This window comes from Nocardia sp. NPDC059229, from assembly GCF_042754165.1.
Lineage (GTDB): Bacteria > Actinomycetota > Actinomycetes > Mycobacteriales > Mycobacteriaceae > Nocardia.
In genome coordinates, this window is the sequence record NZ_JBHZAK010000016.1 from 1 (window position 1) to 95,233 (window position 95,233).

98 protein-coding genes and 9 pseudogenes are annotated in these 95,233 nt (G+C 65.7%); 60 read left to right on the top strand and 47 right to left on the bottom strand.

Annotation, left to right across the window (positions count from 1 at the left end):
* Positions 1–656 precede the first annotated feature (656 nt).
* From ACFXHE_RS30715 to ACFXHE_RS30725, 3 genes and pseudogenes are all read left to right on the top strand, one after another.
* A pseudogene (locus ACFXHE_RS30715) lies at positions 657–911 on the top strand (transposase); the annotation flags it as partial.
* A gap of 322 nt (positions 912–1,233) precedes the next feature.
* Positions 1,234–2,646, top strand: a complete 1,413-nt coding sequence (locus tag ACFXHE_RS30720; protein WP_379387915.1) for a wax ester/triacylglycerol synthase family O-acyltransferase — start codon at positions 1,234–1,236, stop codon at positions 2,644–2,646.
* Positions 2,647–2,699: 53 nt separating this feature from the next.
* The gene (locus ACFXHE_RS30725) at positions 2,700–3,323 is read left to right on the top strand and encodes a TetR/AcrR family transcriptional regulator (protein WP_379388196.1); all 624 of its coding nucleotides are present in this window, start codon (positions 2,700–2,702) and stop codon (positions 3,321–3,323) included.
* Positions 3,324–3,716: 393 nt separating this feature from the next.
* Here ACFXHE_RS30725 and ACFXHE_RS30730 read toward each other — a convergent pair whose 3' ends face one another.
* Positions 3,717–4,151 (bottom strand): DoxX family protein, encoded by a 435-nt coding sequence (locus tag ACFXHE_RS30730; RefSeq protein WP_379387916.1) that lies wholly within the window; start codon positions 4,149–4,151, stop codon positions 3,717–3,719.
* Positions 4,152–4,253: 102 nt separating this feature from the next.
* Here ACFXHE_RS30730 and ACFXHE_RS30735 point away from each other — a divergent pair, with 102 nt between their 5' ends.
* A complete protein-coding gene (locus ACFXHE_RS30735) occupies positions 4,254–4,814 on the top strand; it encodes a TetR/AcrR family transcriptional regulator (protein ID WP_379387917.1) in 561 nt (186 codons plus the stop codon).
* Between the two features lie 118 nt (positions 4,815–4,932).
* Here the strand turns inward: ACFXHE_RS30735 and ACFXHE_RS30740 are convergent.
* The 3 genes and pseudogenes from ACFXHE_RS30740 to ACFXHE_RS30750 form a co-directional block, all read right to left on the bottom strand.
* Positions 4,933–5,572, bottom strand: a pseudogene (locus ACFXHE_RS30740) (3-carboxyethylcatechol 2,3-dioxygenase); the annotation flags it as partial.
* A gap of 91 nt (positions 5,573–5,663) precedes the next feature.
* Complete coding sequence (locus tag ACFXHE_RS30745) at positions 5,664–7,313, bottom strand: AMP-binding protein (RefSeq protein WP_379388197.1); 1,650 nt, start codon at positions 7,311–7,313, stop codon at positions 5,664–5,666.
* Positions 7,314–7,528: 215 nt separating this feature from the next.
* A complete protein-coding gene (locus ACFXHE_RS30750; protein WP_379387918.1) occupies positions 7,529–8,395 on the bottom strand; it encodes a fumarylacetoacetate hydrolase family protein in 867 nt (288 codons plus the stop codon).
* 173 nt (positions 8,396–8,568) lie between these two features.
* Between ACFXHE_RS30750 and ACFXHE_RS30755 the strand changes: the two genes are divergently transcribed.
* From ACFXHE_RS30755 to ACFXHE_RS30775, 5 genes are all read left to right on the top strand, one after another.
* Positions 8,569–9,081: a TetR/AcrR family transcriptional regulator gene (locus tag ACFXHE_RS30755; protein ID WP_379387919.1), complete on the top strand. Its 513-nt coding sequence runs from the start codon at positions 8,569–8,571 to the stop codon at positions 9,079–9,081.
* 118 nt (positions 9,082–9,199) lie between these two features.
* Complete coding sequence (locus ACFXHE_RS30760; RefSeq protein WP_379387920.1) at positions 9,200–9,784, top strand: VOC family protein; 585 nt, start codon at positions 9,200–9,202, stop codon at positions 9,782–9,784.
* A gap of 23 nt (positions 9,785–9,807) precedes the next feature.
* Positions 9,808–11,439, top strand: a complete 1,632-nt coding sequence (locus tag ACFXHE_RS30765) for an FAD-dependent monooxygenase (protein WP_379387921.1) — start codon at positions 9,808–9,810, stop codon at positions 11,437–11,439.
* Positions 11,436–14,948: an indolepyruvate ferredoxin oxidoreductase family protein gene (locus ACFXHE_RS30770; protein ID WP_379387922.1), complete on the top strand. Its 3,513-nt coding sequence runs from the start codon at positions 11,436–11,438 to the stop codon at positions 14,946–14,948. Before ACFXHE_RS30765 ends, ACFXHE_RS30770 begins: the two co-directional genes overlap by 4 nt.
* Positions 14,949–15,151: 203 nt before the next feature.
* Entirely contained in the window at positions 15,152–15,445 is a 294-nt protein-coding gene (locus ACFXHE_RS30775; RefSeq protein WP_379387923.1) for a hypothetical protein, read from the top strand.
* On the opposite strand, the gene ACFXHE_RS30780 is transcribed toward ACFXHE_RS30775, so the two are convergent.
* A complete protein-coding gene (locus ACFXHE_RS30780; RefSeq protein ID WP_379387924.1) occupies positions 15,405–16,685 on the bottom strand; it encodes an ATP-binding protein in 1,281 nt (426 codons plus the stop codon). The two genes, ACFXHE_RS30775 and ACFXHE_RS30780, sit on opposite strands and share 41 nt — an antisense overlap.
* Positions 16,686–16,720: 35 nt before the next feature.
* Between ACFXHE_RS30780 and ACFXHE_RS30785 the strand changes: the two genes are divergently transcribed.
* Positions 16,721–16,918, top strand: coding sequence for a hypothetical protein (locus ACFXHE_RS30785; RefSeq protein ID WP_379387925.1), 198 nt, complete (start codon positions 16,721–16,723; stop codon positions 16,916–16,918).
* A gap of 94 nt (positions 16,919–17,012) precedes the next feature.
* Here the strand turns inward: ACFXHE_RS30785 and ACFXHE_RS30790 are convergent, their stop codons facing one another.
* Positions 17,013–17,498 carry a hypothetical protein gene (locus tag ACFXHE_RS30790; RefSeq protein WP_379387926.1) on the bottom strand — a complete coding sequence of 162 codons (486 nt, stop codon included), beginning with the start codon at positions 17,496–17,498 and terminating at the stop codon, positions 17,013–17,015.
* 279 nt (positions 17,499–17,777) lie between these two features.
* Between ACFXHE_RS30790 and ACFXHE_RS30795 the strand changes: the two are divergent.
* Positions 17,778–18,267, top strand: a pseudogene (locus tag ACFXHE_RS30795) (hypothetical protein).
* A gap of 75 nt (positions 18,268–18,342) precedes the next feature.
* Here ACFXHE_RS30795 and ACFXHE_RS30800 read toward each other — a convergent pair.
* From ACFXHE_RS30800 to ACFXHE_RS30810, 3 genes and pseudogenes are all read right to left on the bottom strand, one after another.
* A complete protein-coding gene (locus ACFXHE_RS30800; protein ID WP_379387927.1) occupies positions 18,343–18,792 on the bottom strand; it encodes a DUF5994 family protein in 450 nt (149 codons plus the stop codon).
* Positions 18,789–19,229, bottom strand: a complete 441-nt coding sequence (locus ACFXHE_RS30805; protein ID WP_379387928.1) for a DUF5994 family protein — start codon at positions 19,227–19,229, stop codon at positions 18,789–18,791. Before ACFXHE_RS30805 ends, ACFXHE_RS30800 begins: the two co-directional genes overlap by 4 nt.
* Positions 19,230–19,440: 211 nt before the next feature.
* Positions 19,441–19,602, bottom strand: a pseudogene (locus tag ACFXHE_RS30810) (phosphatidylinositol mannoside acyltransferase); the annotation flags it as partial.
* Between the two features lie 250 nt (positions 19,603–19,852).
* On the opposite strand from ACFXHE_RS30810, the gene ACFXHE_RS30815 reads away from it, so the two are divergent.
* Positions 19,853–20,158, top strand: a complete 306-nt coding sequence (locus ACFXHE_RS30815; RefSeq protein ID WP_379387929.1) for a hypothetical protein — start codon at positions 19,853–19,855, stop codon at positions 20,156–20,158.
* Positions 20,159–20,373: 215 nt separating this feature from the next.
* Here the strand turns inward: ACFXHE_RS30815 and ACFXHE_RS30820 are convergent, their stop codons facing one another.
* The gene (locus ACFXHE_RS30820) at positions 20,374–20,544 is read right to left on the bottom strand and encodes a hypothetical protein (RefSeq protein ID WP_379388211.1); all 171 of its coding nucleotides are present in this window, start codon (positions 20,542–20,544) and stop codon (positions 20,374–20,376) included.
* On the opposite strand from ACFXHE_RS30820, the gene ACFXHE_RS30825 reads away from it, so the two are divergent.
* From ACFXHE_RS30825 to ACFXHE_RS30835, 3 genes are all read left to right on the top strand, one after another.
* Positions 20,486–21,265, top strand: a complete 780-nt coding sequence (locus ACFXHE_RS30825) for a DUF1206 domain-containing protein (RefSeq protein WP_379387930.1) — start codon at positions 20,486–20,488, stop codon at positions 21,263–21,265. The genes ACFXHE_RS30820 and ACFXHE_RS30825 overlap by 59 nt on opposite strands.
* Before the next feature lie 245 nt (positions 21,266–21,510).
* Positions 21,511–21,999, top strand: a complete 489-nt coding sequence (locus tag ACFXHE_RS30830) for a hypothetical protein (protein WP_379387931.1) — start codon at positions 21,511–21,513, stop codon at positions 21,997–21,999.
* Positions 21,996–23,204, top strand: a complete 1,209-nt coding sequence (locus ACFXHE_RS30835) for an AI-2E family transporter (protein WP_379387932.1) — start codon at positions 21,996–21,998, stop codon at positions 23,202–23,204. The genes ACFXHE_RS30830 and ACFXHE_RS30835 overlap by 4 nt, the downstream gene beginning before the upstream one ends.
* Positions 23,205–23,311: 107 nt before the next feature.
* Here ACFXHE_RS30835 and ACFXHE_RS30840 read toward each other — a convergent pair whose 3' ends face one another.
* Together ACFXHE_RS30840 and ACFXHE_RS30845 are read right to left on the bottom strand one after the other, a co-directional pair.
* Positions 23,312–23,485, bottom strand: coding sequence for a CsbD family protein (locus tag ACFXHE_RS30840; protein ID WP_379387933.1), 174 nt, complete (start codon positions 23,483–23,485; stop codon positions 23,312–23,314).
* A gap of 394 nt (positions 23,486–23,879) precedes the next feature.
* A complete protein-coding gene (locus tag ACFXHE_RS30845) occupies positions 23,880–24,065 on the bottom strand; it encodes a hypothetical protein (RefSeq protein WP_379387934.1) in 186 nt (61 codons plus the stop codon).
* 178 nt (positions 24,066–24,243) lie between these two features.
* Between ACFXHE_RS30845 and ACFXHE_RS30850 the strand changes: the two genes are divergently transcribed.
* Together ACFXHE_RS30850 and car are read left to right on the top strand one after the other, a co-directional pair.
* Positions 24,244–24,657, top strand: coding sequence for a MarR family winged helix-turn-helix transcriptional regulator (locus ACFXHE_RS30850; RefSeq protein WP_379387935.1), 414 nt, complete (start codon positions 24,244–24,246; stop codon positions 24,655–24,657).
* A 116-nt stretch (positions 24,658–24,773) separates the two neighbouring features.
* Positions 24,774–28,298: pseudogene (gene car / locus ACFXHE_RS30855) on the top strand (carboxylic acid reductase).
* Positions 28,299–28,722: 424 nt separating this feature from the next.
* Here the strand turns inward: car and mdlC are convergent.
* Entirely contained in the window at positions 28,723–30,327 is a 1,605-nt protein-coding gene (gene mdlC, locus ACFXHE_RS30860) for a benzoylformate decarboxylase (protein ID WP_379387936.1), read from the bottom strand.
* A 541-nt stretch (positions 30,328–30,868) separates the two neighbouring features.
* Between mdlC and ACFXHE_RS30865 the strand changes: the two genes are divergently transcribed.
* Positions 30,869–30,994: a hypothetical protein gene (locus ACFXHE_RS30865; protein WP_379387937.1), complete on the top strand. Its 126-nt coding sequence runs from the start codon at positions 30,869–30,871 to the stop codon at positions 30,992–30,994.
* A 190-nt stretch (positions 30,995–31,184) separates the two neighbouring features.
* Positions 31,185–31,493 carry a hypothetical protein gene (locus tag ACFXHE_RS30870; protein ID WP_379387938.1) on the top strand — a complete coding sequence of 103 codons (309 nt, stop codon included), beginning with the start codon at positions 31,185–31,187 and terminating at the stop codon, positions 31,491–31,493.
* A gap of 449 nt (positions 31,494–31,942) precedes the next feature.
* Here ACFXHE_RS30870 and ACFXHE_RS30875 read toward each other — a convergent pair whose 3' ends face one another.
* Complete coding sequence (locus tag ACFXHE_RS30875) at positions 31,943–32,584, bottom strand: nitroreductase family protein (protein WP_379387939.1); 642 nt, start codon at positions 32,582–32,584, stop codon at positions 31,943–31,945.
* A gap of 69 nt (positions 32,585–32,653) precedes the next feature.
* Between ACFXHE_RS30875 and ACFXHE_RS30880 the strand changes: the two genes are divergently transcribed.
* Positions 32,654–33,067 carry a winged helix-turn-helix transcriptional regulator gene (locus tag ACFXHE_RS30880; protein WP_379387940.1) on the top strand — a complete coding sequence of 138 codons (414 nt, stop codon included), beginning with the start codon at positions 32,654–32,656 and terminating at the stop codon, positions 33,065–33,067.
* A 609-nt stretch (positions 33,068–33,676) separates the two neighbouring features.
* A complete protein-coding gene (locus ACFXHE_RS30885) occupies positions 33,677–33,961 on the top strand; it encodes a hypothetical protein (protein WP_379387941.1) in 285 nt (94 codons plus the stop codon).
* 306 nt (positions 33,962–34,267) lie between these two features.
* Here the strand turns inward: ACFXHE_RS30885 and ACFXHE_RS30890 are convergent, their stop codons facing one another.
* Together ACFXHE_RS30890 and ACFXHE_RS30895 are read right to left on the bottom strand one after the other, a co-directional pair.
* Positions 34,268–34,762: a hypothetical protein gene (locus ACFXHE_RS30890; RefSeq protein WP_379387942.1), complete on the bottom strand. Its 495-nt coding sequence runs from the start codon at positions 34,760–34,762 to the stop codon at positions 34,268–34,270.
* Positions 34,763–34,975: 213 nt separating this feature from the next.
* Entirely contained in the window at positions 34,976–35,806 is an 831-nt protein-coding gene (locus tag ACFXHE_RS30895; RefSeq protein ID WP_379387943.1) for an alpha/beta fold hydrolase, read from the bottom strand.
* Positions 35,807–35,869: 63 nt separating this feature from the next.
* On the opposite strand from ACFXHE_RS30895, the gene ACFXHE_RS30900 reads away from it, so the two are divergent.
* Complete coding sequence (locus ACFXHE_RS30900) at positions 35,870–36,412, top strand: helix-turn-helix domain-containing protein (RefSeq protein WP_379387944.1); 543 nt, start codon at positions 35,870–35,872, stop codon at positions 36,410–36,412.
* Between the two features lie 259 nt (positions 36,413–36,671).
* Here the strand turns inward: ACFXHE_RS30900 and ACFXHE_RS30905 are convergent, their stop codons facing one another.
* Complete coding sequence (locus tag ACFXHE_RS30905; protein ID WP_379387945.1) at positions 36,672–37,151, bottom strand: nitroreductase/quinone reductase family protein; 480 nt, start codon at positions 37,149–37,151, stop codon at positions 36,672–36,674.
* A gap of 337 nt (positions 37,152–37,488) precedes the next feature.
* Entirely contained in the window at positions 37,489–38,106 is a 618-nt protein-coding gene (locus tag ACFXHE_RS30910; protein ID WP_379387946.1) for a TetR/AcrR family transcriptional regulator, read from the bottom strand.
* Positions 38,107–38,181: 75 nt separating this feature from the next.
* Between ACFXHE_RS30910 and ACFXHE_RS30915 the strand changes: the two genes are divergently transcribed.
* The 3 genes from ACFXHE_RS30915 to ACFXHE_RS30925 all read left to right on the top strand — a co-directional run bounded on the left by ACFXHE_RS30915 (position 38,182) and on the right by ACFXHE_RS30925 (position 41,067).
* Entirely contained in the window at positions 38,182–39,204 is a 1,023-nt protein-coding gene (locus ACFXHE_RS30915) for a GlxA family transcriptional regulator (protein ID WP_379387947.1), read from the top strand.
* Positions 39,205–39,315: 111 nt separating this feature from the next.
* On the top strand, positions 39,316–40,278 hold the full coding sequence (locus tag ACFXHE_RS30920) for an alpha/beta hydrolase (protein ID WP_379387948.1): 963 nt from the start codon (positions 39,316–39,318) through the stop codon (positions 40,276–40,278).
* 72 nt (positions 40,279–40,350) lie between these two features.
* Positions 40,351–41,067, top strand: a complete 717-nt coding sequence (locus ACFXHE_RS30925; RefSeq protein WP_379387949.1) for an alpha/beta fold hydrolase — start codon at positions 40,351–40,353, stop codon at positions 41,065–41,067.
* Positions 41,068–41,563: 496 nt separating this feature from the next.
* On the opposite strand, the gene ACFXHE_RS30930 is transcribed toward ACFXHE_RS30925, so the two are convergent.
* Entirely contained in the window at positions 41,564–41,872 is a 309-nt protein-coding gene (locus ACFXHE_RS30930) for an ANTAR domain-containing protein (protein WP_379387950.1), read from the bottom strand.
* A 309-nt stretch (positions 41,873–42,181) separates the two neighbouring features.
* On the opposite strand from ACFXHE_RS30930, the gene ACFXHE_RS30935 reads away from it, so the two are divergent.
* The gene (locus ACFXHE_RS30935) at positions 42,182–42,613 is read left to right on the top strand and encodes an ATP-binding protein (RefSeq protein WP_379387951.1); all 432 of its coding nucleotides are present in this window, start codon (positions 42,182–42,184) and stop codon (positions 42,611–42,613) included.
* A gap of 482 nt (positions 42,614–43,095) precedes the next feature.
* Positions 43,096–43,477 (top strand): annotated as a pseudogene (locus ACFXHE_RS30940) (short-chain dehydrogenase); the annotation flags it as partial.
* Here ACFXHE_RS30940 and ACFXHE_RS30945 read toward each other — a convergent pair.
* Positions 43,451–44,560 carry an enolase C-terminal domain-like protein gene (locus ACFXHE_RS30945; RefSeq protein WP_379387952.1) on the bottom strand — a complete coding sequence of 370 codons (1,110 nt, stop codon included), beginning with the start codon at positions 44,558–44,560 and terminating at the stop codon, positions 43,451–43,453. The pseudogene ACFXHE_RS30940 and the gene ACFXHE_RS30945 sit on opposite strands and share 27 nt — an antisense overlap.
* A pseudogene (locus ACFXHE_RS30950) lies at positions 44,557–44,745 on the bottom strand (hypothetical protein); the annotation flags it as partial. The pseudogene ACFXHE_RS30950 and the gene ACFXHE_RS30945, both read right to left, overlap by 4 nt.
* 85 nt (positions 44,746–44,830) lie before the next feature.
* On the opposite strand from ACFXHE_RS30950, the pseudogene ACFXHE_RS30955 reads away from it, so the two are divergent.
* The 9 genes and pseudogenes from ACFXHE_RS30955 to ACFXHE_RS30995 all read left to right on the top strand — a co-directional run.
* Positions 44,831–45,223: pseudogene (locus ACFXHE_RS30955) on the top strand (thiamine pyrophosphate-dependent enzyme); the annotation flags it as partial.
* Positions 45,224–45,553: 330 nt separating this feature from the next.
* Positions 45,554–45,799: a CsbD family protein gene (locus ACFXHE_RS30960; protein WP_379387953.1), complete on the top strand. Its 246-nt coding sequence runs from the start codon at positions 45,554–45,556 to the stop codon at positions 45,797–45,799.
* Between the two features lie 6 nt (positions 45,800–45,805).
* Entirely contained in the window at positions 45,806–45,961 is a 156-nt protein-coding gene (locus ACFXHE_RS30965; protein WP_379387954.1) for a hypothetical protein, read from the top strand.
* Positions 45,927–46,127, top strand: coding sequence for a hypothetical protein (locus ACFXHE_RS30970; protein ID WP_379387955.1), 201 nt, complete (start codon positions 45,927–45,929; stop codon positions 46,125–46,127). The genes ACFXHE_RS30965 and ACFXHE_RS30970 overlap by 35 nt, the downstream gene beginning before the upstream one ends.
* Positions 46,128–46,620: 493 nt before the next feature.
* Positions 46,621–47,187 (top strand): type 1 glutamine amidotransferase domain-containing protein, encoded by a 567-nt coding sequence (locus tag ACFXHE_RS30975; RefSeq protein ID WP_379387956.1) that lies wholly within the window; start codon positions 46,621–46,623, stop codon positions 47,185–47,187.
* A gap of 102 nt (positions 47,188–47,289) precedes the next feature.
* Positions 47,290–47,484, top strand: a pseudogene (locus ACFXHE_RS30980) (hypothetical protein); the annotation flags it as partial.
* Positions 47,485–48,264: 780 nt separating this feature from the next.
* Entirely contained in the window at positions 48,265–49,329 is a 1,065-nt protein-coding gene (locus tag ACFXHE_RS30985) for an iron-containing redox enzyme family protein (protein ID WP_379387957.1), read from the top strand.
* Positions 49,330–49,986: a HemK2/MTQ2 family protein methyltransferase gene (locus ACFXHE_RS30990; protein ID WP_379387958.1), complete on the top strand. Its 657-nt coding sequence runs from the start codon at positions 49,330–49,332 to the stop codon at positions 49,984–49,986.
* Positions 49,964–50,164 (top strand): CDGSH iron-sulfur domain-containing protein, encoded by a 201-nt coding sequence (locus ACFXHE_RS30995; RefSeq protein WP_379387959.1) that lies wholly within the window; start codon positions 49,964–49,966, stop codon positions 50,162–50,164. Before ACFXHE_RS30990 ends, ACFXHE_RS30995 begins: the two co-directional genes overlap by 23 nt.
* Before the next feature lie 49 nt (positions 50,165–50,213).
* On the opposite strand, the gene ACFXHE_RS31000 is transcribed toward ACFXHE_RS30995, so the two are convergent.
* From ACFXHE_RS31000 to ACFXHE_RS31010, 3 genes are all read right to left on the bottom strand, one after another.
* Positions 50,214–51,080 carry a lysophospholipid acyltransferase family protein gene (locus ACFXHE_RS31000; RefSeq protein WP_379387960.1) on the bottom strand — a complete coding sequence of 289 codons (867 nt, stop codon included), beginning with the start codon at positions 51,078–51,080 and terminating at the stop codon, positions 50,214–50,216.
* A 702-nt stretch (positions 51,081–51,782) separates the two neighbouring features.
* Positions 51,783–51,911: a hypothetical protein gene (locus ACFXHE_RS31005; RefSeq protein WP_379387961.1), complete on the bottom strand. Its 129-nt coding sequence runs from the start codon at positions 51,909–51,911 to the stop codon at positions 51,783–51,785.
* 61 nt (positions 51,912–51,972) lie between these two features.
* Complete coding sequence (locus ACFXHE_RS31010; RefSeq protein WP_379387962.1) at positions 51,973–52,431, bottom strand: MarR family winged helix-turn-helix transcriptional regulator; 459 nt, start codon at positions 52,429–52,431, stop codon at positions 51,973–51,975.
* A 118-nt stretch (positions 52,432–52,549) separates the two neighbouring features.
* Between ACFXHE_RS31010 and ACFXHE_RS31015 the strand changes: the two genes are divergently transcribed.
* From ACFXHE_RS31015 to ACFXHE_RS31030, 4 genes are all read left to right on the top strand, one after another.
* A complete protein-coding gene (locus ACFXHE_RS31015) occupies positions 52,550–52,999 on the top strand; it encodes an SPW repeat protein (protein ID WP_379387963.1) in 450 nt (149 codons plus the stop codon).
* A gap of 86 nt (positions 53,000–53,085) precedes the next feature.
* A complete protein-coding gene (locus tag ACFXHE_RS31020; RefSeq protein WP_379387964.1) occupies positions 53,086–53,256 on the top strand; it encodes a hypothetical protein in 171 nt (56 codons plus the stop codon).
* 169 nt (positions 53,257–53,425) lie between these two features.
* Positions 53,426–53,626, top strand: coding sequence for a hypothetical protein (locus ACFXHE_RS31025; RefSeq protein WP_379387965.1), 201 nt, complete (start codon positions 53,426–53,428; stop codon positions 53,624–53,626).
* Between the two features lie 308 nt (positions 53,627–53,934).
* Positions 53,935–54,369, top strand: coding sequence for an STAS domain-containing protein (locus ACFXHE_RS31030; RefSeq protein ID WP_379387966.1), 435 nt, complete (start codon positions 53,935–53,937; stop codon positions 54,367–54,369).
* Positions 54,370–54,637: 268 nt separating this feature from the next.
* Here the strand turns inward: ACFXHE_RS31030 and ACFXHE_RS31035 are convergent, their stop codons facing one another.
* On the bottom strand, positions 54,638–54,976 hold the full coding sequence (locus ACFXHE_RS31035) for a hypothetical protein (protein ID WP_379387967.1): 339 nt from the start codon (positions 54,974–54,976) through the stop codon (positions 54,638–54,640).
* Positions 54,977–55,283: 307 nt separating this feature from the next.
* On the opposite strand from ACFXHE_RS31035, the gene ACFXHE_RS31040 reads away from it, so the two are divergent.
* Together ACFXHE_RS31040 and ACFXHE_RS31045 are read left to right on the top strand one after the other, a co-directional pair.
* Positions 55,284–55,412: a hypothetical protein gene (locus ACFXHE_RS31040; protein ID WP_379387968.1), complete on the top strand. Its 129-nt coding sequence runs from the start codon at positions 55,284–55,286 to the stop codon at positions 55,410–55,412.
* Positions 55,413–55,457: 45 nt separating this feature from the next.
* Complete coding sequence (locus ACFXHE_RS31045; protein WP_379387969.1) at positions 55,458–55,679, top strand: hypothetical protein; 222 nt, start codon at positions 55,458–55,460, stop codon at positions 55,677–55,679.
* A gap of 33 nt (positions 55,680–55,712) precedes the next feature.
* Here the strand turns inward: ACFXHE_RS31045 and ACFXHE_RS31050 are convergent, their stop codons facing one another.
* The 5 genes from ACFXHE_RS31050 to ACFXHE_RS31070 form a co-directional block, all read right to left on the bottom strand.
* Positions 55,713–56,264, bottom strand: a complete 552-nt coding sequence (locus ACFXHE_RS31050; RefSeq protein WP_379387970.1) for a hemerythrin domain-containing protein — start codon at positions 56,262–56,264, stop codon at positions 55,713–55,715.
* A 331-nt stretch (positions 56,265–56,595) separates the two neighbouring features.
* Positions 56,596–56,991 (bottom strand): hypothetical protein, encoded by a 396-nt coding sequence (locus ACFXHE_RS31055; RefSeq protein WP_379387971.1) that lies wholly within the window; start codon positions 56,989–56,991, stop codon positions 56,596–56,598.
* Positions 56,992–57,093: 102 nt separating this feature from the next.
* Complete coding sequence (locus ACFXHE_RS31060) at positions 57,094–58,530, bottom strand: CHAD domain-containing protein (RefSeq protein WP_379387972.1); 1,437 nt, start codon at positions 58,528–58,530, stop codon at positions 57,094–57,096.
* A 60-nt stretch (positions 58,531–58,590) separates the two neighbouring features.
* Entirely contained in the window at positions 58,591–58,746 is a 156-nt protein-coding gene (locus tag ACFXHE_RS31065) for a DUF6131 family protein (protein WP_379387973.1), read from the bottom strand.
* A gap of 271 nt (positions 58,747–59,017) precedes the next feature.
* Positions 59,018–59,593, bottom strand: a complete 576-nt coding sequence (locus tag ACFXHE_RS31070) for a TetR/AcrR family transcriptional regulator (protein ID WP_379387974.1) — start codon at positions 59,591–59,593, stop codon at positions 59,018–59,020.
* 26 nt (positions 59,594–59,619) lie between these two features.
* Here ACFXHE_RS31070 and ACFXHE_RS31075 point away from each other — a divergent pair, with 26 nt between their 5' ends.
* On the top strand, positions 59,620–60,264 hold the full coding sequence (locus ACFXHE_RS31075) for a nitroreductase/quinone reductase family protein (RefSeq protein WP_379387975.1): 645 nt from the start codon (positions 59,620–59,622) through the stop codon (positions 60,262–60,264).
* A 450-nt stretch (positions 60,265–60,714) separates the two neighbouring features.
* Positions 60,715–61,521: a hypothetical protein gene (locus tag ACFXHE_RS31080; protein WP_379387976.1), complete on the top strand. Its 807-nt coding sequence runs from the start codon at positions 60,715–60,717 to the stop codon at positions 61,519–61,521.
* Positions 61,522–61,697: 176 nt separating this feature from the next.
* Here ACFXHE_RS31080 and ACFXHE_RS31085 read toward each other — a convergent pair whose 3' ends face one another.
* Positions 61,698–62,573, bottom strand: a complete 876-nt coding sequence (locus ACFXHE_RS31085) for an SDR family oxidoreductase (RefSeq protein WP_379387977.1) — start codon at positions 62,571–62,573, stop codon at positions 61,698–61,700.
* Positions 62,574–62,685: 112 nt separating this feature from the next.
* Here ACFXHE_RS31085 and ACFXHE_RS31090 point away from each other — a divergent pair, with 112 nt between their 5' ends.
* Positions 62,686–63,261, top strand: a complete 576-nt coding sequence (locus tag ACFXHE_RS31090) for a TetR family transcriptional regulator (protein ID WP_379387978.1) — start codon at positions 62,686–62,688, stop codon at positions 63,259–63,261.
* A 241-nt stretch (positions 63,262–63,502) separates the two neighbouring features.
* Positions 63,503–64,993: a biotin carboxylase gene (locus tag ACFXHE_RS31095; RefSeq protein WP_379387979.1), complete on the top strand. Its 1,491-nt coding sequence runs from the start codon at positions 63,503–63,505 to the stop codon at positions 64,991–64,993.
* 194 nt (positions 64,994–65,187) lie between these two features.
* Here the strand turns inward: ACFXHE_RS31095 and ACFXHE_RS31100 are convergent, their stop codons facing one another.
* The gene (locus tag ACFXHE_RS31100) at positions 65,188–65,493 is read right to left on the bottom strand and encodes a muconolactone Delta-isomerase family protein (protein WP_379387980.1); all 306 of its coding nucleotides are present in this window, start codon (positions 65,491–65,493) and stop codon (positions 65,188–65,190) included.
* A 155-nt stretch (positions 65,494–65,648) separates the two neighbouring features.
* Between ACFXHE_RS31100 and ACFXHE_RS31105 the strand changes: the two genes are divergently transcribed.
* The 3 genes from ACFXHE_RS31105 to ACFXHE_RS31115 all read left to right on the top strand — a co-directional run bounded on the left by ACFXHE_RS31105 (position 65,649) and on the right by ACFXHE_RS31115 (position 67,854).
* Positions 65,649–66,563: a LysR family transcriptional regulator gene (locus tag ACFXHE_RS31105; RefSeq protein ID WP_379387981.1), complete on the top strand. Its 915-nt coding sequence runs from the start codon at positions 65,649–65,651 to the stop codon at positions 66,561–66,563.
* A 177-nt stretch (positions 66,564–66,740) separates the two neighbouring features.
* Positions 66,741–67,457, top strand: a complete 717-nt coding sequence (locus tag ACFXHE_RS31110) for an SDR family NAD(P)-dependent oxidoreductase (protein ID WP_379387982.1) — start codon at positions 66,741–66,743, stop codon at positions 67,455–67,457.
* A gap of 28 nt (positions 67,458–67,485) precedes the next feature.
* Positions 67,486–67,854, top strand: coding sequence for a YybH family protein (locus ACFXHE_RS31115; RefSeq protein ID WP_379387983.1), 369 nt, complete (start codon positions 67,486–67,488; stop codon positions 67,852–67,854).
* A gap of 103 nt (positions 67,855–67,957) precedes the next feature.
* Here the strand turns inward: ACFXHE_RS31115 and ACFXHE_RS31120 are convergent, their stop codons facing one another.
* The 4 genes from ACFXHE_RS31120 to ACFXHE_RS31135 all read right to left on the bottom strand — a co-directional run bounded on the left by ACFXHE_RS31120 (position 67,958) and on the right by ACFXHE_RS31135 (position 72,940).
* Positions 67,958–69,664: an alpha-keto acid decarboxylase family protein gene (locus ACFXHE_RS31120; RefSeq protein ID WP_379387984.1), complete on the bottom strand. Its 1,707-nt coding sequence runs from the start codon at positions 69,662–69,664 to the stop codon at positions 67,958–67,960.
* Between the two features lie 62 nt (positions 69,665–69,726).
* A complete protein-coding gene (locus tag ACFXHE_RS31125) occupies positions 69,727–70,428 on the bottom strand; it encodes a type 1 glutamine amidotransferase domain-containing protein (RefSeq protein ID WP_379387985.1) in 702 nt (233 codons plus the stop codon).
* Between the two features lie 210 nt (positions 70,429–70,638).
* A complete protein-coding gene (locus ACFXHE_RS31130; protein ID WP_379387986.1) occupies positions 70,639–71,919 on the bottom strand; it encodes an MFS transporter in 1,281 nt (426 codons plus the stop codon).
* Positions 71,920–71,977: 58 nt separating this feature from the next.
* Positions 71,978–72,940, bottom strand: coding sequence for an alpha/beta hydrolase (locus ACFXHE_RS31135; RefSeq protein ID WP_379387987.1), 963 nt, complete (start codon positions 72,938–72,940; stop codon positions 71,978–71,980).
* Positions 72,941–73,131: 191 nt separating this feature from the next.
* Here ACFXHE_RS31135 and ACFXHE_RS31140 point away from each other — a divergent pair, with 191 nt between their 5' ends.
* Together ACFXHE_RS31140 and ACFXHE_RS31145 are read left to right on the top strand one after the other, a co-directional pair.
* On the top strand, positions 73,132–73,335 hold the full coding sequence (locus tag ACFXHE_RS31140) for a hypothetical protein (RefSeq protein WP_379387988.1): 204 nt from the start codon (positions 73,132–73,134) through the stop codon (positions 73,333–73,335).
* 103 nt (positions 73,336–73,438) lie between these two features.
* Entirely contained in the window at positions 73,439–74,152 is a 714-nt protein-coding gene (locus tag ACFXHE_RS31145; protein ID WP_379387989.1) for an alpha/beta fold hydrolase, read from the top strand.
* A gap of 297 nt (positions 74,153–74,449) precedes the next feature.
* Here the strand turns inward: ACFXHE_RS31145 and ACFXHE_RS31150 are convergent, their stop codons facing one another.
* Positions 74,450–75,337: an oxidoreductase gene (locus ACFXHE_RS31150; protein WP_379387990.1), complete on the bottom strand. Its 888-nt coding sequence runs from the start codon at positions 75,335–75,337 to the stop codon at positions 74,450–74,452.
* 354 nt (positions 75,338–75,691) lie between these two features.
* Here ACFXHE_RS31150 and ACFXHE_RS31155 point away from each other — a divergent pair, with 354 nt between their 5' ends.
* Positions 75,692–76,084, top strand: coding sequence for a response regulator transcription factor (locus tag ACFXHE_RS31155; protein WP_379388199.1), 393 nt, complete (start codon positions 75,692–75,694; stop codon positions 76,082–76,084).
* Between the two features lie 60 nt (positions 76,085–76,144).
* Here the strand turns inward: ACFXHE_RS31155 and ACFXHE_RS31160 are convergent, their stop codons facing one another.
* On the bottom strand, positions 76,145–77,938 hold the full coding sequence (locus tag ACFXHE_RS31160) for an AMP-binding protein (RefSeq protein WP_379387992.1): 1,794 nt from the start codon (positions 77,936–77,938) through the stop codon (positions 76,145–76,147).
* A 289-nt stretch (positions 77,939–78,227) separates the two neighbouring features.
* Here ACFXHE_RS31160 and ACFXHE_RS31165 point away from each other — a divergent pair, with 289 nt between their 5' ends.
* A complete protein-coding gene (locus tag ACFXHE_RS31165) occupies positions 78,228–78,785 on the top strand; it encodes a choice-of-anchor K domain-containing protein (protein ID WP_379387994.1) in 558 nt (185 codons plus the stop codon).
* Between the two features lie 272 nt (positions 78,786–79,057).
* Here the strand turns inward: ACFXHE_RS31165 and ACFXHE_RS31170 are convergent, their stop codons facing one another.
* Positions 79,058–79,747, bottom strand: coding sequence for an alpha/beta fold hydrolase (locus ACFXHE_RS31170; protein ID WP_379387995.1), 690 nt, complete (start codon positions 79,745–79,747; stop codon positions 79,058–79,060).
* A 396-nt stretch (positions 79,748–80,143) separates the two neighbouring features.
* On the opposite strand from ACFXHE_RS31170, the gene ACFXHE_RS31175 reads away from it, so the two are divergent.
* From ACFXHE_RS31175 to ACFXHE_RS31185, 3 genes are all read left to right on the top strand, one after another.
* A complete protein-coding gene (locus ACFXHE_RS31175) occupies positions 80,144–80,884 on the top strand; it encodes an SDR family NAD(P)-dependent oxidoreductase (protein WP_379387997.1) in 741 nt (246 codons plus the stop codon).
* Positions 80,885–81,236: 352 nt separating this feature from the next.
* Positions 81,237–82,742 (top strand): catalase, encoded by a 1,506-nt coding sequence (locus ACFXHE_RS31180; RefSeq protein WP_379388200.1) that lies wholly within the window; start codon positions 81,237–81,239, stop codon positions 82,740–82,742.
* A gap of 251 nt (positions 82,743–82,993) precedes the next feature.
* Complete coding sequence (locus ACFXHE_RS31185) at positions 82,994–83,632, top strand: HD domain-containing protein (protein ID WP_379387999.1); 639 nt, start codon at positions 82,994–82,996, stop codon at positions 83,630–83,632.
* Between the two features lie 32 nt (positions 83,633–83,664).
* On the opposite strand, the gene ACFXHE_RS31190 is transcribed toward ACFXHE_RS31185, so the two are convergent.
* From ACFXHE_RS31190 to ACFXHE_RS31205, 4 genes are all read right to left on the bottom strand, one after another.
* Positions 83,665–84,759: a Gfo/Idh/MocA family protein gene (locus tag ACFXHE_RS31190; RefSeq protein WP_379388000.1), complete on the bottom strand. Its 1,095-nt coding sequence runs from the start codon at positions 84,757–84,759 to the stop codon at positions 83,665–83,667.
* A gap of 94 nt (positions 84,760–84,853) precedes the next feature.
* On the bottom strand, positions 84,854–86,239 hold the full coding sequence (locus ACFXHE_RS31195) for a mercuric reductase (RefSeq protein ID WP_379388001.1): 1,386 nt from the start codon (positions 86,237–86,239) through the stop codon (positions 84,854–84,856).
* A 92-nt stretch (positions 86,240–86,331) separates the two neighbouring features.
* The gene (locus tag ACFXHE_RS31200; RefSeq protein WP_379388003.1) at positions 86,332–86,904 is read right to left on the bottom strand and encodes an NADPH-dependent FMN reductase; all 573 of its coding nucleotides are present in this window, start codon (positions 86,902–86,904) and stop codon (positions 86,332–86,334) included.
* Between the two features lie 85 nt (positions 86,905–86,989).
* Positions 86,990–88,636: an amidohydrolase gene (locus ACFXHE_RS31205; RefSeq protein WP_379388005.1), complete on the bottom strand. Its 1,647-nt coding sequence runs from the start codon at positions 88,634–88,636 to the stop codon at positions 86,990–86,992.
* Positions 88,637–88,811: 175 nt separating this feature from the next.
* Between ACFXHE_RS31205 and ACFXHE_RS31210 the strand changes: the two genes are divergently transcribed.
* Entirely contained in the window at positions 88,812–89,834 is a 1,023-nt protein-coding gene (locus ACFXHE_RS31210) for an Lrp/AsnC family transcriptional regulator (RefSeq protein ID WP_379388007.1), read from the top strand.
* A gap of 188 nt (positions 89,835–90,022) precedes the next feature.
* Here ACFXHE_RS31210 and ACFXHE_RS31215 read toward each other — a convergent pair whose 3' ends face one another.
* From ACFXHE_RS31215 to ACFXHE_RS31225, 3 genes are all read right to left on the bottom strand, one after another.
* The gene (locus tag ACFXHE_RS31215; protein WP_379388008.1) at positions 90,023–90,415 is read right to left on the bottom strand and encodes a MarR family winged helix-turn-helix transcriptional regulator; all 393 of its coding nucleotides are present in this window, start codon (positions 90,413–90,415) and stop codon (positions 90,023–90,025) included.
* Positions 90,416–90,767: 352 nt separating this feature from the next.
* Entirely contained in the window at positions 90,768–91,469 is a 702-nt protein-coding gene (locus ACFXHE_RS31220) for an SDR family NAD(P)-dependent oxidoreductase (RefSeq protein ID WP_379388010.1), read from the bottom strand.
* Positions 91,466–92,470, bottom strand: a complete 1,005-nt coding sequence (locus ACFXHE_RS31225) for a zinc-binding alcohol dehydrogenase family protein (protein WP_379388012.1) — start codon at positions 92,468–92,470, stop codon at positions 91,466–91,468. The genes ACFXHE_RS31220 and ACFXHE_RS31225 overlap by 4 nt, the downstream gene beginning before the upstream one ends.
* Before the next feature lie 330 nt (positions 92,471–92,800).
* Here ACFXHE_RS31225 and ACFXHE_RS31230 point away from each other — a divergent pair, with 330 nt between their 5' ends.
* Positions 92,801–93,028: a glycosyltransferase gene (locus tag ACFXHE_RS31230; RefSeq protein WP_379388014.1), complete on the top strand. Its 228-nt coding sequence runs from the start codon at positions 92,801–92,803 to the stop codon at positions 93,026–93,028.
* A 54-nt stretch (positions 93,029–93,082) separates the two neighbouring features.
* A complete protein-coding gene (locus ACFXHE_RS31235) occupies positions 93,083–93,754 on the top strand; it encodes a cyclase family protein (RefSeq protein ID WP_379388015.1) in 672 nt (223 codons plus the stop codon).
* On the opposite strand, the gene ACFXHE_RS31240 is transcribed toward ACFXHE_RS31235, so the two are convergent.
* The gene (locus tag ACFXHE_RS31240) at positions 93,755–94,246 is read right to left on the bottom strand and encodes a winged helix-turn-helix transcriptional regulator (RefSeq protein ID WP_379388017.1); all 492 of its coding nucleotides are present in this window, start codon (positions 94,244–94,246) and stop codon (positions 93,755–93,757) included.
* 95 nt (positions 94,247–94,341) lie between these two features.
* Here ACFXHE_RS31240 and ACFXHE_RS31245 point away from each other — a divergent pair, with 95 nt between their 5' ends.
* Positions 94,342–94,848: a hypothetical protein gene (locus ACFXHE_RS31245; RefSeq protein WP_379388018.1), complete on the top strand. Its 507-nt coding sequence runs from the start codon at positions 94,342–94,344 to the stop codon at positions 94,846–94,848.
* Positions 94,849–95,233: the final 385 nt, after the last annotated feature.

Consider the following 95,233-nt stretch of genomic DNA (forward strand, 5'->3'; position numbering starts at 1 on the left):
GGTTGGTCCGAGGGTGGTGGGAGTTCACCGTCGATGGTGGAGTAGATCCAGGGGCCGTCGTCGAGTTCGACGATGGCGACCGTGGACTGCTCCCACGTTCCGGTGTTCGAGGGGTGGTGTGCCACTTTCCACGACACGATCGACCCGGTGCCCGTGGAGGGTACCCAGTCCAGGGTCGTGGCTCGGCACGATGAGCAGGCATTGGTCATTGGCGCGACCAACGTTGCACAGTCGGTGCAACGCCTGATCATCAGGGTCGCGCCGCCGTGGCGCCCGGAGGGGTCGTTGACGTGTCGTGGGTTTTCCGGCTTGTGGTCGAACATCGGAATCCTCGCCAGTTCTTGCCTGCGCTGTCACTGTCGAGCCTCTATCGCGGAGGGCGCTGCCCGCGACGGCAGAACTACCCACGACATACCTATTTTTGCCGCCCCGCCCAGTAGAGGCACCGGTCGACAAGGGCTGAGAGGCGCGCCGGTGGGTGGGGCAACGCTGTCAGCGATCCTGGGCAATAGCCAGGTGGCGCCGGCGACTGTTCACCGGATGCCCTCGTCGAGGATCTAGCCGCAATCGGTTCGGCTGCGGCACGATATCGACCAGCACCAAGGCCCTACCCAGATTTCCGCGCTCGCCTTGTCGGATGCTCGACGCGTTGGCCGATCCGCCGCCGCACCGACGTCGTCGGCATCTTCCCCGACCGCGGTTCGATCATCCGCCTGGTCGGGGCCGTACTGGCCGAGCAGCACGATGAATGGATCTAGGGACGCCGCTATCTGGGCGTGGATGTCCTGGCCCGCTCCCGCGGGCTCACGGCCACCGACGATCGGGAGGACACCGCACCCGCAGAACTCACCGGTGACCGCATCTCGGATCATTCGGTGACCACCCGGACTACACCACGTCCTGGGACTTGACCGTAGCCCAACGATGGCTGTACTCCGCGTACGACCTTGCGGACCAGAGTTCTTGGACGTGTGATCAGTGTTTACTGTTCGCACACAATTAACGAGACGTAACGGTCGATCAAGACCGTGAGGTGCCGGCTGACACTACACTCGCGTTCACCCCTCTAGATCGAGGGCTTCACCGTTCGAGCCTGTCAGCGCCGACACGGTGTTGCGCTCCGTGCCGCGATGCACGGAATCACCAGACGTCCGGGATCGACGCTGTGAGCTGTTGGCATGCCCCTGCGTGCCAGTGGCCGCGTCCGGCACCGACACGACCCGGGAGGAATCCGTGGTCCACCAGCACACCCGCACCGCCATCTCGACCGCACGCGCCATCGGCCATGTGAGACAGCTTGATCCGCTCGATCTGCACCTGCTCGATACCGAAACGTCCACTACGCCACTGCATATCGGCGCGATTACGCTGCTCGACTCCGCCTCGGCGCCGAATGGCCCGCTCGATTCCGAAGCTCTGCGAAGGCTTTTCGCAGAGCGGCTGCCCCTCGTCGCGCCGCTACGCCGCCGGGTGCGTACAGTCCCGTTCGGATTGGACCTGCCGTACTGGGAGGACTGTGCGGAGATCGACCTGAAATACCACGTCCGGGATATCCGGCTGCCCGACGGTGCGGATGATCGAGAGCTTGCTGACTACGTCGCGCGCCGCCATGGTCAGCCGCTCGACCGGTCGCGTCCGTTGTGGGAATGCCACCTCGTGTCCGGACTTTCGGGCGGGCGGCAGGCCGTATATACGAAGGTGCACCATGCGGTGATCGACGGCGTATCCGCCGCCGAGATCATGGCCGCAATATTTGATATCTGCGAAACACCCTCTGCCGCACTGCCGTCGACACGGGAGGTACGTCGCGGCCGGACACCGTCGACCGTCGAAATGCTCGCGCGCAGCCTCCCGAACGCGCTCACTCGACCGGCAACCCGATTCCGCGCCGCCGTGCGCGCCGTGCCGACGCTGCTGCGTTCCGCCGATGATCTACGCACCAAGCACCCCGACGTACCGTTCAACGGTCCCCTCACCAGCGCCCGTAGCGTCGCATACACATCGCTGCCCCTGGACGCGGTGAAAACAATCAAGAACAGCGTTGATGGGACGGTCAACGATGTCGTGATGGCCTTGTGCACCACCGCGTTGCGGAGCTGGATGCGCGACCGGGGCTTCGCCACCGACCGACCGCTGCTGGCCGCCATTCCCGTATCGGTGCGCACGCCCGAGCTGTTCGGTACTGCGGGAAACCAGTTTTCACTCATGCTCACCACGTTGCCGATCTCCGAGACCGACCCTCGCCATCGAGTGAAACTGTTGCGGGACAATATGCTTGTCGCCAAGCAGCGATTCCGCACCCAGTCATCGAACCTGCTGCACGAGGTCACCACACTGCTGACACCACTGCTACACGGCATGCCCACCCGAGTTGTGCTGCGAGCGGCTGCGTCCACTCTCCCTCTGGTCAACCTGCTCGTCTCGAACGTGCCCGGGCCACAGATACCGTTGTACCTCAATGGAATCCGCGTGCTCTCGAGCCACCCCGTCTCGGTGCTCACCGAGCTGTCGGGCTGCCTGAACATCACTGTCATGTCCTACGACGGACACCTCGACTTCGGAATTCTCGCCTGCCCCGACACCGTTCCCGACGTCTGGGAAATCGCTCGCGATCTCGAGGACGCACTGGCCGAACTCCAAGCCTGACCGACCAAACGGAGCAGGAAATGACCGCCGAACCTATCGATTACGAACCGACGATGCCGTCGCGGCAGTCCGGCAAATTCGTCGTACGTGCCAGGCGTGCGCTGCGGCGACGACGCGCCTTGACAGCAGCGACCGAGGTCTTCGTCGCACGCGGCTTTCACGCGGCCACGATGGATGAGATCGCTCATCGTGCGGGCTGGAGCAAACCGATTCTGTACAAGGAATTTTCGGGCAAGCTGGAGCTTTATCTGGCGGTGTTGCAGCACCACATCGACGCATTGACCGACGGGGTGCAGCGGGCACTACGCTCGACCACCGCGAATCGGGACCGGGTCCGCGCCGCGATCCAGGCTTACTTCGACTTTGTCGACCATGAGACGCAAGGGTTTCGGCTGGTCTTCGATTCCAACGTACCGAGCGAGCCCTCGGTACGATGGCGAGTCGGACGCGCAACAGACGACTGCGTGACAGCCGTCTCCACTGTCGTCGCGCACGATTCCGGATTGAGCCCGTACCGATCTCGCATGCTCGCCGCCGGGCTGGTCGGCGCCAGCCAATTCGCCGCGCAGTACTGGCTCGACACCGGCCGTGTTGTCCCGAAGGCCGACGCCATAGCGGCGGTGATCGCCCTGTGCTGGGGCGGATTGTCGTCCGTACCGCTGCAGTCGACCGAGTGACTCCGCGTCCTCAAAAGCGCTAAGCCGCGGGGCACGACGGTCTCGCCGTGCGAGCGTGCACTGGCGCGCCGCAGAGACCGAAAAGCCTCACCCCATATCCACTCTGGACACGACCATCTCTGAATCACCCGACACCCCGCCACCGACGAGACACGAACGTGCCGAGCAATCACAGACCGGCGACCGACAGCGGCGCCGATGACGGGGTGCCGGAGGGGCTACGCGTCGTGGACGAGAAGTTCCGCACCGGATGCATCGAGGACGCAACCGGAGATCGGTTACCGCACCGCCCAGGCTGCTGAGCTTGTCGCTCGATGCCCTCATCGAGCAGACGAGCGATTCGACACCCGTGCCGGTGCGCAGAAGAACCTGGTCCGCGACCACTGTGAGCGGTCAGAACACCGCGACTACACAGGCGCCGATGAACACGACCTGCACCAGGGTGCGTACCGGCAACGGCATGGTGTGGATGCCCTCGCCGGTATGCGCCGCACGGACATTCGCCGGGAACATCACGACCAGAAGCACCGCCAGGGAGATCGCGGCCGCCGGTGCGAACAACGGAATCAAAAGGCCGGTGGCGCCGGCGATCTCGAGCACGCCGGTCAATGAAACCATCGCGGCCGCATTGCGGAACAGCGGGGGAACCATAGCGATCAGTGCGTCGCGACGCGGCTGCAAGAAGTGGGCACTGGCGCTGAGAAGGAACATCGCGGCTAGACCGATTCGGGCGGCGTGCGACCACGAGTCGAGCCAGCCGGCCAAGCCCAGCCAGCCCGCAAATCGAGCCACGGAGGTGACGATGAGGAATGCAATGATCGGCGCCATGAAGGGGCTCCTGAAGCGATGGCCGAGAGTAACTTGACAGTGACTAGATTAGGTAGGGTTACGTAACTTGTCAACGACAAGATCCTCGGTGATCATCGAAGCATGCCCAAGAGTACGTACCACCACGGCGACCTCAAGGCGACGCTGCTCGAGGCCGCCGCCGACCAGATAGCGACCGAAGGGATCGACTCGATCTCCCTGCGGGCCCTGGCTCAGCGCGCGGGCGTCTCGCACGCCGCTCCCGCCCACCATTTCGGCAACCGCCAGGGCTTGTTCACCGAACTGGCCATCGAGGGCTACGGCTTGCTCGAGCAGGAACTGCACTCCGCCGCAGGCGATTTCCGGGAGATGGCCGTCGCCTACATCCGCTTCGCCCGCCGCTACCCCGGCCATTTCGACATCATGTTCCGTCGCGACCTCCTCGATACGGACGACGAGCGTCTGATCGCGGCCAATGAGGGATCCGGTCGTGAATTGCGTACCGGCGTCGACGAATTGGACGACCCGGTGGCCGACCAGAAGGCGGCGCAGCTCGCCGCATGGTCCCTGGTCCACGGCTTGGCCGCCCTATGGCGCGCAGGCACGCTCATCGACTCGGAACTCGGCGGCGAGGATCCCGAGGAACTGGCCCGCCGCATGGTCGCCGCTGTTGAACTCAAGTAGAGCCAGGCACCTCATAGGCGGTCCGCAGTAGGCCTCGTCGCGCTGCAAGCGCGCCTTACCTGTTGCGATCGGGCCCAGACGAGACATCCGGCGTAATCAAGAAGTCCGATCCCGAAATCTATTGTGAGACATGGCCACAGCTGATGGCCGTGGTGACGGCGAAGCCGGCGATCCATTCGGGCACCGGCTCATAGAATCGCGTCGTCATTCGGTAGGAGCCGGTTGCGGCGAGCGACGCGTATGCGGCGATCCAGGTGCGGACTTCGTGTTCGGAGCTGCCGCCCTTGCTCGCCCATCCATGCGGTCGTCCAGTGGTCGATCTCGTCGAGTTCGCCGCGTTCGAAGGTGTCGAGGACGTGATGGTCCCAGCGTGGGTTGATCGGAATCATCGAGTGTGATCCGGCCGCGTAGTTGACGCCTGCCACCAGCACGCGATGTTCGCTGCGGGCGCGCTGCGTGGATGTCGGTTCATAGCCTTCGATGAGCGCCTCCGTAACCCGCTGTGGAGCGTTGGCGAGGGTTGGCACCGGGGGGTCGTGGGACAGCCCGCCTGACGCGATGAACAGAATTCGTTTGCCGAGAGCGTGGGCAGCATCGCCCAACGCTGTTCCCAGCGAACGGATTCGGTGTGGCGGTCCGAAGGGGGCCGCGACGCCGTTGATGAACACCGGTACCACCGGAATTCGGTCGATTCCGCCGAACAGAATCTCGAGGGGCTGCACGAATCCGTGGTCGACCGCCATCCGCGCCGACACAGTCCGTTGCGGGACCATCCGGTCGAGCCCAAGCCGGGCGCCTTGTCGATGGCCGCACGGCTGTCGTGTGTGGAATCGATCAGAGACGAGCCGGTCATTCGGTAGTCCCCGCTTCGTCCGCCCCGCGAAGCTCGTGGGAGAACGAATAGGCGTTCAGACGGGCGGCAAGCGCATCAATGCGTTGGATGGATACACCGGCGGGCAGCCGGATCTCGGCGTGTGCTCGGCCGTCCCGCTCTTGTACCGAAATCTCGGCCAGCGGTTCGTCATCCTGAAGTTCCTGCCGGACAACGCGATTCACTGAGTCATGCCGCAGGGCGACCTTGTTCACCTTGCCGGCCGCGGTGACCGGAATTGCTGGGATGGTATGGAGGAACTTCGGAGCCGCTGCAGGCTCGGGCGCATGCTGGATCGCCCACTCGCGAAGTTCGTCTGGATCGGGATCCGCTCCTGCGCGCAGCACCAGGTACGCGGCCGGCACTTCGCCCGAGTGCGGGTCCGGCCGCGGAACAACCGCTGCTTCGGCTACGTCGGGGTGTGCGAGCAGCGTGTCCTCGATCAGCCGGGGATCGATATTGTGGCCGCCGCGAATGATGACATCCTTTGCCCGGCCGGTCAGGTAGACGAAGCCGTCGGCGTCGATTCGGCCCAGGTCCCGGGTGATCAGCCATTCGCCGATGATCACTCCGGAAGGATCCGGCTGCGGACCTGTGGGACCGGAGCGCAGATATCCCGGAAACACGCTGGGCCCCTTGATCGCCAGTACGCCGAGCTCCCCGGTATCGCAGTCGTCGAACGAAAGTCCATCGGCTGCCAGCCGGACCGCTTTCAGCTCCTGACAGGGGAGCGCCCGCCCGACCGACCCGGCGCGCCCTCCGGTGATGGGGGCAAACGTGTTCGCGCAGGTGCCCTCGGTGAGGCCGTAACCCTCTACCATCGGCACTCCGGTGCCCGCCTCGAAATCGGCGCGGACTCGACCGGGCAGCGGTGCGGCCCCGACGATTCCGGCTCGCAGACTGGAAACGTCGACGCCGTCCGGTATCGGCGGCAGTGATCCGTAGATAGTCGGCACGGCCGAGAAAGTGGTGACCCGATACCGCTGCACAATGCGCCGGAAGTCGGCCATGGCCGTGCGGTCTCGGAAACCGAGCGCACCGAGGGAAACGATGGTGCCGCCGCGCAGTACCGGAGTCAGAGTGGAGATCAGGATCGCATTCACGTGGAACAGGGGCAGACCGGTCAACACGACGGTGTTGCCGCCGAACGCCTCGTGCTCTCCGAGCGCCCAAGCGACGTACACCTCTCCCGCGTCCGTGTGCGGTGCGACCTTCGGAATTCCTGTGGTGCCGCCGGTATGGAAGTAGGCCGCGATATCCGTTGGCCCGCACCGATGTTCGCAGATCAGCTGATCGCCGGGCCGGGTGGCGGCCAATTGATCGAAATCGCCCACCCAGGTGCGCGACGCGGCGCGAGTTGTTCCACCGACCGAGATGAGCGCCTGCAAATCGGGCAGTGCTTCCGCGACCGAACACGCCTTCCGCCAACCGTCCGCGTCGAGTTCGGGTGAGGGTGCGACGAGGATGCGAACACCGGTGAGGCGCATGATCTCGATGATGTGCTCGGTTGCCAGCATGGGATTGACGGGGTTCGCGATGCCGACGGCCTGGGCGCCGAACAGGGCGGCGTAGGTCGCGCCGGTGCTGGGGAGGAGTAATCCGACGACGCCGCCGGGCTCCAGCCCCAGCGCGGTATAGAGATTCGCGGTCTATGTGACTCGCTCCAACAACTCGCGGTAGGTCCAGGTGGCCGGCTCCCCCCATCGATCACCGCCTGGCAGCAGGTGCAGCGCGGGCCGTTCCGGATGGCGCTGAGCGGACCACCGAATCAGCTCGTATGTCGTTGTGGGAAGGCCCTTTTCGGTCAGGATTGCCGCGGCTGACGGTGGTCCGAGTGTGTCGCTCATGCTGAAACCACCCGGTTGCTCAGCACACCGATACGTTCGACCTCGACTTCCACCAGGTCGCCGGTCCTCAGGAACTGCCCGGAGAACATGCCGGCTCCACGCGGTGTACCGGTGCAGATCACGTCGCCCGGCTGCAGAGTCTGGTACTTCGATAGATGCGCGATCAGCGCCGGAATCGTATGGATGAAGCTGTTGGTCCGATCGTCCTGACGCAGTTCGCCGTTCACCCGAGTCCGGATCGCGAGGTCGGGGCTTGGATCGAACTCGTCGGCGGTGACCAGGCACGGTCCCAGCGGGAGAAAGGTGTCGAAGCTCTTCGCCACGCCGATCGATGCCACGGGGTCGCCCGTCATAGCGCGGCGTTGAATGTCACGCGCAGAGACGTCATTCGCGATGGTCAGGCCGGCGACGTGCGCCCACGCCTGCTCGACGGTCACCGCTGTCGCGGCACAGCCGATAATGACGGCGAGCTCGCCCTCGTAGTCGACTTCGTCGGCGGCGACAGCTGGAAGGACGATCGCACCGTTCGGGTCGGCCACCGAGGAACCGGCTGCGATCTGCATGTTCGGTTCCGAGGGCAGTTCGATATCGGTGCGTCCGAGTGCTGCGAACGCCGCCAACGCTTCCTCGGCATGGCTCGGGTAGTTCAATCCGACGATGATCACCTTGCCGGGACGGCCCACCGGCGCTCGTAGCGTTGCCTCGGCCAATGGCAATTCGGCACGGGCGACGGCATTGCGTGCTTCGATGAGATCTGCACGGGCGAGTAGCTCGCCGATATCCCGATAGGGCAGGTCGAGCAGGGAAAGACGTCCGGATTGGTCTTCCCTGGCAATGCCGACGGTGGTGGCGTAGAGACGCATTCTGGAACCTCCGCGATCCAAGGCGGCCGCGTCGCCGCTCTTGATTATCAGTTAAGAGCAAGCTTGACTCGCGGTCAAGAGCTGCCCGCTCGGCGCAGTAAGCTCGCGCTATGCCCAGGAACCGACAGCAGATCCCGAAGGCTGAGCGACAGGCCGCCGTCATCGAGCATGCGGTGGAGCTCTTCGCAGCCAACGGATATCGGGGTACCAGCATCGCTGCGGTCGGGCGCGCCGCAGGGCTCGCCTCGGCAGCGGTGCTGTGGTACTTCCCGACGAAGGACGATCTGTTCGCGGCGGCCGTGACCTCGATCTTCGCAACCGCGCGTGACCAGATCGAGTCGGATCCGAGCATTGCCGGCGATCCGCGCGACGAGCTGGTGGGGCTGCTCGATGCCGTGCAGCCGTACCGGGGTCTGCATCGCGAAGCCTATGAGCGTATGGAGGAGTCCGAATCCATTCGTGCCGCCTACGAGGAGATTCAGCGCTGGCTGGAGCAGCGGCTGTTCGCGGCGATCGCCAACCGCCTGCCCACCGGTGCGGACGTTGGGTTGATCGCTGACGCTGCGCATGTGCTCTTCGAGGGGATTCTCGTCAGCATGCGTCGTCTCGATCGCCCGACGGGTGACTTGATCGACCTGATCGCCGACTCGCTGGTGGCGACGGCGGCTGCGAAGGTCCGTCCCTGACCTTTTTGCCGGACCGGGTTCGTATGTAGCACAGGCTTTTCTCGCCGATCTCTGGTCGCCGAATCGCTGATCTACCGCTGTTGGCCTCGACGTCTGACAAGTCTCTTGACTGACAGTCATGAGCGTGGCTACGGTGTCTTGCACCACAGTCAAGAGATCTGATCTCCCCATTTCGGAGGTGCCAACGATGGCGTCACCAGCCAAGCTCGCTCACGTCGTGCTGCGAACCAACCAGCTTCAGAGGATGACCGATTGGTATGTGCGGGTTCTCGAGGGCCACGTCGCCTTCGCCAACGACATGCTGGCCTTCATGACCTACGACGATGAGCACCACCGGGTTGCTTTCATCGCGACCGGAGCCTCGCAGCCGCCGACCGATGCGCATACCGGCCTTCATCACGTCGCCTTCACCTATTCCTCGCTCGGTGATCTGCTCGGCACCTATCGACGCCTGAAATCCGGTGCGGTGGAGCCCTTCTGGTGCGTGAACCACGGGCCGACCATGTCGATGTACTATCAGGATCCCGATGGCAACCAGATCGAGTTGCAGATCGACAGCTTCGAAACCGACGCCGAGACACAGGCGTTCTTCGAATCCGATGCCTTCATCACGAATCCCATCGGTGTCGACTTCGACCCTGAAGAGCTGATCACCCGGTTCGAGTCGGGCGAGCCTTTCGCGGATCTGGTGAAGCGGCCGTGAACATTGACGCCCAAACCCCTGTCGTGATCGTCGGCGCCGGACCTGTCGGGCTGGCGACCGCGTATGTGCTCGGCATGCACGGGATCCGCAGCACCGTATGCGAGCAGTTCGATGGCATCAATCCGCATCCGCGAGCACACGTCGTGAACACCAGATCCATGGAGTTACTACGTAATTGGGGTGTCTTCGACGGAATTGTCACGGATGCTGTCGATCTGAACTGCGGGCTGAGCTTCGTCTGGAAACACACTGTTGCGGGCGAGGAATTCGGGCGCATCGACCTTGCTGACTCACCGCCCGAACAGTTGGCTCGCAGGTTGGAGTCTTCGCCGGTAACCATCGCGTCGTGCGCACAGGACCGTGTTCAGCAGCGACTGCTCGAAGCCGTGCAGGAACAGGGCATGGCCTCGGTCCAGTTCGGCACCAGGGTGACCCAGGTCGACGACCTCGGTGACGCGGTGGCGGTATCGATCGAAACATCCGGCGTTGCCGCAAGACTCCGTGCTGACTACCTCGTCGCAGCGGACGGCGCAGCAGGGATTATCCGTCGCGGTCTGGGAATCGAGGTCGAAGGCATTCCCGAATTCGGCCGGCAGATCAATGTCTACTTCCACGCCGACCTGACCCAGTGGGCCGATCGGGATCCCGCATTGCTGTTCTGGGTGCTCAATACCGGCTGTCCTGGCGTACTCATCCGTATGGGAGGCAACCGCTGGACCTTCAACTTCGGGTTCGATCCGGCAACTGAAACCGTCGCCGACTACACCCCACAGCGATGCGCCGAGCTGATTCGGGCGGGTGTGGGCGCCACCGATCTCGAGGTGGATGTCCGCTCGGTCGGCAGTTGGATCCTGGGAGCGAGCACAGCTGCGCAGTATCGGAAGGGCCGAATCTTCCTGGTCGGCGATGCTGCACACCAATTTCCGCCGACCGGCGGTCTGGGAATGAACACCGGTCTCGTCGATGCGGACAACCTCGGCTGGAAGCTGGCCGCAGTTCTGAACGGCTGGGCCCCGGAGGAACTACTCGAGACATATGGCGCCGAGCGCCGTCCCATCGCGTTGGCCAATGCGCAGAGCAGCGTCGTCAACGCAGTCAAGATGGCCGACGCCGGCATCGGGCCCAGTACTCTCGAAGTCGCGGCGCGACTGGAGAGTGCAGACGTTGCCATCGCCACGGCGGAGCGGGCGCGGCTGGCTGCAGCCGTGCCCGAACAGCGTCCGCACTTCGACCATCTGGAGCTCGAGATCGGCTATATCTATGCGACACACAGTGATCCGGCTGTAGCGGGAGACCCGGTCACGAAAGCGATACCCGGCGGGCGGCTGCCGCACGACTGGATCCGGCGAGATGGCGTGCGAGCCTCGACGCTCGATCTGGTTCAGCCTGGTTTCATCCTGATCGCCGGACATGACGGCGCCGGCTGGGCCGACGCGCTCACCGAGGCAGCGGGATCGGTTCCCGCACGAGCGTTCATCGCCGGACGGGATTTCGACTTCGACGGGCCCGCGCCGTGTGGAATTCCCGCCGCCGGTGCGATTTTGGTGCGCCCGGACGGTCACATCGCCTGGCTCGCAACGGATGAATCGAAGACTCCGGACAAGGAATTGGCCGCTGCGTTCGACGCGGTGCTGGCAAGGACGTGCGGGAAATGACCGACAGACCCGCACCGGTATCTCCTCGAGACCGTTACGTCGCTGAGCGCGGCACCGTCCACCTCACCGGCATCCAAGCGTTGGCCCGATTGCCTCTGGATGCGCGGCGAGCCGATGAGCGCGCTGGGCACCGGACCGCCTGCTTCATCTCCGGCTACGAAGGCTCACCCCTGGCCGGCTACGACACCGAGTTGGCAAGGAATGCGAACCTGCTCGCAGAACACGATGTCGTGTTTCGGCCCGGTGTGAACGAGGAACTGGCAGCGACCGCTGTCCAGGGGACGCAGCTCGCGGCGATGCAGCCGGACAAGCGAGTCGATGGCATCAGCGCGATTTGGTACGGCAAGTCGCCGGGTCTGGATCGCGCATCGGACGCGATCCGGCACAGCAACATCATGGGCACCCACCCCGACGGAGGGGTCCTGGCACTCGTTGGCGATGACCCGGCGGCGAAATCGTCATCCGTGCCGGGCGCTTCGGAGTTGCTGCTTGCAGATCTCGGACTGCCGATCCTGTATCCGGCCGATCCGCAGCAGGCATTGGACTTGGGCTTACACGGAATCGCCATGTCACGTGCGTGCGGCCTCTGGGTCGCAATGAAGGTCGTGACCAATGTCGCCGACGGATCCGGCACCGTGGAGCTGGACCCGGACCGTGTCCGGCCTGTGACACCTGATCTCACGGTGGATGGCAGCAGGTACCGGCATGAGGTGACTGCCCGGATGCTACAGCCGACGCTCGGTGTGCTGGAGCGCAGCCGCGATGGTGCCCGCCTCGAGATAGCTCGGCGCTACGCCGCCATGAACGACCTCAACCGCATCACGCACAGCGGGCCCGATGACCGGATCGGAATCATCGCTGCCGGTAAGACGTTTCTCGACGTCCGCCAAGCGCTTCGCATGCTCGGACTCGACGACGACGAGCTGACTCGATCCGGTGTCCGGCTATTGCACCTGGGAATGATCCATCCCCTGGAACCGACGATCATCGAGACCTTCGCCGACGGACTGGGCGAGATCATCGTGGTCGAGGAGAAGCGCCCGTTCGTCGAGACCGCGGTCAAGGATTTGTTGTACGGGCGCGATGGCGCGCCGACGGTGTCCGGCAAACGGATGCCCGGCGGTGCAACGCTTTTCCCGCTCGACGGGGAACTGGACCCGGACATCGTGGCCGCCAGACTGGCATTGCGGCTGTCGGCCATCGGAGATGTCGGCGCTGTCGGCGCGTGGCTCGCACGGGCACGTCCGCGGCGCGGCGCGATCTCCTTGCCGTTGGTGACCCGAACCCCGTACTTCTGTTCGGGCTGCCCGCACAATGTCTCGACCAAGATTCCTGCCGGGGCAACCGTGGGAGCCGGAATCGGCTGCCACGCCATGGTCACACTGATGGATGCGGCCCAGGTAGGTGATGTGGCTGGGATGACCCAGATGGGCGGCGAGGGTGCACAGTGGATCGGCATGGCCCCTTTCCTCGAACGGGATCATCTGATCCAAAACCTCGGTGACGGAACGTTTCACCATTCGGGCAGTTTGGCGATCCGGGCGGCCATCGCTGCCGGCGTCGACATCACCTACAAACTGCTCTACAACTCCGCCGTCGCGATGACCGGTGGGCAACAAGCGGTCGGGGGCATGTCGATTCCCGCGATCTGTGAGGCGATGAACGCTGAAGGCATCGCCCGAATCATCATTACCGCTGATGACATCGGCCGCTATCGCAGGACGAGACTGCCCAGGGGAGTGGAGGTCTGGCCGCGCGACCGGTTGATCGAGGCGCAGCAAGTGCTGGCCGAGGTCCGAGGCGTCACACTACTGATCCACGATCAGGAGTGCGCGACCGAGCTGCGGCGTAAGCGAAAACGCGGGCTCGCACCCGAACCCGTCCAGCGCGTGATGATCAACGAGCGTGTGTGCGAGGGCTGTGGTGACTGCGGCCAGAAATCCAACTGCCTTTCTGTGCAGCCGATCTCTACCGAGTTCGGTCGGAAGACCACGATCGACCAGTCGTCGTGCAACAAGGATCTTTCGTGTCTGGCCGGGGACTGCCCCTCGTTCCTCACTGTTGTGCCCGCGGGGAAGAAGCCTCGCCGGACCGTGAGCTCTACGGTTGACTCCACCGTGTTCCCGGATCCCGACATAACCCTCGAGAGTGCGTTCACCATGCGCATCACCGGTGTAGGCGGAACCGGCGTCGTCACCGTCGCACAAGTGCTCAGCACCGCGGCTTCCTTGTCCGGGCTGCACGTTCGCGCACTCGATCAGACCGGGCTCGCCCAGAAGGGCGGCGCCGTGGTGTCGGATATCAAGATCACGGCCGAGCCATTGGAACAAGCGAGCAAGGCAGCTGACGAGGAATGCGACCTCTACCTCGGCTGTGACCTTCTCGTCGCCGCGGACAGCAGATATCTCGTTGCGGCGCATCCGGACCGCACAGTCGCGGTGGTCTCGACCAGCGAGGTGCCGACCGGGCAGATGGTCATCGATCCGACCGTGCAGTATCCCGCACCGGGTCCGATCGAAAGCGCGTTGCGCGCAGCGACCCGCGACGCCGTCTTCCTGGACGCCCGCCAGGCGGCCACAGCGCTGTTGGCCGGCGACCAGTACGCCAACATCCTGCTCGTCGGCGCGGCCCTGCAGACAGGATCGCTGCCACTGACCGCATCCGCTGTCGAGGGCGCGATCACTCTCAACGGAATCGATGTCGCCGCGAACATCGCCGCCTTCCGGTACGGCCGCATGGCGGTAGCGGACCCTGCCGCGTTCGCGGCCGCAGTGACAGGGCAGTCCCTAACCGCCGAACGGAATCGGCCTGTCCCGAATCGGATTCGTGAGCTGATCGCAGCTGTGACAGGTGATACGGCGACGGAACTGGCGAGGCTACTCACCATCCGCGTGCCGGATCTCGTCGAGTACCAGAGTCTTTCGTACGCCAAGCGATACCTCGAATTCGTGGACCGAATCCGGGAGGCTGAATCCCGATCGGTTCCCGGGTCCACGGCACTGTCGGAATCCGTTGCGCGCAATCTGTACAAGCTCATGGCCTACAAGGACGAATACGAGGTGGCCAGACTGTCCCTCGACCCGGAGGTCGCCGCGGCAGCGGCGGCGCAGTTCGGTCCCGACGCCCGCGTCTCATACCGGCTGCACCCGCCGATCCTCAGGGCGCTGGGTATGAGAAACAAGCTGGAGCTCGGACCATGGTTCCGTCCGATATACCGCATCCTGATGAGCCTGAGACGGCTCCGAGGCACCCCCTTCGACCCCTTCGGCCTCGCCGGCGTGCGCAAGCAGGAACGCGCCCTCGTCGAGGAGTACCGTGCGCTGCTCGAACAGCTCATTGCTGACCTACGACCCGAAAATCATTCCCTGGCAGTCGAGATCGCTGACCTGCCGGACATGGTGCGCGGCTACGAGTCGATCAAACTGGACAACATCGCTCGCTATCGCGCCGTGGTCGAAGAGCTGCTGGACGGCTATAGGGCGATCCGACGCCCGGTAGGCGCAACGTAAGGATTCTCCCGGATGCTGTGGAGGTCCGGAAACGTCGCCAGATGACCGCCCCGCGCGCTCCGTGCTCCCTCGCCGGTTCGAGGGAGCCGGGGCGACTGACTCGGTGCGTATCCGACGGCCGCGACCATTGTCCATAGCGACGTGAGAGACGCACGCAGACTGTCGATCTCGTCGATGTGGCCGTTCGCGCCAGGATCTTCTCCGTGCATAACGAAGCCCACCCACGGCAGGGTCGGGTCGACGCGGTCGGGAAGCAGGTCGGTGATCTGCCCGACGAAATGTTCCGCGGGGTCGACGACTTCCCGAAGGCCATCGCCGCCACCGGCACCCGCGCCGACAACACACACGACTTCTTCACCATCGGCAATTCGCTGGTCGCCTCGGGCATCGCCCTGCAGAACCACTCCACCTGCGCGTCCGCCGAGGCCAACATGAATCAGGCTGGGGCACACTGTCTCACAGCCGGGTGTAGTCCCGCTGGTCCTGCTCGAACGTGATCAGGATTTCCGGTGTCAGGGTCGGGCGGGTATTGGCGACCGCGATCAGGTAGTCCTCGGTGGTCGCGGGTGCGTCTGTGCTGTCGCGCACTGCGCGTTCGAACGCGGACTGTGCGCCTGCACGAGCTGCGTATTCAATGTCAGCGGGGGTGAATTGCGCTGTGGCGCACACCAAACGGTCGAGGTCGATGGTCTCGGCGGCGGGGCCGAGATATCGTCGCCAGATCGCGTTCCGTGCCGGTGCGTCCGGAGGGCCGATCGGAATCACGTAGTCGAATCGACCGGGTCGCAGGAATGCCGAGTCCAATGAGCGGACCGAGTTCGTCGCGCAGATCAGCAGGCGACTGTAGTCCTCGCGGAACGTCGGTATCAGCTTGAGCAGCTCGTTGGTGACTCCGTGCGCAGGGCTTGTCGCCGTACCCGAACGCGTGCCTGCGATCTCCTCCACCTCATCGATGAACAGCAGCAGCTCGTCGAGTTCGGCCAGGTCGGCGAATACCTCGCGCAGCGAGGCCGCGAGTCCACCCGTCGCCGCGGCGGCCAGCCGGGAGGGAAACAATTCGACAAACGGCCAACCAAGTCGGGACGCGACCGCTTTCGCGAAACTGGTCTTTCCGGTCCCCGGTGGCCCGAACAGGATAACGCTCTTGGGCGGCAAGACCCGATAGCGCTCGGCCACATCGGGATTCGCCAAAGGCAACACGACCCGGCGTTCGATGATCTCCTTCTCCCGGGCCATCCCGGCCATCGACTGCCACAGTCCCGGTGGAAGCAGCCGCCCGCCCAGTTCGGTCAGCAGGGTGGCCTGCGCGGGTGCCAGTGGTTCCAGCAGCTCGTAGTAGACGAGACCCGTCCGGCGCAAGTACCCGGAATTCTCGAACGCCGCAGATCCGGTGGCGCCTTCAGGGACGAGGGTGCAGATCCGCCGCACGCCGTTCGACCGCAGCCGCCGCTCCAGTTCGGCAAGCAGTGCGCTACCGATACCGCGCCGCCGCCACCGCGCCGCCAGCGCCACCAGCAGGACCCAGGCCCGCTCGCCATGGATCTGGGCGACCGCCATCCCGACCATTTCGTCACCGACCTCGGCGACCACCGCCGACTCTCCAGCTCGCGCGGCCGCCATCACCTCCGCCAGCGCGAACACCGGCTCGTCCGCAGTAGGCACACGGCTCTGCTCCCAGATCTGGATCCCCTGATCCAGATCATCGTCACGGAACTCGCGTAGTCGCCATACCGGCATAGATCTGCCTATCCGCCCCCCGTGAGGTGCTCAGGGTGGTCGACTGGAAGGTCGAGCCCAGCGGTCCGAGCCAGGCATCGAGGCCGGCTGGGTCTGCATGCCGGGACTCCCGCGACGCCGATGAGTACGGCGACGATGAGGATGACGAGCCCGACGATGACGATCACGACGATCCCTCGGATCTGTTGATGTTCTCAGTACACGCCGAGCAAATCCCGATGTCAACGCTGTAGGCCTACAGATGGAAGGTGAGCGAGAGGAGCGCTCCGGCGCTCAGTGTGACGTTTCGCGGGTCTGTTCCTCACGCCCCTATCTGTTCTCGGGTGGTCAGGAGGGGGTGCCGGCGGTCCCTGAGCCGGACCCGGAACCGGTACCGGGGATGCTATAGGGCGGGAGGTTGCAGATCAGCGTTGCGGCGCTGCCGGTGCTCGGGCAGGGCAGGTAGGTGACGTTCACGTCCTGCGCCTTGGAGCTCTCGACCGATCCATCCGAATTCAGTTGCGACACAACGATGTGATGGATTCCGAGGGTCGTCGGAGTGAAGCCGGCATAGGCGACCCCGAAGGCGGGGCCGTCGGTGCAGCTCGCCGGCACCGGACTGCCGTGCAGCGGCTGCCCATTGTCGGTGAAGGTGATCGTGGCGGTGGTGCACGGACTGATCTCGGCGAGCACCTGCCACGAGTGGAACAACCCGCCCTGGCCGAGCTCGATATCCACTTTCGAGATATCCGCCGAAGCGAGCGGGCTGCCCAGGACAGTGACCGCGACTGCGGCAAATGTGCTCAGCATCAGGCTGATTCGCTTGAACTTCATTCGAACCCCTTGTGAAACTAAATCATTTCAGTTTCACGGAGCGTAACGACGACCTCTCCGCCGCGAATCCCCCCATTTCCCGGGTCTCGCCTATCAACGCCGACCTGGAAACACCGCAGCTACCGCGGTCATCAGGACCAGATCGACGCCATCCGGGGGTCCCGGTAGAACTCGCCGAAAATCCGCAGAGCGAAGTTCAATATATGACCTGATCAGGGCTGTATTCGCAGCCCTCCGCTGCCGTCGGGACGGGAGATCTCACCCAGCGTCGCCGTGGGCATGCGAAAGAGCAGGGAAGTCTTGGCCTTTCGCTGGGCCAGGTCGATACAGCCGAGGGGGCGCTATGGCCGGGGATTGCGGGCCGCCGAGCCCGAAGTCGGTGCGCCGCTGCGAGATCTGCTCGCGGCCCTCACAGCCCCCGCGCTGGTGCTGGGTCCACGCTCCGACATTCTGGCGTGGAATGCCGGAGCGGCCGCGCTCTTCTTGGAACTGGGACCAGGTCGCCGCCGAGGCCGTCGACTGTTTGCGGATGGCCGCCGCGCGGACGCTCGGCGATCCACAGCTCGCGCGTCTGGTGGGGGAGTTGTCGGTGCGCGACACAGACTTCCAACGCTGGTGGGCCGGGCACGGCGTGCGCACGCTGGCGGGCGGCCGCAAGCGGCCGCGGCATCCGGTTGTCGGTGAGTTGGAACTGGATTGGCAAGTGCTGCAGGTACTTACAGCTGGCGTGATCCGGGTACCAATGGGGCCAGACGGACTACCCCCGTGAGGCGGACCAGTGCGAGTCTGGTTGGTGGGTCCCCCGGGAGAAGCACCAGCCTTTTTCAGCGGTAGCAGTGGGAGGTCATGCGATTGTTTGTCTCATTCGCTCGCCGGCGAGGCGCAGGTCGGTGTCGGAGGGGACGACCAACAGGGTCAGGCTGCTGCCGTTGGTGCCGAACAGTCGCATGACATCGGGTGGTTGATCGGGTTGTGGGCCGTGGGTGTGCGCGTCGTCGTCGTGATCGATGCGGCGTTGTATGAGGCTGATCGTGTTCCAGGCGAATCCGATCCGGGTGAGGGCGCCCAGTCGTGGGGTGAGCGCGCTGATCAGGTCGTGCAGTTCGCTGGTGAGGTTCGGTGTCCGTGGCCACCAAGCCCCATCGATCGGAGCCGGGCCGGCGTCGCGGCGGCGCAGGAGCAGGCGGGGAGTACGGGTCGGGATGGGGAAAGGCTGCCGGTTGCCAGGAGACAGTGTCGCGGCGCCTGTCGCGGCGTGGTTGGTGATGGGGTGTGACCGGGGTTCGTGGTTCATGACCGTCGCTCCCGGGCCGGTTCGGTCCGGGCAGGTCGCCCAGCCGCCGCGAGCACGGAGTGTGCCAGGGCCGGGTCGGTGGCCGAGGGGATGGCTTGTAGCACGATCACGGTGCCGTCGGTCCCGCACATGTACATGGTGCCGAACAGTTCGAACGGATACGGGTCCAGTCGTATGGTGCGGTCGGCCACTAGGTGGTGCCGGCCGGTCGGTGACCAGGCGTGCGGGTCGTAGACGATGCGCCCTATCGGCCCTGCTCGCGGACGGAGTGCGGTGATCAGATCCGGGAGCTCGACAGCGAGGTTGCTCGATCGTGGCCACCAGGTCACATCGATGTAGCCGCTTGCTTCGGAGTCCGGGCGCAGACGTAATCGTGGGGTGTCAGTGGGTGTGCGGCCAAGCGGTGCCGAAGGCACGTTCATCGATTGTGGCGTCATCAGACGCTCCTGCCGAGGCCTCTGAGAAGGCCGGATGTCGAATTCGGGGACGGCGCGACCTCTGCTGGTCAGCGCGCGTGATGCCGCCGAATGGTTCGAGCCTACACGCCGGTGCACACCGCGCGAGGCGGCACGGGCAGCGGCGGACGAGCCCGCCCGCCCGAACCGGTGCGCACCTGGCGGGGACAGCGAGCGGGGTTCGGCCGCCGGGTCAGCGTGACGGATTGCTGCGAGCGTGCCCGTGGACGAGCCGGTCGGTGGTCCACACCGGTTGCAGCATGTGCCAGTCGGCCGGGTGCGCGGCGATACTGTTGGCGAACCGGTCGGCCAGCGCCTGAGTCGTGTGCTGCACTCCGCGAGCGATATCGATCGGCCCACCCGGCCAAGCACCAACAGCGCCAACCCGCAGCCCGAACGGAAAGCCCGCCATTGCTGCGGGTCAAGCCATTGTTGTTGTTTTCGCGCGATTACTACCGGGACCCCTGAACGGCCAGGCCAGCCAGCATGGCGACGGCATCGTTGTAGACCGCGATTTCCGACGGCCGGGTGATCACTACGCCGAACGCAGCTCGATCGAAACCGATAGCACCGCAGATCCTTTCACCTTCAGCAACCGACTCAGCGTGACGACGTTGGCCGGATCGGAAGCCGTGCCGGAAGCGTATCGCTATGACGCACACGGCAATACGACCCACCTACGCCGGGTGACCGGTGCGCTGATCGAGCCGGATTTGCACTGGGACTACGGGAACAGCCTCTATCGCTTCGAACTCGGCGGCGGGAGTTCCGCACACTACGTGTGCGACGCCACCGGTCAGCGTGTCCGCAAGGTGTGGGAGCCCGGGCTGACCGAGGAGCGAATCTACTCGGGCGGGTTCGCGTCGGCGCCCCTGACCCCCTCTAACCTAACGCCGCTCGACTACCCCTGAACTGGGAAAATGGGCGATCGGACGCCCGGGCTGATCCGGCCCCGCATCTACCACCAGTGGGGAAGGCGGAGCTACGCTGACAGCTGGCGAAACCGCACGACGGACCGCCTGTGACTACCGATATCGGGTGAGTTCCCGGAGACGCCCCCGGCCGCACAGTCGGCCTCGGGACCCCGCTCCCACACACGCCGCTCGTCGCACCTCGAGCAGAGCTCTCACCACCACCAATACGAGGCGAGACCATTGCCCGACAACAATCCGTCCTCTCCGTCGACCGGCGGATCGTCGTCGGCGTCGTTCGACAACTCGTCCTCGGTCGCGGGCCGGGTGGCCCAGAACAGTGTCTTCGAACGATCAGCCCGCGCGGGCTTCGTCGTAAGCGGCATCGTGCACCTGATCATCGGCTACATCGCCATCCGGATCGCCCTCGGCGGCGCAGCCGGCACCGCCGACCAATCCGGAGCCATGGCGGAACTGGCCGCCAAGCCGGGCGGCGTCATCGCCCTGTGGGTGTGTGTCGTCGCATTCGGGCTGATGGCGCTGTGGCGGCTCGCCGAAACGGCACTCGGCAGCTCGTCCGAACCCGCCGCCGACAGTAAGAAATCCGAAGCGATCGATCGCGTCAAGGCGGCTGGGCTGGCGGTGGTCTATTTTGCCTTCGCCCTCTCCGCGTTCGGATTCGCCCGCGGCAGCGGCAAGTCCAGCAGCGGCCAGAGCATGGGGATCACCGCCCGCATGATGCAAACCACCGCCGGCACGATCGCCCTTATCGCGGGCGGGCTGATCATCATCGCGATCGGCGGCTACCACGTCTACAAAGGAGTGAGCCGGAACTTCCTCGAGGACCTCGAGGGCGCCACCAGCGACCTCGTACGAAGGTTGGGCACGGTCGGATACATCGCCAAAGGGCTGGCCATCGCCGCGGTCGGGTTGCTGGTGATCCTCGCCGTGAGTCGATCCGAGCCGGACAAAGCCGCCGGACTCGACGGCGCCTTCAGAACCGTGGGGGCTCAACCCTACGGAACGGCCCTCCTCATTGTGTCGGGCCTGGGCATCATCACCTACGGCCTCTACAGCTTCGCTATGGCCCGGTATACCAAGATGTAGTCGGATACCAGTCGCAGCGACAATGGCTCGAGCGCGCCGACCTTATTGCTCGCGCAAGTGTGGGAACCATCGCGGTCACGGTGATCGCCGGGCCCTTGAACTATGCGGGAGTCAACCCCAAGGTCACCAACTGCAACGTTCCGAAACCCAGCCCGTAGGTTGCCGATCGGACGGTGAGCCGCTGTTTCCGAGACCGGCGTCTGGGTATGTCGAGTTGGCATAGGTCGAGGAAGAGGGCGGTTGCGATGCGGCAGGCACTCACGGTGGGTTTCGAAGAAGCGTTTCTGCTGGTCGATGATGTCGACGGCGCGCCGCTTCCTCGGGCCGATGAGGTGCTGAGCTGGCTGCGGGCCAATCTCGGGGCCGACGATTCGGCCCGATTCGAACCCGGACCGAAACCGGTCCGAGTCGAAGCGGTCACCCTGGGGCACACGAACATCGCGGCGCTGCGGACGGATTTGAGCACCGCATGCGGGAGTCTGGCCAACGACTGCAAACTGGCGGTGCTGCCTGTCGATGGAGTCGAGGAAGCCGACGACACCGCCGTCACTCGACACTTGCTGACCGCCCTGCATCGTCACGGCACCGGTGCCACCCGACAACGGATCGCCGCATGCTTGGGCATCGGCGACCTTGTCGATGCTTTTCGACTGACGAGCGAGGGTATGCCCCTTTCCGCCGACGGGCACGATTGCTCCGCCGCATTCGCGCAACCCCGCGGATCCACGCCATGAACGAAGACAACGACCGAGGCCGAACCGAGGAGCGCCATACCACTGACGGGCCGCAACAGGGCCACGATGATCTGGTCGCGCAACCCCACACCGCCGACGAAGGCGGACCGATCATTGCCGCGGAAGCGGCGGCGGCGCGGGCCAGCACGACGCAGAACCCGCTGGGCAAGCCCGGGCGGCGATTCGATCCGCGATCGCCGTTCATGGTCGGCATGGCAGGCGCTGCCGGGGTCGCGGTGACCTACGGCGCGATCCAAGTAGTGATCGCCGCCAGTCAAGTGCTGGTCTTGATCACCATCGCGCTGTTCCTTGCAATAGGTCTGGAACCTGTCGTGTCGTGGCTGGTTCGGCCTTGGTTTCCGCGATGGGCGGCCGTGACCGTGGTATTCGTGGTCGCGATCGGATTGCTGGCCGGGTTCCTCGCGGCCGCGATACCTCCGCTGGTCACCCAGGGCAGCGCGCTGGTCCACAACGCTCCGGACTACGTCAACCATCTTGCGCAACGATATCCACTCATCGACGCGCTCAACACTCGTTTCCATCTCCAGGACCAAGTCCAGCAGTGGGTCGGGTCCGATCCCTCGAAGCTGGCCGGTGGTGTCCTCGGCGCGGGCCGCCTCGTGTTCAGCATCGTCAGCGGCACGGTGATCGTCGCTGTGCTGACCGGCTACTTCATGGCCAATTTCGCAGAGGTTCGCGCCTCGATCTACCGGCTGTTTCCGCGCTCGCGCCGACCGCGAGCGATCCTGATCGGCGACGAGATCTTTGTGAAGGTCGGCGGCTACATCCTCGGGAATCTGGTCATTTCGGTGATAACCGCGGTGTTGACCTTCATCTGGCTGCTGATTTTCGACGTGCCCTACCCGCTGTTGCTGGCCATCCTGGTCGCCGTCCTCGACTTGATCCCGGTGGTGGGTTCCACCATCGCAGGGATCATCGTGGCCCTGGTCGCGCTCACCGTATCCCTGCCCGTCACGGTGGCCACCGTCATCTTCTTCATCGTCCTGCGGTTGTTCGAGGACTACGTACTCGTGCCCAGAATCATCGGCAGAACGGTCCGGGTGCCGGCGATCGTGACGGTGGTGTCGGTTCTGCTCGGTGGCGCGTTGCTCGGGATCGTCGGTGCCCTGCTCGCCATCCCGGTCGCCGCAGCGGTACTGCTGATCATCAGTGAAACGGTATTGCCGTCTCTGGACGAGCGCTAGCTATCGGTGTCCGGCTCAATAGGCCGGCGGACAACGGGAACCGGCGCGGGTCGAGCGGATGACCTCGCCTGGTCATCCGCTCGCGATCGACGCTGGCCAGCGCCTGGTCAGTGGCGGAAGGCGTCCTTGACCTTCTCGCCCGCGTCCTTGAGGTTGGACTTGACCTGATCGGCCTTGCCCTCGCTCTGCTTACCCTTGTCGTCGGTGGCCTTGCCGTACTTCTCCTTGGCCTTACCGGCGAGTTCCTCGGCTTTGTTCTTCGCCTTGTCTGCAGTGCCCATGATTGCGGCCCCTTTGTTCGAAGGTGCCGGCCTGCTATTTCCAGCCGGTCCTCTGGCGGGTATCCCGCATTCGGGCGGCCAAACAACGGCCCCCGCCGACGCAGTGGTTCTCGGCACCACTTGGTCATCACCGAAACGGGTATGTGGCGAGGTGTCGGACGCGGTGGCAGGGATTCTGCGTGGGCGGTCCGCTGCTCGACCACCGCTGCCCCGGATCGCGCATCCAGTACGCCAGCTTTGATCAACTGTCGCCGTTCAAGGCGTGGCGAGAACCCACAGGGGACTGGCGCGCCGAAAATCCACCGGAGTTGCCGGATAGCGCTGTACGGCAAGGGTTTTCGGGTGCACGTCCGCGACGCTGCGATGGCCGCTGGTGACTCGCCCGCCTGGGTAGCTACGGCTCACGCGATGCATCGACCAAGCCGGTGGTCATCCCGACACGCGGCCGGACGGGATCTCCGTTCAACACGTCGAACAGATCCAAGCCGCAATCGAGGAGTGCGCAGATCCCCGGTAGCCACTGCCGGCGCCCCGTTTCGATCACGCGACCGAGGTCGATGCCCTTCAGGGCAAGTATCATAAGGTGATTATTTAATAATCGCTCAAAATTCCACAAATTGCAGTAGAAGTCCGATCGTCAAGGGGTAGACCTAGATTTTTGCATAATGCTGTGATATAAATGGCTCATGGAGCGGGGATGTGGTTCCGAGAGTCGAGAGGCTATCGCCGAAGCCCTCGATATAGGGGCATCGCTGCTGGTGCGGCATCTGTCCCGCGGTACCAGCCTGACGGCGCGTGCCGTGTTGGCGGCGCTGGACGAGGACGGTCCGGCTCGGCTGACGACGCTGGCGTCGGCAACAGGTGCCAGTCAACCGGCGATGACGCAACTGGTGGGGCGGTTGGAGCGAGATGGCTTGCTTGCTCGGCTCGGCGACCCCGACGATGCGCGCGCCACCCTGGTAGAGATTTCCGACGCGGGGCGGGCACTGCGGGCCGAGCTGCGCCAGTCGCAGCATGAGCGGCTGGGCGAACTGCTGGACACACTGTCTGTCCACGAGCAAGTGACATTGAGCCTGGCCATGCGTGTCGCCTTGCCTCTGCTTCGACAGCTGACTCGGCACGCCGCCGAAAATCCGCAGCCGCAGCGCGCCCCCGCATCGCTGACCACGTGATCGAGTCAGCCCGGGTTTGTGGCTCGGCTGGCTCACCCGAATCGGCTCGGTCTCCGCTCCGCATGTGACCGACAATGCCGTCGGCCTCCAAGGTTCGTTCCGCAGAGGAGGTTTCGATGTCTACCGATACTGGTATGGAGCGCCTCGCGCGCCGCATGCAGAGCTTGTACGCTACCGACCCGCAGTTCGCTGCTGCCCGCCCGGATGAGGCGATTTCCGCAGCGATCCGGCGGCCGGGACTGCGGTTGCCGCAGCTTGTGCAGACCGTGATGGAGGGCTGTGCCGACCGGCCCGCGCTCGGACAGCGTGAGGTTCGGTTCGTCGAAGACCCGGCCACCGGCCGCACCTCGGCCGAATTACTGCCCGGATTCAAGACCATCACCTACGCCGAGTTGTGGCACCGTTCCGGAGCGATTGCCAACGCCTGGACGAACGAGCCGGTGCGGCCCGGTGACCGTGTCTGTGTCCTCGGCTTCACGAGCATGGACTACACCACCGTCGATGTGGCGCTGATTCGTCTAGGGGCAGTGTCTGTTCCGTTGCAGACCGGCGCGTCGGTCACGCAACTGCAGACCATCGTCGCCGAGACCGAGCCGACCGTGATCGCCTCCAGCATCGATTACCTTTCGACCGCCGTCGACCTGTTGCTGACCGGCCATACTCCCGCACGGCTGATCGTGTTCGACCACTACGCCGAGTCCGACGACCACCGTGAGGCGGTGGATGCCGCCCGTACCCGGTTGGCCGAAGCGGCCAGCCCGGTGATCGTGGAAACGTTGGCTGATGTCGTCGCACGAGGTGAACACCTTCCCGCCGCGTCGGCGTTCGTTTCCGACGAGGACGACCCGTTGCGGCTGTTGATCTACACCTCCGGCAGCACCGGCGCACCCAAGGGCGCCATGTACCCCGAGCGGCTGATCGCCAACTTCTGGCGCCGCTCGGGCGGATCGTGGTCGCCGAGTGGCGCGCCCTCCATCACGCTGAACTTCATGCCGATGAGCCACGGCATGGGGCGCCAGATCCTGTATGCATGCCTCGGCAGCGGCGGCGTTGCCTACTTCGTGGCCAAGAGTGACCTGTCGACCCTGTTGGACGACCTCGCGTCGGTGCGCCCGACCGACTTGAACTTCGTGCCGCGCGTGTGGGACATGCTGTTCCAGGCGTTCCGCAGCGAACTGGATCGGCGCTCGTCGGAGGGTACCGACCAGGCGGCACTGGCAGCCGAGGTCATGGCGGACCTGCGCCAAAACCTGCTCGGCGGGCGATTCGTGTCGGCGATGACGAGCTCCGCGCCCATGTCTGCGGACCTGAAGGCGTGGGTCGAGTCGTTCCTCGACCTGCATCTGGTGGAAGGCTACGGCTCCACCGAGGAAGGATTTGTGTTCGTCGACGGCCATGTGCAACATCCGCCGGTGATCGACTTCAAGCTGGTCGACGTCCCCGATCTGGGCTACTTCCACACCGACCAGCCGCATCCGCGAGGCGAGCTGCTGGTCAAATCCGAGGAGATGTTCGCCGGCTATTACAAGCGGCCGGACGTCACCGCCGAGGTCTTCGACGCCGACGGTTACTACCGCAGCGGCGATATCTTCACCTAGGTGGCCCCGGGTCTGTTCCGGTTCGCGGATCGGCGCAACAACGTGATCAAGTTGTCCCAGGGTGAGTTCGTCGCGGTCTCCAAGCTGGAGGCGGTGTTCACTGACAGCCCGCTGGTCCAGCAGATCTACCTTTATGGCAACAGCGCACGCCCCTACCTGTTGGCGGTGATCGTGCCCTCCGAGGAGGCGCTGGCCGGCCGTGACAATCGACAGCTGAGGCCACGGATCAGCGCGTCGCTACAGGATGTAGCGAAAGCAGCCGGGCTGCGCTCCTACGAAATCCCCCGCGACTTCATCATCGAGACAACGCCTTTCAGCCAGGAAAACGGCCAGCTGACCGGCATCGGCAAAATAGCGCGCCCCAAACTGAAGCAACGCTACGGCCAGCAGCTCGAACAACTGTACGACGATCTGGCCCACGGCCAGGACGACGAGCTGCGCCGGCTGCGCCGCGAGGGCGCCGACCAGCCGGTGCTGCAGACGATCAGACGGGCCGCGGCAGCGCTGCTCGGCACAGCGGACAGCGATCTGCGGCCGGATGCGCAGTTCAGCGATCTGGGCGGAGACTCGTTGTCCGCGTTGACCTTTGCCAACCTGCTACACGAGATCTTCGGCGTCGACGTCCCGGTGGGTGTCATCGTCAGCCCTGCCACCGACCTGCAGGGCCTCGCCGACTACATCCAGGCGCAGCGACAGCCCGGCGCCGAACGGCCCACCTTCGCCGGAGTGCACGGCCGCGCAGACGAGGGGGAGGTCACCGAGGTAGCCGCCCGCGACCTGACCCTGGACAAGTTCATCGACGCCGCGATACTGGCGGTCGCGCCGACGCTGCCGCGGCGCCGTGCGCACGTGCGCACCGTATTGCTGACCGGTGCGACCGGCTTCCTGGGACGGTTCCTGGCCCTGGAGTGGATGGAACGGCTGGCCCCCGTCGATGGAACCCTGATCTGCCTGGTGCGCGCCAAGGACGACACCGCCGCCCGCGCCCGGCTGGACCAGACCTTCGACAGCGGCGATCCGGCGCTACTGGCGCACTACCGCGAGGTGGCCGCCGAGCACCTGCAGGTCATCGCCGGCGACAAGAGCGAACCGAACCTCGGGCTGGATCAACAGACCTGGCAGCGGCTGGCCGACACCGTCGACCTGATCGTCGACCCCGCCGCCCTGGTCAACCATGTGCTGCCCTACAGCCAGCTGTTCGGCCCCAACGTGGCAGGCACCGCCGAACTGATCCGGCTCGCGCTGACCACCAGGATCAAGCCCTACAGCTATGTGTCGAGTATCGGAGTCGGTGACCAGACCCCACCGTCGCAGTTCACCGAAAACGGCGACATCCGCACCATCAACCCGACCCGCGGCATCGACGACAGCTACGCCAACGGCTACAACACCAGCAAATGGGCCAGCGAAGTGCTGCTGCGAGAGGCCAACGACGTGTGCGGGCTGCCCGTGGCGGTGTTCCGCTGCGACATGATCATGGCCGACACCAAGTACGTGGGGCAGCTCAACGTGCCCGACATCTTCACCCGGCTGATGCTGTCCCTGGTCGCCACCGGTATCGCCCCCTACTCGTTCTACGAACTCGACAAGGACGGCAACCGGCAGCCCGCCCACTACGACGGCCTGCCCGTCGACTTCATCGCCGAAGCGATCGCCACCCTGGGCACATGGCTGGAAACCGGGGCCCAGACGTATCACGTGCTCAACCCGCACGACGACGGCATCGGGCTCGACGAATACGTCGACTGGCTCATCGACGCCGGCCACCCGATCCAACGGATCGGTGACTACCACGACTGGCTGGACCGGTTCGAGACCGCCATGCGTGCCCTGCCGGACCGGCAGCGCCGGCATTCCGTGCTGCCGCTGCTGCACTTCTACCAACAACCCGACAAGCCGCTGCACGGAGCCCTCGCATCGGCCGAACGGTTCCACACCGCGGTCCAGGAGGCGAAAATCGGCCCGGACAAAGACATTCCACACATCACCGCGCCGCTCATCGTCAAATACATCACCAACCTGCAACAGCTCGGACTGCTGTAACACGCAACCGGTGCCACAGATCGGGGAGACGTCGCCTTCTCGATGCAGTGACCGGTCGGCTGTACCGCGATTCGAGCCTTGGCAGCAGCAGGTCGGTCGATCGGACCGACTCGTTGCCGGTAGCGGCTGGTGGGTGAGTTAGGTCGCCCAGCGCTCTCCCGAACACCACCGCTATCACGACATCGTTTGAGGGCCAGCAGAATTGGCGGTGCTGTTCGTCGGAGGCGACTGGGCTCAAGACCATCACGACGTGGAGTGGTGTCTGGATCGCGTCCGCGATCGAGGCTCGGCTCTTCCAAAACGGTTGCGCTCGTTGTCATTCCATATTGTTCGACTTCGATGGCAAGGGATTGCTGCAAGAACGTCGCAGACCCGTGGAATCTGCGGCGTTCTTGCGTGCACAGGGTTTGGACCAACGTGTTGGTCAGTGGATCGGAACCTTGGTTATCGGTACCTCGATCAGCGTGGGGTTGCTGTGGTCGGCGACGGCCTTGCCGACCAGGTCGCTGACTTCGTCTGCGCTCCCGGCCCGGTGGGACTGGACTCCGAAACTGGCCGCGGTGGCGGCGACGTCGAGGTCGGGGACGTCCAGGCCGGGCACGCCGAAGGTCTTCTCCAGGGCGCCGAATTCCTTGAGGATGCCGTATTCGCTGTTTGCGGCGACGACGATGGTCAGCGGGATCCGGTAATGCGCAGCGGTCCACAGGGCGGTGATCGCGTACTGGATCGATCCGTCGCCCATCAGGGCCACCACGGGCCGGTCCGGGGCGGCAAGCTGAGCGCCGACCGCCGCGGGCAGACCGAACCCCAGCCCCTCGCCGGCAGCGGTCAGGTGTGACTTCGGGCCGCTGGGCCGAATCAGGTCGGTGACAATCTGCTCGTTGCTGCCGCACTCGGATACCCACAGGGTGTCCGAGGGTGCCGCACGACCCACCGCGTTCCACAAGCTCTCCGGAGCCAGCGGTGCCGAGGCAGGTTCCAACGCAGGAATATCGCCGCGCGGCGCCTGCGAGGGCCGGTCGCTGCGAGTGACTCGGTCCAGGATCGCGCGGGTGAGCGCGGTGAGATCACCGACCACCGAGTCACCGATCGGCGCGCGGGCGGCTTCGTCGGGGTCGTTGGTCAGTTGTACCAGCGTCGTGCCGTCGGGCAGATACGAGCCTTCGACGAGGGGGTAGTAGCGGAAGACTGGGGATCCGATGACCAATACGAAATCGTGCCCGGTCAGTTTGTCCGACAACGGTCCCTTCGCCGCAGGTAGCAATCCCTGATACAGCGGGTGATTCTCCGGGAATCCGGACATTCCGGTCAAAGGTGCCGTCCAGACCGTGGCCTGGGTCCGTGCGGCCAGCGCGACGACATCCTCGCGAGCGCCGTAGCGTTCGACGTCCCCGCCGACGATGATCACCGGGCTTCGCGCCGCGTCCAGCCGGGTGGCGACCTGCTGGGCCAACTTCTCGGAGAAACCACCGGAATGGCTGACCTTGCGGTCGCGTACGCGGTGGATGTCGGCCAGCTGACCGTCGTCGAGCTCGGTTTCGCAGTCGTCCATCGGCATCGATACGAACACCGGGCCCATCGGCGGTGTGGTCGCTATGTGATACGCGTGCGCCAACACCGCGGGCAGCTCGCTGGCTATCGCGGGCTCGGCAGAATATTTCACGAAAGGTTTCGGCACCACTGTCGGATCCAGGTTGGTCAGCAGGCAGTACTGGTTCTGCATGATTCGGCGCTGGTTTCCCGCGGTGACGATCAGCGGGGTCTTGTTGACGTGCGCGTTGTACAGCGCGCCTTGGGCGTTGCCCATACCCGGCGCGGTGTGCAGATTGACTATCGCGGGTTTGCCGGTGATCTGCGCCCAAGCGTCGGCCATCGCGACCGGCACCATCTCCTGCAGGCCGAGGAAATACCGAAAATCGTCGGGAAAGTCCTGCAGCAGAGTCAGTTCCGACGACCCAGGGTTTCCGAACCAGGTAGTCAAACCCAACGTACGGCACAAATCGATGGTGGCTTCACGAACAGTGGTCATAACACATCGCCCTGCCTTCTCGGAGAAGTTCAGTGGATTGGACCAACCATTTCTGCACAGCGACCGATCACCGCTCCGGGGAGCGAAGCAGCAGAGTCGGGACCTTTGGTTTTGGCCCTGATGTCTCGCCGGCCTGTGAAACCACCCCGGCCCTTCACCGTCAACTTTCAGCGACGGGTACTACAACATCGACTGCCCCACCAGAAAGGTGCTCCTCAATAACGCTGATTCAACCTATGGACAAGTCGAATCAACGCAAATCAGAGCACCTTCCGCCATTTCCGAGGCACGGTCAGCTCACCTCAGCATGAATGGTCCAGGTTTGACGCGCTCACACACTCGTCGCCCCGTTGATGCCCGACTTGGTGATCGCGCGTGGGTGTCCTGCTGCTGTCGAATGGCTGTCGCCGCCCTGTCGAGAACCGTCCACTTGCGATGTTTTCCGTTGCTTAGGCACGGAAACAATTGTCAATAAAGGGATTTCGGTAATCCGTGTGCGCGACGAACGGCTAGAATCGACGCCCCTGAAGGGGGAGGTCCCATGGTCGACTCACCGGATCCGGGCACTCAGGTCCAGGTCGGTGGCGCCGTGTCGGCGCAAATGGTGGTGGGCAACCACAATTACGTTGTCAACCTAGAGCGGACCTACATCGTCGGGGCGCGGTGAATCCACCCACGCTGACCCGGCGGGCTACGCCGGAGGCGCACCCGTTGCCGCGTGCTGGTAGCGAATTACTGGGCAGGCGAACGGCCGGATTCCGTACGCCGATGACGCTCACCGACTGGGAAGCTCTGCCCAAGGAACAAGGGGCGCTCAATCCCGTTTCAAAAGAATCGATTTCACGTATCTTCGGCGCGTGAACACCAAGAACCGCACGGTCCGAGCAGGATTCGCCGCTCTCGCCCTCGCGGCGGGCCTTGTCGCCGTCGCGGGGCCGGCCGCAGCCGAAATACCCCTCACACCCGCCACCGCGGATCCGATCTGGGGCGCGACCACCGGTCCCATTCCGACCGGCAGTGCCGTCGCCGCCAGCCAAGGCAGCTCCCAGGCCGGACTGCCGAACCTCGCCGGTCCGCTGCTCGCCGCGCCCGCCGACCTCCTCAACGTCTTGCTCGGCGGTGCGCGCCCCTGCACCCTGTCTGCCACCTGCAACGGGATCGGATAGCACCTCCGCCACCACAAGACGAGAAAGGCCCTTCGCTCAACGGAATCCGGTGGGCGAAGGTCGTCCTTTTCGATGCTTCAGGCGATCAGGCCCGACCGACCTCGAAGCGGGCGAAGCGGGTCACGGTGACACCGGCCTCCTCGCGATCTCGCGCTTCTTGGCGACGAGCTCGGCCGGGACGTTCTCGCGGGTCAGGTACTTGGGCTCGAAGGCCTCGATCGGTCACGGTGCCGGAACTGCTCTGCCGCGCGAATCCCGCATCAGTACGCCATTTGCGCAGTTATCTGTGGTAGGTCCTTAGCGCCGGATCTCGGGCCACTGTTCGGGCGAACTCGAACAAGCGTGTCCAGCAACTTATCTCGACGCTAGCGTCGCATCTGGGGGGCGAATGCACTACTACCCCCAGGGCGACCGAGGATCTGATTCGTGGACGGTGGTCGGTGACGAGGCTAGGTGGCGTAGCGCTCGGCGAAGACGACCTGTTCCAGCGGGCGCCGGCCTGGGTGCGGTGGGGTGGTGGCGGGGTGTCCGATCGTCACGATGACTGCGATGGCCAGATCGTCTCGGTCCTCGATGCCGATCGCCTTCTTCACCAGATCGGGATCCCAGCCGTTCATCGGAGCCGACGCCAGCCCCAGCGCCGTGGCCGCGAGCATGGCGTAGGTGGCGGCGATCATGGCGTTCTTCACCGCGTTCTCCCGCAACAGTCCGCGGTGGTGCAGGTCGCGGAATTCCGCCCGGCTGTCGAACATGGCGGTGAACTCGGCGTTCCAGGCACCGCTGCGCCCGGCCGAGTCGGCGATGTCGGTGTTCGGCGCCTCCCATGCCGCACTGTCGGCCACGAAGACCAGCGCCACCGGCGCCTCCCGGGGCTGTGCCTGCCCGAAGGCCGCCTCCGAGAGCCGGGCTCGCCCGGCCTCGCTGGTCACTACCACGATCGATCGGTCCTGCATGTTCCAGGCGCTGGGGGCCTGCATGGTGAGCTCCAGCAGTTCGGTCAGCACGTCCGGGTCGATCGGATCGGGGAGGTAGTGGCGAACGGTGCGGCGCCGGTGGATCGCTTCCGGGACGGACAAGGTATCGGCTTTCATGAAACTAACTATCGGAGAGTGGCAAACTTATTGAAAGAAGGCACCTTTCGGTTCGTTACAATGGTCGGGGTGCGCACACATGTCGAATCCTCGGGCCTGCCGGCCGATGTCTTCTCCGCTCGCTGCCCGACTCGTCAGGTGCTGGATCGGATCGCCGGCAAATGGACGGTCCTGATCATCGACGCACTCGCCGGCGGGACCATGCGCTACACCGATCTGCAGCGCCGCATAGAGGGCATCTCCCAGAAGATGCTCACCCAGACCCTGCGTGAACTGGAGACCGATGGTTTCGTCATCCGCACCGTCCATCCCACCGTCCCGCCGAAGGTCGAATACACCCTCACTCCACTGGGTTACAGCCTGCGCGCCCCGATCACCGCGCTGCGCGAATGGATCGAGGCCAACATCAACGAGATCGAAGTCGCTCGAGCGGGTTCGCGGCAACACCGTGACTCGGCTGACCAACAGTCGACGAGTTCCTGACCGTCCCGACTTCTCGAGCCCTGCATTTGATCCGCTCCGGGAATTCGAGAATGGCTTCGCGGCCGTGGCTGCCGCGCAGCAGCAGTAGGTTCCGTTCCCACGCACTGTTCGCCGCCACCTCATAGCTCAGTGGTGGATGAAGTCATTCGCCGCTGGGTGGCTCCTCGGCCAGTCCCACCGCGGATGGAAATGACCGCAGTTGTTCTTGACGTGCTGGGTTTTCCTCAGCGTCTGCCAGTTCGTGGAGGACTCCGAGGAGCCGTTCTTGCTGCTCGAAGGGGAGCTGGCCGATGGTCCAGGCCATACTGTCCATCATCCTGAGAAATCCTATCGGACGTTGATTCAGCTGCGAAGTTGTTGGTGGGCAACGTTTTCCACGTAGGCTTGCGCGCCGACCTTGCGGGTGAGGGACGAAGTCATCACTGCCCTGTGATCACAGCACGGTCGGAGACCAGCCCGTGACACCGGTGCGGCGCAACAACTCTGGGACGTCCTCGCCCTTCAGAACCGACCCACCGACTGAACACCGACCCCCGAGGATCTGTGCCCCAGAAATCAAGGGATTCGAATCCGGGCTGTAATGAACCGATTTCACATAGCGTCAGGCTCGTGAACACGCAAAACCGCGCAGTCCGAACCGGACTCGCCGCCCTCGCCCTCGCGACGGCCTTCGCCACCGCCGCGGGACCCGCCGCAGCCGATATTTCCCTCCGGCCACCCGCGTCCTCGAGCCCGGCCGATATCGTCGACACCTCGACCGGAAGCGGCTCCTCGCTCATCCAGACCGGCTCCGCCGCAGCGCAATCCGGTTCCGCAGCGATTATCGACCCGCTCTACAAAATGCTCTGCGCCATCGCCACGCTCAGTTCGATCTGCAATATCGGCGACCTGTAGCATCCCAGGGCCAGCACGACCCGATCAAATCCTCGGTCGACCACTCCTGACGCACGCCCGGGCACGGTAGACGAAACCCGCTGCCGCCGAACCTACTCTGCACTTCAGGATTCCGGGGCCGAGCTTGGTTGCACGGCAAACGCAAAGTGGGTGAGGGCCAACGCGCTGATCGCGGCGATCGTGGTCGCGATCACGATCCGGGGCCGGAAGCTGGACCCGATGACCGACCCGGACAGATCGGCGACGATCCCGGCCTGACCGCGACCCGCCCCTCGGCGAACGGGTTTCGCCGAGGGGCAGCGTCGGTCAGTTGTAATCGGAGACGAAGCCGAAGTTGAAGTGGTGGCCCTTGGAGGTGCAGGAGATCACGCCTCGGAAGCCGCTGCCGATGCAGGTCGCGCCGCCGTAGGTGAGGGTGGCGTCGGGGCCGTAGGGGGAGTTGGAGCCGGGGACCGGGCCGCCACCGGTGAGCTGGGGGCTGCCGGGGCGGCCGTGGAGGCCGAGAGGACCCAGGGCGGGGTGCGCCGGGAGGAAAGGGATGTCGATGGAGATGTTCGAGATCGACAGGCCGTACCAGCGCATGTCGTAGTTGGTGATGTCGCATCCGACGTCGCCGTTGGGGCGGATGGCGCAGCTGGCCAGGTTGCTGTAAGTGAAGTAGACCGTGTCGCCCACCAGGTAGTCGGCCGGGTCGGCGACCACGGTCTCGGCGTTCGCGACCGCCGATCCGGAGATCGATGCGGCGGTTACCGCCAGGGCGGCTCCGGCGAGGGCGGTGCTGATGCGAACCGGTGATGCCATGGCTCTCCTTCGGTGATGATCGTGCTCGGATTGCGGACGTGTTGCCATCGGGCACACCGGATTTCGTGTCACGTCCGCCGGCGCCACGCTAGTGGGTCTCGCTGGCAATTCACTGTCAGGCGTCCGCAGCGGTCGCGTGCGCAGGTGATGGCTCAGATCGCCCACCAGTCCGAGGCGCCCAAGCCGCGGTTACTACCGGAATCCTTTGACCGGCTATGCGCTCATCAATCGCCGCACGGCGGCGGCGACTTGTTCGGGTTGTTCGGCAGGGATGATGTGTTCGGAGACCGCGTCCTCGAATTGCGCGCCGACCTGGTCGGCGTACCGGCGCTGGTATTCGCGCATGAGGTCGAGATTGCGGGCCTGGTAGCTGGCGGCGTGGATCGCCGAGATGACGACGATGCCGGATTTCGGCGGTTGTGGTGGGCGGCGGCGGAATTCGCCGATCGCCGCCGCGACGGCCGCTATCTCATGCCGGGTTTGGGCGAGGCCGGCGGGGGTGAAGTCTTCGGCCAGGCTGACGGCGTAGCTATCGGCGGGGAACTTGCGCCCGTAGGAGCGGGTCAGTATTCGCATGAACGGTGGGTAGTGGCTCAGCGCCTGCTGTACAGCGAGGATGCGGTCGGTCTTCTTGACGGTTGGCGTCCAATTGTCGTAGTTGGGAGCGGCTTCCGGTGTCGGGTCGATGAGGACGAGCCCGATCGGCGACAACGTTTCCGCGGCGCGGCGCACGATCAGCCCACCCATACTGTGGCCCACCAGGATCAGCCGCTCCGGCGCGAGCTCCTCGACCAACGCCACCAGAGTGGCCGCCATGTCGTCGATGCTCTGTGGCGCGTCGGCGCTGCCGCTGCGGCCGCGACCGGCCCGGTCGTAGGCGACGGTATGCGCGACATCCGCCAGTAGCGGTGTGACTCGATCCCAGAGTGTCCGCCCGGCACCCGCCCCGGATTCGAACACCACCCAGGTATCCCCGACACCGGAAACTTCGAAGTAGATCTCGGTGCCGCACAACATCAGTCGGCTCCCAGGAACATTCCGCATCGCGGTCACCTTTCAATCAATTCCAACTTTGGTAACGATACCAAATATGGGTATAGTAGCGGTATGGACCCCACCGAGTTGCTGCTCCACCCGGTCCGGTTGCGCATCATCCACGCGCTGTCCGGCGGCCGGTTACGTACCGCCGGCGAGTTGTGCGACCGCATGCCCGACGTGCCCCGGACCAGCGTCTACCGGCACCTCGCCCTGCTCACCGAGGGCGGAATGCTCGAGATCGGCGATGAGCGGCGCGTGCGCGGCGCGGTGGAACGCTCCTATCGGTTGCGACCCGACCGCCCGACCGTCTCTGCCGACGCGAGCAGCGTGATGACGTCGGAAGACCACCGCCGAGGGTTCGCGGCCGCCATGGCCGTCCTGATCGCCGAGTTCAACGCCTACCTCGATCGAGCGGACGCCGACCCCGTTGCCGACTCGGTCGGTTACCGCCAAGGCACCCTCTGGCTCAGCCCAGAGGAACTCGACACCATGCTCATCGGCTTCCGCGACATCGTCGCACCCCTCGCCGCGAACAAGCCCGGGCCGGGCCGCAGACCGTACTTGATCAGCCCGATCCTTTTCCCGGGCGAGGAACCACCATCGCCGAGCTGACAGTGCGCCACTCGGCATCCGACACCCGACGAACCCCCTGTGCGCCCATCGCTATATCGATGTTCGGAAAACGATTCTCAACACCTGGAGAGTGCGGTTGGGGTGATCGGATCGAGTCCGAACGCGCTGTCGGGGTGATCGGTTGAGGCACAACGGTTGTCGACGATGTGGTTGACGCTTCGGGCGGTGTCGGCAGGGCCTTCGCGGCAGCGCCCCGAGTGTTTGTTCGGTCGGGCTGTGCGGAGGTCCGATGCTTTCGTCACCCCGACACGATTTCGAAAACCGGATGGGTGCGGGCGTTGTCGCGGAATAGCTGCGGTGGTGAGTCCGCATCCACATCCAGGTAGGGCAGCACGAAGAACCGTCGATACAGCGCCACAAGGGGTTTGGGAACCTGCGGCGGCCCCGCCACCAGCGATGCGCGGAACACCTCGGCCGCTTGATCGGCGGGCAACTCGACGGCCGTCACGGACTCGAGGTGTCTGCCGTGGCGCAGCGTCGCCTTCCCTTGTGCCGCACGCAGGTTGCACACCCAGTTCACCGTTCCATAGGACGCGACGAGATATCGTCGGCCGTGTTGTTCGAACACCGCCAGCGGCGTCTGGATGGCGCGGCCGGTGCGCCGTCCGGGCACGGTGAGGACACGGAAGGTCCACATCGGCAACCCGGCGCGTATCACGGTCCGCATCCACGCGTTGGATGCCCTGACACCCCACCCCGCTCGATACGGCTTGGCCATGAATTCGAGGGTTCACCTGTCCACGGGTGAAGGCAAGGGCCCGAGAGCAGCCTCGACGAAGTCGGGTCGGCCAGATGGGGCGGTCGTCGAGCCGACAGCAGCGTTGGTGATCGCGGCGGCTGAGCCGACAGCCGGTTTTCGGTCCTCGTCGGCAGGTACGCCGTGGATATGACCCTGAAGGAGTACCGGAGATCGAGGTGCGGGGCGACTGCCACCAGATCGGCCGGCGGGCAGGACTGACCCTCTACGGCATACTCCGCAAAATCCAACGCACACTCAGCATTTGGATCGGAACGTGCCCGCTCGGTCACCACACCTCGTTCGACCTGACAAAGTCCTACCAGTGCTGCTCCGGCCCGCCTGCCCATGCCGGTGGGAGGATCTCGGTTGAAACGTCGGCGATTTCGCGCAGGCGAGCCGAGGTGACGCCCATGCGGCTCAATTGGATGAGACCCTGGGTGGTCATGATGACATTGGCGCTCAGGGCTGAGAGGAGTTCTTCGTCGGCCGGGCCGGTGGCGATCATGGCGCGGCGGAGGCGTTCGGCGACAGCGTTTTCCATGGTGGCAATGGTGCGAGCGCCGATGGTCGCGACCTCCGGGATGCGAGTGCCCAGGTGGGCGATGCTATTGATCATGAGGCAGCCACGGCGGTCGGGATGGGCGGCACAGTCGTCGATGACGGCATGGCAGAGGGCGCGGACGGCGGCGCGCGCCGATCCGGGGGTGGATTCGATTGCCGCGCGGACGAATCGGGCGCGCTGGTCGCAGTAGCGTTCGAAGGCGGCCAGGAACAGGCCGCGTTTGTTGCCGTAGGCGCCGTAGATGCTGCCGTTGCCGATGCCGGTGGCCCGGGAGACGTCCTCGACCGAGGTGGTGTCGAAGCCTTGCGGCCAGAAGAGTTCGATCGCGGCATCGAGCAGCGCCTGCTCGTCGAACTGTCGCGGTCTACCCATGGGACTCACCGTATCAATCTGCGATCTCGAGCACTCCACTTGTTTTGGAGGCGCGCCTCCAGAATACTGGTGGACATGTCATCAATATCTTCCGATACCGCCCGTCGCAGGGTGGGGATCCTCGTGTTCGATGGTGTGAAGATGCTCGATTTCGTCGGTCCCGCCGAGGTCTTCATGGAAGCCAATCAATCGGTGAACGGATACGAGGTGGTGTTGCTCTCGGCCGACGGGCGGGATGTGCAGACCTCGATCGGTGCCCGGGTCGCGGTGAGCGGCGCGGCGGCCGAGGCTGGGAGGTTCGACACCGTGGTGATTCCGGGGAGTGAACTGCCGGCCTCGGTTTTCGTGACGCCCGAGGTGCTGGCGGCGGCTCGGCATCTGTCCGCGCACACCCGGCGGCTGGTGTCGTTCTGTAGTGGGACGATGGTGCTGGCAGAACTCGGGCTGCTCGACGGGCGGCGGGTGACCACGCATTGGAAGTTCGCATCGGATCTGGCCCGGAAGTTCCCGGCCGTGAAAGTGGAGCCGGATGCGATTTTCGTACGGGACGGCAATCTCTACAGTTCGGCCGGGGTGGCGGCGGGCGTGGATCTGGCCCTCGCCCTGGTCGAGGAGGATCATGGTGCGGACGTGGCGCGGCGGGCGGCGCAGCTGCTGGTGGTGTACATGCAGCGGGCGGGTGGGCAGTCGCAGGTCTCGGCTTCCCTGACCGGTCCGGTGCCGCGCAGTCCGCTGGTGCGCACGGTCGTCGATCTGATCTGCGCGGATCCGGCCTTCCCACATACGGTGCAGACGCTCGCGGCGCACGCCCGGGTGAGCGTGCGGCACCTGACCCGGCTGTTCCGGTCCGAGCTGGAACGCTCACCGGCCGAGTACGTGGCGTTCATTCGCTTCGGCGTCGCCCGGGACATGCTGCACGCCGGGTGCTCGGTGACCGAGGCGGCCATGGCGGCGGGATTCGGCAGTAGTGAGGCGCTGCGCCGGGCTTTCGTTGCCCGCCTGGGCGTTTCGCCGCGCACGTATCAGCAGCGTTTCCGCGCCACGGGCTCGGCGAAGTGGCCGGCGCTGCAGGAGCCCGTCATCGCGGCCGTGTCCTGAATCGGGGTTTTCACGGCCCGCAGTGAGGGGCGGCGCGCAGAGGTTCCAGATGAAAATATCTCGTCACCGCCGCGGTGGCGACCGAAATCTCCAGTAGAAAGGCGCACAACCATGTCTGGAAATCCGCACGGGATTTCGCTCGAACCGGCCGCGCAAGAGTTCGTGGACGCCACTTCGCAGCCGCCGTTCCTGTACCAGTTGCCGCCGGAGGAGGGTCGTAAAGCGGTTGACTCGGTGCAGGATTCGCCGATCTTCAAGCCGGAGATCGACGAGGAGTGGATCACCGTCGAGGGTGGCCCGACCGGGTCGGTGCGGGCGCGCATCGTGAAGCCGCAGGGCGCGGCCGAGCCGCTGCCGGTGATCGTCTACACGCACGGCGCGGGCTGGGTGTTCGGGGACGCGCACACTCACGACCGGCTCGTTCGTGATCTCGCCGTCGGTGTGCACGCGGCCGTCGTGTTCCCGGAATACGATCGCTCGCCGGATGTGCGGTACCCCGTCGCCAATGAGCAGTCGTATCGAATCGTGCAGTGGGTCACCACCGATGGGGCGAGCAAGGGCCTGGATGCTTCCCGGCTGGCGGTCGCGGGCGATTCGGTCGGCGGCAATATGGCGATTGCGCTGACGCTCATGGCCAAGGAGCGCGGCGATGTCTCCTTCGCCCAGCAGGTGTTGTTCTACCCGGTCACCGACGCCAACTTCGACACCGGATCCTACGAGCGATTCGCCGAGGGCTACTTCCTCACCCGCGAGGGCATGCGGTGGTTCTGGGACCAGTACACCACCGGCGCCGAAGACCGTGCCCGCATTACCGTTTCGCCGTTGCGCGCCACCACCGAACAGCTCGCCGGGTTGCCGCCCGCGCTGGTCATCACCGCCGAAGCCGATGTGCTGCGGGACGAGGGCGAGGCGTTCGCCGGGAAGCTGCGTGAGGCGGGCGTCCCGGTCACCCAGGTGCGCTACGGCGGGATCATTCACGACTTCGTGATGGTGAACGCGCTGCACGATACGCATGCCGCGAAGGCCGCTGTGGCGCAGGCGGTCGCGACATTGCGCGCGGCGCTGCATCCCTGACCGCACCGCCGGGCGAGGCGATCCGCGCCCGGCACAACCGTCCTATCCGATCTCGACCCCGGAGCCATCCCCATGACCATCACCCCCACCGTCATCCTGGTCCACGGCGCTTTCGCCGATTCCTCCAGCTGGAACGGCGTCATCGAAATCCTTGCCGCCGAGGGCGTTTCCGTGCTCGCCGCGGCCAATCCGCTGCGCGGCCTCACCTCCGATGCCGCCTATGTCGCCTCGGTCGTCGACAGCATCGACGGACCGGTGGTGCTGGCCGGGCATTCCTACGGCGGCAGCGTCATCAGCGTTGCGGCGCAAGGGAAGCCCCAGGTCACCGGGCTCGTCTATCTGGCGGCCTTCATTCCGGAGGCCGGTGAGAGCGCGTTGGCGCTGACCGACAAGTTCCCGGGCTCGACCCTCGGCCCGACCACCCGCCCGGCGTCCTACCCGCTGGCCGATGGCGCCGACGGCACCGAGTTGTACATCCGACAGGACGAATTCCCGCAGCAGTTCGCCGCCGACGTGCCCGCGGCCACCGCCGCGGCCATGGCGATGACCCAACGGCCGGTCGCGCTGGCCGCGCTCCAGGAACCGGCTGCGGCAGCCGCGTGGACGAGCATTCCGGCATTCGCGCTGCTCACCACCGACGACAAGAACATTCCGCTGGAAGCCCAGCGGTTCATGGCCGAGCGCGCGCAGGCCGAATCGATCGAGATCGCCGCGTCGCACGCGGTCACAGTGTCCCAGCCCGGCGCGGTCGCCGAACTGATTCTGCGTGCGGTGCGGCAGTCGAACTGACCCGTCCGGTGCGGTCGGCCGGCTGAGGTGTCATGCACACCGACGCAGTCCTCGCCCTGGACCGCGTGAACCCGTTCGACCTGTCCACACCGGTCAAGGTGTCCAGCTGAATCCGGTTGCCGGACGGTCATGCCGGGTATCGGGTTCGGCTGTACGCGGAACGCCCGCAGATCGACGTGGACTGTTCACGCTGCGGGTGCCGTGGGGGCTGGATGGGCTGGATGCGGCGGACACCCTGGTGATTCCGGGGACCGCCGATCCACTCTGATCGTTTTTCGAACACTTCAGCGACGTGGGCGGACGGGATGGGGGAGCTGGTAACGACCTCATCATCGGTCGGCCACGATCGGGCAGCGACAGGTTGAGAAGGCCGACCTGTTGGTATGCGCTTAGATGTCGGCGCAACACACAACCCCGACGGTTGAGCCGATACGAGGGTCGCGCCCCACGTGCATTACCGGGACGCTGGGGCGAGACCCTTGTCCATCCGATGTGGTCAGCCGGGTATGCGCTCGTGCAGGGTGAGCAGGATGTGGTCGAATGCCGACACCGTGCCGGGCTCCGCCGGTGGCACGGTGGGCAGCTCACGGAGCAGCTGCTCGGCCAGGGCGCGGAGCTTGGTGTTGGTTTCCTGTGACCGCCACACCAGCAGCTTGAATGCCTGCTCGTCGTTGATGCGGTACATGCGCATCAGTACACCCTTGGCCTGCTCGATCACCGCCCGCGCTTCGACCACCTGCGGCATTCGCGCCTCGAGGGCGTCGTGTTCGGCGCGGATGAGGGTGCCCGTCCATTCCTTCGGCATGACTGGGCCTTTCGGTCAGGGGAGGTGCGGCTTCGCGGAGGTGAAGATGTTGTGATACCCGCGAAGCGGACGGTGAAACGGTCGGGAGTGGCCGCCCCGGCGGTCCGGTGATGCCGACCAACCATGAGCTGAGTCCCGGCTGTTTCCAGGCCACCGCACGGGGTACGCGATCAACGACCAAGAGCGAACGATCGCAGATCGGGATTGGGGTGGTGACTGATGAGTGGGACCCCTCAGGATGCTGGGATCGGCGGCAGGTACTGGCCGGCGACCGTGTATTCCGATCTGTCGAACGACGGGAGGGCGCGCGTGTTCACCGACGGTGCGGTCCCGGTGTCGCTGTCCGGCGAGGTGGCGGTGCGGCTCCCGGCCGACGCCGGACAGCTGGCCATGATGCGCGCGCTCACCGAAACCATCATGCTCACAGCCGATTTCACAATCGATGTGGTGACCGATGTGCGCGTGGCGCTGGACGAAGTGGCCACCGCGTTGATCGCGGCAGCCGTGCCGGGCGCCTGGATCGAGTGCGACTTCCTGTTCGACGAGCACCGGATGCGGGTCCGTGCGGCGGCGGTGACCAGCAGCGATGGCGGACTGATCGAACACAGCTTCGGCTGGCACCTCGTGGAGAAACTGACCGATTCGATCGCGGTGAGCAGTGCGGACTTCGACACGGTGCGGTGCGGATACCCGGTCGTCGTCGAGCTCGTCCGGTGCCGCGGAGACACGGGCCGGGAGTAGCCCAGGAACAAGGACACAGCCATCGGGAACCGACGGGCCGAACCCGCCCGCGGAACTGCTTGCCCGGCATCGGATCTGGCGGCGCGCCACCCACGCCGTCCCGGCCTGATCACGGACCGCCACGGTCCGGTATCCCCGGTCCCGCGTTGACCGGGCCGTGGCATTCGGGTCGCGCGGTTCGCCACCGCGCGGCCCTTGGCCGGGATCGGTGGATCCGTGTCGTGGGGTGTGCACCCGTTGGAGCCCGGGCGCGAGAACAGGGCCGATCGGCTCGGAGCCAACGGATATCGAGCAACCCGGCGTCGAGGCGGTCACGAAAGGCGGGGACGGCACGCCGCGGCCGATCGGGGCCGTTGCCGATGAACAGGATCCATACCCGTTGCCTGCCACCGTTCATATGAATCTCGATGGGGTGTGCCCGGCGCAGCGCGAGCAGGACTGCGGCGAGGAAGGCGGGCCACCGGCCCCACCGCGATCGCCATCTGTCGCGGCTGCCGCGCACGCCCCAGCCCGTGCCGCCGATCTACCAGCCCGAGGTGGTGGCGCGCGCGATCGCCTTCGCGGCCGGACATCCACGGCACAAACAGTATTTGGGTGGGTGCGAGCACCGTCGGCACCGTGCTCGCGCAACGGCTGGCCCCGGCGCTGCTGGACCGGTACCTCGCCCGCACCGGCTTCGACAGCCAGCAGACCGACGCGCCCGCGCCGGGGCGGGCGGACAACAATCTCTGGACACCGCTGGACGAGGCCGACAGCCACGACTACGGCGCGCACGGCGAATTCGACGGTCGGGCGCACCGGCGCAGCCCGCAGTCGTGGCTCACCCGGCGGGTGTTGTCACTCGGCGGATTCGGCCGGGGTTGAAATCCGATACGGCGCAGCGTATTCCGAGAGGCGCATGCCGTGCCCGTACGGCTCGGCGTCCTGCCCGCGCGGCGCGATCCTGCCGTCCACGACCCGCGGTGCCCCGGTCACCAGGAGCGGTTCCAGCCGGGCGTGATCGACGAACCACTCGATGTGCCGCAGTCGCGGCACCGCGGCGGCGATGCCCGCATGCAAGGCTGGAGCGCAGTGCGCCGAGATGTCGCGGTGATTGGCCGCGGCCACGGCGGCGCCGCGCAGGAATCCGGTGTAGCCGCCGCAGCGGGTCACGTCGAGTTGCAGGCAGTCGACGACATCGATCAGGCGTGCGGCGTCGTACTCGCTGTAGATGTATTCCCCCGCCGCGACGTCGCAGCGGACGGCGTCGCGGACCGTGCGCAGCCCGGCGAGGTCGTCGCTGGTGACGGGTTCCTCGAACCACACGACGCCGAGCCGATCGAGTTCCGCGCCGACCCGGCAGGCCTCACCGGGCGTGTACGCGCCATTGGCATCGACCATGATGGCGGTCCTGTCGCCGAGGAGCTTGTGCACCAGGGTGATTCGTTCGACATCACGTTCGGCGTCGACCCCGATCTTGATCTTCACGGCGGTGCAGCCCGCGGTCTCCCAGCCGAGGACCTGCTCGGTGAGCTTGTCATCGGTGAGATTGACGAAGCCGCCCGAGCCGTAGACCGCGGTCGCCCGGCGCACGGAGCCGAACAGCGACTCCAGGGGCGCCTGCATCAGGCGGGCCTTGAGATCCCAGAGGGCGATGTCCACCGCACTGAGCGCATGCCCCACGACTCCAGGCGTGCCGAAGTTGCGGCAGGCGCGCCGCAGCCGCAGCCAGGTGTCGGTGACATCGTCGGGCGACGTCTCGTGCAGCAACGACGCGAGGTGATCGGCGACGACCGTCGCGGCCGCGGGGGAGCTGTAGGTCCAGCCCAGCCCGCGTTCGTGCCCGGCGCGAATCGACACGACGACGGCGGTGGTCGCGTCCCAGGCCAATGTCCCGTCGGCCTCGGTCTGCGGAGTGGGGAATCGATAGGTCTCGACGGTGATGTCGTCGATGAGCGGGGTACTCACAGGGATTCGCCTCGAATCGCGGCAGCGAGCAGCTCGGCCGCATGGTGGGGGCGCGCCTCGGGAAGGAGGTGGCGGATCTGGGTACGGCAGCTGAACCCATCCGCCACGATAGCGGTTTCCGGTGAACATGCCCGCAACGCGGGCAGCAGCGCGTCCTCCGCGCAGGCGACAGAGACCTCGTAGTGACGCCCGGGTAATCACCTGCCGATTGGGGTGCGGGTGCGGGGGTACTCGGGCGCTGTTCGCAGTGATCCGGCAACAGGGACGGGAGGCGCCATGATCGGCATGCGTTATCCGACGGAGGTCAACCTGGTCGGCGATGCCAAAGCCACACTGGCCGAACTGATTCCGATGCTCGCGCCGAATCCGGACCGGGCCTGGACGATCGACATTCAAGAGAGTGTCGCCCGCTGGTGGCAGACGATCGAGCACCAGTCCATGCTCGATGCCGAGCCGGTCAACCCGATGCGGGTGGCCTGGGAGCTGTCGCAGCGCCTGCCCGAGAACGCCATCATCACCTCCGATTCGGGCTCGGCGGCGAACTGGTACGCGCGCTGCCTGCGCTTCAGCGGCCGCATGCGTGGGTCGCTGTCGGGCACACTGGCGACCATGGGGCCGGGGGTGCCGTACGCGATCGGCGCCAAGTTCGCCTGCCCCGACCGTTTCTTCGGCACGAGAATGCCGGTCAGGTCCGCATCCCGGATCGGGGTGTCCGGATTGCGCTGGGGCCCGGCACATGGCCGCGATGGATGCGTCGACGGTGTCCGGATTCGCCGTCGGCGTCACCTTCGTGTCCTGCTCGAGGTATTTGCGGACGGTGTGGTGCGGATTGCGTATCGGGTCATCGAGAACACCTTCTCGGTTCGGTCACCCCTGCTCATCGGTTGCCCGGTCTCCCGGTCTCGAAACAAGGTGGCCGACAGCCCGTTTCGGCTCGGAACCATCGGGTAGGTCCCGAATGTCCCTGCAATCCGACATACGGAGGTATATCCCATGTCCGAGCACGAGAAGAGCGGAGCCCGGGAAGGCGTCGAAGGCGTGGTCGAGGGTGTCAAGGGTGCGGCCAAGGAGGCTGCGGGCAAGGTTTTCGGCGACGAGGGGCTGCGTGAGGAGGGTCGCGCTCAGCAGGACAAGGCTCGAGCCCAGCGCGACGCCGCCAAGCGGGAGGCGCAGGCCGAGAAGGACCGTGCCCAGGCCCAGGCTCAAGAAGCGCGTCAGCGGGCGCAGCAGAATCGGTGATGGGTGGTGGCCGATCCGAACGATCAGGACGTGATCGACCTGCCGCTGGCACAGCACGGCCAGATCAAAGCCCTGCTGCAACAGGTCCACCTCACGATGGGCCCGGCCCGGCAGCAGGCCTTCGGTGATGCAACTGCAGGTGTCCCACGCCGAGCGAGTTGAGCTCGCGACCGTGGTGCGCTTCGTCGAGGCCCTCGCGCCCACCCGCCCCCATCCGGAGGTGGGTGTCTCCCTGGCCGCGAATCTGCTGATCGGCCCGCCCCTGGCGGTGTTCGGCCGGATCCGTGACGCCATCCACGAATGGCGTCGGCAGAGCAGCACCGCCTAGCGCGCCGCGTCTTGCGGTATCCATATCGAAATCCCCTGGCCTGCAATGGAAAAGGCCAGGGGATTTCGGGTGGTGTGAGTGGATCAGCGGGAGCATCCGCTGTTGGACCGCGCATCTTATGGGCACAAAGCACCCTCGAACTCTGACGCCAATGGCGGGCTCGGAGGAACGCGACGTAACACCGGATGCTGGTTGATGCCGGTTCCGTGGGGTAACCGACGGATATCCAGACCAGATGGTCTGGCAGTGCACTACTTCCGGCGGCCCATCGCGGACGAAGGGAGTTATGACGTATCCGCACATCGCAGTCACCGATGCCGTTGCACGGCAATCGTTGTCACGGCTCGAATTCGCGGACGCCATCCTCCGCGCCGCCGTCGGCCCGGAACGAAGCGCACGCGATTGTCACCCGTGTGCTCGACAGATTGCATGAGGTGGCAATCGCCCGGCTCGAAGGAGTCGGGCGAGGCGATGAGGCGAGAGGAGAAGTCCTGTGTCAGCAGAACTCGAAGGCGTCCGCGTCCTGATCATTACCGCCAATACGGGGGTGGAGCGCGACGAGATAGCGGTACCCAGGGATCGACTGCGTGCCCGCGGCGCGCACGTGACCCACGCCGCGGTGGAAGCGATCGATGTGTACACCTACCGTCACGATCTCATTCCGTCCGAAACGCTGCGGCCGGACGCCGCCCTCACCGATGTGGATCCCGGCGCGTTCGACGTATTGGTCATTCCGGGTGGCACGGTCAATGCCGACAAACTCCGAACCGACTTCGGGGCAAGGGAACTGGTCCGATCCGTAGTTGCGGCCGGCCGTCCGATTGCCGCGATATGCCATGGTCCGTGGCTGCTGGTCGAGGCCGCGGTGGTGGCGGATAGGACGGTGACGTCGTATCCGTCGTTGCGCACCGATCTGATCAATGCCGGCGCGGCCTGGGTCGACGAGCCGGTCGTCCGGAGCGATGGCGACGGCTGGACGCTCATCACCTCACGCAATCCTGACGATCTACCCGATTTCGTCGATGCCATCGCCGCGGAGTTGAGCGTCCGGACGTCGTGACGCTGCGCGATGAGCCGGTGCCGCCGGGTCGGGCCGTCGATCTGTCCGGCTACCCGGGTGGTCAGGCGGTGGTCGGCAACCGGGTTCCAGTCGGCCAGCAACGAGGGCGCGTTTCTGCTGTGCGGTTTCGCGATGGCGGTCGCGGCGGCCGACGTCACCCAGCGCCGGCTGCGCGGCAATCTGCCCCAGGCCTTCGTGCACGGGCTACTGCTGGAGACATCCAATCACCCTGCTCTGCAACGGGAATGGGCCGAACTCGACCGCGACGGAGGCGCGCCGCGACAGGACCGGCCGTGACCAGCTCCGACTACCGGGGATGGTCGGCGGAATCCGGGGCCGTGGGGTGGTCCAGCCTGGGGTAGCGCAATTCCCGGACCAGCAGGAGCAGGCTCGCGGCGGTGGGATGGCGAGCAGTGCGCCCAGGACGCCGAGGATCGAGCCGCCGACGAGGACGGCGACGACGGGTCGGCGCCGCTCGGCTCGGCTACGACCTGACCACCCGATACGCCACGGCTGCTCGTTGCCCTTTACCGACCTCATGACACTGCGCACAGGGCAGTAGGGGTGAAACGCGTGAGGGCACCGTCAACGACGATGGCACCTCGATGGTGAGGACAGCGGCCGAGTCGCGACACGCCCGCTTTCGGCAGGGTTGGCCCGGATGTCGAGCGCGTGCTCGTTAGGGAATCATGCATGCGGGTAAACGGCAGGCAGGAGGTGGATGAACGTGGTTATTATTATTTCTCGTTCTGCTGCTCGCCCTCGTGTTCGCTGGACTGGGATTCCTGGTGAAGGTCCTGTGGTGGGTAGCCATCGCCGTGCTGGTTGGCTGGGGATTGGGGTTCGTTTTCTGCACCGCTGATTCCTCCGGCGGCCGTGGGCGCTGGTACCGCTGGTAGCTGCTCACGGTTTGTCGGGCATCAGGCGACCCATCTCTGCCCGGTGCCGTCGATTCTCGCGCATTGCCGAGCAACATCCCGGCAGGCCAAACGATCTCCCGAATACGCAGGTCCACACCTCGCGGGGTATCTCCGCCGATGTTGGTGGCGACCCCGTTTTCGTTCGGAGGAGTTGATCATGCCGACCGAGACCACTACAAGAAGAATCCTCCCGCCACCGTGCGGCGAACTGTCGGCTGCGGTGATCGACGCGCTCGGAAAGCCCGCCGGCTCGCTGATTCCGGCAGCATCGGCGCCCGCTGATCCTTTTGGCCGCGACCTGCAGGTGGCGCTGCATACGTGCTATGGCCTGCACTATCAGGGTTTTGACGGTGTGGATGCGGGTTGGGAATGGGATCCGGGCCTGTTGAGTGCACGGGCGGAGCTGGAACGCCGTTTTCTCGAGGCGCTGCGCGCAGAGACCGTTGCCGGCGATGATGTGGAGACCGAACTCGCGGAACTGTTGATCGTTCCCGATGAGGAGTCCGGCGTCGCAGCCTTTCTGCGGGACCAGGGCGAGCCCTGGCAGGTGCGCGAGTATTTCGTGCACCGCTCGATCCTGCACCATCAGGAGGCCGATCCGTACGCGTGGTTGATTCCGCGGTTGCGCGGTCGGGCCAAGGCGGCGCTCGTGGCGGTGGAGTTCGACGAATTCGGCGGTGGCCGCGCTGAGAGGATTCATCAGCGGCTGTATGCGGATCTGCTGAAGGGGGCGGGCCTCGATCCGTCGTATCTGTACTACCTGGATGTCGTGCCGGCGCCGATGCTCACGATCGTGAACATGATGTCGCTGTTCTGTCTGCATCGCGGCCTGCGGGGTGCGGGTGTCGGTCATTTCGCGGCCGTGGAGATCACGTCCTCGCCGGCGTCGCGCCACATGGTCGAAGCTTTGGACAGGCTCGGGGCAGATCCGGCGTGTATCGCGTTCTATCGCGAACATGTCGAGGCGGATGCGGTCCACGAACAGCTCATGCGACGCGAGGTGATCGGAGATCTGCTCGCACGCGAACCGGACACGCGTGCCTCGATTGTGTTCGGAATCCGCGCTACGAATTTGCTCGAGGACCGTTTCGCCGATCACGTGCTGAGCTGCTGGCGTGACGACCGTGGGTCATTGCTCGGCCCGGAAACTCTCGGCGCGAAGGAGGACAATTCGATGGCTTGCCTTGCGAGTAAGAAGCGAATTCGTGGCTATTCACGGTAGGTGCTGGTGATTCGCGCCGCTGGTGTGTATCGGCCACAGGCCGATACACACCTGCTCATCGCCGCGATGACCGATGCGGGCATTCCGCCGCACGGTCGTGTTCTCGATGTCGGTACCGGAACCGGCGTACTGGCGATCGAAGCGGCCCGGCTCCAGGCCGGGTCGGTCACTGCCGTGGACATCTCGCGGGCCGCGTTGGCCTGTGCGTGGATGAACAGCCGGCTGCGGGGGCTCGAGGTCGAGTTGATCCACGGCGACTTCCGTTCGGTGTTGCGCGGCCGGCGCTTTGAGGTGGTGATATCCAATCCACCGTATGTGCCATGCGCGGACAGCGGTCCGCCGCGGGGTGCGGCGCGATGCTGGGACGCCGGGGTAGACGGCCGGGCGGCCGTCGACTCCCTGTGCCGGCTCGCACCCGAATTGCTTTCCACGACTGGAACATTGCTGATGGTTCATTCCGCATTGTGCGGCGTCGACGACACCCTCATCGGCCTGCGTGAGGTGGGGTTGAAGGCCGCGACAGTGGCCAGGGCGAGTGTCCCGTTCGGCCCCGTATTGCGCCGGCGCGCCCGATGGCTGGTCGATCGCGGACTGTTGGGCCCCGGCCAGAGTCACGAGGAACTGGTGGTCATCCGTGCCGATCGAACCCGAAAATAGCCGACGCACAATCACTTACACCGCCGACGGGCCCATGCTGGTCGAGGGACCGGTGCAACTGGTGACCGAGCAGGGCCGCACGATCATCTGCCACCGATGCGTGGTGGCACTGTGCCTGTGCCGCCGCTCGGCGATCTACCCGCTGTGCGACACGAGCCATCGCAGACGCCGCCACTGACCACGTCACCGACGATCGCGAGGTGGACCTCACGGGCCGGGGACCACCGCTAGCCCGTGAACGGGTTGCGACGCTCGATCAGCCGCTTGTACAGCGTCTGTTGGATCGTTTCGCGGGTCTGATCGGTGACCTCGAACATCGTCATCGGATCGTCAGCGGCCTCGGGGCCGTACACGCCGGTGGAGATGGGCTCACCGAACTCGATGTACCACTTCGACGGCAGCGGGATGGCGCCCAGCACGCCCAGGTGGGGGAACAGTGGCGTCACCGGGAAGTACGGCAGCCCGAGCAGCCGGGCCAGCGGCGTGAGGTCGGCCAGTTTCGGATAGATCTCCTCCGAGCCGACGATCGAGCACGGGATGAGCGGCACACCGGTCTTGAGGGCCACCGAGGCGAAGCCGCCGCGCCCGAACCGCTGCAGTTTGTACCGCTCGCTGTAGGGCTTGCCGACGCCCTTGAAGCCCTCGGGGAACACGCCCGCCAGCTCGCCGGTGCGCAACAGCCGCTCGGCGTCGGTGGGGCAGGCCAGCGTGTGACCGGCCTTGCGTGCCAGCTCGCCCAGGATCGGCAGCTCGAAGACGAGGTCGGCGGCCAGCAGGCGAAGCGCCCGCTGCTTGGGATGGCGATCGTGCACGGCCACCTGCAGCATCAGCGCGTCCAGCGGCAGCACGCCCGCATGGTTGGCCACGATCAGCGCGCCGTCGAACTCGGGGAGATTCTCGATGCCGCTGACCTGCACCCGGAACCACAACTGCGACAGCGGCCGCAGGGCCGGCAGGATCAGCGACTCCAGCAGGTGCTCGTCGAGGCCGAACTCGTCGAGCCGGTAGTCCCCGGTGAGACGGCGACGCGCGAAATCGACCGTGCCGCGAATGCCCGCAGTGAGATTGCCTCTCACCAGATCGCCGAGGGTCACGGCCGCGCCTCGAAGTCGACCTCATCAGGCCGACCCACTGCGGCTACGCCACATATTCCTGATTCCGGCGAGAAGTTTCGTCCATGCCGCGTCGATCCATCGAGGATCGATGACGGACGTGGCTCTGCGTCCCCTACGGAGTCGTCGAGTCCCGGCACCATGGCCGGGCGTGGCTGGAATCCGAGGTTGGCCGATGTCGCGTGGACAGAGCTGATCTGCTCGGCGGTGGCTTCTCGCGGCCCTATGAACGAGCGGCCAACCGTGCCGAACAGTGGCTGCGAGCGTCCGACGGCCGCGGCGAGTTTCCCGATACGCATGAGGTGAACCACCGTTCGATTCGTTCTGGGAACTGCAATCGTGGAGTGTGGAGCACAAAACGGGACGACCGGTTCGATCGTATCTCGGTCCAGCCGCGCCCACCGGCGTGGGTGACTGCTTCGACGCTCTCGACCGGGTCGACCCCGGGTTCGTCCCACCGGTGCCAGGTGAGCGGAAAGCCCTGTGGTCCAAGGAATTTCGGAATCCACACCTACCCGCACCAGCACCGGCCGTGCACCCGCGCTCCAGCAGGCCGCGCCCGAGGTGAGGCTCGAGATATCGCAGACCGACGCCCGCTCCTGCGGCATCGTCGACGGAGACCGGGCGACTCGAGTTGAAGGTCGCGGGGCGAGGACAGCCGAGTATGGTGGGGGACAGGGTTGTTCACCTTTGTCCGCCAGGCTGTGAGCGCGTCCACAGGGCGTCGGCGATGGTCTGGTCGGCTATGGGCAGGGTGGCCATGATGCGGCGGTGGTCGATGTGGCCCAGGTCCGGGCGCCGGTTCTCGCGCATCCAGTCCGCGATCTGGTATCCGGTGGCGCCGGTGTCGGACCAGCACGCTCGAGGCCTTCGCCTACTGTGACCCTTCGGCCGAAGGGACCCCACGGGCCAGGTCGGTCAGTGTGTCGACGAGGGGGGTCAGTCGCCGGAGTTCTTCCAGGTGTGTGGCGCTGAGCAGGGCGAGGGTTTGCTGGCCGGCCTCGGTCAGGGTGAGGCGGACGACACGGCGGTCCTTGCCCTCTTCCCGATTGCGGGCGACGAGCCCGAGTTGCTCGGTGCGATCGATCAGTTGGACCACGCTGTGGTGGCGGGCGCTCAAATATTCCGCGATTTCGCCGACGCTGGGCCCGCTCGGCTCGAGATGACCCCGGATCGCCAGCAGCAGTTGGTGTTGAGCGCCGGTGAGTCCGACGTCGGCGGCCCGCCGCTCACTCCAGTGCAGGAACCGGCGCAGTCCGGCACGGAAAGCCAGCAGTCTCGAGTACTCCTGGTCGGTGAGAGGTTCGGGAGGCGACATCGACTCATATGTCATGAGGTGATAATATCACAGAGTGACATATAGACCGGCGGTGATACGGATCGGTTCCGCGTCCCGTCGTGGCCGATCTCAGCCGTCCGGTACGAAGTGCCTTCATTAGGGCGTCCGAAGGGTGGTGGAAGAGATGGCTACTGAGGCCATGGGCAGCATGAGCCTGCATCCCGACATCGTGGAGTTGCGGGCCAAGCATGAGAAGTACGAACTCGCCGCGATGGAACCGGCCGCCCAAGCGGTCACCGGCCTGATGTTCTTGACTGGGCTCTACATCGCGATCTCCGCGTGGGTTGTCGGATTTACCCGGTTCCCGACTTTGACCGTGAACAACCTGATCGTCGGGATCGGCTTGGCGGTGTTGGCGCTGGGGTTCGCCTCGATGTACGGGCGGATCCACGGCATCGGCTGGACCGCTCCGCTGATCGGCCTATGGATGATCATCGCCCCCTGGGTGGTCAGCGGCGATGTCGCCCATACTGCGACGATCTGGAGCAACGTGGTGGCCGGTGTGGTCGCCCTGGTGCTCGGGCTCGGCTCGATGGCGCTCGGCATGCGCCAGACCCGTTGAGCGCGAACCGCTTTCCATAGTGCGAGCCGGACTGTCACCGGGTTCGGCTCGCACCTCACACTCACGCGGACTGCGAACACGACCGGGTGACACCCAACCGCGCCTACACTCAGCGTTTCCTGCGCGAACTGCCCGACTCGGCCGACCGCATCCTGGTGCACGGCGCCGGACACGTCCCCATGCTGGAGGCACCCGACCGCATCGCCGCCCTGATCGCCGAGCACGTCCACGCCGGCCTGCATCAGCGCGCCGCGTAGCTGTTTACCTGGCGACACCGCCGTACCCGCCTAACCGTCAGCACGCCACGGATATCCATCCGTGTGGCAACGTGCCGGTGATTATCGACCGACGGCGGGGGTACGCCGACCTTGTGGGCGGCGCAGGATCGCCTGCATCCTGCACACAGACCCCGAAGGGGGTTTCCTCATGCCCGATTCGAACAATCCGGGTCAATTCGGCAACCGGCCCGACACCCGGGAGCAGGCGCGCAAGGGCGGCAAGGCCAGCAGCGGCAGCTTCGGTGAGCCCAACGCGGCCGACCCGCGCACAGCCGGCCGCAAGGGCGCCCAGGCTCAACCGCTCGAAGCGAAAGCGAAAGGCGGACACTACAGCCACGGCCGGCGCTGACCGCGCGCACGGCAAGTAGTCGAGGGTGTCGGGGCTCCGGGTGGCCCGATTCCCTCCGGCCCGGTGTGTCATTCATAGGACCCGCAGATCCCGCCCCTGAGCCAGACGGACGATCACCGCGGATCGCAATGATATACGTGCCCGTGCGGAAGGTAACGGGTTTGTCTCGCTGGCGTAGCGGGTATTCTGTATACACGGTTGACACCCACCAGCCCAGTCTGTGCCACGGTCGCGGTATAGGCGACAAACAGTGTGGCAGAACCCCATTTCCCGGGTTGTCACATATCTGGACAAGGGATCTGATCCTGATGTCGAGTTCCTTCATGGTCGCAGCCGGATCCACACCAGCCCAGCGTTGCGGCCCGCCCACACAGCTGGGCATCACCCACAGCAGGCCGTCGCCGTCGACGACGGTCCTGACCGCCACCGGCGAGATCGACTACTGCACCGTCGGAGCATTCCGCGAACACCTCACCGAGGCCATCGATACCAGCGGCCAGCTGGTGGTGGTGGACCTGTCACGGCTCACCTTCCTCAGCATCTCCGGGCTGTTGGCCGTCCTCGACGCCGCCGACGCCGCCCGGCGCCACCACACGCGCCTGCGGGTGGTAACCGGACCGCGGTGCGTGGACCGGCTGTTCGAGGTCTGCGGCCAGGCCACCGACCTGGCAATCACCCACACGATCGCCGCCGCCTGCACACCGGGGCCACGAGCCCTGACACCTGCGCGCACGCTGCCCTGATCGGATCACCCAAGACGGTAAGTGACTGTGCCCGACCCCGCTCCGGGCTCGGGCACAGCCACACGCAGGGCTACGCGAAACGGGATCGCTTTCCTCGGTCGGCACCATCCACCTCACCGACGAGCGCGTCGATGCCACGCAACACGCCCCCCGATACCCTTCTCACCGTCCACGAACGCATCCCGTCGCCGTAGTCCGCACCGGCCGGTGGTGAAACGTCAGCCGCAAGCGCGGAGTCGAGAGTCCATGGTGCTCATAGGTTGTCGGATCACCGACCACGGCCTCCTCGATCCGGTGATTTCACCGCGCTGGTTCCGCTGGCAGATGGTGGCACCGCAGCCCTCGCACGATCGCAGCCCAACATCACGGTCTTCCACCACTCGTCGAGCGGACTCGGGTCGGGCCATACTGCAGCCGGTTCGCTGAATTCCCATCTGCCGGCGATTTTTTCGCCAGATTGCTCATTCACCGCCGCAGCCTGTTCGCCGAGTCTGTCGACGGTGCCGCTGCTGATGAGGCCATGTCTGGCGTGGGGCGCTTTCCAGTGCCCGGATCGAGGTAATTGTGTCGGCCCGATGAACGTCGATGATTCCGGCTGGGCCGCCATGACGTACCTCCTCGTTCGCACCGCCTCCGCGATTTGCAGTGCAACTCACGTTTCAGCACTACCCGCCCACCGTCGTTCGAATCTTCGAAGAGGTCGACTGTCGCGTTCTCGAGAGTTCGAACTTCACGGCGGCCGACTCGGCCCGGTCGTGGGTAACAGAACGTAGAAACGTCGCGGCCGAAACACCATGGGCCGCGCTCCCTCCGGAACTCCTCGTCCTCCATGGAATGCGCGGGCGATCCGGCGCAGCGATATTTGCGGTCCCGGCGTCTCGCGCCGACGACGCGGTCGCGGCTTGTCCTGAACCATGTCCGCCAACGTGCCGGTGACCGGTGACCACACAGTGGATCATATTCGGGCGCTGGCGATTCCGCCCACGTGGAAGGTCGACAGGCTGCTCGAGCTGGCCACCGGACTGCCGAGTTTGCGCGCGTGACTGAGCAGCGATCTGGGGCAGCGGCGCGCGACCGGAAAACGGGTGTTGGCGGTCGAACTGACACCGCTCGATTCGGGTGTGTGCCGGGTCGGCCGCACAGAGTGCACACCCGACAATGGCAGCTACGGCGTGGCCACCTTGCTGCGCGAGCACGTCCGGCTCGCCGGCGACCGCACTGCCTCCGGCCGCCAGGGCAGCGATACAGATGAACAGCGAGATACGGTGGACCGGTCGGTGATTAGGCTCGTGCGCGCGGCCGGGAAATGACGATATTTCGCCTCAGGTCAGCTTTTGCGCCTGCTAATTCTGTGATCGCCAGTCGCGCACCGCGTCTCGCATCCGGTCGAATACCGCCAGCGGCGGTCCGGCGATCAGGTTGGCCGCCGGGGAGGATCCGGCGTGCGGATGCGGCCGGGTGGGGGCCACCGCTTCAGCAGCGCGCACCGAACCCGCCAGATGTTCGAGCTCGTTCACCGAGTACTGGCGACGCAGCAGGACGAACTCCTCCGCCTCCTCGTGCGCCGCGTGCTGCGCCACCGCATCGCTGAAATCGGCGAGTTTGGACGTGAAGTCCGGGTGGTCGACTCCCAGGTCGTAGAGTTCCGCGAGCGCCCGTTTGGCGTGATTCTCCTCCTCCACGCGGGCATCGACCATTTCCTCGGCGCCGAACATGGCGCGCTTCGCCACGGGATGCACCACTTCTTCCTCGGCGCTCTCGTGTACCGCGAGCAATCGGACCAGCTCGGTGAACAGTTCCTGCCGGTCCTCCCGATCCGAACGAAGTTGTTCGAGCAGGGTCGAGATCTGTTCGTGTTGTGCGGTCAGCAGATCGACCACATCTTGCTCGGCCATGGCTATTCCTTCCCGCTTGCCTGCAATCACTTGATTCGAGCTGATGTTGCGTAGAAACCTGACACCCGGCAGGGCATCACAGCTCGGCGATACCCCGTCGGTTGCGCGCTATTCCCGCATGCGTCGGATCGAGCAGAACCCTGTTGCGGGCTGGAGAGATCGCCGCGGTCGAGGTCGGCACGGGATCCACCGGTATCACCGTGCCGCCCAGCGGCTTTGGGCGTTCTGCGATCAGTCCGGCGCGCAGGTCGAATCCACCGCGACGCTGCGCGCGCCGGGACATCGCAGTGCGGAATACTCGGTCCGGGTCGGAGAAACCTCGGGATCAATGTCAGGGGCTGTGCGACGGCTGTTCTGGATCAGCCTTCTGCTGCTTATCACCTGACTTCGAGTCCGGATCGACCTTATCCGCGCGCTCCCACTCCTTGTCCAGTTCGGTTCGCGAATCCGCTGCCTCGCTGCGGTGCACACCGGCCTGCTGGGCAAGCTGCTCGGCCTGTGCCGCCTTGGCCTCAGCTTCGGCCTGTGCCGCGCGACTGCGGGCAGCGATCTCCTCCGCCCGCGCCTCCCGCTGACCGACCTCGAGCTCCTGTTTCGCCGCGCGGTCTCGGATGTCCTTGGCTTCGACCCGCTGGTGTTCGCGCCGTTGGCGCATCAACACCCAGGCCACAAGCGCAATGACCACAACCGCGACGACGATGATCACGATGACAATGGTGGTGCTCATCTTTCGACTCCTCGCACTCTCCCCCGGAAATCCTTACGCCATTCGACTACCCCCGAGCTGGGAAAATAAGCGATAGGAGCTCGCTTTCCCCGGGACCTGTATCTATTTGCCTGTGGCAACTGCCGCGACACTCTGGACCGCGTGCTCAGCGGCTTGCGTCTCGTTCGCATAGAGCAGGCCGTAGGTGAAGCCGTTCTCGCCGCCTGCCGTGCCCGCTGCTGTAGCGGTTCGCCACAGGAATTCGGTCGAGACGACGCTGTCGTTGTAGTCGCCGAGCAGGCGCTGAATCTTCTTGTAGTGCTTGATATTCGACTTTGCATGCGCGGGCTTTCGAACGGGTTTGTGCAATTCGGCGGCATAGCGTGCGCGTTTGGCGGCTTTACGCGCGCGGTGCAGCGATTCGTGCCGGTGGTTGTGCAATGCGGTCACCAACCGGCGGTCGGCTTTGCCCGCGGCCCGGCGGGCCCGCTTCACGAGTTGGCGCCGCCGGATCCGTCGCCCGAACGGCGGCTGTGATTTCCATGTCTGCAGGGTCGCGAGCAGTCGCAGGTAGCGGGGCGAGTTCATTGCCTCGGCGAGAGCATTGCGGCTCGGCAACAGCCGAGCCAGCAGCCTCGCGTCGATCCGCGCAGCGACAGGACCCAAGATGAGTTCGGGCGGTAGGGCGTTGAGCTCATCGGCGAGGCGTCGGCGTTGGACGTGGCAATCGCGTATGTCGCCGAGCAGCGCTGCGTACCATTTCAGCTCGTTGTCGATCTCGCCGATGGCGCGGCGGTCCAGCAGCTTGCCGAACACGCGTAGCGTGCTGCGCAGTCGCCGCGTCGCGACACGGGTGTCGTGGATTGGTTCCTCGCCTCGGCGTAGCCCGACGTCACCGACGAAGATCAGGTCGATCTGTGTGGTCATGTATTCGTGCATGGCTTGTTCCGCGCGCGAACTGGTGACGGCCGGTCCGGATCGCTCCGGCAGTACATGAGACAGCTTGGAGCGGTAGCTCGACTCGCGGGCGCCTGCCTCGGTGAGCCGGTCCCGCAATACCGCCGGGACTATGTCGGTATGAGGGCCGAGTTCGACCTCGATCTCACGCCAGGCAATCAGTTCAGCAGGCCGGTCGGCTGCGGTCGAGTCCACAGTGTCGTCATCGATCTCGACGATCAGTTCGCCGTCCGAACCGAGGACGCGGTGACGGCGACGCAAGGTATGAACCCTGGCGACCTCGTGTAAAGGCCTACCCAGTGCTGCGCCGTTGACGACCTCGGCGAGTTCGTGCGGCAGCTCGTCCGACAGCTGGGTGGTTACTTCGACGCGACCGGAAGATTGGGGGATCTTCAGCTGCCAGCCGGATTCGTCGTCTCCCTCACGGCGACGCAACGTCAGGTCGTGGGCGAGCAGGTCTCGCTCGGCGGTGTCGAAATAGGTACTGGTCAGCTCGACCGGGATCTCCTCGATGCGGCTATTCGCGACGAGGTCGTCGAGCCTTGGAAGAGTGAAGTCCCGGTCGACCGCCCATTTGCTCTCACGTTCGAGTACGTCCTTCATGCGTTGGCGTATTCCCTGCAAACCACACGTCAAACAGGGCAAAAGCGAGCGATTCAGGGGTCAATAGTAATGGCGACGGCCGCCGACAGCGCGGCCCATCGACCCCATCAGCAGTAACACGAGCCCGATGACGACCACCACGATCCCGATGGTCCAGAGGATCGGAATGCCGAATATGAACCCGACGATGAGAAGGATGATTCCGAGAATGATCATGGCTACTACCTGGTTTCGCTGCTGTGCTCGAAGGGCCCGAGAAGCCCTCCGGTGCTGATACCGGTCATGCGCGCAATGCCGACACGCGTCACTGCGCGCACCCAACCACGGCCACAGGAAGAACAAAGCCACGATGGCTCAACCCGATGTGATGCTTCGGCCGTCATGACGCGCATACCCTCACGGCGGCGGTTCAATCAGCGCACCGAATCGTCCAACGTCCCCAGCCTTCGCAATGTCGCTACGAGTGGCGTTCGATCTGGGCGTCCATCTATGAGATGAGCGACCGTACGTGTAGCGACAGCGCGGCGGCTAGTTCGCCGCGCGGGTAGAGCCCGCGGCTGCTGACCGCGTCGAGTGCGAGGCCGTCGACCGTGGCGAGCAGTATCGCGGATCGCGTCGAAGGGTCGGGGATGTTCGCGGCGGCCAGCTGGGCCTCGAGTTCCCGGCGAATGTCGGCCAGTGTGCGGTGTTGGATGTTGGCGAGGGTTTCGTTGGTGGCCGCGCGCGCCGCGAAGGAGACCATCACCCGGGCCTCGTGCTCGCGTTCGTCGTCGAGCGGAAGCAGTTGGGACAGTGCCGCGATCAACCGGTCGGTGAGGGGAGCCTGCGGGTCGATGGCGCTCATGCGGGCGCGTACCCGGGCGGTGAGCTGTTCGAAGGCGAAGGCGTAGAGCTCGTCCTTGGTGGTGAAGTGGTGCTGAACGGCGCCGATGGAAACCTCTGCCGCGGCGGCGATCTCACGGATGCTCGCGGCGTCGAGCCCCCTCGATCCCGCGATGGCGAACACCGCGTCGGCGAGCTGCTCCGAGCTGGTCGATCCGTATTTGCGCACATCGACAACCATACACTCGTATGGAACAATACGAATGTATGGAAATACTTCGAAAAGCCCGCTCGCGCACCGTGATCACCGGTTCCGTGGCCCTGGCCGCCCTGGTATGGATCACCTGGAAGGTCGACCCCACGGCCTCTGCGTCACCGCTGGTTCCCTCGGTGGAGTCGGCGCTTCTGCTCGCCAACATTCCGCTCACCATCGCGTGGCCGAGCCGGAAACGCGCCGTGGCGGCGGCCTTCCAGCGCTATCTGCTCAATCCCGTTGTGCGCCTGTTGTTCCGGATCGGCTTCGTGCCCTTCGGCTATGCGCTCGTGGAGACGGCGGGGCGGCGAACCGGACGGCGATACCGAACACCGGTGGGCAACGGATCGGCCGGCGACGTCTTCTGGATCATCGCCGAACACGGGTACCGGGCCGGATACGTCCGCAATCTCATGGCCGAACCCACTGTCCGGGTGAAACTCCGGCAGGGCTGGCGCTTCGTCTGGCGCACCGGCCGGGCGACCGTCCTTCCGGACGAAGATCCGCTGGAAAGGCAACGGCGACTGGCTCGTTGGCGACCACTGCGGATTCTCAACGCGATCATGGTCCGCGCGCTGGGCGCCGACCTGCTCGTCATCCGGATCGACTTGGACGCACCTCCGGGCTCGGTTCAGGGCGCGGGCCGTGCGCTGACATGAAGTGCTGCAGCCCAAGGTAATTGCCCATGCATGTGGTCGTGAGGTAGTCGTATCGAGGGCGCCCCAACGTTTTTCCATTGCGATAGTGGAGCGCAGGCGGCGTCGCGTGCTCGCCGCCACGGGTCCGAGTGTGGTTGTGCCCAAAGCATTTCCGACGTGTTGGAGCTGACAGGCTTGCCGTCAGCGGGCAAGATAATCCTGGCGATGACACGCGGGCGGTCGTGAGCGTGGTGACCGAGCGAGAAGTGTTGCCGGTGGCGGCAGTTGACAGCGGGCTCGCCTCGAAGCGTGCGATACCAGGTATCCGCGTGCGCTTCCAGATTTAGGATCGGTCAGACCGAATAGCCTTGCGGTACGAGTGGTTCGGACGTATCAAGTAGTCCAGGTTTTATCGAGGCGGGTCGCGGTACCACCGTGTTCGAGCCTGGTTTCGGCGAGAGAAGACCTCACGTGGTTGACGGAGTGCTGCTGGATACGAACTTCTTGTCCCTGTGGCACAACGGATCGTGTGAGGCGCCCGAACCGGGTGCTTACTATGCGAGCACGACGACCCTGCAGGAGCTCTACAGCATGCAGGCGCTGCAGGGCTGGGGGTACCGATATCTGCTGCCCAGCCTCGCGAGGGACCATCTGTGGGGTCTGCCCGATATCAATCACCTCGTCGAGCTGTACCGGGGCCGAATACTCAAGGGTCAGGCGGGGATGGCCCGCACCGACAAGTTGCTGATCAACTTTCCGGCCAGTCTCGCAGGCCATGGTTTCGCCGCCTACCTGGAGAAGTCGCATCAGGCGGTGGCGAATGTGCAGAATGCGCGGGCGTTCGGACTGATCGAGGGCATGGCTTCGGTCGCGATCGACCGCAATATCGGGCGGATCGTCGGGGTTCGGGCTCGGTTCCTCAGCGACGTCGAGGTGGCGCCACTGCCGTTGACGATGAGTGAGATCACCATTGCGGTCGATCTGCTGCAGGAGGTCCTGCGCGCCAGGATCAACCTCAAGCAGCATCGCCGAAACTCCTTCAACGACTTGCTGATCCTCGCCACGGCGCTGCGATGGGGCCTTCGGCTCAAGACCGGCGACAGGCTGCTGCTCGAGCTGGCCTTGCGGGCCGGAATGATCCAGACCGACGACGCCAGCGGAGTCGCGAGCCTGATTCCACCGGCCCCTGCCACCGGTACCCCGGACTCGCACGAGTCGAAGCGCTACATCAATTCTCGATGGCGGGCGCGGCGTCCGGCGAGACCTCCGCGGTCCTGACATGACGGTGGCACACTGCTCAACCGCGCGGCACGGGTCGACGATCCAACGCTGGATCGACGAGGAGCCGAGCCTGTTGCGACAGGGCAACCACGCCCGACTCGCAAGCCGGTACCGCCACCCGCTATCCGATCACCGGAATAGCGGGTGACCGCACCGCGCCAGTGCGGCCCTAATCAGTCCTGGAAGTAGTGGCGCTCGGCCAAGTCTGCGAGCAGCGTAGGGCCGGTCGGTGTCCAGCCCAGCGTGTTTGCGGCGGGTCGGCCGTCGCCGGTCACCGGCATGCTCCACATCATGCCCAGCCAACCGAAGTGGCTGACCGCGTCGGCGGGGTCGATCGAGGTGGTCGGCACACCGAGCTGGCGGCCGACGGCCTCGGCGATATCGCGGGTCGCCACGCCCGGATCGGCGACCGCGTGCAACACCGTTCCGGCTTCCGCCTTGTCCACCGCCAGTCGAAACAGCCGCGCGGCGTCGTCCCGGTGCACGGCCGACCAGGCGTGCGCGCCGTCCCCGAGATAGCCGGACACGCCCTTCTCCCTCGCGATCTCGACGATTCGGCGGATGAATCCGCGGTCGCCCGCACCGTGCACCGTCGGCGGCAGGCCCAGCACCACCGACCGAATGCCGCGTTCGGCGAGCCGGACCGTCGCGGCGGCAGTGGCCCGCCGGATCATCGGATCATCGGCCACACCGGGCTGACCGGTGTCGAACGAGACCAGTCCGGAGGCGATCACCAGCGGCCGATCGGAACCCGCGAGAACGTCGCCGAACAGGTCGACCACCCGGCGATCGATGCGCTGATTCTCCTCGAACTGGGAGAAGTCGTGGAGGAAAGCCAGGTGAACCACCCCATCGGCCTCGTCGGCGGCCGCACGCAAACCATCCGGATCGAGGAGATCGCCGCGGCGCACCTGCGCGCCCGCCGCGGTCAAGGCCGCGGCCGAGGCGTCCGACCTGGCCAGGCCGACAACCTCGTGACCTGCGTCGATGAGTTCGGGAACGACGCGGGAACCAATGAAACCGGAAGCTCCGGTGACGAATAGACGCATGAGAAGACCTCTCGACTTGTGATGTCAGCATCTGTCATCAGAGTAGTCCTGATGTCAGCATCTGTCATCACTTCGACGTCAGTTGCTGACGTCACTGTCTTAGAATCACGGAATGGGTCGTTGGGAACCGAACGCGCCGGGCCGTCTCAGCCGGGCGGCGATGGAGCTGTATCTGGAGCGCGGCTTCGATCAGACCACCGTCGCCGACATCGCCGAGCGAGCCGGGCTCACCGAGCGCACATTTTTCCGGCACTTCACCGACAAGCGTGAGGTGCTGTTCGGCAACCAGCAGATCCTCCACGACATCATCACGAACGCCATTGCCGAGGCGGATGATTCAGCGTCACCGATCGCGGCGATGGGGGCGGGCCTGGAGGCCGTGGCCGAACTGATCGGGCAACGCCGGGACTTCGCCCAACAGCGCCAGTCCGTGATCGCCGCGAACCCCGCACTGCAGGAACGGGAACTGACCAAGCTCGCCGCGCTCGCGGCAAGCAGCGCCCAGGCACTACGCCTGCGCGGCGTCCCCGAGCCCACCGCCGGCCTCACCGCCGAGGCCGGCATCGCGGTCTTCAAGATCGCCTACACCACCTGGGCCGAATCCCCGCCGGACCGCAGCTTGGTCGAGTTCATTCGCGACACGCTGGCCGAACTCGAGGCGGTCGCCACCGGGACGGCGGTCCAATAGACATTTCAGCGGGTGGCTTGTGCGAACACATCATTTGCCCAGTCGTCGAATCTGATGCAAACACATCAGATTTCCTGTACTCGAAGTACTGGGGCACTCAACGCTTCCACACGCCCCATGGGCAGGTGCACACTTGTGGCATGGAGGTCTGTGAGCCCACCACCGTCGCGCTCACCGCAGCGCCTCTGCCCCCGCCGCGGTCCCTGTGCCGGGCCCAGGCGTCGACCTCACCGCGGCCGGCGTGATCGTGCACGCCGACGGGTGTGAGCCCGAGTCGCGCCGCCTGCTGAAGGGCATCTCGGACGTACGCGCGTTCTTTCACACCAACGCCGTACCGCTGTACTTCATCTCGCCGACTCCGTTCAACCTATTAGGTATCGACCGCTGGGTACGGAACTTCTTCTACCTGACGTACTTTGACTCTTTCGAGGGCGCGCATCCGCGCGTGTTCGTGCCCCGGCGGCGCGACCGCCGGGATTTCGGGGGCATTGAGGACGTGTGCAACCACCTCCTGTACGACCCCGAGACACTCGAGCGCATCGCGCACCGAGGACCCGGTGGCAAGGCCTGCTTCGTGATGCTCGACGAGGAGACGCAGGCCCTCGCGCACAAGGCCGGGCTCGAGGTCATGCACCCGTCGGCGGCGCTGCGCCATCGCCTGGGCTCCAAGATCGTCATGACACGCCTGGCCGAGAAGGCGGGCGTGCCGAGCGTGCCCAACGTGATCGGATGGGTCGGCTCCTACGACGAACTGCTTGCGCTCGCGCAGAGCGCTGGGCTGGGAGATGACCTCGTCGTCGAGGCCGCCTATGGCGACGCCGGCACGGAGACGTTCTTTCTGCGCGGTCAGCGCGACTGGGACCAGTACGGCGGTGACCTGGTCGATCAGGAAGTCAAAGTCATGAAGCGCATCCGCAATGTCGAGGTGTGCCTCGAGGGCGCCGTGACCCGTCACGGCACCGTGGTCGGCACCGCGATGACGAGTCTCGTCGGCTACCCGGAGCTGACTCCGTACAAAGGCGGCTGGTGCGGCAATGACATCTGGCGCGGGGTGCTGCCGCCTGGACAGACGCACGCCGTGCGAGAGATGGTGCGAAAGCTGGGCGACGTCCTCAGCCACGAGGGATACTGCGGCTACTTCGAGGTGGACCTCTTGCACGACCTGGACTCGGACGAGTTCTACCTCGGCGAGGTGAACCCGCGCCTGAGCGGCGTGAGCACGATGACGAACCTGACCACCGAAGCCTATGCCGACATGCCGCTGTTCCTCTTCCACCTGCTCGAGTACATGGACGTGGAGTACGAGCTCGACGTCGAGGAGATCAACTCGCGCTGGGAGCGGGGCTATGGCGAGGACGAGGTCTGGGGTCAGCTGATGATCACGGAGACCTCGCCGGATCTCGAGCTCTTGACCGCGACCCCACGCACAGGTGTGTGGCACCTCGACGACGACGGGCGCATCTCCTTTGCGCGCTGTGGCAACGACTGGGACTCGCTGATCGACGAGTCCGAGGCCTTCTACATGCGTGTCGCGGCGCCGGGCGACTTACGCTGCAAGGGCGCCCAACTCGGCGTGCTCGTCACCCGCGGGCACCTGCAGACCAACGATTACCAGCTCACCGAGCGCGCCCGGCGCTGGGTCGAAGGCATCAAGGCGGAGTTCGCCTCAACACCGCTGGCGCCGGGTCAGGCGGCCACGCCGATCGTCTCGCGGCTCGTTGCACGAGCGTGAGCAGGGGGCTGCACGAGCTGCTCGGCGAACCCGGCATCGAGCGGGGACTGCCGGGCAGGCCGGTGGTGTGGCAGACACCGGCAATACGGATCGTGGTCCGCCGCTGCTCATCTCGGGACTCGAGGACCATACCGTGCCCGATGTGGTCACCCGGTCCACACTGAAGCAGTACCGCGACTCCACCACGGTGGATGTCATTGCAGCGCACCGTCTTCGCGGCCCGGGTCATTGGGGTGCGATTCGAGCGGGGTGATCCCGATGGTCATCCAGGGGCGCAGCGGCAATGTGCTGAGGACCTCCTCCTGTAGCTCGACTTCGTTGCGCGCACGCCAGATTCCGATGCTGCGCAACTCGCCGACCGGTCGCCACAGTCGCGCCAGGTTGCCGCTCGCCGCCAGTTCTCGCGCTCGCCGGGCCTCGGCCGCCCGCCGACGGTCCACCTCGTCCTGACCGCTGCCTTCGGGGATAGTGGTGGTGATCTCGACCAGGAACTCTGGCATGGTCTCGCTCCATTCTCGATCGGGTATCCGGCCGAAACCGCAACGCCGATAGGTTCTTTCGGATCTCATCGTTGCCGGGATGATCGTGGTGGCGCCACGACCGAGTTCCTCCTCTGTGATAGGCGTAGCCTCTTACCCGGCCTAGCATGATCGGCGTGGAGCTGCGTCAACTCAGATACTTCGTAGCGGTAGCCGAAGAGCTGAACTTCGCGCGGGCAGCCGCCCGGCTGCTGATCGCCGGCCCCTCGCTGTCCCAGCAGATCAAGGCATTGGAGCGCGACCTCGGTGTCGTGCTGTTCGAGCGCGACCGGCGATCGGTGTCCCTCACCACAGCAGGTGCGGCACTGCTCCCCGCTACCCGTACCCTGCTGTCCCGAGCCGACGAACTACGAGGGCATGCTCGCCGCTTGGCCGGGTCGGAAACGGTCCGCCTCGGATACGTCAATTGGCTACCCGCCGACCTGACGGCGCGGACTTCGGGCGCCGCTCAGGTCCACGTCGACGCGTGGGTCGCGCCCTCGCACGCTCAGGCGGCTCGCGTCGCGGACGGCAGTCTGGACCTCGCGGTGTGCTGGGTCTCGACTGCAGACCTGCGGCGACTGGGGCTGCGGGCCCGGCTCCTGGGTGCTGACCGTCTGCACGCGGTCGGCCGTGACGATGCCGTCGGCGAGGTCGAGGCCAGGGATACCGACATCCTTCTCGACGACGATGTCACGTCGTGGTCGTCATGGAACAACTACGCCGAAGAGCTGGCCCGCGACACTGGCGCGCGCACGGTCCACATCGGTGACGGAGGCATTACCGGCCCGGCGTTCCATGACCACGTCCGCCGTGGCCCGCGCCCGATTGTCAACTCTCCCAAGGGACAGACCGAGCAGTTGCCGCCCGGACTTGTGCGTCGGCCGATCGTCGCGCCGCAGATCTACTGGACATGGTCGCTGGTGTGGCGTTCTGGCGAGGTCCGCTCGGCCGTGCTGGCCGTGGTGGACGCGCTCTGCGACGACGTCGGCGACCTCGGTCTCCATAGCCCGGATTCCTGGCTCCCCGCTGACGATCCGCACCGGCAATAGCCGTCGAGTCCGCGACCTCGGCTGCGAGCTTGCGGCTTCCACGTCGAAGGATTCCGGTCCTGCTCAGAGGCCATTTCAGCGTTGACCGTCGATCTCCGCGCGGCCTACCGTTCGATTCGGAGACCGGTCGTTCACTCCAGTCGACCAACCCGAATTCCGACTCGAGAGAGGCTCGCCATGAACATCGATCGGCAACAGAAGGTCGCAGTCATCACGGGGGCGTCACGCGGTATCGGTGCCGGTCTTGTCGAGGCCTACCGCAAGCTCGGTTATGCGGTCGTGGCCACCGCACGATCCATCACGGAATCCGACGACCCCGCAGTGCTCACCATCGCCGGCGACATTGCCGATGCGGCGACCGCCGACCGCATCATCGCCGCCGCGGTGGAACAGTTCGGCCGGCTCGACACACTCGTCAACAATGCGGGCGTGTTCATCGCCAAGCCGTTCACCGACTACACCGACGAGGATTACGCGGTCGTGATCGGCGTCAATCTGACCGGGTTCTTCCATATCACCCGAGCAGCGGTCGAAGCCATGCTTTCCCACGGCGGCGGCCACATCGTCAACATCACCACGAGCCTCGTCGACAACGCCGACTCCCGCGTCCCGTCCGTGCTGGCCTCGCTGACCAAGGGCGGGTTGCAATCGGCCACAAAATCCCTCGCCATCGAATATGCGCGTCGCGGCATCCGCGCCAACGCCGTGTCGCCGGGCAACATCAACACACCCATGCACGACCCGTCCACCCACGACGCCCTGGCCGCCATGCATCCGGTCGGGCGGATGGGCGAAATCAGCGACATTGTCGATGCCGTCGTCTTCCTGGAGACCGCGCCCTTCGTCACCGGCGAGATCCTGCACGTAGATGGCGGGATGAGCGCCGGACACTGATCATCGGGACAACGACAGGAGAATCGCAATGACCACCGATCCCCAGGACGAGGCGATTCTGCGAACAGTCCTCGACCAGTGGAAGCGCGCCGTCGATCAGCATGAGCCACAGCGGGTCGCCTCATACTTCACCGAAGACGCGATCTTCCAGGGTTTGCATCCGTACACCGTGGGTCGAGCGGGTGTCGCCGAGTACTACGACTCCCAGCCGGTCGGCCTGGCGGCCGAGTATCGAATCCTCGAAACCCGCCGCCTCACAGACGATCTCGTGCTGGGCTATCTGGACGTCGACTTCTCTTTCACCGACCGCCCGACCCTCGCGGTAAAGCTCAGCGTGCTGCTCGAACACGGCACGGGCGGCTGGGCTATCGGTCACTACCAGGTCTCGCGACTTTGAAAGATCGGCCCCGCCAAGGCGGGGCAGGCCACGGGATCCTCTGATGGCGTAGGCGAACCATCCGTGTCGGCACCCGTTGGCATCCACCGATCTACGTTGCGGGTCACACCGGCCGAAGCTGGGTGCCTTCGTGGTGTTGCGGGCCACGGGGCCCGTAGTCGAGTTCGGCTCCTCTGTTGCTGCTTTCGGTGACCGGGGCAGGAGAATCGAAGGGATCCATGATCGATTCGATGAAGATCGAGCTGTCATTGGGTGCGGACAGGGCGTTGTGCAGGTCCGCTGGAGTCTTTGCGACGAATGATCGGGCCGTGGTGTCGGGTCGAAGCACCTTCGGCAGATCCGCGTATGCCCACGGGGCGATGTCGTTGTAGGACTCGGTCTTGCCGAGGTAGCCGCGCTCGATGGTGTATCCCCCGTTGTTGATCAGGAAGATCACCGGCTTGTGGTCGTGCCGCAGGATGGTCGACAGCTCCTGCGCGGTCAGCTGGAACGAGCCGTCGCCGACGAACAGTAGGTGGCGCCGGTCCGGTGCCGCGGTCAGTGTGCCCAGCAGGGCCGCGACCGAGTAGCCGATCGACCCCCAGTTGACCGATCCGACGAAGGTGCAGCCCTGCGGGAGCTTCAAGCCGAAGAGGGCGTATGACGTGCCGTTATCGACGAGCAGCACATCCCCGGGCCGGATGTAGTCCTGGATGGCTTGCCAATACGCCGCCTGCGTCAGCTTGGCAGAGCGGTCGGTGTGAGCGCGTGGCGCCGCTTCCACGGGCCGGGGCGTGGCGCGTTCGGTGACGCGCGGCACCGCGCCGATGACGCCGCGGAGAACTTCCTGGAGCGATACCGCCTGGTAGTTGTCCTTTCCGACGTCGGCCGAGTGCGCGCGCAGGTGGATCGTGTCGGCGGGCAGCGAGACGGTGAAGTCGCCCGTGGTCGCTTCTATGGGCCGGTATCCGATGCAGAGCAGGCAATCGGCGGCCTGCATCGCGTCGAGTGTGTGCTGCGCACTCGCTTCGCCGTTGTAGACGCCGGCGTAATAGGGGAACGCTTCGTCGATTACCGCCTTGGCGGTGTTGCTCACCGCGACCGGAAGTTGCATCTTCTCGGCGAGTTCCATGACCTCCGCGGCGACGCCGAACCGGTCCGCGTCCAGATCCACCAGAATCGCCGGTGCCCGGGCGCCGGACAGGTGGGCGGCGACCGCGGCGATGCACGACCCCAGCCGTTCGGGGTCGCTGGATGGCTGTTCGAGGACCAGCGGCTCGACCGGAACCTCGATATCGAGGTAGGCGATGTCGGACGGCAGCTCCAGGTACACCGGCAGTTTCTCCCGCCAAGCGGTGAGGATCAGCCTGTCGATCTCGATGGTGGCGTTGCACGGGGTCAGTCTGGCCTGTGCGGCGGTCACCTGCGCGAACGCGCCGAGGAAGCGGTCCCAGGTCCCGTCGGCCATCGTGTGGTGCATCCCCAGACCCCGATCGATGGACCGGAGTGGAATCGACCCGCAGATACAGACCACGGGAACATGCTCGGCATAGCAGCCGGCGACCCCGTTGATCGCACTCATCGCGCCTACAGCGTTCGTCACGAGGAGCGCGCCCATGCCTTTCAGCCGCGCGTAGCCGTCCGCCGCATAGGACGCATTCAGCTCGCCGCAATTGCCGACCCATTCGATGGCGCTGCGGTCTTGGAGTTGCTGGAGAAACTCGAGGTTGTAGTCGCCGGGGACACCGAAGAGGTGGCTGATCCCGGCCTCCGCCAAACGGCGAAGCAGAAAGTCACCGATCGTCATTCGTCGGGTCTCGCGCATGGACATCACGTGCTCCTCCGAATCGTCGGGTCACGACGAAATCATCGTCTCGAACCTGGCCGAATTGGTCAGGCACCCTTCAGAATCTCGACCATCCGGTTGCCGAGGACGGCGGCCGAGGCCGGGTTCTGGCCGGTGGTCAGGTTGCGATCCTCGACCATGTACGGCTCCCATATCGGCCCGCGGCTGAAATCGACGCCGATCTTCTCCTCGAGGTCGGTCTCGAGTAGCCATGGTGCGAGTACGGCGACGCCCACGGCTTCCTCTTCTTCGTCGGTGAAGCAGGTGAGGCGATAACCCTCGAACGGCGATTCGCCTCGGATCCTGGTGGACAAGATCGAGGCCGGAGCGTGACAGACGATGAAAAGCGGGTTGCCCGAGGCCAACTGCTGCGTCAGCAGCCGCCCACAGTCAGCGTCGAACGCCAGGTCCGCCATCGGACCGTGCCCGCCCGGCAGGTACACCGCATCGAAATCCTCGAGACGCACATCCGACAACTGCAAGGGCCGCCGCAACGCCTCCGCTTCGCGGATGATCGACTCGAGCCGCAGGGCCCCGTCGATGCCGCCCGCCATCTGAGGGCGCAGACTCATCATGTCGACTGTCGGGATCACACCGTTCGGTGTTGCGACGACCACCTGGTGCCCAGCGTCTATGAGGATCCGATATGGATTGGCAAACTCCTCGGCCCAGTATCCGGTCGCATATCGTGAGCCGTCCTTCATCACCCAGTAACTGGCACCACTGACGATAAAGAGCACCTTTGCCATCGCGAAAGCTCCTCTCGGATCCCACATGCCCGTTAATCGGAAAACATTTGGCAACCGAACCGCAATCTCCCCGATCCTACACAACGGTCTGCCCCGTGCCAGCAGGCTTACGGTCCGCACCCGGCGCCGATCACCGGCGGTCCCTGCAAGAAATAGCAACAGCGACAACCGCTTTCGTTTGGAGCTGGATCCCGCGGGGCACAGTCGACTTCACTCGGGCCCGTCGGGTCCGTCCGGGTGAGGCGGCGTGCGTACCTGTCCCGCGATGGCCGCGGCCACCAGGCAGGAGAGCGCGCCCACCAGCAGCGCCGCCCGTGGCCCGGAGATGTCGACGATCCACCCGGTGATCAGGCTGCCGATGGGTGTCGTGCCGAGGAAGACGAAGACCCACAGCGCCATGATTCGCCCGCGATAGCTCGGATCCGCGTGCAGTTGCAGGGCGGTCGATGCCATGGTGACGAAGCCGAAGCCCGCGAACCCGGTCGCGATCAGGGCCGCGCAGGCGGTGGCCAGATTCGGTACGACTGCGGTCGCGGCGAGACTGATGCCGAAGGCGGCTGCGGTCGTGACCAGATAGGTGCGGCGGGGATGGCGGACCAGTCCGACTGCGAGCGAGCCGCCCACCGAACCGATGCTGAGCATGGTCGACAGCAGGCCGTAGGTGCCGCCGGTGCCGTGAAAAGTGCGCTCCGCCAACACCGGGAGCAGCACCGGGAAGTTGAAGGCGAACAGTCCGACCAGCGCCATCATGGTCAGCGGCAGCCACAGCTGCTGCCGGGTGCGGGCGTAGCGCAGCGCGGAGAGCACCCCGCCCGGCCGCGCCCGGACGGCAATAGCAGCGGGCGCGGTCGGCCGGATCGCCACCAGCGCCCCGACCACCGCGAGGTAGGAGATCGCGTTCACCGCGAAACACGGTGTGGTGCCGATGAATGTGATCAGCAGCCCCGCCAGCGCCGGCCCCACCACGCGGGCGCTGTTCATCACCACGCCGTTGACGCTGGCCGCGCTGGCCAGATCCGTGGGCGGAACCAGTTGTGCCACAAAGGCCTGCCGTGCGGGCGAATCGACGATCTGTACCACGCCGCCCGCCACGGTCACGCCGATGACCAGCGGGATCCCCGCCCGCCCGGTCACCGCTGCCGCCCACAGAACCGCCGCCAGCAATCCGTAGACCACCTGCGTACCGATCAGCAAGCGGCGCAGATCGACCCGATCCGCGACCACCCCGCCCCACGGCCCGAACAGCAGCGGCGGCACCCCGCCCGCGGCCAGCACCACACCCAGTGAGGCCGGTGATCCGGTCAGCTGCAACACCAGCCATCCGACCGCCGTCGCCTGCACGAACGTGCCACTGGCGGAAGCGATCTGCCCTGCGAAGTACCACCGGAACGGGCGCGACCGCAATGCGCGAAAGGCATTCGCCGGCTCCCGTCGCGGAATCTGGTGTGCCGTGGCCGCTTCGGGCACGACCGTCAATGCCTCACGATCCATCGCGTTCTGTTCCCCTCGGGTCGGCAGTTGCATTCTGCCCGTGGCGGCCGGGCCGGGGTCAGTCGTGCAGGGCCCGGGCCAGAACGCTGACCGCCTGCGCCACCGCGGCTGTGGCGGCGTGGGTGTCGTGCAGTGTGTTGAGCATGACGAAGTCGTGGACGATGCCGCCATAGCGGACGGCCGTCACCGGGACACCGGCGGCGCGCAGTTTGGCGGCGTACGCCTCGCCCTCGTCGCGCAGGACATCGTTCTCGGCGGTGATCACCAGGGCGGGCGGCAGGCCGGTCAGCTGGTCGACCGAGGCACGCAGAGGCGATGCGGTGATCTGGGCGCGATCCGACTCACTGGTCGTGTACTGACCCCAGAACCATTGCATGCCTTCGAGAGTCAGGAAGTAGCCGGTGGCGAACTCGCGGTAGGAGGCGGTGTCGAAGTTGGCGTCGGTGACGGGGTAGAACAGGACCTGCTGGCGGAAGGAGACGTCGCCGCGGTCCTTGGCCATGAGGGTCAGGGCGATGGCCATATTGCCGCCCACGGAGTCTCCGGCGACGGCGATGCGGGTGCTGTCGAGCCCCTTGGCGGCGCCGTCGGTGGTGACCCACTGGGCGACCCGGTAGGACTGCTCATTGGCGACCGGGTAGTGCACGTCGGGGGAGCGGTCGTACTCGGGGAACACCACGGCCGCGTTCACCCCGACCGCCAGGTCACGCACAAGCCGGTCGTGGGTGTGGGCATCGCCGAAGACCCAGCCCGCGCCGTGGGTGTAGATGATGACCGGGAGGGTCCCGGTGGCGTCCTTGGGCTTGACGACGCGTACCCGGATCGATCCGGTCGGGCCGCCCTCGACGGTGATCCATTCCTCGTCGATCTCCGGCTTGAAGATCGGGGAATCCTGCACCCCGTCGACGGTTTTGCGGCCCTCCTCCGGCGAAAGCTGGTACAGGAAGGGCGGTTCCGACGTCGCGTCCACGAAGGCCTGGGCGGCGGGTTCGAGTGAGATGCCGTGCGGATTGCCTGCCATGATCGTTCTCCCTATGGTCGCGTCGAAGCGGGCGCGGCGGTGCACGCTCGTCCAGCTTTCCCGCCGACGGTGGGTGACGGCCCCGCTTCATCGGCCAGGAATCCCTGAAATCGGGACACCGGCCGATCGGCTAGCGAGCGTGACTACGAGGTGGTACTGCTGCCACCCGACGGGCGTCCCCGGCCCGCTTCGTGACCGAACAGGTGCTGGCCGCGGCCTGCTCGCTCTCCTCCCGGACTCGGCGTTTCGCCTCCATCTGCGGCAACAGCGAGGCCCTGCGTCGCGCATTCATCGCGCGCCTGGGCATCCCGCCGCGCAAATACCAGCAGCGATTCCGCACGACGGGCTCCCCAGCAGCGGCCCGGTCCGAGGAAACGGAGCCGGCGGTGTCCTGATTCGGCGGATTCCTGGCTCGCGGGGAGGGGCGGTCACCGCGCGGCAGCTCGAAACTCGAAGGGGCGCGGTGCTTCCAGCCCGTGTCCCGACGAAAGGAATCGCATGTCCGTCCCGACGGTAATTCTGGTTCATGGCGCTTTCGCCGATGCCGCCAGCTGGTCCCCGGTGACCGAACGGCTGCTCGCCCAGGGCATTCCGGTCCTGGTCCCGCCCGTCTACAATCGCAGCCTGTCCGCCGACGCCGCCTCCATCCGGGCGGTCGCCGAGGCCATCGACGGTCCGGTGCTGCTGGCCGGTCACTCCTATGGCGGCGCGGTCATCACGGTCGCCGGCGTCGCGGACAATGTGGCCGGTCTCGTCTACGTCTCCGGCTACGCACTCGAGGAGGGGGAGAGTCTGGGCCAATTGCAGGGCGGCTTCCCGGATTCCGATCTCGCGGCGAACCTTGTCTACACCCCCTACCCGGTCGAGGGCGGCGAGCCGGGCACCGACGTGTCGGTCGTGATCGACGCCTTCCCCGCGGTTTTCGCCGCCGGCGTGGATCCGGTGCGCGCCCGGGTCTTCGCGGTCTCACAGCGCCCGCTGTCGGCCTTCGCTTTCACCGAGCCCGCCTCCGCGGCCGCGTGGAAGACCAGGCCGGGCTGGGGCATCGTCTCGGCCGCCGACCACACCATCAACCCCGAGGTCGAGCGCTTCGGCTACCAGCGGGCCGGACTGCGCAAGGTCGTCGAACTGGACGCACCCCATCTGGTCATGCAGACCCACCCCGACGAGGTTACCGCCGTCATCACCGGCGCGCTCGCCGAACTGTCCTGACGTCCGGCCGGTATCCGCACCGGCGGCGTGAATCTCCTTGTCTCGAAAGGCAAGTCCGATGGACATCGGGCTGCTGCTCCTTCTATGGGAGATGCACGCGGATCTAGCGATGGGCCGGGGAGGGGGAATTGAACTCGAGATCACCGGAATCCGCCGGTATCGGGTCATCTGACGCCGAAGAAGTAGTGATCCCGCAACTGCTCTAGCGAGCGAAGCCTGATGTCGGATGGGTCTGCGACAGCTCTGCTGCCGCAGGCCTGCGTCGTTCAGCCGAGAATAGGCGGGGGACGTGGCGCGTCATGCGCTGTGGCTGGTGAGTTCGCGGCGCGCTTGCTCATCGAGCGTGATGCCACCGGATCGGATGTTCTCGGCCAAGTGCGCGCGGGTCCGGGTTCCGGGAATGAGCAGGATATTGGGGGAGAGGTCGAGTAACCAGGCGAGCGCGATCTGGATCGGCGTTCCCCCGAGACGTTGCCCGATCTCGGTGAGGCGTGGGCTCGTCAGGATCTGGCGGCGGGCGGTGCGAGACATGCCCAGCGGGCAGAAGGGGACGAAAGCGATACCGCGGCTCGCGGTTTCGGCCAGCACATCGGCCGAGCCCCGCTCGACGATATTGAACAGATTCTGTACGCACACGATCGGTGTGCGGTCCAGCGCACGCAGGAGGTGCTCGCGCGAGATGTTGCTCAGTCCGATCCCGTCGATCAGCCCGGCCTCTCGGGCCCGTATCAACGCGGTGAGTTGCGCATCGAATCGGGCATCGGGCGCTGCCCGGTCCATGATGCGGAGGTTTACCGCGCCCAGGCGCTCGATGTTCAGTGCCTCGAGATTTTCCTCGATGCCCAGGAGCAGCTGATCGGGCTCGTCGTATGGCAAGACGGCCCCGTCGTCGCCGCGTCGCGCCGCGACTTTACTGACGATCACCAGATTCGCGGGGTACGGGTGCAGCGCTTCCCGAATGAGCTCGTTGACGGTTCCCGGTCCGTAGTAGTGCGCGGTGTCGATGTGGTCGATACCGCTCGCGATCGCCATCCGCAGCACTGCCAGCGCCTCATCGTGGTCGCGCGGCGGCCCGAAAACCCCGTCGCCCGCCAATTGCATGGCACCGTATCCGATTCGGTGGACTTCTCGGCGGCCGAGTGCGAACGTCCCCGCCTCTTCGAACCCGGATACAAGGTCCGGCATGGATCCCTCCTGTGCTGTCTCGCTGCTACCCGACGTGGTCGGAATCAAGACTCGCAGCCGGGCCGGTGAGAAGTCATCACCGGAATCCGGTGATGACGCTTCACCTGCTCGGTGGAGACGCTACAGCCGATGCCCGCGGTCGTGGTTGTGTGAACGCCATGAAAACAGTTCACAGATGCATTGCTGAGAGGTTGCGGATTGACATAGTGTCATAGTCAGTCGATCGCGGTACCGACATTGCGAGCGCAGGATCGCCTCCATTCAGCTCCATGACGCTGCGGATTCGACGGTCGGGGACCCGTCTGCGAAGGATTCACCATTAGCCAATTCCCGCGCTCTGCAACACAATTAACGCTGCCGCGGACCGCTGCGGCTGGGCCCGGCAAGGTCCTTGTCGTCGAGAGCAACCCGGCGATGGCAGAGATCGAGGTACTCGTGCTGGCCAACGCCGGCCATGAGGTGATTTCTGCCCCCAACGCGCAGCGCGCTTTGAACCTGGCTCGGCGATGGAATCCAGACCTGGTGCTGCTCGAGCTGGACCTGCCCGACCTGCCGGGCGCGCTACTGTGCCGGCAGCTGCGGAAGTGTTCACCGATTCCGATCATCGCGGTCTCCCTCGATGGCGATCCCGATGCCATCGGTGACGCCTACGCGGCCGGTGCGTGTGACTACCTGCCCAAACCGCTCAGAAGCGGTGAACTGCTCGACCACATCCGTGACCACCTCACGGCACCGCAGGTGGCCTGAAACATCTGGGTTCGGTGTTGGCGCGCCGACCGTCGGGAGCGGTCGGCGCAGGTGTTGGTATCAGTTTGTGTCGGCCAGTTGGCGCAGGGCCGATCGCTGGATCTTCTTCGACGGGGTGAGTGGGAGCGAATCGAGGAATACGAAGCGGCGCAATCGAGTCCACTCACCGATGCGGTCGATCACGAGATTCCGTAGTTCGGTCTCGAGGTCGGCGAGTGGGAGGGGGTGGCCGGGTTTCGGGACGATGAAGGCTACGGGGACCTGCGTGTAGAACGGGTCGGGCGTGGCGACCACGGCGCAGCGCTGGACCTGGGGGTGGGTGGTGAGGATGTGTTCGACGTCGAGGGCGGGCAGGCTCTCGCCGCCGACGTTGATGATGTCGTCGGTGCGTCCTTCGATCCACAGGTACCCGTCCTCGTCGAGATGACCCGCGTCGGAGGTGTCGTAGTAGCCGGGGAACTTCTTCAGATACGTTGCGGTGAAACGGTCGTCGTCGTGCCAGAGGGTGCGGACGGTACCCGGTGGCAGCGGCAGCTCGATCACCACGTGGCCCGAAACACCCGGCGGGACGACGCGACCGGTCTCGTCCACGATCGTGACCCGGTATCCGGGCAGCGGGCGGGTGACCGAGCCCGGTTTGGCCGGCTGCAGGCCCAGACCGAGGGTGTTCGAGGCGATGGGCCACCCGGCTTCGGTCTGCCACCAGTTGTCGATGGTGGGGCAGGCGAAGAATTCCTGGGCCCAGTTCATCAGATCCGGCTCGACGCGCTCGCTGGCCAGGAAGACGCCCCGTAATCCGCTCGCGCTCCGAGGTTTACGACTGGGAGCGGCCGCACGAATGCGGCGCAGCGTCATCGGCGTCGTGGACAGGACCCGTACGTCGTACTCGTCGATCAGACGCCCGAAGGCATCCGCATCGGGTGTGTCGGTGGCCGAGCCCTCGTAGAGCAGTGTCGTGCAGCCCGAGACCAGTGCGCCGTAGACGGTGAAGGAATGGCCCATCACCCAGCCCGGGTGGGAGTCGGTCCAGAACACCTCGCCCGGGCCCGCGCCGAAGACGTTGCGCACTGCCCATCGGAGTGCGGTGAGATAGCCGCCGGTGTCGCGCACCACCGCCTTGGGCTTGCCGGTCGAACCGGATGTATAGAGCAGGTAGAGCGGGTGTCCGGACTCGACCTGCACCGCGCTGGTGTAGGGCCGTGCCGCCGCGGTCAGCTCCGACCAATCCAGATCCCGCTCCGGCATCGGTTCGCAAGGAGCCCAAGGGCGTTGCAGCACGATGCAGTGGCGCGGCCGATGACTGGACGCCGCCAGCGCCGCATCCACCGCGGCGTGGTAGCCGGTGACGTCACGGTTCTCGAATCCCGCTGATGCCGTGAGGATCACGGCCGGTGCGGCGTCGTCGATCCGGTCGCGCAGCATGGTGACCGGAACGCTCGGCACCACGACATGGGTAATCCCGAGCCGGGCGCACGCCAGCATGGCGACAATGGTCTCCGGGATCGCGGGCATGTGGATGAGGACCGTGTCGCCCGTGCCCACGTGCAGTTCGTCGAGCACTCCGGCGAATCGGGCCACGTGGTCCAGCAACTGCCGGTAGGTGAAGGTCTGCTTGGTTCCGGTGAGCGGGCTGTCGAACACGAGGGCCGGCACTTCGCCGCGTCCCTCGGTCACATGCCGGTCCAAGCAGTTCTCCGCGGCATTGAGGCGGCCTTCGGCGAACCAGTTGTGGAACGGGGCGTTCTCGTTGTCCGGACCGGCATCCCACCGGCGGCTCCAGCTCAGTTCGCGCGCCTGTGTTTCCCAGAACCGCACGGGATCCTCGGCCCACGATCGATACACGGAGTCGAACACGATGAAACCAACTTTCTCTCTTCGGGTTTCGCGATACTTCGCGATGATCCAGAGTCTCCCCCGGTCGGCCTGATCGATGCCCGTCTGGGAGACACCGGGTGACATGTTCTTCGGGAGGCCACGCAACGGCGATGGGCCGGCACCGGTGGCATGTGGTTCATCACGTCTGTCACCGGAGTTGACTGGTGCACAACCGGTTTCGGTGACAGAACGCTACTGCTGGGGAATGATGGAGTGTCTCGATAGATAGCAGTTCGTCGGTCAGTCCAGAACAAGGGGGCAATCTGTCATGGGGAAAGTCGATACCAGGGGTGTGTGGACGCGCGTCAGCGTCGAGGAGTCGCAGTTCGAGGGTCTGAGGCAGCCGGGCATCAGATCGAGCAGCGGAGTCAGATCCAGCATCAGATGGGGAAGCGGCCAGGAGGGGAAGAGCGGTTATGACTTCACCGGCCTCACCGACGTCGAGGCGCGCCTGGACGGTAAGGATTTCAATCTGGGTATCTTCGCGCACTACAACCGCCGAATTCACCTGAAACACAGTCAGTTCTCGGTGTACTTGAAGGTTACTGTCGACTTCCAGGACGAGGGGTTCGACCATACGTTCACCCTGCGTTTTCGCCATAACGAGACGCCCAACCAGCCTGGGGACGTGGACGATGTGGTCAAACTGCCGACAGTTCACGAGGACGACATCGTGCGCGTCGATGATGTCGAATACAAGGTGACGATCAGCGGTTTCCTGGATGACAAGGGCCAGGTGAAGCCGCAGTTCGTAAACCCTGAGGGGGGAATCAAAAGAGTCTGGCTCGTTGCCCGGTTCGAGCCGATCATCGAGCCGGGCTCCTGAACCGCGGCACCCACCACTTCGCCGCCCGCGGCGATGAGACTTGGCGGCCGTAGGGAAAGAAACATCCTGCTCACCGCATACCGAGCCAGGCCACCGCATGCGCTTGCGGCCGGAATCTGTTGCGGTGCAGTACATCCGCGCTGGCACCCGGTGATCTACCGCCCTCGAGGATCTGAGCGGATTCGGTCGAGATTGCCGGCGCGAGGATCACGCGTGCGCTGTCGGCCCCACTCGAGCGTGCGGCCGACAGCCCGTCGTCGCTGACCGCTGGGTCAGACGGCTTCGGCCGCGTTTCGGATGATGGCGGCGACCACTTCGGGACGGGACACGTAAATGGCATGGCTGCCAGGCGTTTCGGCCACGGTCGCACCGATACGTTCGGCCATGGACGCCTGTGCCGCGGGCGGAATCATCTTGTCCTCGGTGACGTGTAGGTACCAGCTGGGCTTGGACCGCCAGGCGGCCTCGCTGATGGCCCCGCCGAGCGCTTCCACACCCCACGGCACCTGGGAGTCGGCCAGGAACTTGGCATCCTGCGCGGCAAGGTCACCGGCGAAGGAATCCGGGAACTTGGCCCGGTCCAGGAACAGATATCCCTGCACCGGCGCCAGGATCGGCGGCTGCGGGCCGTCCTGCGGGAACGTGGCGAGCAGCGTGTTCACCGATTCGCCCTTGTCCGGTGCGAACGCGGTGATGTACACCAGCGCGGCCACTTTCTCGTGCGTCCCGGCCTCGGTGATGACCGCCCCACCATAGGAATGCCCGACCAGCACGACCGGGCCGTCGATTTCGTCGAGCACCTGACGGGTGGTCGCGGCGTCGTCCTCGAGCGACTTGGTCGGGTTCTGCACCACCCGCACCTCGAACCCGTCCCGGGTCAGCTCGTCATAGACACCCCGCCATCCGGCACCATCGACGAAGCCACCGTGAACCAGCACGACGGTCTTGTCCTGCGCAGTCATTCGAACTCTCCCTCTGCGAGTGAATTGCCATACGGCACAACCGAATATAAAGCGCGCGACAGCTGAGGCATCCGTCATTTGACGTAGATCGGCGACACTGGAGCGATCAGCAGATGACACGGCAGTCCCAGGTATAACCACCCGATCTCGGCTCCCCTGTAGGTCGAGACATCGTTGTCGTGGCGGAGCTAGCCTGGTGGGTGGGTCCGGGATGTGGCTTGTCCGAAAGGACCGGTATGCGGGTTGGAGCGCCGGTCAGGCGAGAGTCCGGAACCCGGTGCGATGCAGAACGTCCGCTACTGCCCGAGGAAATGGTCGTAGTCGACAGCGGCATCGGCGACGTCCCGATGCCGGGCAAACGGTTCGATCAGATCAACCACGAAGTGAGGAGATCCGATGTCGGAACTGTCTGGAGTCTCTGCGTTGGTGACCGGCGGCACCAGCGGAATCGGTCGCGTCACCGCGCTGACATTGGCGCGGCGCGGTGCGCGGGTGGCGCTGTCGGGGCGCGACGAACAGCGCGGCAAACAGGTGGTCGCCGAGATCGAGGCGTTCGGTGGCACAGCGGTGTTCATCCCGGCGGATCTGCGCGACAAGGCATCCGCGCAAGCGCTGGCCCGTGACGCGGTCACCCGCCTCGGCAAGATCGATGTCTTGGTCAACAACGCGGGCATCTACCCGTTCGGCCCGACGGAACAGACGACAGAAGCCGATTTCGATGCGGTGTACGCCGTCAACGTCAAGGCACCGTATTTCCTGGTGGCCGAACTCGCGCCCCAGATGGCCGAGCGAGGCCACGGCGCGATCGTCAACGTCACCACCATGGCCGCCGAATTCGGTGCCTCCGGGATGGGCCTGTACGGGTCCAGCAAGGCCGCGGTGGCGTTGCTGACCAAAGCGTGGACCGCCGAGTACGGGCCTCGCGGGGTGCGGGTCAACGCGGTCAGCCCCGGACCCATCCGCACCGAGGGCACCGCGGCATTCGAGGGCTTCGACGAACTGGCGGCGACCACGCCCGCGGGACGGCCGGGAACACCGGAGGAGATCGCCGAGGCCATCGCCTTCCTGGCCGGCAGTCGAGCAGGCTACGTGTACGGCGCGATACTGCCGGTCGACGGCGGGCGCATCGCGATCTAGCCCCTGCGAGCCGGTGGTACCCGGACTCATGTGCCCAGTGGTGGGTCGGTGCCGACCGGTTGCCGGGTGGGTTGAAAGGGTCCCTCGGACGTGATCGAATTGGAGCACGACGGGATGGTTGGTCGTGGCAGACACTGGACTGCTTCGCGGTGTCGATCTGCAGGCTGCCACGGGGTATACGGTGTTCATGACTCTCTAGAAGCACCCGTCGTGTCTATCTGCGTTTCGGTCTCGACACGAGCACTCGACTCGTGCTCGCCGCCTGCACGCGGCCGGGTTGTCCGCGGTGCCGTGTTCGACACCGACCCACGACTATGTGGCCGTCGCTCTATGTCTGTGGACAAGGAGAGAGATGTCTGAGCCGAACTACACCACCGATGCCGCCGGAATTCCGGCACCCAGTGATGACCATTCCTTGACAGTTGGCCCGGATGGCCCGATCTTGCTGAACGACGCGTATCTGATCGAAAAGATGGCGTCGTTCAATCGTGAGCGCCTGGCAGAACGGCAACCGCATGCCAAGGGCGGCGGGGCGTTCGGCACGTTCGAAGTGACCCACGATGTCAGTGCCTACACCAAGGCCGCTGTGTTCCAGCCCGGCACGCAGACCGAAGTGCTGGTGCGGTTTTCCGCCGTCGCCGGCGAACAGGGATATCCCGACACCGTGCGGGATCTGCGTGGGTTCGCGGTGAGGTTCTACTCCGAACAGGGCAATTTCGACCTGGTCGGCAACAACACACCCGTCTTTTTCGTGCGGGATCCGATGAAGTTCCAGGACTTCATCCGGTCGCAGAAGCGCCGCGCCGACAACAATCTGCGCGACAACGACATGCAGTGGGATTTCTGGACGCTGTCACCGGAATCGGCGCACCAGGTGACCTGGCTGATGGGAGATCGCGGCATTCCGGCCACCTTCCGGCACATGAACGGGTACTCCAGCCACACCTACATGTGGATCAACGCTGCGGGCGAACGGTTCTGGGTGAAGTACCACTTCAAGACCGATCAGGGCATCAAGTTCCTCACCCAGCACGAAGCCGATCACATGGTCTCGATCGACATGGACTACCACCAGCGTGATCTGTGGAAAGCGATCGAACACGGCGAGTATCCGAGCTGGACCCTGAAGATGCAGATCATGCCGTTCGACGACGCGAAGACCTACCGCTACAACCCCTTCGATCTCACCAAGGTATGGCCACACGGCGATTATCCGTTGATCGACGTCGGCAAGATGACCTTGAACCGCAACCCTGCCAACTACTTCACCGACGTCGAAGAAGCGGCATTCGAGCCCAGCAACGCAGTACCCGGCACGGGCCCCAGCCCCGACAAGATGCTACTCGGACGCTGGTTCTCCTATGCCGACGCGCACCGGCACCGGATAGGCATCAATTACAAAGAGCTACCGGTCAATTCGCCACACGGCGCCGAGGTCCGATCGTGGGCGAAAGACGGCGCCATGCGCCACCACAACCCCGGCGATCCGGTGTATGTGCCCAACTCGAAGGGCGGACCGCACGCCGATCCCGCTGTGGCGGGACCGTCTGCAGGTTGGTATGCCGACGGCGAGATGGTTAGAACCGCCTACACGCTGCGCGCGGACGATGACGACTGGGGACAGGCTCGCACCCTGGTCCGGACGGTTCTCGACGACGACGCAAGGACACGACTGGTCGACAACATCATCGCGCACCTGCTCGACGGAGTGAGTCAACCCGTGCTCACCAGGACGTTCGCATACCTGCACAACATCGACAAGGATCTCGGCGACCGAGTCGAACAAGGAGTACGGGCCAGGCAGGCGCAACATGAACCAGCAGCCGCAGAGCGTCCGAGAGTCGGCCACACGAGGTAGATGAAAGACCAACCCCGTGTTGCCGGATTGTGAGGTCGGCGCACCGTGCACCTGGATAGATTCGTCGGAATCGGCGAACTACTGTCAACCTGCGGCGGATGTCGTTGGCGCCGTAGAAGATTGGTGAAGGCCTGGGCTGGATTGTGGGTCTGACGGGTTTGCAGGCAGTGGCAAAAAGGTTGCGACGACGCCGGTAATCCCGCTTTCAACTCCACGACATGACAACAAATTGCATTCACAGGAGCATCGTCGTGAGCGAGCACATCGCAGGAGTCGCGATCCCCGACAGCCGACTTGTGACGGAGGCCACCGAACTGGTTCGTAGCAGTGCGCCGCCGTTGCTGTTCCATCACTCCCGGCGCGTCTATCTGTTCGGGATGCTGCAAGGGCAGCGGCGCGGGCTGAAGCCCGATCCCGAGCTGCTGTATGTCGGAGCGATGTTCCACGACCTGGGACTGACCGACACCTACCGCACCACCACCCAACGCTTCGAAGTCGATGGCGCTGACGAAGCCCGCCGATTCCTCACCGCGCATGGAATCGACGACAATGCGGCACAACGGGTGTGGACCGCCATCGCACTGCACACCACACCCAGCATCCCCGAGCACATGGAGCCCGAGATCGCACTGGTGACCGCCGGGGTCGAAACCGACGTCCTCGGCATCGGCTACCACAGCTTGGACCCCGGCGACATCCAGGCGGTCACCGCGGCTCATCCCCGTCCCGACTTCAAGAAGCAGATCCTCGCCGCGTTCACCAATGGTTTCGGTGATCGGCCCGAGACCACCTTCGGAACTGTCAACGCCGATGTCCTTGCCCACTTCCTGCCCGGTTTCACCCGCATCGACTTCGTCGACGTCATCGAATCCAGCCCGTGGCCCGAATAGCCATCCGAGGCCGGGTCTGTCGCCAACTGGGGTCAAGAGTCGCTCAGAGGCCAGTCCTGCTGTGTAACACGGTGACCGGTGTTCGATGACTGCACGGCGTCATCGAGCAGATGGGTCAAGCGCAGGGCGTGGTCGAAATCGGGGGTGGTGTGTTCACCGGAGGCGATGTCGCGGGCCAGCGCGCAATACATTGCCACCACATTGACCGCAGCGTCCGGCAGCGTGTCGGGGGGCTCGTCAACCTGTTGACGCTCGCCGTTGAGGCTGAGGGTGAGCCGACCCACCTGGAAGCCGTTCGGATGACCGCCGGCCAGCAAGATTCCTCCTTCAGTCCCAACAACTTCGAACGTGAACGGTGTGTGGGGTGGCCGGTTGCCGGCGACTTCGACGGCCAGGGCGCAGCCGCTGATCATGCGTGCCTGGACCAGTAGGTGGTCGGGTGTGGTGCGTTGGATCTGCTCGCCGGTGTCGGTGAGCGTGACGGTTGGGTACTGCAGGGTGGTGAGGGCATCGAGGCTGTCGATTCCGCCGAGTACCAGGATCGCCAGGTCCAGGGTGTGACCACCCAAGACCGTGATCAGGTTGGCGCCGCTCTCGATCTTGTTGAGGTAGGCGTATACCGCCGGTAGGCGTGCCCCGAAACCGGCAGTGCTGGAAAGAATCCGGGCGGTCAACGGTCGCCCGATCGCGCCGGCGGCGATCAACTCGGCGGCGCGACGCGCGGCCGGGCTCATGTGGGCCTGCAGGCCGATCGCCACGTGCACCGCACGGGCCCGCACGGCGGCGGCCATCTCGGCGGCTTCGGTGCGGTCGCGCCCGAGCGGCCACTCGCAATACACGTGCTTGTCCGCCGCAAGGGCCGCAAGAACCAGGTCGCGGTGATACGGCACCCTTACGCACACCGAGACGATGTCGATGTCGGGCGCCGCAATGAGGGCGAAGGGATCGTCGTAGGCCGCGCGCACACCGAACGCCGTCGCGGCGGCGTCGGCGCTGGCACGGCTGGTGGTCGCCACCGCCGCCAGCTGCACATCATGGAGGCTGCGCAGTGCCGGGATGTGGGAATCCTTGGCCCAGCTGCGATTCGGGTTGGCGCCGATGACACCGACGCGCAGCGGCCCCGTCATGGCATCCTCACGCTACCTCTCCATGTTCACGAGTTGCCCTGAGCCGTAGGCCCTTTGGATTGGGGTTGTTCACCCGCGCACGCCCCGACACGGCTCAGGCGAACATCGTGAAGAGGGTGTTGAGACCTTCGGCCAGGAGCGGGTGGGTGAAGATCGCGTCGGCCATGGCGGTGTGGGTGAGCTTGCCCAGCATGGCGACCTGGATCATGGTCATGATCTCGCCGCCTTCACTGCCGAGGACTGTGCAGCCCAGGATCTGACCGTTGTCCGCGTCGACGACGGCCTTCATGAAGCCGCGCGTCTCCCCGGTCTCGATGGCCCGGATGACGGCGCTCATCGGGAGCTTCGCCACCCGAATCGCGTGTCCGTTCGCCCTGGCCTCGCGCTCGGTCATGCCGACGCGGCCGAGCTGGGGGTCGATGAACACCGTGTATGGGACGATCCGGTCCCGCGTGCTCGCCTTCCCGTGCCCGATCAGGTTGGCGTGCAGAATGCGGTAATCGTCGTAGGAAGAATGGGTGAAGGCCGGGCCGGGCGTGACATCTCCCATCGCGCAGACGCCGGGCACCGTGGTGTTCAGATACTCATCGACCTCGACGAAGCCGTGGTCGTCGAGACGCACGCCGGCCACCTCGGGGGTCAGCGCCTCCGTATTCGGGATGCGGCCGATGGCCGAGAGCAGGTGTGAGCCTTCGAGCTGTCGCTCACCGTCGTCCGTGCGAACGGTCAGCCGCAGGCGACCGCCGTCGGTCGGCTCGACCCGGACCGGCGCCGACGAGGTCGAGACCGTGATCCCGTCATCGCGCAAGAGAGCGGCGACCTCGTCGGAGACGTCCTCGTCCTCACGCGTCAGCAGGTGCGCGGCGTGCTGGACGATGGTGACCGCGCTGCCGAACCGGCGGAACATCTGCCCGAACTCCAGCCCGATGTAGCCGCCGCCGACGATGATCAGGTGCTCCGGGAGCTCGTCCAACTCCATGATCGACGTCGAATCGAGCACGGGGACCTGGTCCGCGCCGGGGATCGCCAGCGGCTTGGGCCGGGCGCCCGTGTCGATGACGATCACCGGTGCGCTGATCTGCCGCGTCCCGCCGTCGGTCGAGGCGACCTCGACCGACTTCGGCCCGGTGAAATGAGCCTCGCCCTCGATGAGGTCGAGCCCGTCCTGCGTCAGGCGGCTCGCGTAGTTCTGCCGCGCTCCGGCGACCATGGCCCGTTTGCGCTCGCGCACCGCGGCCAGGTCCACCGATACCGGACCGATACGGACGCCGTACTCCGCGGCGCGGCGCGCCTGGTGGGCGAGGCGGGCGCTGGCGACCATCGTCTTGGTCGGGGTGCACCCGTAGTTCACACAGACACCGCCGAGTTGGCCACGCTCGACCAGCGCCACCCTGTGGCCCGCCTTCGCCAGCTCGACGGGAAGGAACCGGCCGCCCTGGCTGGCTCCGATCACAATCGTGTCGTAGTGCTCATCGGCCATTACGCTTCTCCCCTCGTTGAGCCGGGCGGGTAGGTCGCGACGGCAGGGAACCACCGACACGGCACGCAGGCGCCACCGGCCGCGCGAATCGGTCAGCCGAGCTGGGGGACCACGCCGTGGACGCTGTCGATGAAAGCGGTGAAATCCGCCATGAACCGGGTGAGGAACTGCCTCGTCGAGTCGTCGAGGACATCGCCGTCCGGGGTGAAGACATCCGGGCGGAACTGGATGTAGGCCTCCGGGGAAGTCATCTGCGGGGAATTGCAGTAGCCCAGGACACTGCGCAGGCTGAGCTGAGCAATCGCGGTGCCGATCTTGCCCGGCGAGGCGCCGATGACGGCGGACGGCTTGAGGGTGAACGAATTGTCGCCCCACGGGCGGCTGGCCCAGTCGATGGCATTCTTCAGCGCGCCCGGGATCGAGCGGTTGTACTCCGGCGTCACGAACAGCAGGGCGTCGACGGCGGTGATGGCCGCCTTGAGCGCCCGGCCCTCCGGCGGGTAATCGGCGTCGTAGTCGTGGTTGTAGAGCGGCAGATCCTTGATCGGAATCTCGGTGAACGTCAACTTTGGTGGTGACAGCTGGATCAGGGCCTTGGACAGGATCCGGTTGATGGATTCCTTGGACAGACTGCCGATGATGTAGCCGACCGTGTAGGTACTCACGCGATGCCTCCTGACCAGAGATTTCCGATGCTGAACGGAGCGCCTGGCGTCGTAGACGCACGGCGGTTTCGACGGGAGTGCAGGGTCAACGTAGCACTTCACAGCGGTCGCTCGCCCGGGTATCGGGGCCGTGGACAAGCCGTCCACCGAGGAAGGTGTGAGTCGGGTTGAGATCGCGCAGCGTCTCGGTCGGACCCTCGGCAGGATCCCGATCCCAGATGGTGAGGTCGCCGAGGCGGCCGGGGGCCAGTACGCCGCGGAGGGTTTCCTCGCGTGTCAGACGCGCGGCGTTCGTGGTGTGCAGGGCGACCGCTTCGTCGTAGGAGATGGCGTGCTGTGGGCCCTGAACGCCGATGACGGTTTCGCGGGTCATCATGCCCCAGACCGAGCGCATCGCGCCGAATTGACCGACCGGGAAATCGGAGCCACCGGTGACCAGGGCACCCTGATCGATCCAGCCCCGGGCCGGGAACAATTCGGCTACCCGCTCCGGGCCCCAGTACTCACGCTCCACTTCGGCGGCGTCGTGCAACAACGGCTGCTGAATGGTGACCGGCACCCCCAGGGCGACGGCACGGGCGCGCTGCTCGGGCCCGGCCAGGCCGCCGTGCTCGATGACGAGGGTGCCCGCCGGCAGACCCGGATTGTCGTGCAGCACACGCTCATAGACGTCGAGCAGAATGCGCACGGCGCGATCACCGTAGGCGTGGGTACCGACGCGCCAACCCCGGCGCACGACCGCGGTCACGGCCTCGACCAGCGCGTCGGGCTCCCACATGACGATTCCGGAGAAACTGTGGTCGCAGGCGTAGGGCTCTTCGGTGGCGCCGGCCTCGAGGCCGCCGTCGATGCCGAACTTCATCCCCCACACATGCAGCCACGGGTCCGCGTTGTAGCGCAGCTCCTCCATGTGATCGAGTGCTTCGTTCATCGCGGCCCCGTTGGTCAGGCCGAACGCACCGATCAGGGCCCGCACACGGGTATTGAGCAGGCCTTTGTCGCGGGCGGTCTGCAGCAGTTCGTAGTCGGCGAAGGACACCGCGCAGTCACGGACCGCGCCGATACCCGTGGCCGCGTAATCGCCGCTGGCCAACCGGAGCCCGTCGATGCGCTGCGGCCCGTCCTCCTCCGGGACGAAGTTCTCCACCAGCCGCAGCGCACTGTCGATCAGCCGGCCGTTGAGGCGGCCGTTCTCATCGCGGCCGATGACTCCGCCGGGCGGGGCCGGGGTGCTCTCGGTGATGCCGGCCAGGCGCAGCGCGACGTTGTTGACGACGTCGTTGTGGCCGCCACGCTTGACCAGTACCGGGTGCCGATCGGTGGCCTGGTCGAGTTCGTCGGCAGTGGGCATCCGCCGCTCGGCCAGGTTGAGCTCCTGCCAGTTGGTCGTGGTGCGGATCCACTCGCCCTCGGGTGTGGCGGCAGCCCGCTGCCGGATCAGATCCAGGAACTCGGCGATGGTGTGCGCGGTGTGCACCGGGACGTCGTGTGCGCCGCGGGCCGCGAACATCAGGTGAGTGTGGGTGTCGTCGAAGGTAGGCAGCACGGTGGAGCCCGGCAGATCCAGCACCACGGTCCGCGCAGTGGCGAGGGCGTCGAGACCCTGCGGGTCCGAAGAGACGGCGATGACGCGGTCGCCCTTCACAGCCAGTGCACGCTGCGGGTCCAGGCCCGGCACCAGCGTATGCACCTTGGCCGCTTTGACTATCAGATTGGCACCATGATCGGACATGTTCTTCTCCCGGATCGACTTGTCGCACACTCACGGAGCGGCAGTACCGGTACCGGGGCCGATCGACGCCCCGGATCAATGCCGCTCTGACACCACTGTGGTACGCCCCCGAGTTGAGGAAACACAACAAACTCCGGTGCTCTGAACTCAAAACATGACAGTGACTGTGCCTATCATGACGAATGTGCGACACGACCTGGATCAGACGGACCGTAGAATTGCGGCGTCGCTTCTCGCCTCACCGCGCGCCTCCTGGCGCGAGATCGGCCACTGCCTCGGGTTGTCCGAACGCACCGTCGTACGTCGTGCTGTCCCGCTCTACGGCGACGGAACCTTGCGTGCCACCGCCGTCCGCAACCCCGCCTGCTTTCCGGGCGCGGTCCCGATCGCCCTGCGAATCCGCTGCCACCCCAACAAGATTCGCCAGGTGGCCAACGCCCTCTCGCGAAGACCGGACACCATCTGGGTCGACATCCTCGGCGGGGGCGACGAAATCTCCGCCGTCTTCTTCCTCGACAATCCGGACAACCGCAATGCCCTGCTGCTGCGAGACCTCCCCGCGACCGACGCCGTGGTCTCCTGGACCGCCCACACCCTGCTGCGCGTCTTCCGCACCACCTTCCGCTGGACCGCCGGCCTGCTCACCGCCGAAGAAACCGCCGGGCTCGCCATCGAAGAGCCCGAAATAGTCGCTACACCAACTGATTTCCCGGCACCGCTCGACATCGACACCACGCTCATCGCCGCGCTGGTCGAGGACGGCCGAATCACCTACACCGACCTCGCCGACCGCATCGGCACCGGCGCGATCACCGCCCGGCGACGCCTCGATACCTTGTTGCGCGGCAACGTCATCCGACTGGCGACCGAAGTGGATCTCGCCCTGCTCGGCGCGCACGCGGAGGCCCTGCTGTGGATCAGCGTCCAGCCTCGCGCCCTGGAACAGGTCGCCGAAACCCTTGCCGGACATCCCCTCGTCCGGTTCGTCGCCGCGACCACCGGCACCGTCAACCTGCTGGTCGCGGTAGCCACCACCGACCTCAGTGCCATCTACGCCTTTCTCATCGACACGATCGGCCCTCTGAGCGGCATCTCCGCCATCGACACCACCCCGATCCTGGCGACCGCCAAACGCACCGGTCTCGCGCGCCGGCCATTCCCCGAGTCGGGCGAGAACGCGAGAAACGGTCGGCGGTGAAGACCTCAGATCCACACTCGGTGGGCTGGTCGGTCGAGGCACCACCATGATTTCTGCAGGGCTACAGGCACTCCCGGGCAGGAAGGGCAGGCCGGATCGGCTGAGAGGGCTCGTCCTGGTGTGTCGTCCGGCGGCCTCAGCAATCTGGATGGCCGCGACCGGGGAAGGCTGATGTCCTCGGCGTCGATTCAGTCGGTGGTGTCGCGGACGGATGTGGTTGAGGACAGGTTCGTCTCGAGTTTCGCCAAGGCGCGGAGCAGCTGGCGTTGCTGGCTCGTGCTCATGTCGCCGACCGTGTCGGTTTCGAGGTCCGTCCACAGTTGCTCGATGCGGCTGCGCAGGGCCGTCCCGGCCGCTGTCGACTCGACCAGGGTGGCTCGGCCGTCGGTTGGATCTTGGCGGCGACGTACGAATCCGGCCCGCTCGAGGCGCTGCACCGTGCGGGTCATCGAGGCCGAATCCGTATCGAATTCGGTTGCCAGGTCCGATTGGCGCTGCGGCCCGGTGTCCCACAGGTGCATCAGCAGCAGCTCGTGGCCGGGATGCAGGCCCAGGCCCTGAAGTAGTTGCCGGGCACGCATCGCATGCAGGCGTGTGGCTCGAATGAGAGCATTGCTGACCGGGCCACCAGAAGCAGCCGTCGATGCAGCGACGCGACTGCGAGATGTTGGTCCGGTCGTCATGGAGACCAACGTATCGCAGCTCAGTCGACGTGTAGTCGACCACCCGAGCCCAACGTCGGCCGGGGTTCCATGGTGTCGGCCGTGTTCTGGAATAGTTGGATCGCACAAAGTGCTGTCTTGGACAGGTAACCCCGTAGAGATCGACCGGGCCCGGTCGGCATCGTGCCGGGCCCGGTCGCATACTGCGTTCGTCGGCGGGATGTCTTGTCACACAGTCGTACTCATGTGCAGAGGTTCGGCCCGGCCGTCGTCAACGCAGCACGAATCCGCCGTCGACGACCAGCGTTTGGCCGGTCAGTGCAGCGGCCGCGTCGGTGGCCAGGAAGGCGACGGTTGCCGCCGTGTCGGCCGGGACGAGTCGCCGGGCCAAGGCCTGCCGATCGACTTGGGCGGCGAAATCGTCGTCGGTGTTGACGGTGCGTGAGCCGGGAGTGTCGGTGAGGCCGGGCGCGACCGCGGTCACCGCGATGCCGTCGGATCCGAGCGCCCGTGCCAGCGACCGCATGATGCCCGTCAGCGCGCCCTTGCTGGCGACGTAGGGGAGTAGGACGGGTGCGGGCGGCTCCCAGAGGGTGTCGGAGGTGACGAGCACGATCCGGCCGAACCCGCGCTCTGCCATGCCCGGCGTGAAGGCCTGAGCGAGCCACAGCACCGATTCGACATTGACCGCCTGGACGTGTCGCCAGGTCTCGGCATCCAGGTCCTGCAGCGAAGCCTGGTCGAAGGCGCCCGCACTGTGCACGAGAACGTCTGCGCGGCCGAAGTTTTCGAGAACCTGTGCGGCGGCCCGCCTCGTGGACTGCTCGTCCGCGAGATCGACCTCGATATCGCCGCCGCGGTCGAGCACGACGGTGCGGTGCCCGCTCGCCCGCAACTCGTGGACGATGGCCGATCCGATCGCGCCCGCGCCGCCGGTGACCACGGCTACCCGGCTGTTTGTCGTGGCCGTCATGGCTTCAGCACCAGCTTCCCACTGGTTACGCCTTTTTCGAGCCGGCGGTGCGCTTCGGCGGCTTCGGCCAGTGGCAGCGTGTGAATCTCGGGGACACTGATCGCCCCGGACGTGACCCAGCCGACCAGCCGCTGCAGCGCGGCACCCGCATCGGCGAGGCGGTGTTCGAACCAGATACCGAGGTTGAAGCCGATCAGGGCCTGGCTGGGTGCGGGGTCGTACAGCAACGGTTGCAGGGCTGCCGAGTCCAGACCTTCCACCGTTCCGGAGACCGAACCGTAGACAACGACCCGCGCGAACGGCGCGAGAATCGTCAGCGTTTCCATGAGGCGTGCGGGCCCGGTCATCTCCAGCGCGACGTCGACGCCGCGGCCGCCGGTGAGCTCCAAGACCTGGTCGGTCCAGTTCGGAGCGGTGTAGTCGACGGTGTGATCGGCTCCGAGCCGCAGCGCGATCTCTCGTTTGGCCGCGGTACCGGCACCGGCGATCACGGTGGCGCCCTTCAGCTTTGCGATCTGCACGGCGTAGCTGCCCACGCCACCGGCCGCGGCCGGCACGAAGACGGTTTCGCCGGGCTGGAGATGGGCGACCTCGTCCAACATGATGGCAGCGGCCAGGCCGGAGACGACGATGCCCGCGGCCGAATCGGGTGACAGGCCAGGCGGAATCGGGATCAGACTCCCGGCCCAGGCCACCGTGAGTTCCGCATAACCGCCGGAGGCATCGTTTCCGACGGTGCCGAACACCGGTGTTCCGATCGGAAGGTTGTCGACGCCCCCACCGACCGCGACCACCGTCCCGGCCACCTCCGCACCGGGCACGAACGGGACGGGCGTCGGGACCGGGTACACGTCGCCGCGGCGGCGCATGACGTCCGAGAAGTTGACCGCGGCGGCCTGGACGCGGACCACCACCTGGCCCTGACCGGGCACCGGGTCGGGCACGTCCACCAGCTGCAGGACGTCCGGTCCACCCTGTTGCGTCATCTGGATAGCTTTCACGTCAGAACTCCCTGGGAAGCTGGGCACTGCGTCGTCGGTGGTCGGCGGCGCTGCAGGCAGGCATTTACCTGTCCTAGTCAGGCAAACGACTGACCAGGGCATCCTATTCCAAGTGACGGTGACTAGCTGTCCGGGTTGACCAAGACTCGCCGAGATCGAAGGCGCGTCAACCCATGACACCACCCAGCGAGCAGCGAGCCAGACCTGACACCCGTTCAGAGTCGATATCGAGATGTTCTGGCGGGCATGGCGATCGTGTACCCCTCACCGCGGCGGTTCGGGCCATCGGGAGTCCGTGCTGGGGAGTCGGGCTATCGAGGATCAGTCGCTATGGGAGTGCCGCTGTATGACAACCCGGTCGTCGCGGGGCAGGTCCAGGCCGCCGGAGCCGGGATCAGGGTGAAGTTCGGCCGGGTACGGCCCGCCGAGATGCGCGAGGCGATATTGACGGTCCTGGACGACCCGTCGTACCGCCAGGCGGCGTTACGGGTGCAAGCCTCGTTCGTGGCCGCCGGTGGTGCCGTGGCCGCAGCCGACTTCCTGGAGAAATTGGCATGAGCTGCAGGCCGTTGCCTCCGAGATCTTCAGCGGGATCGAGGTACGGTTCCTGGCATGAGCAAGACAACCGTGGAGTTGTCCCATCCGATCTCGGACGGCATGCTCACCTACCCGGGATTGACGGGACCGCGGGTCACCACAGATGTTTCGCGTCAGCAGTCGCCACTGATCGACATGGCCTATGACATCGCGCGGGTGGATATGGTCGGCAACACCGGCACCTATATCGATGCGCCCTTCCATTTCCATGCCGATGGCGCCGATATCGCCGAGTTGCCGCTGGAGCGGCTGCTCAATGTACCGATCGTGATGATCCGCGCGGCGGGCATGCGCGCGGTGGGGCCGGATGTACTCGGTGACCCGGCACGGCTGTGGGGCAAGGCGGTGCTCGTACACACCGGATGGTCGGCTCGGTGGGGGTCGCCGTCGTACCGGGGCCCCGGGCATCCGTTCCTGATCGGTGAGGTCGCGGAGGCGCTGGTCGCTGCGAATGTGGCGGTGGTCGGAATCGACTCGCTCGATATCGACGATATTTCCCTGCCCACGCGTCCGTGTCACCACGCATTGCTCGGGGCGGGCATCCCGATCATCGAGCAGATGACGAACCTGGACGTGGTCCCCGACATCGGTGCCAGGCTGGTCGCTCTGCCGGCGCCGGTGCGCGGGATGGGCTCGTTTCCGCTGCGCGCTGTTGCCTGGACCGATCACGGCGGCGCTGGTAGCTGATCACGATTTCACGAATTGGGCGCCCGGGCCGGGGGTGCGGTGGATGGCCGCCGGGGGTAGCTGGGCATGGCCCGCGGCGCATTCCAGGACGAGCCGGACCGGGGCTTCGCAGTCGTGATCGGCGCCGGGGGTGTGATGGCGGATCACGACCGACGGCCCCTGCGGGTCGGCCAGATACTTGTCGCCCCACTCCAGCAACGCCACCAGGGTCGGCCGCAGGTCGAGGCCGCGCTCGGTGAGGCGGTACTCGTAGCGCTGCCGGGAACCCGGCTCCTGGTATGGGATGCGTTGCAGCACACCGGCTTCGACCAGGCTGTCGAGCCGGGCGGAGAGCAGGTTGCTGGCGATACCCAAGCGGTCACGGAAGTCGCTGAAGCGAGTCGCGCCATCGATGGCCTCTCGAACGATCAGCAACGACCAGCGTTCGCCCACTACCGACAGCGCGCGTCCCACCGAGCAGTTGGCGGTGTCGATTCGACGATCCGGGTCCATGCGGCCACCCTACCTAGCTAGGTTGACAATCTCCACTCAGAGGCCCTAGCGTTCGTTCATCTGAGTTTAGAAACTAAATCTAGGAGGTCGTCGCCATGCCTATGCTCGATGTCTACATTCCGGAGGGCACCTTCACGGGCGAGCGGGAAGCGGCGCTGATGAATCAGATCACCGAAATCCTCATCCGCCATGAGGGATTCGACCCCGCCGATCCGGTCACGCGCTCGGTCTCGTGGGTGTTCCTGCACCGCCCGGCAGCGGTCTACGTCGGCGGCGCACCCGCCGACATGCCGCGGTACAAAGTGGTCCCGTCGGTCCCGGAAGGACAACTGGACACCGCCAAGCGAGCCGGCGTCATCGCAGAGGTCACACAGGCGATACTCGACGCGGAGGGCGGCGCGTGGCCGCGTGACCCCGGCCGAATCTGGGTGTTCCCCACCGAGATTCCCGAGGGACACTGGGGCGGGTTCGGTGAAGTCAGGCCATTGAGCCGTATTCTCGGCCGGCTGACCGGCGACGACGCACGGGCCACCCGGCTGGCGGCCGAGCGGATCGCCGCCAGCCGCGTCGAACGCACCACGCTCCCGCACAGCGCGCGCTGACCACCTGGTACCGGTGCCACCATCTGCGAGGCAGCACCGGCACCGACGGCCTCCGGCAACAGCTCGGATTATGGTGCGGCATAGCCCGATTCGAGGCGGGAGCGCACGTCGTCCGAGGTGATGACCGGGAAAACCTCGAAGTCGATGAGGTCCGCCCAGTTCGCCATCCGCGTGCGGCAAGGTTTCGTCGTCGGCATGCGAAACCAGCCGGCGCGATTCCGCCGAGCCCGAGCCCGCGCGCGAAGATATTTCACGCGGGCGCGGGTGGGCGGAACCAGGCTTCCGAGGGTCAGTATGCGGAGTTGACGTTGTCCATGGAGCCGTAGCGGGCGGCTGCGTAGTTGCAGGCGGCGGTGATGTTGGCTACCGGATCCCAGATGTCCCA

Excerpts from the sequence above, each read along its gene's own strand:
- ACFXHE_RS31165 (WP_379387994.1), top strand. The coding sequence starts at position 78,228 with ATGGGGAAAGTCGATACCAGGGGTGTGTGGACGCGCGTCAGCGTCGAG.
- ACFXHE_RS30830 (WP_379387931.1), top strand. The coding sequence starts at position 21,511 with ATGCGGCAGGCACTCACGGTGGGTTTCGAAGAAGCGTTTCTGCTGGTC.
- ACFXHE_RS30905 (WP_379387945.1), bottom strand. The coding sequence starts at position 37,151 with ATGGCCAAGCCGTATCGAGCGGGGTGGGGTGTCAGGGCATCCAACGCG.
- ACFXHE_RS31035 (WP_379387967.1), bottom strand. The coding sequence starts at position 54,976 with ATGGCGGCCCAGCCGGAATCATCGACGTTCATCGGGCCGACACAATTA.
- ACFXHE_RS30800 (WP_379387927.1), bottom strand. The coding sequence starts at position 18,792 with ATGAACCACGAACCCCGGTCACACCCCATCACCAACCACGCCGCGACA.
- ACFXHE_RS31175 (WP_379387997.1), top strand. The coding sequence starts at position 80,144 with ATGTCGGAACTGTCTGGAGTCTCTGCGTTGGTGACCGGCGGCACCAGC.
- ACFXHE_RS30930 (WP_379387950.1), bottom strand. The coding sequence starts at position 41,872 with ATGCCGAAGGAATGGACGGGCACCCTCATCCGCGCCGAACACGACGCC.
- ACFXHE_RS31060 (WP_379387972.1), bottom strand. The coding sequence starts at position 58,530 with ATGAAGGACGTACTCGAACGTGAGAGCAAATGGGCGGTCGACCGGGAC.
- ACFXHE_RS30920 (WP_379387948.1), top strand. The coding sequence starts at position 39,316 with ATGTCTGGAAATCCGCACGGGATTTCGCTCGAACCGGCCGCGCAAGAG.
- ACFXHE_RS31215 (WP_379388008.1), bottom strand. The coding sequence starts at position 90,415 with ATGCGTGCCCGGCAACTACTTCAGGGCCTGGGCCTGCATCCCGGCCAC.
- ACFXHE_RS31050 (WP_379387970.1), bottom strand. The coding sequence starts at position 56,264 with ATGGCCGAGCAAGATGTGGTCGATCTGCTGACCGCACAACACGAACAG.
- ACFXHE_RS31235 (WP_379388015.1), top strand. The coding sequence starts at position 93,083 with ATGAGCAAGACAACCGTGGAGTTGTCCCATCCGATCTCGGACGGCATG.
- ACFXHE_RS31040 (WP_379387968.1), top strand. The coding sequence starts at position 55,284 with ATGTCCGCCAACGTGCCGGTGACCGGTGACCACACAGTGGATCATATT.
- ACFXHE_RS30730 (WP_379387916.1), bottom strand. The coding sequence starts at position 4,151 with ATGGCGCCGATCATTGCATTCCTCATCGTCACCTCCGTGGCTCGATTT.
- ACFXHE_RS31230 (WP_379388014.1), top strand. The coding sequence starts at position 92,801 with ATGGGAGTGCCGCTGTATGACAACCCGGTCGTCGCGGGGCAGGTCCAG.
- ACFXHE_RS30900 (WP_379387944.1), top strand. The coding sequence starts at position 35,870 with ATGGACCCCACCGAGTTGCTGCTCCACCCGGTCCGGTTGCGCATCATC.
- ACFXHE_RS31125 (WP_379387985.1), bottom strand. The coding sequence starts at position 70,428 with ATGGCAAAGGTGCTCTTTATCGTCAGTGGTGCCAGTTACTGGGTGATG.
- ACFXHE_RS31240 (WP_379388017.1), bottom strand. The coding sequence starts at position 94,246 with ATGGACCCGGATCGTCGAATCGACACCGCCAACTGCTCGGTGGGACGC.
- ACFXHE_RS30960 (WP_379387953.1), top strand. The coding sequence starts at position 45,554 with ATGTCCGAGCACGAGAAGAGCGGAGCCCGGGAAGGCGTCGAAGGCGTG.
- ACFXHE_RS31055 (WP_379387971.1), bottom strand. The coding sequence starts at position 56,991 with ATGAGCACCACCATTGTCATCGTGATCATCGTCGTCGCGGTTGTGGTC.
- ACFXHE_RS31110 (WP_379387982.1), top strand. The coding sequence starts at position 66,741 with ATGAACATCGATCGGCAACAGAAGGTCGCAGTCATCACGGGGGCGTCA.
- ACFXHE_RS31205 (WP_379388005.1), bottom strand. The coding sequence starts at position 88,636 with ATGTCCGATCATGGTGCCAATCTGATAGTCAAAGCGGCCAAGGTGCAT.
- ACFXHE_RS30835 (WP_379387932.1), top strand. The coding sequence starts at position 21,996 with ATGAACGAAGACAACGACCGAGGCCGAACCGAGGAGCGCCATACCACT.
- ACFXHE_RS30790 (WP_379387926.1), bottom strand. The coding sequence starts at position 17,498 with ATGAAGTTCAAGCGAATCAGCCTGATGCTGAGCACATTTGCCGCAGTC.
- ACFXHE_RS31120 (WP_379387984.1), bottom strand. The coding sequence starts at position 69,664 with ATGTCCATGCGCGAGACCCGACGAATGACGATCGGTGACTTTCTGCTT.
- ACFXHE_RS30820 (WP_379388211.1), bottom strand. The coding sequence starts at position 20,544 with ATGCCGCTTACGACGAAGCCCGCGCGGGCTGATCGTTCGAAGACACTG.
- ACFXHE_RS31220 (WP_379388010.1), bottom strand. The coding sequence starts at position 91,469 with ATGACGGCCACGACAAACAGCCGGGTAGCCGTGGTCACCGGCGGCGCG.
- ACFXHE_RS30845 (WP_379387934.1), bottom strand. The coding sequence starts at position 24,065 with ATGATACTTGCCCTGAAGGGCATCGACCTCGGTCGCGTGATCGAAACG.
- ACFXHE_RS30840 (WP_379387933.1), bottom strand. The coding sequence starts at position 23,485 with ATGGGCACTGCAGACAAGGCGAAGAACAAAGCCGAGGAACTCGCCGGT.
- ACFXHE_RS31190 (WP_379388000.1), bottom strand. The coding sequence starts at position 84,759 with ATGACGGGGCCGCTGCGCGTCGGTGTCATCGGCGCCAACCCGAATCGC.
- ACFXHE_RS30895 (WP_379387943.1), bottom strand. The coding sequence starts at position 35,806 with ATGCGGAATGTTCCTGGGAGCCGACTGATGTTGTGCGGCACCGAGATC.
- ACFXHE_RS31245 (WP_379388018.1), top strand. The coding sequence starts at position 94,342 with ATGCCTATGCTCGATGTCTACATTCCGGAGGGCACCTTCACGGGCGAG.
- ACFXHE_RS31025 (WP_379387965.1), top strand. The coding sequence starts at position 53,426 with ATGCCCGATTCGAACAATCCGGGTCAATTCGGCAACCGGCCCGACACC.
- ACFXHE_RS30735 (WP_379387917.1), top strand. The coding sequence starts at position 4,254 with ATGCCCAAGAGTACGTACCACCACGGCGACCTCAAGGCGACGCTGCTC.
- ACFXHE_RS31210 (WP_379388007.1), top strand. The coding sequence starts at position 88,812 with ATGACGAATGTGCGACACGACCTGGATCAGACGGACCGTAGAATTGCG.
- ACFXHE_RS31070 (WP_379387974.1), bottom strand. The coding sequence starts at position 59,593 with ATGGTTGTCGATGTGCGCAAATACGGATCGACCAGCTCGGAGCAGCTC.
- ACFXHE_RS31150 (WP_379387990.1), bottom strand. The coding sequence starts at position 75,337 with ATGCCGGACCTTGTATCCGGGTTCGAAGAGGCGGGGACGTTCGCACTC.
- mdlC (WP_379387936.1), bottom strand. The coding sequence starts at position 30,327 with ATGACCACTGTTCGTGAAGCCACCATCGATTTGTGCCGTACGTTGGGT.
- ACFXHE_RS31065 (WP_379387973.1), bottom strand. The coding sequence starts at position 58,746 with ATGATCATTCTCGGAATCATCCTTCTCATCGTCGGGTTCATATTCGGC.
- ACFXHE_RS31010 (WP_379387962.1), bottom strand. The coding sequence starts at position 52,431 with ATGACATATGAGTCGATGTCGCCTCCCGAACCTCTCACCGACCAGGAG.
- ACFXHE_RS31180 (WP_379388200.1), top strand. The coding sequence starts at position 81,237 with ATGTCTGAGCCGAACTACACCACCGATGCCGCCGGAATTCCGGCACCC.
- ACFXHE_RS31075 (WP_379387975.1), top strand. The coding sequence starts at position 59,620 with ATGGAAATACTTCGAAAAGCCCGCTCGCGCACCGTGATCACCGGTTCC.
- ACFXHE_RS31100 (WP_379387980.1), bottom strand. The coding sequence starts at position 65,493 with ATGCCAGAGTTCCTGGTCGAGATCACCACCACTATCCCCGAAGGCAGC.
- ACFXHE_RS31170 (WP_379387995.1), bottom strand. The coding sequence starts at position 79,747 with ATGACTGCGCAGGACAAGACCGTCGTGCTGGTTCACGGTGGCTTCGTC.
- ACFXHE_RS31085 (WP_379387977.1), bottom strand. The coding sequence starts at position 62,573 with ATGCGTCTATTCGTCACCGGAGCTTCCGGTTTCATTGGTTCCCGCGTC.
- ACFXHE_RS30780 (WP_379387924.1), bottom strand. The coding sequence starts at position 16,685 with ATGCCGGTATGGCGACTACGCGAGTTCCGTGACGATGATCTGGATCAG.
- ACFXHE_RS30970 (WP_379387955.1), top strand. The coding sequence starts at position 45,927 with ATGCAACTGCAGGTGTCCCACGCCGAGCGAGTTGAGCTCGCGACCGTG.
- ACFXHE_RS31090 (WP_379387978.1), top strand. The coding sequence starts at position 62,686 with ATGGGTCGTTGGGAACCGAACGCGCCGGGCCGTCTCAGCCGGGCGGCG.
- ACFXHE_RS31030 (WP_379387966.1), top strand. The coding sequence starts at position 53,935 with ATGTCGAGTTCCTTCATGGTCGCAGCCGGATCCACACCAGCCCAGCGT.
- ACFXHE_RS31005 (WP_379387961.1), bottom strand. The coding sequence starts at position 51,911 with ATGCGCGAGAACCGGCGCCCGGACCTGGGCCACATCGACCACCGCCGC.
- ACFXHE_RS30770 (WP_379387922.1), top strand. The coding sequence starts at position 11,436 with ATGACCGACAGACCCGCACCGGTATCTCCTCGAGACCGTTACGTCGCT.
- ACFXHE_RS31115 (WP_379387983.1), top strand. The coding sequence starts at position 67,486 with ATGACCACCGATCCCCAGGACGAGGCGATTCTGCGAACAGTCCTCGAC.
- ACFXHE_RS30890 (WP_379387942.1), bottom strand. The coding sequence starts at position 34,762 with ATGGCATCACCGGTTCGCATCAGCACCGCCCTCGCCGGAGCCGCCCTG.
- ACFXHE_RS30725 (WP_379388196.1), top strand. The coding sequence starts at position 2,700 with ATGCCGTCGCGGCAGTCCGGCAAATTCGTCGTACGTGCCAGGCGTGCG.
- ACFXHE_RS31195 (WP_379388001.1), bottom strand. The coding sequence starts at position 86,239 with ATGGCCGATGAGCACTACGACACGATTGTGATCGGAGCCAGCCAGGGC.
- ACFXHE_RS31145 (WP_379387989.1), top strand. The coding sequence starts at position 73,439 with ATGTCCGTCCCGACGGTAATTCTGGTTCATGGCGCTTTCGCCGATGCC.
- ACFXHE_RS30925 (WP_379387949.1), top strand. The coding sequence starts at position 40,351 with ATGACCATCACCCCCACCGTCATCCTGGTCCACGGCGCTTTCGCCGAT.
- ACFXHE_RS31130 (WP_379387986.1), bottom strand. The coding sequence starts at position 71,919 with ATGGATCGTGAGGCATTGACGGTCGTGCCCGAAGCGGCCACGGCACAC.
- ACFXHE_RS30985 (WP_379387957.1), top strand. The coding sequence starts at position 48,265 with ATGCCGACCGAGACCACTACAAGAAGAATCCTCCCGCCACCGTGCGGC.
- ACFXHE_RS30750 (WP_379387918.1), bottom strand. The coding sequence starts at position 8,395 with ATGCGTCTCTACGCCACCACCGTCGGCATTGCCAGGGAAGACCAATCC.
- ACFXHE_RS30805 (WP_379387928.1), bottom strand. The coding sequence starts at position 19,229 with ATGACGCCACAATCGATGAACGTGCCTTCGGCACCGCTTGGCCGCACA.
- ACFXHE_RS30760 (WP_379387920.1), top strand. The coding sequence starts at position 9,200 with ATGAGCGTGGCTACGGTGTCTTGCACCACAGTCAAGAGATCTGATCTC.
- ACFXHE_RS30910 (WP_379387946.1), bottom strand. The coding sequence starts at position 38,106 with ATGGGTAGACCGCGACAGTTCGACGAGCAGGCGCTGCTCGATGCCGCG.
- ACFXHE_RS31135 (WP_379387987.1), bottom strand. The coding sequence starts at position 72,940 with ATGGCAGGCAATCCGCACGGCATCTCACTCGAACCCGCCGCCCAGGCC.
- ACFXHE_RS30915 (WP_379387947.1), top strand. The coding sequence starts at position 38,182 with ATGTCATCAATATCTTCCGATACCGCCCGTCGCAGGGTGGGGATCCTC.
- ACFXHE_RS30865 (WP_379387937.1), top strand. The coding sequence starts at position 30,869 with ATGGTCGACTCACCGGATCCGGGCACTCAGGTCCAGGTCGGTGGCGCC.
- ACFXHE_RS30875 (WP_379387939.1), bottom strand. The coding sequence starts at position 32,584 with ATGAAAGCCGATACCTTGTCCGTCCCGGAAGCGATCCACCGGCGCCGC.